Origin of the sequence: Mycobacterium sp. (assembly GCF_049647605.1) — a bacterium.
Taxonomy (GTDB): domain Bacteria; phylum Actinomycetota; class Actinomycetes; order Mycobacteriales; family Mycobacteriaceae; genus Mycobacterium.
On sequence record NZ_JBARXZ010000025.1, the window covers coordinates 1 to 84,162 of the forward strand.

The following is an 84,162-nucleotide window of genomic DNA, read 5'->3' on the forward strand; positions in this document are numbered from 1 at the left end:
GTGCTCGAGTCCGCGGGACCAGCAACGGTGCGGCGTGCACGGCCTCGGCTAGCGAGCCCAGGCCGTCGGCGTCACGAACCACCGACGCGAACCTGCTCATCGCCTGCTGCAGCACGTGGCGGTCCAAGACGCGGACGCCCTGATCACCGGATATCCGCGCAGTAGGTGCACCGACCTCCGCGGCGTGGTTGGCCGCAGCCCTTCCCGCTCGTCCGCCGACCACCATTCCTTCGAGAAGGCTGTTGGAAGCCAGCCGGTTGGCGCCGTGCATGCCGGTGCGGGCTACTTCACCCGCGGCGAAGAGGCCGGGCAACTCGGTACGGCCGTGGACGTCGGTGCGTACTCCACCGCAGGAGTAGTGCGCACCGGGCACCACGGGAATCGGCTGCCGGGTCGGGTCGATTCCCGCGGCGCGGCACGCGGCCGTCACCGTCGGGAAGCGCTGAGCGAAACCGCCGATCTGGCGCGCGTCGAGATACACACAGGGATCACCGGATTCGCGGAGTCGCGCATCGATCGCGGCGGCCACGACATCGCGGGGCGCCAGATCTCCCATCGGGTGCACGCCCGCGGTGACCGCGTCCCCGCGGGCGTCGACCAGCGTCGCACCCTCACCGCGGATGGCTTCGGTGATCAGTGGGCGTCGACCGCCGGTGTTGCCGTCATAGAGCATTGTCGGATGGAATTGGATGAACTCCAGATCGCTGACCGGAACCCCGACCTGTAGCGCCAGGGCGATGCCGTCGCCGGTGGATCCGTCCGGGTTGGTGGTGGCGCTGTAGAGGTGGCCGGCCCCGCCGGTGGCCAAGATGACCGCCGGAGCGTGGACGATTCCGGGCCCGTACGGGCTCAGTACCGCGACTCCGGTGATGGCGTCCTCGTCACGCAGCAGTCGCAGCGCGACGTGATCACGGCGAATGTCGAGCCCGGCACCGGCGCTGTCCAGTGTCCGTTGCACCTCGGCTCCGGTGGCATCGCCACCGGCGTGGACGATCCGCCGCCGGGAGTGCCCGCCTTCGCGCGTCAGCTCCCAACCCCCGGTGGCGCCCTGGTCGAACTGCGCTCCGTACGAAATCAATTCGGTGACGGCGCGGTAGCCGTCGGCAACGATCGAACGCACCGCATCGGGGTCGCACAGACCCACCCCGGCGGCCAGTGTGTCGGCGACATGGGCGTCGATCGAGTCGTCCGTGCGGGGAATGACGACGGCGACCCCACCTTGGGCGTAATAGGTTGCCGTGTCCCCCAATTGGCGGGCCTTGCTGAGCACCACAACTCGACGCCCCTGCCGGTGTGCCGCCAGCGCGGCCGCAAGACCAGCTACGCCGGTGCCGATCACCACAACGTCAGCACGTTGCTCCCAGACGCCGGTGCCGCCGCAGGCGGGCGCTCTGGTCATTCTCCGCCGCCGGGCTGTCCGATCTCGATCATCCGCTGCACACTGCGCCTTGCGAGCTGTGCGGTGTCGGCGTCGACATGCACCTCGTCGGCTTCTTCGACCAGGCAGCGCAGCAGTGCAGCCGGGGTGATCATCTTCATGTATTTGCACGAGGCGCGGTCGTTGACGGCCTGAAAGTCGATTTCCGGTGCAGCCCGGCGCAACTGGTGCAGCATACCGACCTCGGTGGCCACCAGCACGTGGCTGGCCTTCGATTCGCGGGCCGCGTCCAGCATGCCGCCGGTGGACAGGATCTTCACCCGCTCCTCCGGGAAGGAGCCTTCACCGGCCAGGTACAACGCCGATGTAGCGCAACCACATTCGGGGTGAACGAACAGCTCGGCGTCGGGGTGGCTGCGCGCCTGCTCGGCGAGTTCCTCACCGTTGATCCCGGCGTGCACGTGGCATTCACCCGCCCACACATGCAGGTTCTTGCGGCCCGTCATCCGCCGGACATGGGCGCCGAGGAACTGGTCGGGGCAGAACAGCACTTCACGGTCCGCCGGAATCGAGTCGACAACCTCGACAGCGTTCGACGATGTGCAGCAGATGTCGGTCAAAGCCTTCACCGCAGCGGTGGTGTTCACATATGACACCACCACGGCGTCGGGGTGCTCGTCTTTCCAGGCGCGCAGTTCGTCGGCGCTGATCGAATCGGCCAACGAACAACCCGCCCGCTGATCGGGGATCAACACCGTCTTGTCCGGAGAGAGGATCTTGGCGGTCTCCGCCATGAAATGCACGCCGGCGAACACGATGGTGTCCTCGGACGCCTCGGCGGCGATCCGGGACAGCGCCAGCGAGTCCCCGACGTGGTCGGCCACGTCCTGGATCGCCGGCAGCTGGTAGTTGTGCGCCAACAGGGTGGCACCGCGCAGCTTCAGGAGACGGCGGACTTCGGCAGCCCATTCTTCGTCTCCGGCCACACCGGAATAGCCCTCGGGTCCGTCGGTGATCTGAGCTGCCAGTTGGCCCACGCGGGTGTCGAGGTCCAGCACAGTCATGACCGCTCCTTTCGGCGTCGAGGTTTTCGACTTACAATCGAAAACATGCCACATATTAGCACTGCGGTCGAAGTGCTCGTCGTCGTCTTTCAGGTGCGGCGCCTCGACTCCAGAAACCCGCAGCTCAGTGTGCTGCTGTGGGAACGAGCCCTGGAACCGCAGCGCGGCGCATGGTCCCTGCCCGGCGGAGGACTGCGGCACGACGAGGACATGACGAGTTCAGCGCGGCGACAACTCGCCGAGAAGGTCGACCTCCGTGAGATCGCCCACCTGGAGCAGTTGGCGGTGTTCTCACAGCCCCAGCGGGTGCCAGGCAACACCCGCACCATCGCCACCACCTTCCTCGGATTGGTGCCCTCCCCCGCGACCCCGGTCCTGCCGCCCGACACCCGCTGGCACCCAGTGGACAACCTGCCCCCGATGGCCTTCGATCACGGCCCGATGGTCAACCACGCCCGCAGCAGACTCGTCGCGAAACTCTCCTACACCAATATCGGATTCGCACTGGCCCCAACGGAATTTGCACTCTCCACCTTGCGGGACATCTACAGCGCCGCCCTCGACTACCAAGTCGACGCCACCAATCTGCAGCGCGTCCTGGCCAGACGGGGCGTACTCACCCGCACCGGAACCACGGCCCAGTCCGGCCGCAGCGGAGGCCGACCGGCCGCGCTGTACAAGTTCACCGACAACCAATTGCGTGTCACAGACGAGTTTGCGGCATTCCGTCCGCCAAACTGATCTCAGCTTGGTATCTAAGGGTTCAGTAAGAGAGAATGTGCCCTTCGGCCACGATGAGGAGCCTGACATGGACGTTGGCAATGCGGCCAGGGCAACCCATGCCGAATGGATCGGCAAGACGCCACACCAGGAGCTGCAGCACGGCGTCACGCCCACGCTGCCGCACCTCGACCCGTTCTACGTCCCACCCACCGGCTTCGAACACGCCGAACCCGGGACGGTACTGCGGTCACGCGACGTCGAACTGGCGTTCTTCGGACTGATCCCGCAGCGATTCACCACCACCCAGCTGCTGTACCGGACCACCGACCTACACGGCGATCCAGAGGCGACGGTCACCACGGTGCTCGTGCCGGCGGAACGTTCGACCGACCAGCTTTGTCCGCTGGTGTCCTACCAGTGCGCCATCGACGCCGTGGCCGACCGCTGCTTCCCGTCGTATGCGCTGCGCCGTGGAGCCAAGGCCATCGGCGCGCTGGCCCAACTCGAGTTCCTGCTGATCGCAGCGGCACTCGCCGAGGGCTGGGCGGTGTCGGTGCCCGACCACGAAGGACTGCGCGGGCTGTGGGGCGCGCCCGTCGAACCCGGCTACCACGTTCTCGACGGACTCCGGGCCGCTACCAGTGTGCCGCGACTGGGCCTGACACCCGATGCGCCGATGGGTATCTGGGGCTACTCCGGCGGTGGGCTCGCCACCGCCTGGGCGGCCGAGATGGCCGGTGACTACGCACCGGAACTCAACATCGTCGGCGCCGTCCTGGGCTCACCGGTCGGCGACCTCGGACACACCTTCCGCCGGCTCAACGGCAGCTTCTACTCAGGGCTGCCGGCAATGGTTGTCGCCGCCCTCTCACACGTCTACCCCGACCTCGACCGGGTGATCCAGGAACACGCCACCGACGAGGGCAAGGCGATGCTCCACGACCTCGAGAACCTGACAACCATGGGCGCCGTGCTGAAGTCGATCGGCAAGGACATGGACGACCTGGTCGACCTGCCGCTGCAGGAGATCCTCGACAGCCCCGAGGTGCGACGGGTATTCGCCGAGATCAAGCTCGGTACCGCCGCACCCAAGCCGCCGCTGCTGATCGTCCAGGCAGTCCACGACCGGGTGGTGTCGGTCGAGGACATCGACGAGCTCGCTGAGATATACCGGGCCGGCGGTTCCGACGTCACCTACCACCGGGACCTGTTCAGCGAACACATGCTGCTGCACCCGATGTCCGCGCCGATGACGCTGCGGTGGTTGCGCGACAGGTTCGCCGGACGTCCGCTACGGGATCATCTGGTCCGCACCAAGTGGCCGACCCTGCTGAATCCGTCCACCTACCGCGGCATGGCGCGCCTGGCGGTCATCAGCGCCAAGGTCGTGACCGGGCGACGGGTGGAACGGCTACCGCTCTCGCGGTTCGACCGCTGAGGGCTCACCGACCATCGGGTCTCCGCTGAGGGCTGAGTGCTCACCGACCGGGACCATCGCCACCGGGGCGGGTAGCCGGGGCGGCTCGACCGGTGGGTAACCACCGAGATCATCGCGGATCGTGGCGACCGCGAACACCGCGTAGACCAGGGCAGCCGTGGCCGCCGGCACCAACAAGGTCGCGGCCATCTGCAGCGGTCCGGACCCGAAGAACACCGAGGGCGCCTCGGTGAAGTAGTAGATACGGCGCTGCGGGCTGACCGGCGCAGTGTCGATGTCCACCGGCGGGTAGCGCAGCCGGGCCAAAGCGCCCCCGCTGGCCGTGGCCACCGCCGAGGCGCCGATGCTGCCGAGAGACAGTGCCGTCACCATCAGCGGACCGCGGTGAGCACGCCACTGCCACACCAGCACCGGAGCCACCACCGACACCGCCCACAACATCCCCAACATCATGAACGCCGCGACGAAGAAGTGGTCGGCCTCGCCGCCCAGGTAGGTCTGCACCCGCTCACCAGAGCGGTTCAGGGCGATCACCCCGTTGACAGAAGGCGCCAGCCAGGCCCACAGGCCGCCGATCACCACACCGACACCGGCCATTCCGGTCACGACCAGTGCGGCGGCCCGACCCCGCGACAACCGCGGCGGCGCTGCATGGACGGTCACCGGCGGGTCTCCAGATCAGTGGAATCCACGTCGCCGTGCCGCGAGCACTTGGCCCACCAGCCGTCGGGACGCACCTGCACGATCATGCGCCGACCGCAGGCCGCACAGAATCGCGGCGGTTCCAGGCCCAACTGTGCCGCCGTGGGCAGCGCCGCACCCGCGGCGTCGGCCGCCGCAATACCCGTGTACACGTTGTAGACCCCGGCGCCGACCGGCTCGGGCAACACGCTCGCTAAATCGTGAACCATCACCTGCAGTTCTACAGGCTCGCGTTGAGCGCCTTGATAGGCATCTGCAGATCGTCGAGAAGTTCGAGGTCGGCTTCGGCGGGCCGGCCCAGCGTCGTCAGGTAGTTGCCCACGATGACCGCGTTGATACCGCCGAGAATTCCCTGCTTGGCGCCGAGGTCACCGAGGGTGATCTCGCGGCCGCCGGCGAACCGCAGCATCGTCCGGGGAAGCGCCAGGCGGAAGGCCGCCACCGCCTTGAGAGCCTCCGAAGCGGGCAGCACGTCGAGATCGCCGAACGGTGTGCCGGGGCGAGGGTTGAGAAAGTTCAGCGGAACCTCATGTGGATCGAGCTCAGCAAGGTTGGCGGCGAATTCGGCACGCTGCTCGAGCGTCTCCCCCATTCCGAGGATGCCGCCGCAACAGACCTCCATGCCGGCTTCGCGGACCATCTCCAAAGTGCCCCAGCGCTCATCCCAGGTGTGGGTGGTCACCACGTTCGGGAAAAACGACTTCGACGTCTCCAGGTTGTGGTTGTAGCGGTGCACACCCATATCGGACAGCCGCTGCACCTGCTCCTGGGTCAGCATGCCCAGCGAGCAGGCGATCTGGATGTCGACCTCGTTGCGGATGGCTTCGATACCGGCGGCGACCTGTGCCAGGAGCCGCTCGTCGGGTCCGCGCACCGCGGCGACGATGCAGAACTCCGTGGCCCCCGACTTGGCGGTCTGCTTGGCGGCTTCGACCAGGCTGGGGATGTCGAGCCAGGCGCTGCGGACCGGTGAGGCGAACAGACCCGACTGGGAACAGAAGTGGCAGTCCTCGGGGCACCCGCCGGTCTTGAGGCTGATGATCCCCTCGACCTCGACCTCCGGCCCGCACCACTTCATCCGAACCTCGTGCGCCAGCGCCAGCAGCGCTTCGAGATGTTCGTCCGGCAACTGCAGGACCTGCAGCACCTGCTCCTGGGTGAGTCCTTCACCGCCCTCGAGGACCTGCCTGCGAGCAAGATCGAGAATCTCGGTGCCTTCGGTGGTATCTGGAGTCAACGTCACGATTGGGCAATCCTCACTACGTTGTCCGGGCCTGCGCGCGAACTTGAACGGTGTTCAGGTTAGGGTAGCGATGTGCAACTGCACAAACGAGACGTGATTCGCAAAGCCATCGAGATCCTGGACAACTACGGGATCGCCGACTTGACCATGCGCCGGTTGGCGCGGGAGCTCGACGTCACCGCCGGAGCTCTGTACTGGCATTTTGCCAACAAGCAGGAACTGCTCGGCGCCGTTGCCGACGAGCTCCTCGGCCCGGCATGCCGACCGGTCGAGGGTATGGGCTGGCGCGAACGCATCGCCGGAGTCTGCACCCGGCTGCGCGATGCACTGCTCTCGCACACCGACGGAGCCGAGCTGGTCTCGGCGAGCTTCGCGTCCGGGAATTCTCAGGCCATGCCGCAGGTACTGCGACTCCTGGGCAGTGCGGCCGTTGACGCGGGAGTACCCGCCACCCAATCCGAGCCCGCCGCCCGCACGATCGTCTACTACGTCCTCGGATTCACCGTCGACGAACAGTCGCGCCTGCAATGGGATGCCGCCGGAGCACTGACCGCCGAACAGTCGGTGCTCGACGGCCAGACGCCACGGCCGGACAGCTTCGGGTTCGGCCTGTCGCTGCTGATCGACGGGCTGTCGGTCCGCGGATCCGTCCCGCTCAGCTGATCAGGACGTGCTCGACCCGGGCGTCGCCGTCCCAACGCCGTAGCCCGACCACCGCACCCCGGCACTCGGCGCTGATACCGGGGACCGCGGCAATGGCACTCGCCAGCTGCTCAGCACTCATCCGGCGGGCCAGCGTCGCGTGCGGAATCCATTGCCCCGGCAGGCTGTGCGGAGCGGGACCCGGCGTCAGGTGCGGTACGCAGATCGTGTGTACCGCGCGGTGGAGTTCGAGCAGCGGCGCCGAGGCCACCACTAGTTGGGCCAGCGTCAAACGCCGCCGCCCGCGCGGCTCGCCGAGCTCGAGCAACCGGCCGGCAGCACCGTCGCCGCCGCGCCCGGTGGAGAGCGCCGGTAGGTGACCGAACACCACCGGGGCTCCCAGCAGGCAGGGCAGCGGCAGGAGCCCGGCCAGTCCCCGCAGGTCGGCGTCGACCGCGGCCGAGATCCCGTCGGCAACCGTCACCGTGACATGGGGACGGTTCGTCGGCGAGGACACCCGCACCTGGCTGGGCAGACCGGCTGCGGCCAACGCATCCCACCGGCCGCGCAACACCCCATCGGTGACGTCGTCGAAGAGCAACTCGATGGAATGCGCCACCGCTCAGCCCACCAGGCTGTCGATCCATGCCGCGTCGAACGCAGGTGCACACAGCGTCGCAAAATCCTGGGCGGACAGCGATCCGGCACCGGCGGGCAAGGCGGCCCGAACCGGCGCCAGCTCCTCGAGTGCACTCCAGTTGGAGATCTCTGCGGCGCCGGGCTGCGCCGGCCACGAGCCGATGATCAGTCCCGCGCAGTCCAGCCCGTGGTTCGCCAGCGCCTCCAGCGTCAGCGCGGTGTAGTTGAGCGTGCCCAGCAGCGCTGCGGCCACCACCACCGTCGGGGCCGCCAAGCGCCTCGCCAGATCACGCAAGGTCACTCCGTCGGCGCCGACCTGCACCAGCAGTCCGCCGGCACCTTCCACCAAGGTCAGCTGCCCGGGAGCATCGACCGAACGGATCATCTCCAGCAGGTCGTCTTCGGTGGGTAACGGCAGACCGGCCTGCGCGGCAGCGGCAACGGGCGCCAGCGGCTCGGGGTACCGCGAGTGCCCGACCAGGTCAGCGACACCCGAGAGGCGCCCGATCTCCAGGAGATCGTCATCCCCGGCGCCCTCGGCCGGAGCCGTTCCGGTCTGCACCGGCTTGCACACCGCCACCGGCACGCCGGCCAACCTCGCATGGCAGGCCAGCGCGGCCGTCGCCACCGTCTTTCCCACCGCAGTACCGGTACCGGTGATCATCACCACAGCCATCGAACGGCCATCCAATCTCTCGGCGCGCGGGTCAGGCCCGCGCGTCCCGCAACACCTCTACCAGTACCCGCCGGGCCAAATCCAACTCGTCGGCGGTCAGCGACGCCCGTGCGGTCAACCGCAACCGCGATGTTCCCTCGGGTACCGACGGCGGCCGGAAGCACCCGACCCGCACGCCGCGCTCCAAGCAGGCGGCGGCAGCGGCGACCGCCACATCAGGATCGCCGAGGATCACCGAGACGACCGCTGACTGCGGTTCCTCGGCAACCTCGCTCGCCCCGGCCAGTTCCCGTGCGTGCCGCAGCACCGCATCTGCCCGGTCGGGTTCGGCGACCAACACCTGCAAGGCCGCACGTGCGGCGCCGACGGCGGCGGGTGCCAGCCCGGTGTCGAAGATGAAGGTCCGCGCGGCGTCGATCAGGTGGTCACGCACCGCCACCGATCCCAGGACCGCGCCGCCCTGGCTGCCGAGCGCTTTGGACAAAGTGGTGGTCACCACGATGTCGGGGTCCCCCGCCAGCCCGACTTCCTGCAGCAGTCCCCGACCGCCGTCGCCCCGCACCCCGAGCCCGTGCGCCTCGTCCACCAGCAGGACCGCACCGTGGCGACGGCACACCTCGTGCAACCGCCGCAGCGGAGCGAGCGCACCGTCGGCGCTGAACACCGAGTCGGTGACGACAAGGGCGCGTTCCTCGTCGCGGTCGGCCAGTGCCGCTTCGACGGCGTCGACATCACGGTGGCCGGTGACGGCGACGCGGCTGCGGGACAGCCGGCAGGCATCGATCAGCGAGGCGTGCGAGTAGGCGTCGGACACCACCAGGGCGCCAGGCCCGGACAGCGCCACCACCGCCCCGATGTTGGCGGTGTAACCCGACGAGAACACCAACGCCGCAGGCGCACCCATGAAGTCGGCAAACTCACGCTCGAAGGTGTGGTGGAGGTCGGTGTCGCCGGTGACCAGGCGGGAACCGGTGGAGCCGGCACCCCAGGTGCGCAGCGCGTCGACACCGGCCTCGACCACCCGCGGATGATGGGACAACCCCAGATAGTCGTTGGAGGCCAGGTCCAGTTCGGGCACTGCCGACGGGCGAGGTTTCAGTCCGCGGCGCAGGCCGGCATCGCGCCGCTGTCGCTCGGTGGCCTCCAGCCAGGCCAACGGCGATACACCCGTGCGCGTCGACACCAGAGCACCTCACCCGATCGCGGGAATCGCACCCGACCGACAAATTGAACGGTGTTCAGGTTAACGCACGGGCAACGGCAACCATCGCCGAGGTGAGCTGGTCGACCTCCTCAGGTGTGCAGATGAACGGCGGCATCGCGTACACGAGGTTACGGAACGGGCGCAGCCAGACTCCGTGGTCGAGTGCCACCTCGGTGGCGACCGCCAGGTCCACCGGAGCAGCCATCTCGACAACACCGATGGCACCACAAACCCGGACATCGGCCACCCCGGGCAGCTCCCGTGCCGGAGCCAGACCGCGCACCAGACCGGCATTGATCTCTGCCACCCGCGTGCGCCAGTCCTGCCCGAGCAGCAACTCCACGCTGGCCACCGACACCGCGCACGCCAGCGGGTTGGCCATGAAGGTCGGGCCGTGCATCAGCGCGCCCACCTCAGAATGGCTGATGACCCGGGCGATCTCAGCGGTGCACAAGGTGGCCGCCAACGTGACGTACCCGCCGGTGAGCGCCTTGCCGACACACATGATGTCCGGGCTCACGCCGGCATGGTCGGCGGCAAAGAGCTCTCCGGTGCGTCCAAAACCGGTTGCGATCTCGTCGAAGATCAGAAGTACGTCGTGACGGTCGCAGATCGCCCGCAGATCGGCCAGGTAACGAGGGTCGTGGAATCGCATCCCCCCAGCACCCTGGACCACCGGCTCGACGATGACGGCGGCCAGCTCCTGAGCGTGCGCAGCCAGCTGATGCTCGAATTCGGCGCTGTAAGCGGCGTCGTAGTCGCCCGGCACCGGCGGCGCAAAGAGCTGGCTCGCCAGCAATGAGTGCTCACCGGTCCACAGTTCGTGCATGCCGCCGTCGGGATCGCAGACGCTCATCGGAGTGAAGGTGTCGCCGTGGTAGCCGCCGCGCCAGGTCATCAACCGATACTTGGCGGGCCGGCCCCGGCTGCGCTGGTACTGCAGTGCCATTTTGACGGCCACCTCAACCGACACCGAGCCGGAATCGCTGAAGAACACCGTCTCCAGCCCCGCCGGCGTGATCTGCACCAGCAACTGCGCCAACCGGACCGCCGGCTCATGGGTCAGACCCCCGAACATCACGTGGCTCATCACCGCCACCTGATTGGTCACCGCCTCGTCCAGCACCGGGTGTCCGTGGCCGTGCACGGCTGTCCACCAGGACGCCATACCGTCGAGAACGTCGCATTCGGTTCCGTCGCGCACGACGGTCAGCCACGCGCCCCTGGCCGCCACGACCAACGTCGGCGGCGGCGCCCCCGCACCGATCGTGCTGTACGGGTGCCAGACGTGTGCAGCGTCGATGGCGCTGATCTCTGCCGGCGTCAACCGCGGCCCCGTACCTGAATAGCCTGACACGGGCGCCGAGCCTAACCGAGGACATCACCAAGGCACACTGGACTTTGCGCGTCGGGAACCATCCAGTCGGGTTGGGTACATTGTCTGTCGACCATGATGTTCTCGACCCCGACCAGGCCGGAGCCGGCTGCCGCTCCGGAACCTGTACCCCCCACCGCGACGGGGTCCAGGAAATCGGGCTTCTACCGACATGATCTCGATGGACTACGCGGTGTGGCCATCGCGTTGGTTGCTGTCTTCCACGTGTGGTTCGGCCGGGTCTCCGGTGGTGTCGACGTTTTCCTAGTACTGTCCGGATTCTTTTTCGGCGGCCGCCTACTGCGCAACGCGCTGACGCCGGGACCACTGCCCTCACCGGTCCGTGAGGTGACCCGGCTGGTGCGGCGACTACTGCCGGCGCTGGTGGTGGTGCTGGCCGCATCCGCCGTGCTGACCATCCTGATCCAACCGCAGACCCGATGGGAGGCGTTTGCCGACCAGAGCCTGGCAAGTCTTGGCTACTACCAGAACTGGGAGTTGGCCAACACCGCCGCGGACTATCTGCGTGCCGGCGAAACCGTCAGCCCACTCCAGCACATCTGGTCCATGTCGGTGCAGGGGCAGTTCTACATCGCGTTCCTGATCCTGGTCCTGACGCTGACCTTCCTGCTGCGCCGGCCGCTCGGCAAGCACCTCCGGGTCTTCTTCATCGTGCTGCTGGCCGCACTCACCATCGCATCGTTCGTGTACGCGATCATTGCGCACAACGCCGACCAGACGACCGCCTACTACAACAGCTTCGCCCGCGCCTGGGAACTGCTCCTGGGGGCGCTTGCCGGCGCGTTTGTCGGCCACCTCCGCTGGCCGATGTGGTTGCGTGTCGTCGCGGCCACCGTGGGGCTGGCCGCGATCCTGTCGTGCGGCTGGCTGATCGACGGCGTGGAGAAGTTCCCCGGCCCCTGGGCGCTGGTGCCGGTGGGCGCGACCGTGCTGATGATCCTGGCCGCCGCCAATGTGCAAGCCGATCCCCACACCGCGGGAAAGCTCCCGCTGCCCAACCGGGTGCTGGCGTGGCGTCCCTTCATCACCCTTGGCGGGATGGCCTACTCGCTGTACCTGTGGCACTGGCCGCTGCTGATCTTCTGGTTGGCCTACAGCGGTCACGAGCACGCGAACTTCGGCGAAGGCGCGGTGATCCTGCTGATCTCCGGTGTGCTCGCCTATCTGACGATGCGGTTCGTCGAAGAGCCGCTGCGCTACCGGCCGGGCGCAGCCGTACCGGCGGTAGCACCCCCCGTGGTGAAAGTGACCTGGCGCCGGCGACTGCGCCGACCCACAATGGCACTGGGCTCCATCGTGATGCTGCTCGGAGTCGCCTTGACGGCCACCTCGTTCACCTGGCGCGAACACGTCGCCGTCGCCCGCGACAACGGCAACGAACTGGCCGTGCTGAACACCAAGGACTATCCGGGCGCTCTGGCACCGCTGACCGGGGCCAAGGCGCCGAAGGTACCGATGCGTCCCTCCGTTCTGGAGGCCAAAGACGATCTGCCGCAGTCCACCATCGACGGCTGTATCAGCAATTTTGAGAACACCGACGTCATCAACTGCACCTACGGCGACGAGACCGCCACCCGCACCATCGCGCTGGCCGGTGGCTCGCACGCCGAACACTGGCTCACGGCACTGGACGAGTTGGGCAAGATGCACGGGTTCAAAGTGGTCACCTATCTGAAGATGGGCTGCCCCCTGACCACTGAAGAAGTGCCGTTGGTGATGGGCAGCAACCGCGAATACCCGAATTGTCACGACTGGAACGAAAAGGTGATGAGTCAACTCATCAGCGACCATCCAGACTTCGTGTTCACGACCTCCACCCGCCCGTGGAACATCAAAGACGGCGACGTCATGCCGGCCACCTATATCGGGATCTGGCAGTCGTTGTCCGACAGCAACATTCCGATCCTGGGTATGCGAGACACCCCCTGGATCCTGGATGAGGACCGGCGCCCCTTCCTGCCTGCGGACTGCCTGGCCGACGGTGGTGATGCCACCTCGTGCGGGATGAAACGCTCGATGGCACTCTCGGAGACCAACCCCACCCTCGATTTTGTCAAACGGTTCCCGCTGCTGAAACCACTGGACATGAGCGCCGCCGTGTGCCGGGACGACATCTGCCGCGCCGTTGAGGGAAATGTGCTGCTATACCACGACTCTCATCATCTGACCGCAACCTACATGCGGAGCATGGTCGGCGAGTTGGGCCGCCAGATGGGACCGGCCACCGGTTGGTGGTGAGCGTTACCAGGCGCGAGTGAGCATCGCGACGGCCTCGCCGATAGGGTCGAACGATGTCGTCGAGCGCGCCAACCCGGCCGGGAGGCACCCCTCCCGCAGCGAACCCTCCGTTGATCGCCGCACCCAAAGTGAGCACCGTCTGGCCCGGCACCCCCTATCCACTCGGCGCCACCTATGACGGCGCCGGCACCAATTTTTCGCTGTTCTCCGAAGTGGCCAGCAAGGTCGAACTGTGTCTGATTGCGCCTGACGGCACCGAAGAACGGATCAACCTCGACGAGGTGGACGGATACGTCTGGCACGCGTACCTGCCGACCATCACACCGGGCCAGCGCTACGGCTTCCGGGTCCACGGGGAATGGAACCCCGGCGCCGGGCAGCGATGTGATCCCAGCAAGCTACTGCTCGACCCTTACGGCAAGTCCTTCCACGGCGACTTCGACTTCAGTCAGGCGCTGTACTCGTACGATCTCGACACCGATGACCCGGCCTCCGGAGGCGTTCCGCCGCGCGTCGACTCCCTGGGCCACACGATGACCAGCGTCGTTATCAACCCGTTCTTCAACTGGCAGTCCGATCGTGCGCCCAACACTCCGTACCACGAAACGGTGATCTACGAGGCGCACGTCAAGGGCATGACCCAGGCCCATCCGGCTGTCCCCGAGAATCTGCGTGGGACCTACGCCGGCCTGAGCCACCCCGCGATCATCGACCACTTGAAGTCGCTCAACGTCACCGCCATCGAGCTGATGCCGGTGCACCAGTTCATGCACGACCACCGACTGCTGGACCTCGGACTGCGAAACTATTGGGGCTACAACACATTCGGCTTCCTCGCGCCGCACTATCAATACGCCTCCAACCAAAGCGCCGGCGGCGCCGTCGCCGAGTTCAAGACCATGGTGCGCGCGTTCCACGAAGCTGGCATCGAGGTGATCCTCGACGTCGTCTACAACCACACCGCCGAGGGCAACCACCTCGGGCCCACCATCAACTTCCGCGGGATCGACAACGCCGCCTACTACCGACTGACCGACGGTGACCTACGCAACTACAAAGATTTCACCGGCACCGGCAACAGCCTCAATGCCCGGCACCCACACACCTTGCAGCTGATCATGGATTCGCTGCGATATTGGGTACTGGAGATGCATGTGGACGGTTTCCGGTTCGACCTGGCATCAACGCTGGCACGCGAGTTCTACGAGGTGGACCGGCTCTCGGCGTTCTTCGATCTGGTTCAGCAGGACCCGGTGATCAGTCAGGTGAAACTCATCGCCGAACCCTGGGACATCGGCGAGGGCGGATACCAGGTGGGCAACTTCCCGGGTTTGTGGACCGAGTGGAACGGGAAATACCGCGACACTGTGCGTGATTACTGGCGGGGCGAGCCCGCAACACTCGGCGAGTTCGCCTCACGGCTGACCGGTTCGTCTGATCTCTACGAGGCAACGGGCCGGCGGCCGAGTGCCAGCATCAACTTCGTCACCGCCCACGACGGCTTCACCCTGGCCGACCTCGTCTCCTACAACAACAAGCACAACGAAGCCAACGGCGAGGACAACCGCGACGGGGAGAGCCACAACCGGTCGTGGAACTGCGGCGTCGAAGGACCCACCGACGACCCGGAGATCCTGGAGCTGCGTGCCAGGCAGGTGCGCAACATCATGGTCACCCTCCTGGTCAGCCAGGGCACGCCGATGATCAGCCACGGCGACGAGTTCGGCCGCACCCAGTACGGCAACAACAATGTGTACTGCCAGGACTCCGAATTGTCCTGGATGGATTGGAGTATGGCCGAGACCAACGCCGATCTGCTGGAATTCACCCGTCGGGTCACCACCTTGCGGACCAAGCACCCGGTGTTCCGGCGCCGCCGGTTCTTCGAGGGCAAACCGCTACGCACCGGCGATCAGGTGCGCGATATCGCCTGGCTCACCCCCTCGGGTACCGAAATGACCTCCACGGAATGGGATTCGGGCTTCAAGTTCGTGGCGATGTTCCTCAACGGCGACGCGATCCCCTCTCCCAACGCCCGCGGTGAACGGGTCGTCGACGACACCTTCCTGTTGTGCTTCAACGCCCACTCCAACCCGATCGAGATGGTGGTCCCCGACAGTAGCTACGCCTCGGAATGGGCTGGTGCGCTGGAGACTTCGAGCTCCACCGGCGCTTGCGAGCTGACCCTCGCAGCCGGCGACACTGCCACTCTGCCCGGCCGGTCGGTCACCATCCTGCGCAAGGTGACCTGAGGCATGACCCGTACCGTCCTGTCCACCTACCGCCTCCAGATGCGTGGCGACGGGTTCACGTTCGACGACGCCACCGAACTGCTCGACTATCTCGCCGACCTGGGTGTCAGTCACCTGTACCTGTCCCCGATCCTGACGCCGGTGCGCGGCTCCACCCATGGGTACGACGTCACCGATCCGACCACGGTATCCGCCGAGCTGGGCGGCCCCGAAGGGCTGGCGGCGTTGTCGGCCGCCGCACACGCCCGCGGCCTCGGCATCATCGTCGACATCGTGCCCAACCATGTCGGGGTCGCTGAACCCAGTCAGAACCCATGGTGGTGGGATCTGCTGCGACACGGCCGGGACTCGACCTACGCAACGTACTTCGACATCGACTGGTCGGTGGACCTCGACGGCCGAATTGTGTTGCCGGTACTGGGCTCTGATGCCGATACCGCAGATCTCGAAGTCGACGGTGACGTTCTGCGGCTGGGCGATCTGAGGTTCCCGATCGCACCCGGCACCGGTATCGGATCCGGACCGGAAGTGCACGACCGCCAGCACTACCGGCTGGTCGGGTGGCGCACCGGGATATGTGGATACCGGCGGTTCTTCTCGATCACCTCGCTGGCCGGGATCCGTCAGGAAGATCGCACCGTGTTCGATGCCAATCATGCCGAAGTGCGGCGCTGGTTCACCGAAGGCCTGATCGACGGCGTCCGCGTCGACCATCCCGACGGGTTGACCGATCCCGCGGGATACCTGGTGTGGCTGCGCGAGCTGATCGGACCCGAGTCCTATCTGGTCATCGAGAAGATCCTGGCCGCCGACGAGTCCCTCGAGCCGACCCTGCCGGTCGACGGCACCACCGGCTACGACGCCCTGCGTGACATCGGCGGCCTGTTCGTCGACCCGACCGGCGAAGAAGCGCTCACCGCGCTGTCGGCTTCGGCGGGATTCGATCATGCCGCGGTGACCGCCATGGTGACCGAGCTGAAATTGCGCGCCGCCACCGACACCCTCGGCAGCGAGCTCAACCGGTTACGACGCGCCGTCGTGGCGGCCACCGGTTTCGACGACCCGCAGCTGCCGGAGGTCATCGCGGGGCTGCTCACCAATCTGAATGTCTACCGCAGCGACTATCAGGGGCTGGCAGCGTTGCTGCCCACAGCTATCGCCGAAACCGCTTCGGCACGACCCGAATTCAGCCGATCCCTGGATCTGGTTGCGACGGCAGTGAACCAACCGGGTGAGACCTCGGCGCGGTTGCAGCAGCTCTGCGGGGCGGTGACGGCCAAGGCCGTCGAGGACTGTCTGTTCTACCGGGACGCCCGCCTGGTCTCGCTCAACGAAGTCGGAGGCGAGCCGGAGCGGTTCGGGGTCAGCTCGGCGGAGTTCCATCAGAGCTGCGCGATCCGGGCGCGGATGTGGCCGACTGCGATGACAACCTTGACCACCCACGACACCAAACGAGGCGAGGATGTCCGCGCCCGGATCGGGGTGCTCTCACAGGTGCCGTCGCTGTGGGCCGAGCTGGTCACCGGCTGGGAGATCCACGCCGAGTCTCCCGACGCCGGTACCGGACTGTTCCTGTGGCAGAACATCTTCGGGGTATGGCCGGAGGACGGTGAGGTGACCGAAGCGCTACGGTCCCGGCTACATGGCTACGCGGAGAAAGCCATCAGGGAAGCCGCGCTGCACACCAGTTGGAACGATCCCGACACCGGATTCGAGCAGGCGGTCCACGACTGGCTTGACCGGGTGCTCGACGGGCCCGTCGCCGCCGAACTGACTGCGCTGACACAGCGGCTGGCGCGCCATGCCCACAACGACGCCCTGGCACAGAAACTCCTGGCATTGACCGTGCCCGGAGTTCCGGACGTGTACCAGGGAACCGAACTGTGGGAAGACAGTCTGGTCGATCCCGACAACCGCCGACCGGTGGACTTCACCGCGCGCCGTGAAGCCCTGGCCGACTCGACCCATCCCAAGATGCGGATCGTCAGCGCCGCGCTCCGACTGCGCCGGGACCGCCCGGAGACATTCCTGGACGGTGGCTACACCCCGGTGCTGGCACACGGTCCTGCAGCCGAACACCTACTGGCCTTCCTGCGGGGCGCCGACGTACTGGTGGCAGTCAGCAGGTGGACGGTGCGCCTGGAGGAGACCGGCTGGGGCGATACCCGGCTGACCCTGCCGCCGGGCACCTGGACCGACCGGATCTCCGGGCAGTCACTGCAGGGCGCCGTCGCCGTCGGGCAACTGTTTGCCGAACTGCCGGTCGTGGCGCTGGAGCGCAGCCATGTCTGAGCACACGTTCGAGGTCTGGGCACCGACTCCCCAGCTCGTCCGGCTGGACGTCGCGGGAACACCGTCCGCCATGACCCGTTATGACGACGGCTGGTGGCGAACCACCATCGAGGTCGCCGACGACGTGCGGTACGGCTTCCTGCTCGACGACGATCCCACCGTGCTGCCCGACCCCCGCTCCCCCCGTCAGCCCGACGGCGTCCACGCCCGCTCCCAGTTGTGGGATCCCAGCTCTGCAACCTGGACCGACGACCGCTGGTCGGGACGGTCGGTGGAGGGCTCGGTGATCTACGAGCTGCACATCGGAACCTTCACCCCGGAGGGCACTTTCGATGCCGCCATCACCAAACTCGACTACCTTCTGGACCTCGGTGTCGACTTCGTGCAACTGATGCCCGTCAACGCGTTCAGCGGCAGCCACGGCTGGGGCTACGACGGGGTGCTGTGGTACGCGGTGCACGAGCCGTACGGCGGTCCCGACGGTCTGGTGCGCCTCATCGACGCCTGCCACAACCGCGGGCTGGGCGTGCTGATCGACGCGGTGTTCAACCATCTGGGTCCGTCGGGAAACTACCTGCCGCGCTACGGCCCCTACCTGTCGTCGGCGACCAATCCGTGGGGCGAGGGCATCAACATCGCCGACGCCCACTCCGACGAAGTGCGCCGCCTGATCATCGGCTGCGCGCTGCGATGGATGCGGGACTTCCACGCCGACGGGCTGCGGCTGGACGCCGTACACGCCCTGGTGGACACCACCGCGATCCACCTTCTCGAAGAGCTCTCCGCAGAAACCGCCGTACTGTCGGCCGACGTGGGTCGGGCGCTGTCGTTGGTTGCCGAGAACGACCGGAACGACCCTCGGCTGATCACGCCGCGCGCAGACGGCGGGCTGGGAATGACGGCACAGTGGGATGACGACATCCACCACGCGCTGCACACCGCAGTCTCCGGAGAACGACAGGGCTACTACGCCGATTTCGGCTCGATCGCCACCTTGGCGGACACCCTGAAAAGTGGCTACTTCCACGCCGGAACCTACTCCTCGTTCCGGCATCGACGGCATGGAAAACCGTTGGACACCAGCAAGATTCCCGGGTACCGACTGGTGGCCTACACGTGTACCCACGATCAGGTGGGCAACCGCGCAGTCGGCGACCGGCCGTCGGCCTATCTGAGCCCGGGCCAGCTGGCGGTCAGCGCGGCGCTGGCGCTGCTGACACCGTTCACCGCGATGCTGTTCATGGGTGAGGAGTGGGCGGCCTCGACACCGTTCCAGTTCTTCTCCTCGCACCCCGAACCCGAGCTCGCCGAAGCCACCCGCAACGGCCGCAAAGCCGAGTTCGCCGCCCACGGTTGGGACGCCGCGGAGATCCCCGATCCGCAGGATCCCGAAACGTTCCTCAGCTCGAAACTCGCCTGGGCAGAAGTGGATACCGATGGGCACGCCGACCTGCATCGGCTGTACCGGGACCTGATCGCCCTGCGGAAACGCGAACCCGAGCTGGCCGATTTCTGGCTCGATCATCTCGGCGTGGACTACGACGAGGACGCCCGCTGGATCGTCATCCGGCGCGGCCACCTGGCGATCGCCTGCAATCTGGGCGCAGGCCCCGTCACCGTGCCGGCATCCGGCGAAGTGCTACTCGCCTGGGACGAACCCCTGGTGGGCTCCGACAGCACCGAACTGTCCGGGCATTCGTTTGTGGTACTACGAGGTGCTGGGGAACCCGATCAGGTGAGGTAGCGGTACGCCGGCGAACCCGGCTCGAGCGCCTCGACATGGCACTCGGAGGCCTTCATCCGGTCCAGTAGACCGTCGAGTTCGGCGGCCGAACCGAGTTCGATGCCCACCAATGCCTCACCGGTCTCCCGGTTGTTGCGTTTGACGTACTCGAACAGGGTGATGTCGTCATTCGGGCCTAGTACGTCATCCAGGAAGTGGCGCAGCGCCCCCGGCTCCTGCGGGAAGTCGACCAGGAAATACTGCTTGAGCCCCAGGTGCACCAGCGACCGTTCCAGGACTTCGCCGTAGCGGGACACGTCGTTGTTACCGCCGGAGATCAGGCACACCACCACCGAGCCCGGCGTGATGTCCGCTTCGAGCAGGCCTGCCACCGACAGCGCACCCGCAGGTTCGGCGATGATGCCTTCGTTCTGGTAGAGATCCAGCATGGCGGTGCACACCGCGCCCTCGTCGACCGTGGTCAACGTCACCATGTCGCCGGCACCGGAAAGCGCCGCGAACGGCAGAGTGCCGGCCCGATTCACGGCGGCACCGTCGACGAACTGGTCCACATGATCCAGCGTCACCGGCTCGCCGGCCGCCAGCGCAGCCACCATGGATGCGGCTCCGGCCGGTTCGACGCCGAGCACCGAGGTCCGTGTTGTCCGTGCGGTGAGATAGCTGGTGATGCCACTGATACAGCCGCCCCCGCCGACGGGCACGATTACCAGATCCGGCTCGCTGTCGAGCTGATCCAGGATCTCGACGGCAATGGTGCCCTGACCTGCCATGGTGCGCAGGTCGTCATAGGGCGGGACCAGCGTGGCGCCGGTGCGAGCGACATCGGCGCGGGCGGCATCGGCGGCCAAGTCGTAGGTGGCCCCACCGACGATCAGCTCGATGAACTCGCCGCCGTGGTACCGGATGCGGTCACGTTTCTGCTTCGGGGTCTTGCCCGGCACGTACACCCGGCCGTGGATGCCCATCGAGCGGCAGGCCAGGGCGAAGCCTTGCGCGTGGTTGCCGGCCGACGAGCACACCACCCCGGCGGCGATCTCTTCCGGCGTCAACTGCATCAGCAGGTTGTAGGCGCCGCGCAGCTTGTAGGAACGCACGGACTGTAGGTCCTCGCGTTTGAGGTAGACCAGCGCGCCGGTCAGCTGCGACAGCCGGTCGCTGAACTGCAGCGGAGTGGCCTCCACCACACCGCTGATCCGCTGAGCCGCCGCGTCGATGTCGGCCGCGGCCAGCGGCGCGACAGTGCGGGGGTCAGGGCTCAGTTCTGCAGACACCGAACAATGGTGCCACGCACAGAACGGCTACCCGAAACGAAGTACCGCCGGGCACCGCCCGGTCCGATCGTCGGCCCAGTCCGACCGGACGCGGACGAGGTACCGAACCCCGGGAAGCTGCCCGGCCTGATCTCGCGTTTCGGGTAGCCGAAACTTTCAATACGAGCTATCGTCATGGGATGACCACGGCAGAGCAGTTCCGCTCAGCGGTGACGCATCCGCGTTCGGAGATCTCCATCGCAGGCGTGCCCTGGCCCGCCTACAAGGTGCTGGCCCTGCTGATCGGTTTCACCATCTTCGGATTGACGCTGCTGGCGACCGCGACCGTGTCCTCTGCGGTTCTCGGCGGCGCGGCAGCCGGTTCAGCCGTCTGGGTGGTTTTCAGCCTGCTGCACCGGCTTCGCTGACCGTCCCAGCCCGCACCCTCCTCGTCGATCGAGCCGAGTCGTTGGCACTGCGCTGCGTCATCGTCGCGCACACTGTGTAGCCATGACCGACTCCCCCAAACCGCGGAGACCCGCCGAGGACTTGGTGGCCCGCGCCGTCGAACTGGCCGATGAGGCACGCACCCCGGAAAGCCGGATCCCGGTACTGCTCGCCATCGCCGCGGTCATCGCGCTGCAGGTCGCGATCCCCGACCGATACACCGCGGTGCCCCGGTGGCCGCTGGTGGTGTTGGAAGTGCTGCTGCTGGTGGTGATGCTGGCAGTCAACCCGCTCAGACCCGACAATCGAACCCGGGTCGGCCTGTGGGCAGCCTGGGCACTGACCGCGGCGATCACCGCGGACAACACCGCGTCGGCGATCGTTCTGGATTACCGGATCCTCAGCGGGCAGGTCAGTGACCACGCGGCGGTACTCCTCGGCAGTGGAGCCGCCATCTACATCACCAACGTCATCGCGTTCGGGGTCTGGTATTGGGAACTGGACCGCGGCGGACCGGCGGCGCGATTGGCCGCCGCGAAGGCGTATCCGGCCTTCCTGTTCCCGCAGATGACCGACCCGGACTTCGCCCAGCCCGGCTGGCGGCCCACCTTCGTCGACTATCTGTACGTCAGCTTCACCAATTCGGTGGCCTTCTCCCCCACCGACACCATGCCATTGGCCCGCTGGGCGAAACTGATGATGACGGTGCAGGCGCTGGTCGCGACGTCCACTGTGGCACTGGTGTTCACCCGTGCGGTCAGCCTGCTGAACTGAGCGTCGGGCGCAGCACCGCCGCCGGTGTCAGCCGCCCAGACAGCCCGGTCCGAGCAGCGCCTTGAGATCGCCCATCAGCGCCGAGGACGGGGTGACCCGCAGCGATTGATCGAGCTCCAGTGTGGTGATCCGTTCACCACTGATCAGCCGTAGATGCACCTGCGAGGTGCCGGGATGGCGCGAGAGCACCTGTTTGAGAGCACTCACCTTGTCGATGGTGCACTGCCGGGTGGGCAGACTCACCGCCAACGGCCGGTCCGCCTGAGCGCTCGAAAAGTCCGGGACCACAAGTTCATTGGCGATCAGCGAGATCCGGTCATCACGGATGGCCACCTTGGCGCCGACCAGCACCACGGCATCGTCGGCGATATCGGCGCCGAACGCCGAATATGTCTGCGGGAAGAACAGCACCTCGATACCACCGGTGAGATCCTCGATCTGCGCCGACGCCCACGGCAGGCCGTTCTTGTTGACCCGGCGGTTCACCGAGGCCAGGATGCCACCCACCCGGACCTGGGTGTCGTTGGCGATGGCGCCTTCCAGGATCGCCGGTATCTGCGTGTCTACCTGGGCGGACAGCAGATGAGCGATGCGGTTCAGTGGGTGCCCGGACACGTAGAGGCCGAGCATCTCCCGCTCCAGGGCCAGCTTGTGCTTGTCTTCCCACTCCTCGTCGGGCACCTTGATGGTGAACACCGAATCTGCGGAATCGGCGCCGTCATCACCACCGCCGAACAGGTCGAACTGACCCATGGCCTCGGCCTTCTTGGTGCCCAGCACCGAGTCGACCGCGTCGGTGTGCACCAGGAACAGACCCTTGCGCGGATGCCCCAGCGAGTCGAAGGCGCCCGCCTTGACCAGCGACTCCGTCACCTTCTTGTTGCAGGCGGTGATGTCGATCTTGTTCAGGTAGTCGGAAAAGTCGGTGAACTTACCCCGCTCCTGACGTGTGTTGACCAGGGAGGAAACAACATTGGCACCGACGTTGCGGACCGCGCCGAGGCCGAAGCGGATGTCGTCACCCACCGAGGCGAAGTTCTGCACCGACTCGTTGACGTCCGGCGGCAACACGGTGATGCCGAGGCGCCGGCAGTCGGCCAGATAGATCGCGGCCTTGTCCTTGTCATCACCCACCGAGGTGAGCAGACCGGCCATGTATTCGCCCTGATAGTTCGCCTTCAGATACGCCGTCCAGTACGACACCAAGCCGTAGCCCGCGGCATGCGATTTGTTGAACGCGTATCCGGCGAACGGAAGGATGGTGTCCCACAACGCTTTCACGGCAGCTTCGGAGAAGCCGTTGGCGGTCATTCCCTCTTTGAAGCCCTTGTACTCGGCCTCGAGTACCTCCAGCTTCTTCTTGCCCATGGCCTTACGCAGCGCGTCGGCCTTACCCATCGAGTAGGAGGCGACCTTCTGGGCGATGAACATGATCTGCTCTTGGTAGACGATCAGGCCGTAGGTCTCGGCGAGGATCTCCTTGAGCGGTTCTTCCAGCTCCGGGTGGATGGGTTTGATGGGCTGCCTGCCGTTTTTCCGGTCGGCGTAGTCGTTGTGGGCGTTCATGCCCATGGGCCCGGGTCGGTACAGCGCAAGCACGGCGACGATGTCGTTGAACTCCGTGGGCTGCATGCGCCGCAGCAGGTCACGCATGGCGCTGCCGTCGAGCTGGAACACCCCGAGGGTGTCACCGCGGCTCAGCAGCTCGTAGGCCAACGGGTCGTCGAGGTCCAGCGACTCCAGGTCCAGATCGATGCCCCGGTTGGCTTTGATGTTCTCGATCGCGTCACCGATGATCGTGAGGTTGCGCAGCCCCAGGAAATCCATCTTCAGCAGGCCGATGGCCTCACACGACGGATAGTCCCAGCCGGTGATCACCGCACCGTCCTGCGGGCGGCGCCACAGCGGGATCGCGTCGATAAGCGGCTCGGAGCTCATGATCACCGCACAGGCGTGCACACCCGCGTTGCGAACCAGGCCCTCGAGGCCGCGGGCGGTCTCGAAGATGGTCCGCACATCCGGATCGGTGTCGATCAGGGCGCGGACCTCGGCGGCCTCCTTGTACCGCTCATGACTGGGATCGGTGATCCCGGACACCGGGATGTCCTTGGCCATGATGGGCGGCGGCAGCGCCTTGGTGATTCGGTCGGCGATGGCAAAACCGGGCTGCCCGTAATGAACGCGCGCCGAATCCTTCAGCGCGGCTTTGGTTTTGATGGTACCGAACGTGATGACCTGGGCCACCCGGTCGCTACCCCACTTGTTGGCCGCATACCGCAGCATCTCGCCGCGGCGGCGGTCGTCGAAGTCGATATCGATATCGGGGGCCGACGGACGTTCGGGGTTGAGGAACCGCTCGAACAGCAGACCGTGCGGGATCGGGTCGATGTTGGTGATGCCCATGGAATAGGCCACCAGCGATCCGGCGGCCGAACCACGGCCCGGCCCCACCCGGATACCCACCGAACGGGCGTAGTTGATCAGGTCGGCGACGATCAAGAAGTAGGCCGGGAAGCCCTTGTCGCAGATGACCTTGATCTCGTAGTTCGCGCGGTCGATGTACTCCTGTGGAACTTCCGCTCCCGGGAACCGCCGCTCCGCCAGACCGGTCATCACCTCGTGGGTCAACCACGACCCCTGATCGTGCCCCTCCGGCACCGGGAAAACCGGCATCCGGTCCTTGGGCGCCCACACATCGGTGTACGGCTGTACCCGCTCGGCGATCAGCAGTGTCGAGTCGCAGGCCCCGGGCACCTGGCCGTCCCACAGCGCCCGCATTTCCTGGGCGGACTTCAGGAAGTAGCCGTCACCGTCGAATTTGAACCGGTTGGGATCCGACAGGGTCTTGCCGGTCTGGATACACAGCAGCGCCTCGTGATTCTGGGAGGCGTCCCGGGTGACGTAATGGCAGTCGTTGGTGGCCAACGGCGGGATACCGAGCTTCTTACCGACCTCGAGCAGGCCTTCCCGGACCCGGCGCTCGATGTCGAGACCGTGATCCATGAGCTCCAGGAAGAAGTTCTCCGGCCCGAAGATCTCCCGCCACTTGGCGGCGGCGGCGATCGCCTCGTCGCGATGACCGAGCCGCAGCCGAGTCTGCACCTCACCCGACGGGCAGCCGGTGGTGGCGATGATGCCCTCAGCGTGCTCGGCGATGATCTCGGCATCCATCCGGGACCACTTGCCGAGCTGACCTTCGAACGACGCTAGCGACGACAGCTTGAACAGGTTGCGCAGCCCGGTGGCGTTCTCGGCCACCATCGTCATGTGGGTGTACGAACCGCTGCCGGAGACGTCATCGGACTTCTGGCTGGGATCACCCCACAGGACACGCTTGGTCTCGAAACGCGACGCCGGGGCGATGTAGGCCTCGATACCGATGATGGGCTTGATGCCGGCCGCGGTCGCGGCGTTGTAGAACTCGCTGGCGCCGAACATGTTTCCGTGGTCGGTCATGCCGATGGCAGGCATCTCGAGGCGCTGGGCCTCGGCAAGCATGGGCTTAACCTTCGCGGCACCGTCGAGCATCGAGTACTCGGTGTGGTTGTGCAGGTGCACAAAGGAGCCGGAAGAAGAAGCGGTGGTACCCATAGGCCGATCAGTCTAGGACGGCCTGCCGACACCGCCGGGCGTGTCGCCGACAGCCCGGCGGCGTGTCTCACAACGGGGTGGCGGGAAAGTCACAACAGGGTCCGGATCAGGACTCGTCGCGCAGCAACCTGGCCATCTCCTGCGACTGCTGTTCGGTCAATTCGCCCGACAACTGGAGGGTGTCGCCGACAATCGCCTCCGAGATCGCCGGTGCCGATACCACCACCGACGACCGGACAAAAGCCACCTGGTTGCCGACCTGACCCGCGGTGAATTCGGCAAACGCTGTCGCCGATTCCGAATTCATCGACACCTGCACGATGTAACCGTTGGTGATCGGTGACAGCAGCGCGTCGACGCGGACCAGCTGCAGCTGCACCGCTTCGGGCCCCAGCGTGTACAGGGCCGACCGGGCGAAGTCGCAGGTGCGCAACTCCGCTGTCGGCGGCACCGGGTCCGGCGGCGGACACTGGTCCGGCAGCACCCCTTCGACTGCCAGCACCGGACGCACCACTAGAGGTTTGATCGTGTACACCGGAGCCGCCGTGGACGTCGCACCCGCTGCCGCCCGCTCAGCGGCCGAGACGTCCGGGGCGAACAGCTGCTGCAACAGGGCGCCGGAGATAGGAACCGTGATCGCCAGCCCGACGACCGCCGCGACGACGGCGATCAGGATCTTGCGCCGGCGGTTGGCCGCGGTGCGGCCGCGCTCATCCATCATGAAAAGCGGAAGTCCTTCTGTCGTTTGCTGCGCGGACAGTGCACCCGATGTGTGTATCACGTCCGAGTGACGCACATCGCACGCCGTCACACCAAATGCGCACACCCGCCCCGCTCGACGCCGCGGCCCCGTCGGTTACGCAGGCATCAGTCGGCTGCCGTGGACGTCCTCGCCCGCACCAGCGCGTCGACGCTGAACACCGCCAACGCCACCCAGATCAACGCGAACCCGGCCCAGCGGCCGGGCGGCATCGGTTCGTTGCCGACAACAACTCCCCACGTCAACTGCATCGCAGGATTCAGGTACATCAGAAGCCCCAGAGACACCAGCGACAACCGGTGGGCCGCAATGGCGAACAGCAGCAGCGGAATTGCCGTGAGCGGGCCGGACAGCACGGTCAGCACCGTGTGTCCGGTCCCGGAGCTCACGAAATGCCCGTACCCGGCCGTCTCGAGCACCACGATGGCGGCGATCGCGGCTGGGGCGGCAATCGCCGATTCCACGCCGACACTGACCCGCGGATCGGTGGGAACCACCTTCTTGACCGCACCGTACAACCCGAACGAGATGGCCAGCCCCACCCCGATCCACGGCGGAGCCCCCACCTCGACAGCGAGGAACACCACCGCAGCGGCCGCAATCGCCACCGCGGCCAACTGGGCTCTGTTCAGCTTCTCACCGAAGAGAAACACCCCGAGAGCGACGCTGACCAGTGGAGTCAGGAAATAACCCAGCGCGGCGTCCACCACATGGTTGTTGTTGACCGCGTAGACGTAGACGCCCCAGTTGGCCGAGATGAGCGCAGCCGCCAGCACCAGCAGCAGCCAGGACCGCCCCGAGATGCGGCGCAGATCCCCCAGCCGCCGCATCGCCAACAGCACCACCGCCATGAACAGCGCCGTCCACACGATGCGATGCGCCAGCACCTCGACGGCACCGGCGGGTTGGAGCAGCGGGAAGAACGCCGGGAACATTCCCCAGGTGCAATAAGCGCCCAACCCGTAGGCCAACCCTCCCGAACGACTCGCGGGAGCTACCGAATGCGTCCCACTCAATCGCTGCCCTGCAGCACATCGAGCGCGTGCTGCAGATCCGCCGGGTAGGGGCTGGTGATCTCGACGCGGCGGCCGTCAGCCGGATGGGCAAAGGCCAGAGATCTGGCATGTAGCCATTGCCGTTGCAGGTCAAGACGTTTCGCGATCGTCGGATCCGCACCGTAGGTCAGGTCGCCACAGCAGGGGTGGTGCAGCGCCGAGAAATGCACCCGAATCTGATGGGTGCGGCCGGTTTCCAGATGGACGTCGAGCAGGCTGGCCGACTGAAACGCCTCGAGGGTGTCGTAATGCGTGACACTGTTCCGGCCGCCTTCGACGACCGCGAACTTCCAATCGTGGCCGCGGTGCCGCCCGATCGGGGCGTCGATGGTGCCGCTGGACGGATCGGGATGCCCCTGTACCAGCGCGTGGTATCGCTTCTCGACGGTGCGTTCCTTGAACGCGCGCTTCAACACCGTGTACGCACGTTCGGACAAGGCCACCACCATCACACCGGAGGTCCCCACGTCGAGGCGGTGCACGATGCCCTGCCGTTCGTGGATGCCGGAGGTGCTGATCCGGAAACCCGCGGCCGCCAGTCCGCCCAGCACCGTCGGCCCGTGCCAGCCGACGGTGGCATGTGCGGCCACCCCAGGCGGTTTGTCGACGGCGACGATGTCGTCGTCGGAGTACAAGATCGTCATCCCCTCGATCTGTTCGGGGACGTTCTCGACCGGAGGCGGCGCCTCGGGCAACCGCACCTCCAGCCAGGCACCGGCAACCAACTTGTCGGACTTGCCCGCTTGGGTGCCGTCGAGGACCACGCCGCCGTCCTCGGCGATATCGGCTGCAACTGTCCGCGACAGGCCCAGCAGCCGCGCCAGACCGGCGTCCACACGCATTCCGGCCAGTCCCTCCGGGACCGGCATCGACCGTTCTGTCATCAGGTCCGCTCGGGCTCGGACTCGGCGGTGCGCCGTCCCGCCCTGTCGAAGTCGAACCCGAGCAGCGACAGCACGACCAACAGGATCGCGCCGCCGACGACGGCGGGATCGGCGACGTTGAACACCGGCCACCACCCGATCGACAAGAAGTCCACAACGTGGCCGCGCAAGGGGCCGGGAGAGCGGAAGAACCGGTCCACCAAGTTGCCCAGCGCACCGCCCAGGATCATCCCGAGCCCCACCGCCCACCACGGCGACACCAGCCGACGGCCCATCCAGACGATGCCGATGACCACAGCGGTGGCGACCAGTGTCAGCACCCAGGTGTATCCGGTGGCCATCGAGAACGCCGCCCCGGAGTTACGCACCAAGGTCCAGGTCACGGTGTCTCCGATGATCGACACCGACTGCCCAGGGGTGAGCAGCCGAACCGCAAGCACCTTGGTGGCGATGTCCAACAGCCACACCACGGCAGCCACCGCCAGCAGCAGTTTCAGCCGCTTCCGGGGCGCTTCGGCCGGAGCCGGATCGGGGTCGGTAGCACTGGATTGTGATGAATCGTGTTCGGCACCGGGCTGTGCGGACCCCCCGGCCCCGACCTCGGTGGCCTCGGTCACCGGCTCCGAGGAGCCGGGTTTTTCGTCAGTCACCGGACCATCATCCCTCAACCGGGTGCGAACCCCGCGATCAGGCATGATCAGCGGATGCCGCAGCTCGTCGTGATCAGCACCGGAGGCACGATCGCCACCAGTACGGGCACCGACGGTGTGAGGCGGCCGACACGCACTGCCGGCGACCTGATCGGCGCGGCACCACCCGGCGTGGCGGTCGACACCGTCGACCTGATGAACGTCGACAGCTCGATGCTCGGGCCCGCCGACTGGGACACCATGCGGGCCGCCATCGACGCGGCCGCCGCGGCCGGTGCCGACGGTGTGGTCATCACCCACGGCACCGACACCATGGAGGAAACTGCGCTGTGGTTGGCGCTGGCCTACGACGGCCCGATCCCTGTTGTCGTGACCGGCGCCCAGCGCAGCTTCGACGCCCCGGACACCGACGGGCCCACCAATCTGTACGACGCGCTTGCCGTCGCGGCGGACCCGCGGGCGCGCGGGGTCAGCGTCTGCTTCGCCGGTCGGGTGCTGTCCCCGCTGGGCCTGCAGAAGGCCACCACGTCCGAGCTGGCCGGATTCACCGGCTCGGTGCTCGGTGCCGTCTCCGCCGGCCGGGTCGACCTGCACGGCGTCGAGTCGATTGCTCTGGGCAGTCTCGGCGCCGGTGCGGCGCCGCGGGTGGACCTGGTTTCGGTATACGCGGGATCCGACGCGGTGGCCATGGACGCCTTTGTCTGCGCGGGGGCGCGTGGGCTGGTGTTGGCGGCGCTGGGATCCGGCAATGCCGGGGCTGCGGTGATCGACGGGGTGGCCCGGCACTGCGGCGACGGCATCACCGTGGCGGTCTCGACGCGGGTTCCTGCAGGGCCGGTGAGTCCGGGCTACGGGCCCGGACAGGCGCTGGTGGACGCGGGCGCGATCGTGGTGCCCCGGCTGCGGCCCGCACAGGCTCGGGTCCTGATGTTGGCGGCGTTTGCCGCCGGTCTACCGCCCGCCGACGTCATCGCCCGGCTCGGCTGACACCGCTGAGGCAGGGCCGGGGTCATCGGTGTCTTCATCGATGATGTGGTCAGGCCAGTCCAGGCTGTCCACCGGGTTGGCACTCACGAAATCCGCGCAGTCGATCGGGAAGGTCCGCGCGACCCCACGCCCGCTGGCCCGCGTTTCGAATCTCACGGTCATGACACCGTGCCCGGCGCCCTGGACCCAGCCGTGGCCCAGATCTCGATGTCTGACGTCGTCGCCGATCCGCCAGCTACCGGAGCCGTCGGCCGGTGCCGGAGCCGGTGTCCGTGCGGCCGGCTCCCCTACTGCCACCTCTTGCTGGTCGAGGTCGGGGAACAGGGATTCTTGCCGCACATCGGAGAGCCCGGAGAACCCGACACCCAGCAGCCGCACCGGCCCGATCTCGATCGGATCCAGCAACAGCCTGCGGGCGGTCGCCGCCAGGGTGGCCGCCTCCACCGTCGCGTACGGCAGCGTGGCCGAGCGGGTCAGCGTGCTCATATCGGATTTTTTGAGCTTCACCGTGACCGTCCGCGCCCCGCGTCCGTCCCGCAGGAGTCGCCGGTGGGCATGCTCGACGATGGGCCCTGTCACCTCACGAAGCTGATCCAGTGTGATCAGATCCGCGGCGAACGTGGACTCGGCGCTGATCTGCTTGGCTTCGGCGCGCTCGGTCACCGGCCGGTCATCGATACCGCGGGCCAGCCGGTGCATCGCCGGACCCAGCGTGGCACCCAGGATGCTGGCCACCTCGCTGTCGCTCAACGCGGCGAGCTGCCCGACGGTCTCGATGCCGAGCCGGTGCAATTTGTCCTCGGCGACCGGGCCGATCCCCCACAGCCGGCGCGCCGGCAGCCCGTCGAGCAGCAGTTTCTCCTCGGCACGGCGTACCACCCGGATACCGTCCGGTTTGGCCAGGCCCGAGGCGATCTTGGCGATCTGCTTCCCGGAGCCGGCCCCGACGGAAGCCACCAGCCCGGTCTCCTCGCGGACTCGTCGGCGCAGCGCCTCACAGAAGTCGTCGACGTCGGCCGCGTCGGCTCCGGCCAGAGCGGCGGGTTCTCCGAAGGCTTCGTCGAACGACAGCTGCTCCAGGACCGGAACCACCTCACGGATGGTCTGGAACACCCGCCGGCTCGCCACCGAGTAGACGGCGCCGCGCGGCGGCAGCACCACCGCACCCGCACCGACCAGCCGGCGAGCCTGATGCATCGGCATCGCCGACCGGGCACCGAACACTCGGGCCTCGTAGCTGGCGCCGGCCACCACCCCCCGGCCGCCGAGCCCGCCGACCAGTACCGGCCTGCCCTGCAGGGTGGGCCGGGTCAGCTGTTCCACGGAGGCGAAGAACGCATCCATGTCCAGGTGCAGCACCCACCTGTCAGCTTCCCGGGCCCGTACGCTCACGACTGCCGATGGTAGGTCGCCGGACCGACGTTGCGGGTGAGGCGCGAGCCGACCCTCAGCGCTGGCAGAGCTCCCGCACAGTCGGATAGATCCGCAGGTAACGCTCGTAGAGTTCGCCATACTGCTCGGCGATGTCGGGTCGGGGGACGATCGACTGCACGGTGCGGGTCATCGCCGCCGCGGCAGCCCGCAGGTCGGCATGGATCCCGACCGCACAGCTGGCCATCATGGCCGCGCCCAGCGCGGTGGTCTCCGTTTCGGCACAGATGTCGACCTGGATGCCCGTCACATCGGCGATGATCTGCGACCACAGCGGGCTGCGGGAGCCGCCACCGGTGGCCAGGAAACGCCGTACCGGCACGCCGGTGTCGGCGACCACACCTTCGACCTGCAGTCGCACCTCGAAGGCGGAACCTTCGAGCACCGACCGGTAGAAATGCGCACCGGTGTGGATACCCGACCAGCCCAGCACGGTTCCGCGCGCATTGCCCTCCCAATAGGGGGTCTGCGAACCGTTCCAGTACGGCACCGTGAACAGTCCGTCGCTGCCCGGCGGCACCGTTTCCGCGCCGGCTTCCAGATCCTGCTCGCGCGCTGCGCACGACGGGTCCGCGCCCTGGGCCAGCAGCGCCGGCACGAAGGTGTCGACGAACCAGGTGATCAGGTAGGCGCCCGACAGGGTGAAGGCTTCGAGGAGGAAACCCTGCCCGGAGGCGTCGAGCACCGTCCGGTACTTACGCGACCAGCGATACTCCGGCGAGACGTAGCCGGCGACGAGCGCCGTGCCGACGTTGAGGTACATGGTGTCGGCGTCGGACACGCCGGTACCCAGCGCCGCGCACTGCCCGTCACCGGCAGCCGCGATCACGGGTGTGCCGGGCTCCAGACCGAGTTGCTCGGCGGTCGGTGCGTCGACGGCTCCGATGACGCTGCCCGGGACCGCTATGTCGGGCAGTTGGGCGGGAGCGACGCCGGCGATCTCACACAGGGTGGGCGACCATTCCTGGGAGCCCAGGTCCATCAGCCCCAGCGAATCACCACTGGAAGCACTGGTGACCCACCGACCGGTCAGCTGCCAGTGCAGGTAGGCCGCCACATCGGCGATCCGGGCGGCCTGCCGCAGCGTCTCGGGCTCGTGTTCTTTGAGCCAGGCCAGTTTGAAGATGGCGGGGGTGATGTCCGGCACCCGGCCGGAGATTCGGTGGGTCTCGTCGGAACCGTATCGGGCGACCTGCGGCACCGACCGGTTGTCGGCCCAGACGATCGCCGGGCGCAGCGGTTCGCCGTCGCCGTCGACGCAGACGAATGTCTCGCGCTGGTGGGTGACCGTGACAGCGGCCACCCGGGAGGACTGCACCCCGGCCATGGCCTCGGCGATCACCGCGCTGGTGGCGCGCCACCAGTCGTGGGCGTCCTGTTCGTGACGCCCCTCTGGTGTTTTCGCCATGGCGAAGGTGCGCCGTCCCGAGCTCAGGGACCGGCCGTCGGGGCCGAACACCACGGCTTTGGCGCCGCTGGTCGAGCAGTCCACCGCCAGCACCAGATCACGGGTATCGGCCATTCGACGATCCTCCTAGTTTTGCATCGCGATCGACAGAGTGATCCAAGCAACAGTGTTAGTTATAACATGCGATGTGTTAGATATGTGCCCGGAGCTATCCATCCCGTCCTGTCGAACCCTGACGAAAGGCCCACCGTGACACCCAACCTAGACTCGGCACGCGCCGAAGTGGTCAAGTACGCCAACCGTCTCACCTCGGACGGCCTCGTCGTCGGCACGTCGGGCAACATCTCGCTGCGGGTCGACGACCTGATCGCGGTCACCCCGTCCGGGGTCGACTACGCCACCATGCAACCCGAGGACGTGCCGGTGGTGCGGCTCGACGGCACCGTCGTAGCCGGCTCGCTGAAGCCCACGAGCGAGCTGCCGATGCATTTGCGCTGCTACTCCGATTTCGGCGCAACGGCCGTGGTGCACACTCATTCGGCTGCGGCAACAGCACTTTCACTACTGCAGGATGCCGTCCCGTTGGTGCACTACCAGCTCGCCATGTTCGGCGGCCAGGTCCGCGTGGCCCCGTACCGCACCTATGGCACCCAGGAGCTGGCCGACACCATGGCCGCCGCCCTGCAGGACCGCAGCGCCACCATCCTGGCCAATCACGGCACCATCGCGTTCTCTCACTCGCTCGGGCACGCCTTCGACAAGGTGAGCCAGCTCGAGTGGCTCTGCGACGTGTGGCTGCGCGCCGCGGCCGTGGGCACGCCGCGCGAGATCAGCCCGGAAGAGCTGGACCGCGTTGTCGAGAAGTTCGGCACCTACGGACAGCCGACACCCCAGTGACCACCAACACATGTTGAGCTTGACATGAGATAACTCACGGATAGCATGTTAGTTATCACATCAGAATGTGAAGAACTCGCTCTGCGAAGGGAAGCCATGACAGTTTTCAGAACTCGGTTCGCGGCACTCACCGGAGCCGCGGTCGTCGGTATCGGTGCACTGACAGCCTGCGGCGCGGGAGACAGCAGCTCCTCCGATGACCGCAAGACCATCGGCGTCACGGTGTACGACATGAGCTCGTTCATCACCGCCGGCAAGTCCGGTATGGAGACCTACGCAGCCGCCAGGGACATCGACCTGGTCTGGAAGTCGGCCGGCGGCGACGTCAGCACCCAGGCCGATCAGGTCGACCAATACGTCCAGCAGGGCGTCGACGCCATCATCATCGTTCCGGTGCAGGCAGATTCACTGCAGCCACAGATCGAATCGGCCAACAACGCCGGCGTTCCGGTCCTTGCGGTCAACGCCGCACTCTCCGACGGCTCCAAGCTGGCCGCCACGGTCCTGCCCGACGACGTCGCGGCGGGCAAGCAGCAGATGCAGCAGATGGTCGATCACCTCGGCGGCCGCGGCAACATCGTGATCCTGCAGACCAAGCTCGGCGCCTCCTACGAAATCGACCGCACCAAGGGCAACCAGGAGATCCTGGCGGCCAACCCCGGCATCAACGTGCTCGCGATGGACACCGCGGACAACACCCGCGACATCGCCGTCAACAAGATGCGCAACTGGATCACCGCGTTCGGCCCGGAGATCGACGGCATCGTCGCCCAGAACGACGACATGGGACTGGGCGCCCTGCAGGCGATCAAGGAGTCCGGCCTGAGCATCCCGATCGTCGGGATCGACGGGATCGAAGACGGCCTCAACGCCGTCAAGAGCGGCGAGTTCATCGGAACCTCGCTGCAGCACGGCACCATCGAACTCGCCGACGGCCTGGCCGTCGCCCAGCGGGTCGCCGAGGGTGAGGACATGTCCCGCGAGTTCATCTACACCATGCCCCCGGTGGACGCGAGCAACATCGACGAGGTGCTGCGCAACGTCGTCACCGACCGGCAGGCACTGCTCGACCGCCTGCCCGAGGTGATCGACCGGAACATCGAGTCCGGCGACATGGCCAACGAAAACTAGTCCTGGCTAGGCTCGGCTCGGCTCGACTCCATCGTGGGGCCGAGCCGAGCCCCGAGCCACCGAAGGAGCAGGGCCGATGAACAACCCGAACCAGAACGGCAAGGCAGCGGCACGCCAGGAAGAGCGCCACCGCCTGGTGACCGAAGCCGTGATGGCCGCCGGGTCGGTGGCCATCGAAGACCTGGCGCGCATGTTCGACGTCAGCGTGATGACCATCCATCGCGACCTCGACCGGCTGGAATCGCAGAACGTGCTGCGCAAGTCCCGTGGTGTCGCCACCGCCCTGCCATCGAGCACCGTCGAGTCCAATGACGCCTACCGGCGCAGCCAACAGCGAGATGAGAAGCGCGACCTTGCCGTTGCAGCAATGGAATTCATCCAGCCGGGGTACACCGTCATGCTCGATGACTCGACGACGGTGCTCCCGCTGCTGGACCTGCTGCCCACCAAAGCGCCCTTGACGGTGGCCAGTAACAGCCTCAGCGTGATCAACGGGCTCGTCGGGACCGAGGAAGTCGAGCTGGTCCAGCTCGGTGGCGAATTCCGGGCCTGGTGCAACTCCTTCATGGGGCAGATGACCCTGGACGCCATCACCGCCCTGCGGGCCGATGTGCTGATCATGTCCACATCTGCGGTGACCGGGGGCGCCTGCTACCACCAGCGCCAGGACACCATTTCGGTCAAGCGGGCCCTGATGGCCGCCGCGGAGAGCTCGGTGCTGCTGGTGGACCACACCAAGTTCGAGCACCGCGCATTGTTCAAACTGTGTGGACTCACCGAATTTGCGCACATCGTCGTGGATTCCGGCATTCCCGAAGCCACCCTGGACGCGCTGCGGCAGCAGCACAGCAGCGTCACCGTGGCGGCCCGGGCGGTGTGACGGCCACCCCGGCCAGGCTCGTGGCACAATAAGTTAGATCAAACATTAATCATGTTATTTATGACACGCTGCGATGCGGCAGCACTGTCGACCCGGACCCTGAACCTATGACAAGGGAGAGCACCTGATGCGAGCAGCCGTCTTCTACGGCCCCGGAGATCTGCGGATCGAAGAGGTGCCGACGCGTGACCCAGAGGCCGGCGAGGTAGTCGTCGAGGTGCATGCCGCCGCCACCTGCGGCACCGACCTGAAGGCCTACCGGCGTGGCCACCACAAGCTTTTCAAGACATTCCCGGCACCGTTCGGCCATGAATTCGCCGGTGTGGTCACCCGCGTCGGTGCCGGTGTCACCGATTTCGAGCCCGGCATGCGGGTGGTCGCAGCCAACACCGCACCCTGCGGCGGCTGCTGGGCCTGCAAGGCCGGGCGGCTGAGCCTGTGCGAGAACCTGGAATTCCTCAACGGAGCCTTCGCCCAGGAAGTTGTCATCCCGGCCGCAATCGTGCGGCGCAACACCTACCAGATCGCCGACACCACATCGTTTGCCTCCGTCGCGCCGCTGGAGCCACTGGCCACCGTCGTCCACGGAATGTATGTCAGCGGTGTCGAACTCGGTGATGTGGTTGCGGTCAACGGGGCCGGCCCCATCGGCCAGATGTTCATTCGGTTGGCGACGCTGCGCGGCGCCCGGGTGATCGCCGTCGATCAGTCGCCGTTCCGACTCGAGGCCGCCAAGAAGATGGGCGCGGTCGAAGTCATCGACATCTCGTCCCACCCCGGCATCGATGAGGTCGCCGCAGCAGTACGGGCGCTGACCCCTTACGGCAAGGGTGCCGACGTCGCGATCGAAGCCGTCGGCCTCCCGCAAGTATGGGAGCAGACCGCCAAGTGCCTGCGCCCCGGCGGTAAGGCCGTCATGTTCGGCGGCCCGCCCGTCGGCGCGCAGTTCTCCCTCAACGCCAACGACATGCACTACTTCGAGTACACCGTCACCGGCGTTTTCCACCACGAGCCGCTGTACGTCGAGCGCGCTCTGCGGCTCATCGAGACCGGTCAGCTCAACGGTGAAGACCTGATCACCGAGGTGCGGCCCCTCGACAAACTGGTCGACAGCCTCGAGGACATGTCCAAGGGCATCGGTAGCAAGTACCTGATCGATCCTCGCCTGGGCTGACCTGCTCGGCTGCTCACCCGGTCCGGCGCTACCCTGACCGGGTGAGCACTGAGGTTCCGATCAACGGCGTCATCCGGCTCGGCCAGTTTCTACAGGTGGCCAGACTGATCGACTCCGGCGCCGACGCGAAGGCAGCCATCGGCGACGGCCTGGTCAGCGTCAACGGCGAAGTGGAGACGCGCCGCGGTCGGCAGCTACAGGACGGCGACGAGGTCTCCTACGCCGGCGGCAGCGCTCGCGTCAGCCGGGGCTGAACTCGACTCCAGCCCCGGCCTTCGCGCAACATCAGGCCTTCGCTATCGCGACCTTCACCCCGTCGCCGATCTCCACCGCATCGGGGCGGTCTCCGAATTCGAATGAGGTGGCCAGGATTTCGCCGGCGATCAGCTCGGCGTGAGTCCGTGCCCACTCGCGTTTGTCGGTGGGTACCTCGATGACCACGCTGATTCGATCGGAAACCTCCAGGCCGGTCGACTTACGCAGATCCTGCAGCTCGCGGATACGGTCCTTGGCCCAGCCTTCGGCTTCCAGCTCCGGCGTCACGGTGCCGTCGAGCACCACCAGACCGGCTCCGTCCGGCAGCGCGGCCGTGAAGTCGGGATCGGCGGCCACCAGTTTGGACGTGTACTCCTGCGGCAACAAGGTCGTCGGACCTGCCGTCAACGTTCCGTCCGCATTGACCACGCCGGCACCGGCTTTGACCGCCTTGATCGCCGCCTGAACGTCCTTGCCGATCCGCGGCCCCGCCACCCGGGCATTGACCGCCAGCTCGAACTGTCCGTACGCAGCGATATCGTCGGTGAGCTCGACGGCCTTGACGTTGAGCTCATCGGCGATGAGATCGGTGAACGGGGCCAACTGGCCCGGATTGTCCACTGCAACAGTCAGTTTCGGCAATGGAAGCCGAACCCGCAGCCTCTTTGCCTTCCGCAGCGACGAGCCGACCGAGCAGACTTCACGCACCTGGTCCATGGCCGCGACCAAACCGGGATCCCGCGGCAGCAGGTCGGCTTCCGGCCAATCGGTCAGATGTACCGACCGCCCACCGGTCAACCCACGCCAGATCACCTCGGTGGCCAGCGGCAGCAGGGGCGCGGCCAGTCGCGAGGTCACCTCCAACACGGTGTGCAGCGTGTCGATGGCGTCGGCGTCCTCCTCCCAGAACCGGCTGCGCGAGCGCCGCACATACCAGTTGGTCAGGGCCTCGGTGAACTGTCGCAGTTGCTCACAGGCCCCGGAGATATCGCAGGTGTCCAGCGCCGGGGTCAGTCCGTCGCGAAGCTCCGCCAGCTTGGCCAGGATGTAACGATCGAGGACATTCTGCGAATCAGTGCGCCAGGTTCCGACTTTCGGGGCGTACAAGGTCAGGAAGCTGTAGGCATTCCACAACGGCAGCAGCACCTGACGAACACCCTCGCGGATTCCCTGTTCCGTGACAACGAGGTTGCCGCCACGCAGGATCGGTGAGGACATCAAGAACCAGCGCATGGCATCGGAGCCGTCGCGATCGAACACCTCGGTCACGTCCGGGTAGTTGCGCAGCGACTTGCTCATCTTCTGTCCGTCATTGCCCAGCACGATGCCGTGGCTGACACATGACTTGAATGCGGGTTTGTCGAACAGCGCGGTGGAAAGCACATGCAGCGTGTAGAACCAGCCGCGGGTCTGTCCGATGTACTCGACGATGAAATCGCCTGGGAAATGCGGCTCCTGGTCGGTCTGTGAGGCCTCTCCCGCCGAGTCCTCTCCCCCGAGGAACCATTCCCGGTTCTCGAACGGGAAATGCACCTGCGCATAAGGCATCGACCCGGAGTCGAACCAGACGTCGAGCACATCCTCGATGCGCCGCATCGTCGATTGACCTGTGGGGTCGTCAGGATTGGGCCGGGTCAGCTCATCGATGAACGGCCGGTGCAGGTTGTCGGGCCGGATCCCGAAGTCACGCTCGAGTTCGTCGAGGCTGCCATAGACATCGATCCGCGGGTAGGCGGGGTTGTCGGACTTCCACACCGGGATCGGGGTTCCCCAGTAGCGGTTTCGGGAGATCGACCAATCGCGGGCACCTTGGAGCCACTTGCCGAACTGGCCGTCCTTCACATGCTCGGGGTACCAGGTGATCTCCTGGTTGAGCTCGACCATGCGGTCCCGGAACTCGGTGACCTTCACGAACCACGAGGACACCGCGCGATAGATCAGCGGATTCCGGCAGCGCCAGCAGTGCGGGTAGGAGTGTTCGTAGGTCTCGTGCCGCAGCAACACCGCACCGTTGACCGCTGCAGAACCGTTGCCGTTCTTCAGGTCTCGGATGATGTTCGGATTCGCGTCGAACACATGCTGGCCCTGGTAGTCCGGAACCGTGACGTCGAACCGGCCCCGGGTGTCGACAGGTGTCACCGGGACGATACCGACGGTGTCGGTGGTCGCCTTGTCGTCTTCGCCGTACGCCGGGGCCATGTGCACGATTCCCGTGCCGTCCTCGGTGGTGACAAAGTCGCCGCTGAGGACCTGAAAAGCGTTGTGCGCGTTGTCGGTTTCCGTGAAGTACGGGAACGGCGGCAGGTAGCGCAGGCCCAGCAGGTCCGCACCCCGGAAGGTCGACACGACCTGGGGTTCCTCCCCCAGTTCCTTGGCGTAGGCGCCCATCCTGGCAGCCGCCAGGATGTAGCGGCCGCCGTCAGGCGCCTCGACCTGGACGTAGTCGACGTCGGGATTGACAGCCACCGCCTGGTTGGACGGAAGCGTCCAGGGGGTGGTGGTCCAGACCAGGAGGTGGGAGCCGGCCAGCGCTCCGTCGCCGATCTTGAAACCCACGGTGATCGCCGGGTCCTGCCGACTTTGATAGACGTCATCGTCCATGCGCAGCTCGTGGCTGGACAGTGGCGTCTCATCGTTCCAGCAGTACGGCAGTACCCGGACGCCCTCGTAGGCCAGGCCCTTGTCCCACAGCTGCTTGAACGCCCAGATCACCGACTCCATGAAATCGGGATCCAGTGTCTTGTAGTCGTTGTCGAAGTCCACCCAACGCGCCTGGCGGGTGACGTAGCTGCGCCATTCGTCGGTGTACTCGAGCACCGACGCACGGCACGCATCGTTGAACTTCTCGATACCCATCTCTTCGATCTGGGCCTTGTCGGTGATGTTCAGCTGACGCTGGACCTCGAGTTCGGCGGGCAATCCGTGAGTGTCCCAGCCGAACCGCCGCTCAACCTTGTAGCCGCGCATGGTGCGGTACCGCGGAACGATGTCTTTCACGTAACCGGTGAGCAGATGCCCGTAATGCGGAAGGCCGTTGGCAAACGGCGGCCCGTCATAGAAAACGTACTCGGGCGCATCATCGCGGAGTGTCACGCTGGCACGGAAGGTGTTGTCGGATTCCCAGTACGAAAGCACATCGCTTTCCAGCGCCGGGAAGCTCGGGGTGCCGCCTGCCAGCTTGGGATAAGCCTGCGGGCCGGTCACGTCGTCACCACTGGGTGTCACTGCGTTCGTCGTCTCCTGCGTCCCGGTGCCGTGGGCACCACGTGCCTTTCCTGGCACGGGGACGACGACGCGCTGGTGCGCGAGCGCCGCGGTACCACCCCGCTTGCACACGCCGAAGACGTGGCCGCTCGATGTGGGCTGTGACGGGCCCGTCCGTTCGGTTCTACTGAGCCCAAAAGGCTTTTCTTCCGAAAGCTCCCCGGTGATGGCCGGATCGTCGCCGTTGGTACTGCTGCGCCGCAATCCTACCGGGCGGGCGCAAATCCGGGTGTATCGCCGGCCCTCGGAAGGTCAGCCGACTTGAACCAACGTTGCCTCTGCCGCGGGATCGCTGCTCTGCAACGGCGCAACGGCCTCGGAGGACAATTCGATCAACGCCAGCGAAAATTGCTCGGACAGCTCCTCGATGGTGTAACCGTCGAAGCGCCGGCTGTCGTACCACCACTCGAGTCCCACGATGCCGTCATGGCGGGCGACGCACACCTGGACTGCGCGGGTGACGCTGAGCTCGACGGGTGCGGTACCGGTCGGCGCCAACGCGATCTCGGCGCTGGGCAACACTTCACCACCCTGTCCCGCACTCGACGCCAGCAACCGGTCGACATCGATCAGGGTTGAGGTGGCATCGACATCCCGAGCCGCGGCGCAACGTAGCGCTACCGAGCTGCCGGCAAACTGTCCGTCCGCGATGTCGACGGTGATGTAGCCGGCACCCAGGGTGCGCTCCACGGCACGACCCAATGCCGCCAGCAGCAAAACATCGGCGACAACTCCCAACGCCTCCACGGCGCCGTCGAACTCGTCGCTCAACTCGTCACTGAGAGGTGCCGACAGCGGCACGATCTCGTCATGGCCGGGGCTGCCGGCGGCATCATGATCGGCTACCCGAACCGCAGGACCGGGCAGCAACGGGACTGAAGGAGCGACCATGCGGTCACCGTACACGGATGTCCCAGAATTGGGAGACTCATCCCGAAATCGTGACGTTCATGTCAATAAAACGTGCGTTGTCTAAATAGTGGTTGCTAGTGCCCATTAAAGGGATTCCGTCTATGGTGAGTTGGTGCCACGTACGGATGAGAACGGCCGACAACTCAAAGCGCTGCTCGACTACCTCCTTGACGGCGATGTCGAAGCCAAGAACATCTTTGACGCTTTGGGGGTCTCGAGCAGCACGTATTACCGCCGCCTGAAGGAACACGACTACCCCAATGCCGAGGAATTGCGCCTCGTGTCGGACCGGTTCGGCCTGAACTACCCGGACCTCCAGGTGCGGTTTGGCCTGATGAGCCGCCAAGAGGTCTGGCAGTACATCGAATCCGCTCCGCTGACAGTGGCGACGGCTCCCGAAAAGGTCGAGGTCAAGACGGTTCCCGCGGCCCGCGCCGACACTCGGCATCACCTGCCGAAGCTGTCCGAATTCTCGCCGCGCCAAGATGCTCCGCCGCTCTGACACTACAATTTGCTGACCGCAATTCAGTTCGAAAGCGTTTTCTCAAATGGCCGTAGCCGTACTCATCGTGATCACGACCGGGTGTATCGCGTGGAGCCTGTGGATCCGCCGTGTCACCTGGTCGTGCCGTTGGGAAGTGGCGGCAACCCTGAATGTTGCGCTACAAGGCGCTGCGGTCCTGCTGATGTCGCCGCTGGCCTCCGAAACAGTCGGCCAATGGTTGCATCGACTCACCGGAGTGTGGAATCTCGAGGACTACATCGCCCACGACTGCTACATAGTCGCGGCGTCGGCAATCGTCTACAACGCGCTCGGCCGGCTCCAGGACGACCACACGATGCAGCTGACTTTCAAGCAATATGTGGAACGCCCAGCCACTCTTTGCATTCCTGCCTTGCTCGTCGCCTTCTCTCTGGGTAACGGCGCCGCCATCTATCGACCGGACTTCTTTCAGGTACCCACGGATTTCTGGCTCAGCACCTACTGGCTGGTGTTGTGTGGCACCCTCATCTACCTCCTCGGCTACGGCGCCCGTGCACTGCTGATCCTGCGCCGCGACCCACGCTCGAAGGTGATGGCCGACGTCTACCTCGTCGCCACCGCCAGCGGCATCATCGCCTGCCTGGTCCGGATCGTCACCGCCTATGTCCCTGAGTTTGCGGAATGGGAGAACGGCAAAGCTGTATGGCTGTTCGCCTGTGTGTGCGGTGCGGTGTTTGCGGTCGCCGCGGCTCACTCGTGGCGGATCAAGACCAAGTGGTTCAGTCGCCTCACCCACTGAGCTGGATCCAAGTCCTGCGGTGCGCCTCAATCGTTTACTCGGCAAACATCGCGACGGCGGCGATCCGAGAGCAATCCAGTGACCGCCCCGGCACCGCCGACGCAACCAGCCGCCCACCACCGGCAGCGGGCGCAACCCAGACCACGCCCACATCGCAGCGCGTGAGTTTTCTCCGGTGTTTCGCAAGCCCCTAGCGCGCATCTGTCCCCGGACTGGCCCTATGCTCGAAAGATCGTCTGCCGGTGGTATCTGCGAGGGGCCTTTTCATGATTGCGTCATCCATTCCCGATGTTCTGCGGGAACGTGCGAGTCTGCAGTCGAACGACATCGCCTTCACCTTCGTCGATTACGACCATGACTGGGACGGCGCGGAAACCAGCCTGACCTGGGCTCAACTCTATCGACGCACCCTGAGCTTGGCCCATGAGCTGCGCGAGAGCACCACAATCGGAGACCGCGCGGCGATCATCGCGCCCCAGGGCCTCGACTACCTCGTGGCATTCCTGGCCACTCTGGAAGCCGGCGTCATCGGAGTGCCGCTTTCGACACCGATCCCCGGTCAGCACGACGAGCGGATCAGCGCCGTCCTGGCCGACGCCACACCCACCGCGATCCTGACCACCTCGGCAGTCGCCGCGACGGTCTCCGAATACGCATCCTCACGCGATTCGGCGCAGCCACCCGCAGTTATTCAAGTTGATTTGCTGGACTGGGAGGTACGCCGGAAGCCGACGCCGCGCAGCCTGCAGCGCCCCGAGGTCGCCTATCTGCAGTACACCTCCGGATCGACGCGCACCCCCGCCGGCGTGATGGTCACCCACGGCAACCTGGCAGCCAACTTCGAGCAGCAGGTCGCGGCATATTTTCACAACTATCAAGGGGTCGCCCCGGAAGGCACGACGGTCGCGTCGTGGCTGCCGTTCTACCACGACATGGGATTGCTACTCGGGGTCATCGCCCCGATCTTCGGGGGCTGGCGGACGACGTTCACCACACCGTTGGGATTTCTGGCGCGGCCGGCACGGTGGCTGCAGCTGCTGTCCAAACAACCCAAAGTCCTCACCGCCGGACCCAACTTCGCATTCGAGCTGGCAACAGGGCGAACCTCAGACGCCGATATGGAAGGCGTCGACCTCGGCGATGTCCTGGCCGTGATCAGCGGAAGCGAACGGGTCCACGACACAACATTGAAAAGGTTCGCGCAACGCTTCGCCCGGTTCAATCTGCGTCCAGAGGTCCTGCGACCGTCCTACGGTCTGGCCGAAGCGGTGCTCTACGTCGCCACCGATCGTCCGGGCCAACCCCCCAACGTCGTCCATTTCGAGTCGGAGAAGCTCTCGGCCGGCCGCGCCGAGGTGTGCAGCAGCGAGTCCGGCACCCCGCTGGTCGGATACGGCACACCGGAGTCACCGCAGGTGCGCATCGTCGACCCGGAGTCCCGCCTGGAACAACCCGCGGGGATTGTCGGGGAAATCTGGGTGCGCGGCGACAACGTATGCCCGGGGTATTGGAACAAACCCGAACAGTCAGAACACACGTTCGGCGGTGTGATCGCCGACCCCTCGGCCGGCACCGAAGTCGGCCCCTGGCTGCGCACCGGAGACCTCGGCTTCATCTCCGACGACGATCTGTTCATCGTCGGGCGGATCAAGGATCTCCTGATCGTCCGGGGCGTGAACCACTATCCCGACGATATCGAGTCGACGGTCCAGGAGATCACCGGCGGACGGGTCGCCGCGATCTCGGTGGACCGGGATCGCGCTGAACAACTCGTGGTGGTCGTCGAGGTCAAAACGCGCGGCGACGACGACGAGTCACGGGCAAAGCTGACGACGCTGAAGAACCGGATCGCCGCCGCGATCTCCCAAACACACGCCCTGAGTGCCGCCGACATCGTCCTGGTGGGCCGGGGTGCGATTCCGATCACCACCAGCGGCAAGATCCGACGGGCCAGCTGCGTGGTGCTCTACCAGAACAGCCAGTTCGACCGGCTCGACACCACCGTCGATGCACTGTCCTGACGGCTTGTGATCAGCCCTCGGTCAGGAACCGGACCACGCCGTGCTTGCGGATGAGATAGAGCACCGCATTGCGTTCCTGGGACCCGCGACTCTTGCCGCGGACATCGACGTAATGGTGGATCACCTCGATCGCCGGGTCGAACTGCCGCTTGACGCCCAGCTTGGCGAGGCGGATCGCCAAGTCCTGCGCCTCGTGATACCGCACTCCCGGGTCGTAGCCACCCACTGACCGGAACACCCCGGCATTGATGAGCATGTTTCCTTCATGGAGCCAATACGTCTCTCGTGGGACCGGTGGCTGGAAAATGTCCGGCCAATGCTTGCGACCGGGAGTGCCGACGCGGCGGATCGCCCGCACCGCCCACGGCCGGTCCCTGACGTGGTCCAGCACCGGCGGAATCGCCACGAGATTGGTTCGCAGGGCGAAGACCGGGCCGAAGTTGAAAGGCTCCTGGCTGCCGTCGGCCCGTCGTACCAATCCACCCACCGCGCCGACACCGTCCGCGGCGTACCGCGTGAACAGCTCCCGTGCCGTCGCCGCGATGCCGTCGGTGACCAGATCCATATCTGCGTCGACAAAGTGAATCAGCGCGGAGTCCTCGACCTGGCCGATGATCTGATTCCGGTTCGCACCGGCCCCCTGGTTCACCGGGCTCCGCACCCATTCCACCGCGGGGCCGAATTGCTGAACAACATCGGCGCTGTTGTCGGTGGAGGCGTCGTCGAGCACCAGGATGCGGTCATAGCCCTGCTCGAGCATCTGCGGAAGCAACCTCTGCAGAGACTCACCCATGTTGTAGTTGGGAATTGCTGCCACAACCGATGTGGGTGCGGGCGAGGTGGTCACGTGTCCCCCGTTGGATCGGTCTACTCGGTTGGTGCCGGTCACTACCGTAGCGCTTCGCGATCACCGCACCGCCGGGCCTCTCGGACCGCGAATCAACGGTCGGCAGCTGGACAGGTTGAAAGCTCCTAACCCCCCTGTATCGTTGCCTCGTGATTGAGCTGAACGGAGTCACCAAGACGTTTGGGAGTGTCCAAGCGTTGCGGGACGTCACCTTTTCGGTACCGACTGGCTCGGTTTGTGCACTTCTCGGCCACAACGGCGCCGGCAAGACCACCACGGTGAACATCCTGTCCACTTTGCTACGCCCGACCTCGGGTCAAGCGCTGGTGGGCGGTTTCGATGTCGCCCGGCAACCCGACCAGGTGCGTGCCAGTATCGGGGTCACCGGTCAGGACGCATCGCTGGACATCATGCTCACCGGCCGCGAGAACCTGGTGTTGTTCTCACGGCTGCGTGGTTTGAAACGCAAGGACGCGCGTCGCCGCGCCGACGAACTCATCGAACGGTTTGACCTCGCCCGCGCAGCAGATCGCCAGGTCCTGACCTACTCCGGCGGCATGCGGCGCCGTATCGACATCGCCGCTTCGCTGGTGGTGGCGCCGAAAGTGCTGTTCCTCGACGAGCCCACCACCGGACTCGACCCGCGGAGCCGACGTGACGTGTGGTCCCTGGTGTCGGAGCTGTCCGCTCAAGATGTGACCGTTCTGCTGACGACGCAATACCTCGAGGAAGCCGACGTCCTCAGCGATTCGATCATCATCCTCGACGGCGGCCAGATCGTCGCCAGAGGGACCTCCGAAGAACTGAAGGGGCACCTGGGTTTTCCCTACTGCCAGGTCACCCCTGTCAGCCCCGACGATCTGGCTCGGATCGCAGAAGTACTCGCGGACTTCGATGGCCTCGAGATCGACCGCGATATGAACACCGTCTCAGTACCGGCAGTGCAAGGTGTTTCGACACTCGGCGAGGTCTTCCGGCGCATCGAGCGGCTCGAGGTCGAACTGCTCGACATCTCACTGCGTAAACCTTCCCTCGACGAGGTTTTTCTGCACCTGACGGAGCGGCCCGTCACCGCATGAATGCACTGGTCACGCTGACCGAGCGCGTATTGCGCAGCACACTGCGCGATTTTGATCTACTGATCGCCGTGCTGGCCCCGGTCGCCACATTTATCGGCTTCACCTTCGTGTTGCAAAACGTAATCGACACCGGCGCAATGACTTACGCCCAATACGTCTTGCCCGCCATCATCGTGCAATCCGTGCTGTTCGGTGCACTGACCACCGCCGACCGGGCCGCCCGCGATGCGTCCTCAGGCTTCGGACGCCGACTCCACACGCTGTCGATTCCCACACTGGTTCCGTTGATGGCCCGCATGCTCTACTGCCTCATCCGGTCGACCGTTGTCATCGTGACGGCGTTTGTGGTGGCGTATCCGTTCGGGTTCCGCCTCAGCGGCAGCATGCTGCACGCGCTTGCCTTTATTGCTGTCTGCCTGCTCCTGGCGTTGGGATTGTCGTTGGGCGCCGATGCGGTCGGAACCTTCGTGAAGAGGATCGACGCCTCCAGTCAGTTGCTCTTGATTCCCATGCTGGCGCTGGTGCTGCTGTCGACCGGTATGGCCCCGGCGGCGGCGTTCCCCGACTGGGTGCAGCCGTTTGTCCGTGCCCAGCCGGTGTCGGTGGTCACCGAGACATTGCGCGATCTCACCGACGGAAGCGTCGAGGCCAGCCACGTGCTGGGCACCCTGGCATGGTGCGTCGGGCTACTGGTGGTGTTCGGCACCATCGCCACACGACTGCAGAGGCGAACGGAATGACCGCGACACAACCTGTACGGTCGACATGGTTGACCGAAAGCCTGGTGTTTGCGGGTCGGTTGATCAACGGGTGGCGACGCCACCCGGCGGTGCCGATCCAGGGGCTGCTGTTCCCGACGGCGCTGCTGGTCTTCTACCACCTGCTTGCCGGAAAATCGATGGTCGCCATCAACGGCTCCGACAACCTCGAAAGCCTGGTGCCGATGTGTGCGCTGGCCGGGGGCATGTTCGGGGCGCTCGGGGCCGCCCTGTCGCTGCCGATGGAGCGTGGTCACGGACTGCTAAGCCGGTTCTGGACGTTGCCCGTCCACCGGACCAGCGCCATCACCGGCCGGTTGATCGCCGAAGCTGTCCGAACGTTGTTCGGCGTCGTCATCATCACCTCGGTGGGCGTCGCACTGGGCATCCGCTTCCAGGGCAGTCTCTTCACGGTGATCCTCTACGTGGTGTTGCCGGTCCTGGTGGTGCTGGCCTTTTCGATGCTGGTGATGACGCTGGCACTCAAGTCCAAAGGCACCGCCGTGTTCATGTGGTTGGGCACGAGTTCGGTTGGCCTGGCATTCTGCAGCCCGGGAATCGCTCCGGTCGAGTCGTTCCCCACCTGGCTGCAGCCGGTCATCCAGTACCAGCCGCTGTCGCCGGTGATCGAGACCATGCGAGCGATCACGGTCGGCGAGCCGTTTACCGGAACGCTGCTCATCGCCCTGGCATGGATCGCCGTCCTGGTGGCCATCTTCGGGCCGTTGGTCATCCGGCAGTACCGGATCGCCGCAGAGTCGGTTCGGTGACCGTCGGGCAGCACCCGGCAGGGTAGTCACTTCGCCCAGCTGTAGTTCAGTCCTCGAGGTTGTCCACGCCCGCAGCCAGTAATCGCTCTCAGTCGGATGGGAGCCTCGACGTCTGAATCACCGGCGCCACCATCGGCGGATTCGGCGCGTCACGCTCTGCCGGGCAGGGGTCGACGGCACGTCATCGGCTGCCGCTACCTCGTCATCAGGGTCGTCGTGTTCAGTGACAACATCAGAATCGGTCTCGGTACCGTCGGGCACCTCATCGGCCGTCTCGTCGAGCCCGTCACCAGCGGAATCAGCGTCATCATCGGCCTCGGGGTCGGTATCGACCGAGTCCCCCGCAGCATCCACCTCATCCGAGTCAGCGCTGTCCTCGACGAGAGCCTCGGGGTTGTCCACCTCGGCGTCGGCGTCGGCCTCACCGGTGGAATCAGCGCCGGCATCGGCCTCTGAGTCGGTATCAGCATCGGAGGGGTCCCCCTCCACCACATCCAACTCATCCGTCTCGACAGCGCCTTCGCCAAGCTCAACACTCAGCTCGTCGGACTCCGCTGAACCCTCGTCCACAACCCCAACATCCGACTCGGCACTGTCCTCGTCGAGAGGCTCGGGGTTGTCCAGCTCGTCAGAGGCATCGACCTCAGCATCCGAGGGGTCCTCCTCCACAACGTCCAACTGATCCGTATCCAACTCGTCAGTCTCAGCCGAGTCCCCCTCAACACTCAACTGATCGGTCTCGGCAGCATCTTCGCCAGCCCCGATGTTCAGCTCGTCGGTATCAGGGTCGTCGTCAACCAGGTCATCGATGGGTTCGACGCGCAGTCGGTCGGTGTCGACGTCCTCATCGAAATCGGCTTCCTGCAGGTCCGTGTCCGTGTCGGGGGTCGGCACCACCTTTTTGGCGCGTTTGGGCGGCTTGTGCATTGTGCCGACCGACTTCGACGGCCACCACTGTGCGTTGCCGGCCAAGACCGCCATCGCCGGAACGGTGACCGTCCGGACAATGAAGGTGTCCAGCAACAGGCCCACGCCGATCACAAAGCCCATCTGAACCACGGTGCTGATACTGCTCACGGTGAGACTGAGCATCGACACGGCAAAGATGATGCCCGCCGAAGTGATGACCCCACCGGTGGCTCCCACCGTGCGGATGACCGCCGAACGCAACCCCAGGTGTAGCTCGTCACGAATTCGGGAGATCAGCAGCAGGTTGTAGTCCGCGCCGACCGCGACCAAAACCAAGAACGCCGTCCCGGGCACGCTCCAGTGAATGTTCTGTCCGAGGATGAACTGGAAGAACAGCACACCGATACCGACCGCGGACACGAATGACAGCACCACCGATGCAACCAGGTAGAGCGGCGCCAGAATCGCACGCAGCAAAACCACCAGGATCAGGAACACCACGATGAGCGTGAAGGCGATGATGAACAGGATGTCGCCGTCGTAATAGGTGCGCAGGTTGTCGTTGACAACGGTGAAGCCCACCATCGAGATGGTGGAGTCGGCCAGCACGGTGTTGGCGCGGGAGTCCTCGGCGGTCTTGACGATCATCCGCAGCTGATCCATCGCCTCGACGCTGAACGGATCGAGCGCCGTCTGCACCAGATAGCGGGCGGTATGACCGTCATCAGAGATGAACAGCGCCGCGGCCTTCTCGAATTCGGCCTGGGTCAGCAATTCCGGTGGAATGTAGAAACCCGACATCGGCGGGTCGGCGGCTTCGCGTTTCATGGCCAGCAGGAAGGCCGACGCTTGATCCAGTCCGTCACCGATGTTGCGGGTCTGATCGACGAGTAGCTGCACACCCTCAGCTAGCTGGCGACTGGAGTCGGCGAGGGTGTTGGCCCCCTGGACCGCGGTGTTGATCCGGTTCTGGACACCGTTCGGCTGCCCGAGACCCAAGTCCCGGGCGGCGGTGGTCAACTCCGTGACGTTCTTGCTGAGGCTCGAGAGAGTGTCATCGATGGTCTGGTCGCCGTTGGTGGATACCAGGACGTCCCCGAGTTCGGCGATCTTGTCCAGGAGCGGGTCACCCTGCAGGTTGGCGATCCTCTGCAGGTCGGCCCGGGATTCGACACAAGCCGGGTCCAACGTGCAGTTGGGGCTCACATTGAGGGCGTTGACCATCGGGGCGGCCCATCCGCCCAGGTCACCGAGGCGCACCCGGTCGAATCCCAGAGCCTTGCCCAGCTGGCGCATGTTCGTCACCAGTTTGGCGGTCTTGTCGATCTCGTCGAGGGTCTTTTCGCCGCCGAACTTCTTCGACATGTCGTCGAGCGCGGACGCCAGACCGCGGACACTGCCGACGGCACCGACAACGCTGCGCCGAATCTCGTCCAGCGCATCTGCAAGCTGGTCGGCGCCGCCGGTGAGCAACGACAGGTTCGCGTCGTTGTCGTCGATGAGGGTGGAAGCGTCCAACAGCCTGCTGCCGACTTCGCCGGCCTGCCAGGTGGCCTTGCCCTGTTCGATCATCTCGCCGGTGGGGCGGGTGATGCCGCGCACGATTTCGATACCGGGCAGATCGGACACCCGCTGCGCCATCTGTTCAAGATCGGCCAGCGCCTTCGGCGTGCGCAGATCGGCCGGAGAATGCACCAGAAGAAACTGCTGAGCGGTGCTGCTGGTGGGGAAATGTTTGTTCATGGCCTCGTAGGCCATGTTGCTCTCGGCGTCGTCGGGCAGGTTCTTGCGGTCGTCGTAGTTGTAGTCGATCAGTGACATACACGCGGCAAGCCCCAGCAAAACAGCCAGGCTGCCCACCAGCGCCGATTTTGGCCTCTTGACGATCGTGATACCGGACCGGCGCCACATCCGGCGCCCCAGGTCCTTGCGGGGCTTCAACCTGCCACGCCGGCCCGCCAGCGTCATCAGGGCCGGCAACAGCGTCACCGCGGCAAAAAAGCCGATCATGATGGTGATCGCCAGAGGTGGCCCCACGGTGGAGAACACGCCCAGGTCGGTGAAGGCCATGCCCATGAAGGCGGCCGCCACGGTCAACGCCGAGCCGGCGATGACCTGGCCGATGGACACCAGTGCCTCGCGCAACGCCTCGTCCGATGACACCCCGGTCCGCAGGATCTCCTGGTATCTGCTGAGCAGGAAGATGGCGTAGTCGGTGCCGGCGCCGAGCAGCATCGCCACCATCAGCAGCAACGTCTGCGGGCCCACGCCGAGCCCCACCAGGCCCAGGCCGGCCACCACCTGCTGCGAGACCACCAGCGAAACGCCGATGGTCACCATCGGCAGCAGCATCGCCACCAAACTTCGATAGACCAGCACCAGAATCGAGAACACCAGAATGGCCGTGGTGGTTTCGATCAGCAGCTGGTCACGGGCACCGATCTTGTTGATGTCCTCGAAGGTGGCGGCGGCACCGACCACATTGGCGGACAAATCCGAATCGGCGGTGGCCTTGTCGACCACCTCGACGACGTTCTTGTACGCCGTCTGTCCTTCGGAGGTGGCCATCACCCCCACCAGCTGAACGGGCAGGTTGTACGCCTTGCCGTCCTTGCTGGTCATCACCTCCCGAAGTTCGGGGATGTTGACGAAGTCCTGCGTTGTCCGCACGTTGGTGGTGTCGGCGCGCAACTTCTCGACCAGTGACCGATAGGTGGCTTCGTCGGCGTCGGTCAGACCGCCCTCATTGCTGAGGATCACCACCACGCTGTTATCGGAGCTCGGCTCGTTGAAGGCCTCACGCATCATGGTGCTCGCGTGGAGCACCGGCGATTCCGTGGGCAAGAACTCCGGCGGGTTGTCAGCGACAACTTTCGGCAACGAGGGAAGCAGGAGAAGCAGGATGCCGGCCAGGGCGATCCACGAGGCTATGACTATCAGCGGGTGGCGCACGACCACGCGACTGAGTAAAGGAAAGCCGCCTCCGGCGAACGCACCGCTGGTGAAGGCGCGTTTCAACATCCCGCTCAGGCTACACGGTTCAGCAGGTGGAAATCCTGAGTCTATCTGGGAGCTATCTGTACGTCGCACCTGGCCCGACCAACCGATCCCGAACTCCCCCGGCGCAGCGCCGGCGGGCCGCCGTCACTTCCACGACGACCGAGAGTTCAGTGTGCACATCCGTGTTGTCGGTCCGACGGCCTGATTTGTTGCATCGGTCCCGGCACCGCATGTGTACGGATCGTCACACGAGGCCGACGCTCTGCCTCACTGTGGCGTAGTCGTCGTGCAGTCGCCGCTGCAACTTCTCGACGGCGGTGCAGGTTCTCTTCCTGATGGCGGCGGAGTCGGACAGGGCGGCGAGCACCCGGTCGACGATGTCGTGTGCGACCACCTGGTCGGTACGGATCAGTGAGCGCTCGTCATCGATGGACAGAGCAAAGTCTCGGCACTTGGGCTGGTACTCCAGCGAGATGGCCGGGGTACCAGTCAAAGCCGCCAGAATGCCGGCGTGGAGACGACTCACGATCACCGCTGAACACGCCGCGAACTCGCGGGACGCGGCGGCCGCATCGGCCGGCGCGACGATCTCCGCGGTGACGTCCGCGAGCACCCGTTCGGTCCATCGCGCGTCACTGGCGTTCATCAGAATGCCCCGAAAGCGGTATCCCTTCGACGCCAACACCTTTACCGATTGAGACGTGGTCTCTGCAAGATAGTCCGGGTCGTGCCCCCAGAGATCGTCCCCGAATCCGAGGTTCACACCGATGAGGCCGTCCTGCACCGCGACGTCGGGGCGGGGCAGTAGTAGCGCCGGGTCTCCGGTCACCTGGGCGTCGATGCCCACATCGCCGAGCAGCTCGGCGCTGCGGGGGCCGCGCACCGAAATGATGTTGAAGTCGGCGAGAACTGGCGCCCAACGCTTCAACTCGTTGTTGCCAGAACCGGATCGCCGTCCCTTAAACACTGGATCTTCCACGCCTACGCCGATTGCGAAACTTCCCTGTTTTTTTGTCAGCGCGGCGGCGTGACTGGCCAACCCCCGCCAATGGCGCCTGCCGACAAGGGTGCCTCCCCCGAGAATGTGGGTGCTGTGTCGAAGCGATTTGTTCAGACCGGTTGCTGCGGCACGGATTCTCTCGTGAGGGAATCGAGGTAGATCAAGGAATCTGGCACCGGGGAGTTGGGAACGAACCGCGTCGTAGATTGCGTCATCGCCAATGTTCCCTTTTCCGTGCCAACCGAGGTAGGACACCGTGGGTACCCGAGGATTCATTGCACTCCCTGTTCTGCGACGCGTCAATTCCGGAGTTCCCCTTCCCAATTGGGAACGATAAATTCATTCCGGGAAGATACATTTATATTTGGATTACCAAAAGTCGGGGAGACAATTCAGCCGCCTGCCACCGCCTCGCGTCCCCGACATGACAGCTGCCCACTGACCGCATCTGCCCCAGCGGATCACCGCTGGGGCGTACCCTCAGCTGGTAGGCCGTGACGCGCCGCGATTTCGTGTTAGCCAGCCGAGCGGATCAGCCCCGCTACCAGACCCCGCGCCAGATCGGCGCCTCGCCCTGATCCCCGGTCCACATCGACCGCGTGTTTCAATCGGCAGGTGTACGCAGTGATGTCGAAGACCCCCGATCGCCGAGGGTGGTACGGGACAAGTGCATTTCGGCAACGGGTCTGCCGATGATCTTTGCGATCGCAGTACACGGCACCCGAGGTGATGTCGAGCCATGCGCGGCAGTGGCACTGGAACTGCAGCGACGCGGTCATCAGGTCAGGATCGCGGTGCCCCCCAACCTGACCGGTTTTGTCGAGAGCGCCGGGCTGCCACCGGCCGGGGCCTACGGCGTCGATTCACAAAAGCAACTCGAAGCCGACGTCTTCCGGAAGTGGTGGTCGCTGCGTAACCCAGCGACCGTGCTGCGGGAAGCCCGGGAGTACGCCACCGAAGGCTGGGACGAGATGAGTGCCGTATCGGCGGCGCTGGCCGAAGACGCCGATCTACTGCTGACGGGAACGACCTACCAAGAGGTCGCCGCCAACGTTGCCGAGTACCACCGGATCCCGATGGCTGCACTGCACTACTTTCCGCACCGGGCCAATCGCAGCGTGGTCCCGGTGCCGTTGCCCTCGAAGCTGGTCTCGACGGTGTTCGCCGCCGGCGAATGGGGGCACTGGCAAGTGATGCGGAAGGCCGAGGACGCCCAGCGCCGGGTACTGGGACTCGCCCGCGCGTCGACCCCGGCCATCCGCCGGATGATCGAGAGCGGAACCCTCGAGATCCAGGCCTACGACAAGCTCCTGTTCCCCGGGCTCGCCCAGGAATGGGCGGGGGTTCGGCCCTTCACCGGCGCGCTCACCTTGCGTCAGGAGGCCGCCTCCGACGACGAGGTGATGTCCTGGACGGCAGCAGGTTCCCCGCCCATCTATTTCGGCTTCGGCAGCATGCCGGTGGAATCGCCGGCCGACGCTGTCGCCATGATCACCGAAGTCTGCGCCGAGCTGGGGCAGCGCGCGCTGATCTCCTCGGGCGCATGGGACCTCACCGGGATGTCAGGAGCCGATCACGTGAAAGTTGTCGGCGCCGTGAATCACAGCGTGGTGTTCCCCCGCTGCCGGTTGCTTGTCCATCACGGCGGAGCCGGGACGACCGCTGCCGGGATGCGGTCCGGGGTTCCCACGCTCGTGTTGTGGGTCGGGGCCGACCAACCCGTGTTCGCCAATCAGGTCAAGCGCCTCAAAGTCGGTGTCAAACAGCGATTCTCGAAAACCACCCGGGAGTCCTTGCGGGTTGCACTCCGAGCCGCCCTGGCACCGGACATCGCCGAGCAGGCCCGTCGCCTCGCGGCCGAGCTCACACCGGCCGCGGACAGCGTCACCGCCACCGCCGACCTCCTCGAGGAAGCAGCACGCCGCGGCCGACGTTAGATCGCCTCACCCGCCACGCCGAACTCCGCCAATGTCTGCTGGGCCAGCTCACGCAGCGCGGCGCTGGTATTGGTGCCGCCGTTCTGGTAGCCGACCACACCGATGGTGACCTTGCCGCCGATCCGACCGGACACGACGACCAATTGTCCACCGACACGTTCGATCTCATCCCGCGTGACGTTCTGGTCCACGGCGCGCAACATGAAGTACTCGGCGTCGGTGCCGTCAGGCCGGCCCACTGCGGGATCGAGTTGGCCCAGGTTGGAACACGACACCGGCAGGTCGCCGAACATCACGTCAGCCGACCGCCGAACCGCACGTTTGGGCACAAACGGGGTCAACGCCAGAAGCGCAAACGTCTCGTCGGGAACCTCCCGCATGGTCTGCAAGCCCTGCTTCATCGCCGCTCGCACCCCGGAGAGATCGCTGGTGACGGGCACCGGATCCACCACAACGTTGGCGATGGTGACGGCGTTTGCCCGGGTGTCGTCTTCGGCCCGGTCACTCATCGCCACCAACAGGCTCACCGTTCCATCCGGACGGTGCCGGCCCATCCGGTCGGCCAACCTGGAACCGAACCCGGCGAGCAACGAATAACTGTTCCCGCCAAGGGCATTCGCGCGCGCGTCCCACTCATCCTCGGGAATGAACAATGCCACTGTGGGCACGATGACGTTCTCGTCGCGCTTGTCGGCCGGAGTGACCGATGCCCGCGACGCTCCGGCGTTGACGAAGTCCTTGCGACGCCGATAGAACAGTTTGGCCGCCGCGACGAGGGTGCGACCCAGTTCGGGCATATCACGAACAGTCTGCCGGGCGTCGGCGACCAAGGCCTGCCGCCGGGTCCGCGACGCAGGCGGCGGGTAGCCGAAATCGCGGAGCTTGCCGTTGGCCGCATCGGCCACCGTGAGCAGCAGCCCCAGACCGTCGGTCAGGCTGTGGGAGATCACCAGGCTCACAGCGGTGGAGCCATCGGTCATCGGCTGCACAGCAAGTCGCCATCCGGGTCCGAACTCCGGATCCACCGGGGTCTGCGCCTGTTCGTCCAGCCACGTCCCGAGCTCCTCGGGGGGTCGGGGGCTCTCGGCGATGTCGAGATCGGCCTGTGGACCCGACGCCGCCACCCAGCGGTGCCGGCCGAACGGCAGCACCGACGGTTCGATCAGCCGACCGGCCAACCCATGGCCGAAGTTGTCGTGAAAGCGTCGCAGCCCGTCGTAGTCCACCGGGTGGTGGTAGACCCACGCGAGCTGACCCAACAGTGCCCGGCCGACCGCGCGCAGCGACAGGAACGACGCCTGATCCATATAGGTGAGCCGGTCCTCTTGTCCCGCAACACCTGTCATTGCATCGGTCATTCGATGGCGCCGGTCAGGCCGAACTCGGCAAGGGTCTCGGCGGCGAGTTCCCGCAACGCAGCCTTGGTGTTGGCCCCGCCCAGCTGATAGCTGATCACGGCCAGGGATTGTTTGGTGCCGACCCGGGCCGCGATCACCGTGAGCAGACCATGCCGCTGCTCGAGGACCCGCCGGGGGACGAACTGGTCGACTCCGCGCAGCACAACATGTTCGGCCTCCGTACCGTCGGCGCGACTGATCTCGGCCGGGAGTTGTCCGAGGTTGGAACAGAACACCGGTAGGTCTGCGGAGAATCCGAACGCAACATCAGCGGTGCGCTTCACTGCCCGCTTGGGCAGAAACGGGGTCAGCGGCAACAGCGCCAGAGTTTCGTCCGGCACCTCCTTGGCCGTCTTCAACCCCTGCTTGAGTGCCGCCCGGGCCGGCGACAGATCCGAGGTCACCTCGGCGGGATCAACACGAACGTTGGCCAGCACCACGGCGTTTGCCCGGGTGTCCTCCAAAGTGGTGCGGTCGTTGATCGGGACGGTCAGCGGCACGGTGCCGTCGACCGGGCTGCGGCGGCCGGTGCGATCACCGAGGCGCGCTGCCATGCCGGCGACCAACGAGTAGCTGTTGCCCCCGAGCGCTGCGGCCCGGGCATCCCATTCGGCACCGTCGATGTAGATCGCGACGGCGGGCACCATCACGTGTTTGTCGCCGTCGGGTCCCGGAGTCAGCGCGGGCGCGGTGCTCCCCGACTTCGTGAGTTCACGGCGCCGCTTGACGGCAAGTTTCACCCCGGCGACCAGGGTCCTGCCGATTTCCGGCAGATCACGCAACGTGTCCCGCGCATCGGCACGCAGTGCTTCCCGCTTGGTCCGGGAACGCGGTGCCGGATAGCCCAGATCACGGATGTTGCCGGTGACCGATTCGAACACGGTCAGCACCGCGCCACCACCGTCGCCGATGCAGTGGGAGCCGACGAGGCTCACCGCCGTGGCACCGTCATCGAAGGTCTGCACTCCCATGTGCCACGCCGGACCCCATTCCGGATCAACGGGTGCAGAGGCGTGTTCGTCCGCCCATTCCATCAGCTCGTCGCGCGGGCGAAGGCCTTCTCCGACCAGGAGGTCGCCGGGAGCCCCCGGGGAGGCCACCCACCGGTGTCTTCCGAAAGGCAGTGGTGACGGCTCGATTCGGCGACCGGCCAGGCCGTGACCGAAATTCTGGTGGAACCGCTCAAGGCCGTCGAGGTCCACCGGGTGCTCGTAGATCCACAGGCACTGGCAGACCGCCGCCTGCCCCGTCGCACGCAGGCCCAGGTACATCGCCTGGTCGAGGTAGGCCAGCCGGTTGTCGGTTCCGGGCGTGTCAGCCCATCGTTCACGCAGCGACCGGCGCGCCGGTCGGGATCGCAGCGTCACAGGTCAGCCACCGTTGACGCGAATCAAATCCGATCGTCCGCGGTCGTTCGAGAGGCCCGCCTGGCGTCCCTCGGCGACCCGGGTGTAGACCGCCTTCATGGCGTCCACGTAGCGGATCACCGACTCGCGTGCGATGGGGTTGTTCGGGAATGCCACCGTGACCGCGGTCTCGCGTTCGGTCCGATTCACCCACATTCCCACCTGGTAGGCCGAGCGCGAGTCGCTGAAGACCTTGCCGTTCATGCCTTCCCACTGCGCGATGACGGCTGGGGACAGCGGCGGCAGGCCGGCGTCGAGGTACGACAGCATCGGGGTGCCGGGTTCGGGAGTGGTCAAGCCCAGATCCGTACCCTCGGCAAGTTCGAAAACACGCTCGTGGGGCACGTCTTTCATGTGCATACCCGAGTCGAACGCATGTTGCGCGGCGCGCGCGGTCTCGGCGAAGGACCCCACCTCGATGCTCATGGGCACCAGACCGGTGAACCAACCGGTGGTCATGAACTCCGACTGGCTGTTGCGGGTGGTGGTGGGCGTGATGATGTTGTAGGTGTCGTTACCGGTCAGCTCGTATTCGGCCAGGGCCGCACACGCGATCACACCGCCACTGAAGCGGGCGCCGGTGTCCATGCAGGCCGCTTCGAACTTCTCGGCCTGCTCGGAGTCCAGGAGCTGCACCGTGATCATGTCGCCGGTGCACGGCACCGAGAAGTCGCCCAGCGGCAGCGGGAAGCGCGGCATGGTGCCGTTGTTGCGCTGGAAGAACTCCACCCAGCCCCGCACCGCAGGGGTGTCCAGGGTGAGGGCGGAGGTGTAGGCCTCTTGACGCACGCAGTAGTCGGCATAGCTGCCGGCGGGCGGCAGCTGCAACGGCGCGGCACCGTCGACGAGGGCCAGGTACATCATGTGGATCTCGACCAGCACCAGTCCCATGAACATCGCGTCGGTGTGCACGTGGTCGACGCTGATGTAGAAGGTGAAATGGTCGCTGCGCTGGATGATGCCGAAGTTGAAGCAGTCCCAGGTCAGTGGATCCGGGGTGGACAGCACGTGCTCACGCCACTGCACCGGCGTCATCTCACCGTGCTCGGTGGGGACCAGCTTGATGTCCTTGGGGTTGCGCACGGTATGCCGCAGAATGGTGCCCTCGTCGTTCACACCGTCAGCGGAGTACTCGAACCAGCTGTGATAGGTGTCGTGACGACGCACGTACGAGTTGATGACGTGTGTCATCGCCCGCAGGTCACACTGCCCCTGGATATCCCATGCCGGGATGTTGAGCCGTGCCATCTCGGTGCCCTCGGCGACATGGCTGAGGTATCCCCGGATGTGCTGGGCCTGTTGGTAGCTCACCGGCACGTCGCTGACGGGTGCGCCCTTCACCTTGGCGAGTGAAGCGGGCGACGGGTGCCAGGAGACCACAGCCCCCGGTTCACCCATCCAGTCATGGATTGCCCTGATTGCAACCATTCACTCTCCCTGTGCTTCCGTCGTGTGCTTTTCGTTTGTGCGCCGCGCCCGGCGAGTACATCGATTCAAACTGCTCGGGTATTACGTCGCCGCGGTTGCGGTCTCAGTTGCTGCCTCGGAGGCCGCTTCGCCGGTGCGGTCGGCCGCCAACTCGTCATAGAGTCTCTCAGCCAACCCCCGCACCGTGGTGATGTCCGTCGACCCGATGCGGACACCGGTTTCGGTTTCGATCTTGGTGCGAACCTCGAGGACACCGAGCGAGTCCAGACCGTACTCGGCCAGCGGCCGATCAGGATCCACGGACCGGCGCAACACCAGACCGATCTGATCGGAGATGAGCCGGCGCAGCCGGGCGTGCCATTCCTCCAGCGGCAGCTCGTGCAGCTCGGTCAGAAACGCACTGGTGCCGCTCCGGTTCTGACCGATGGCCGCGAACGACTCGGCGAACTTGCTGGTCTGCGCGAACGCCGCCAACCACGGTGTGCCCGCCACCGGTGCATAACCGGTGTAGGCACGGTTGTGACGCAACAGCGCATCGAAGGCGTATGCCCCGTCGTCCGGTGCGATCGCCATGGCCCCGTCGTCGGCGCCACCTTCGGCCATCGCCTGACCCTTGCCGATCTCGGCCCAGGCACCCCAGGCGATGGCGTGGGCCGGTAGGCCCTGCGCACGCCGCCAGCGGGTGAAACCGTCCAGCCAACTGTTGGCCGCCGCGTACGCGCCCTGCCCCGGCGAGCCGACCATGGCCGCCGCCGAACTGAACGAACAGAACCAGTCCAGCTCCTGCCCCTGGACTGCTTCGTGCAGGTGCCAGGCGCCGTACACCTTGGGGGCCCAGTCACGATCGATGAGCTCATCGGTGATGTTGGCCAGCGTCGCGTCCTCGACAACGGCCGCGCCGTGCAGCACACCGCGCAGGGACATCCCCGTTGCGGTCGCCGCCTCGACGAGCCGGCGGGCGGTGTCCGCGTCGGCGATGTCGCCGCGGGTCACCTCGACCTCGGTGCCGGTGCGACGGATGCGCTCGATCACGTCCTGTGCCTCGGCGCTGGGCGCCGACCGCCCGTTGAGCACGATCCGCCCACAACCGGCGGCCGCCAGCTTCTCGGCCAGGAAGAGTCCGAGCCCGCCCAGGCCGCCGGTGATGATGTAGGCACCGTCGGGACGCACCGCGGTGGCGTTCTCCGGCGGCACGACCGCGCTGCTGGTACCGGTGTGTGGCACGTCCAGGACGAGCTTGCCGGTGTGGCCGGCAGCACCCATCACGCGGATCGCGGTGGCACCGTCCCGCAGCGGGAAGTGGGTGGTCTCGGGCATCGGCAAGGTGCCGTCGGCGATCTTCTCGAACACCGTCTGCATCAGCTTCCGGGTGACACCCGGGTTTGTGAGGGTGAGCAGCGCCAGGTCCACCGCGTAGAACGACAGATTGCGGCGGAACGGGAACAGGCCCATCTTGGTGTCACCGTAGATGTCGCGTTTGCCGATCTCGAGGAACCTGCCGCCGAAGGACAGCAGCTCCAGACCCGCACGCTGTGCGGCACCGGGCAGCGAGTTGAGCACGATGTCGACGCCGTAGCCGTCGGTGTCTGCCCGGATCTGGTCGGCAAAGTCGGTGCTACGCGAATCGTAGACATGCTTGATGCCCCAGTCGCCCAACAGCTTTCGCCTATCGGGACTGCCCGCGGTGGCGAAGATCTCCGCGCCGGCGGCCTTGGCGATGGCCACTGCAGCCTGACCGACACCGCCGGTCGCCGAGTGGATCAGCACCTTGTCGCCCGCCTCGATCCGGGCCAGGTGGTGCAGGCTGTACCAGGCGGTCGCGTGTGCGCTGGGCACTGCTGCGGCCCGCTCTTCGGGCAGGTCGTCAGGCAGTGTCACGGCCAGGTTGGCATCACAGGTGACAAACGTGCTCCACGCACCGTTGGCCGAGATACCGGCCACCCGATCGCCGACACTGTGGTCGGTGACCCCGGGACCGACGGCGGTCACAACGCCGGCGAAGTCGGCGCCGAGTTGCGGCAGCCGGCCCTCGAAGCTCGGGTACCGGCCGTAGGCGACCAGCACGTCGGCGAAGTTGAGGTTGGAAGCCGCAACCGAGACCTCGATCTGCCCCGGACCCGGCGCCACCCGATCGAAAGCGGCCAGTTCGAGTGTTTCCAGATCGCCGGGCACCCGGATCTGCAGCCGGACCCCGTCGGTCTTGTGGTCGACGACGGTGGTGAGGCGCTCCTCGGGCTGCAGCGGAGTCAGGTTGAGTCGCGCGACATGCCAATCGCCGTCCCGCCATGCCGTCTCGTCTTCGTCCGAACCGGACAGCAGCTGTGCCGACACCGAGCTGATGCCGGTGGCTTCGTCCAGATCGATCTGAGTGGCCTGCAGGCCCGGATGCTCCATCCCGATCACCCGCATCAGGCCCCGTAGTCCGGCCTGATCCAGGTTCGTCACGTCGTCGGCGACGACGGTTTGGGCGTTGCGGGTCACCACGAACAAGCGGGCGGGTTCACCGGCGATCTCGGGCAGTTCCCGGGCAATCCGCACCAGGGCACGGACGTGCTCGGCCCCACGCGCCGCGGAGGAGCCGTCGGCACCATCACCGAGACCGGTCACCACAACCACGCCGGCGTGCGGTTCGGCCGAGAGCCGGTCCCGCAGTGTCTCGGCCAGCGCCGAGTGGTCGGCGGCTGCGGTCCACGACAGCGTGCTGACCTCGGCGCCGTTGCCGGTCAGCTCGGTCGCCAACGCGGTGACGGAGGCTGCGGCCGCGTCGGTGATACCGACCAGCAGCCAGCGGCCGGCGTCGACGCTTTCGGGCTCGGGCAGCTCGTTCTGGCGCCAGTCGACGGTCAGGAGCCGCTCCTTGAGCACCCGCTCCTGGCGTCCGGTCGCCGACATCCCGGTCCCCAACTGAAGACCGGTGACGGTCAGCAGCACTGCGCCGTGCTCGTCGAGGACCTCGATGTCCGCTTCCACCGCGGTGGGGGTTGCGCTGGTGAGCGTGACGTAGCAGTAGTGAGCGTTGCGGGTGGACGCGTGGGCCCGCAGCCGTCGCACACCCAGCGGCAACATCAGGGTGCCGGTGGTGTCGGCGTGCAGGTCGGGATGAGCGCCCACCGCCTGGAAGCAGGCATCCAGCAGTGCCGGGTGGATCGCATACGCACCCTGCTGGGAGCGGATGGAGCCAGGTAGCGACACCTCAGCCAGCACAGTCGCGCTCGAGTCGGTGTCGGCGGTGCTGGCGGCCACCAGGCCACTGAACGCCGGGCCGTACTGGATGCCGCGCTCGGCGTACCAGTCCCGCATATCGGAACCCTCGATGCGCTGCGGATGAGCAGCCACCAGAGCGTCGATGTCATACGGACCCGGCGTGCTGACTGCCTCGCCTGCACCGTGGAGCCGGGCCGAGGCCCGCCGGACCTGTTCTCCGTCGGCGTAGGTCTCGACCACCAGGTCGACGACTCCCGGGGTCTTCACCTCGGCCACCACCGAGATCGGTGACTCGTCCTCGAGCAGCAGCATCTGCTCGAACACGATGTCGTGGACCTCGGAGAGCTCGCCGAGGACGGTTGTCGCCGCGGCCAACGCCATCTCGCAGTACGCCGCGCCCGGGAGGGCACCGACGTTGTGTACCTGATGGTCGCCGAGCCACGGCTGAGCGGTGGTGCCGATGTCGGCCTGCCAAACGTGACGCTCAGGCTCCTCCGGCAGCCGCACATGAGCGCCCAGCAGCGGGTGCACCGCGACGCTGGAACCGCCGGCAGCCTGCTCCTGGCTGTCCCGGGTGAGGATCAACTGCACCTTGGTCCACGTCGGCAGCGGTGCATCGACCAGCCGGCCGTCGGGGTACTGGACGGCGAAGTCCACCGCGGAACCCGCGGAATGCAGATCTGCCAGGAAGCCTCGCAGACCGTTGGGCAGCTCTTGTTCACGTCGCATCCCGGCCAGCGCGGCCAGCGGGATGTCGAGACCGCGTGCGGTCTGTTCGACGGCATAGGTCAGCAGCGGGTGCGGCGACAGCTCGCCGAACACCCGGAAACCGTCCTCCAACGCCGCTTGCACTGCCGCCGAGAACCGCACCGCATGGCGCAGGTTGTCAGACCAGTAGTAGGCGTCGTAGTCGGCGGGATCGCGCGGGTCGTAGAGCGTGGCCGAGTAGTAGGGAACCGTCGGCTCCATCGGCTCGAGGTCGTCGAGGGCCTCGGTGAGGTCGTCGAGGATCGGGTCGACCTGCGGTGAGTGGGACGCCACGTCGACAGCCACCTCGCGCGCCATCACCCCACGTTGCTCCCAGTGGTCCACGAGCTCACGGATCGACTCCTTGGCGCCGCCGACCACGGTCGACTGCGGCGAGGAGACCACCGCGAGGACCACGTCACGCACTCCGCGCGCGGCCAGTTCGGACAGCACCTGCTTGGCCGGCAGCTCCACCGATGCCATCGCGCCCGAGCCGGCGATGGTCGCCATCAGGTTCGAGCGGCGGCAGATCACCTTCACGCCGTCTTCCAGCGACAGCGCTCCGGCGACGACTGCGGCGGCAGCCTCCCCCATCGAGTGGCCGATCACCGCGCCGGGAAGGACGCCGGCGGCCTTCATGGTGGCGGCCATGGCCACCTGCAGAGCAAAAATCGTCGGCTGCACCTGGTTGATGCCGGTGACTTTTTCGTCGGCCGACATCGCCTCGGTGACCGAGAACCCCGATTCGCGCTGGATCAGTGGTTCGAGCTCGGCGATGGTGGCGGCGAACACCGGTTCGGACGCCAGCAGCGCCCGCCCCATGCCACCCCACTGTGATCCCTGACCGGAGAACACCCAGACCGGGCCGCGGGAATCCTTGGCGACGGCGGCCTGATACGGGGTGTCGCCGTCGGCGATCTCACGTAGCGCCTTGATCAGCTCTTCGTGGTCGGCGGCCAGTACCGCGGTGCGCACCGAACGGTGTGAGCGCCTGCGTGCCAGCGTGTAGGCCAGGTCCTCGAGTTCGAGGTCGGTGGCCCGGGCGTTGCCCCGCGCGCGCTCCGAGACCCATTCGGCCAGCCGGCCCGCGGTGCGGCGCAGCTCCTCGGCCGAGGTGGCCGAGATAGGGAACAGCAGGGCCGACGGCCGGGATGCGGCGGGATCGACGTCGGTGTCACCGGAGACGGTGCGAGGCGCCTCTTCGGCGGGGGCCTGCTCCACGACGGCGTGCACGTTGGTGCCGGACAGGCCGTAGGCGGACACCGCGGCCCGGCGCGGCCCCTGGCCGTCACCCGGGAACGGCACCGCGCTCTGCGGCACGAACAGCGCGGTGTCGATCTGCGCCATTTCGTCGGGCAGTTGTTCGAAGTGCAGGTTCTGTGGAACCACACCGTGCTGCAGCGACAGCAGCGCCTTCATCAGACCGACCGCGCCGGAGGCGGACTGTCCGTGACCGAAGTTGGTCTTGGCCGACCCCAGGGCGACGGGCCCGGCGGTGCCGTAGACCTCGGCCAGGCTGGCGAACTCGATCGGGTCACCGACCGGGGTTCCGGTGCCGTGCGCCTCGATCATGGTGACGGTTGCCGGGTCGATGCCACCGGCCCGCAGCGCGTTCCGGTAAACGGTGACCTGCGCAGGACGCGACGGCGTCGCGATGTTGACGGTATGGCCGTCCTGGTTGCTGGCGGTGCCGCGGATGATGCCGAGGATGCGGTCCCCGTCGCGCTGGGCGTCGTCGAGCCGCTTCAGCAGGAACATCACGCTGGCTTCGCCGGAGACGAACCCGTCAGCGGCGACGTCGAACGCGTGGCACTTCCCGGTCGGCGACAGCATTCCCTGCGCAGAGCCGGATGCCATCTTCCTGGGCTCCAGCATCACCGAGACGCCGCCGGCCAGGCCGAGGTCGCTCTCGCCGTCGTGCAGGCTGCGGCAGGCCATGTGGATGGCCAGCAGGCTGGACGAGCACGCGGAGTCGACGGTGTAGGCCGGCCCGTGCACACCGAGGTGGTAGGCGATCCGGCCGGAGGCCAGGCTGAAGTTGTTGCCGGTGAATCCGTACGGCCCCTCAACCGCATGAGCATCGGCGGCCAGGAGTTGGTAGTCCCCGTGTGTCATCCCGACGAAGACGCCGGCGAGGCTGTCGTTGAGCGTCGCGGGGTCGATACCGGCGTGTTCGACGGCCTCCCAGGCCGTCTCCATGAGGAGGCGGTGCTGCGGATCGATCGCGGTGGCCTCGCGCTCGTTGATACCGAAGAAGTCGGCATCGAAACCAGCGATGTCGTCGAGGAAGGCACCCCACTTGGAGACCGATCGTCCGGGCACGCCGGGTTCGGGGTCGTAGTACTCCTCAGCGTCCCAGCGGTCGATCGGGACCTTTGTGACGTGGTCGTCGCCCCGCATGAGGGCTTCCCACAGTCGCTGCGGCGAATCGATCCCGCCCGGCAACCGGCATGCCATGCCGATGACCGCCACGGGAGTGACTGCTGCGTCTACCACGTAATCCAACCTCTTCCGCGCTGAATCCAGAAGCTCGACCGATTGCCGTTGACGTGGCCCCTCCCTATCTCCACGTCTTCCGATCTACTTCGGTCGCTCATCCCCTTGGGTGTACCTGAAATTTTCCTGAGTTTGGCGTGTGAGCCGGAAGCTTAACCGGTCCGACTGACGCCTGTGCAAAATATCGAGCAAAGCCGTGTCGCCGCCTGCCGATCCAGGTTCCGCCGCCGGAACACTACACGAGGCCCGCGAGATTTGCTGAATCAACTAATAAAGTCGGCCTACCTGCATGATTTCTGCGAATTTACGTCGCCGTTATATAATTTGTTCGGACATCCGTGACCAAAACTTTCGCTGCGTAAATTTCTAGCAAATAGTCGATGCCGCAAATATTTTGCCTGTTTTTGATTACGGATGGGACACGGCGAAATCGCGAAAATGTGTCGGACCGACTGAACACCCCCGTTGTCGCTGGGAAAACGAGGGGGCCGAACCGGCACCACCGGAATTCTCGACGGCGCCTGGCTAGCACCCACGCCTGGCAACCAATACACAAGAGATTCACAGCGTTGCCATTTGGGCAATCCCGAGAACAATAACGACGACTCGGAATGCTTTTGCGGCTGGCAAACTCCAAAAAGTCAACGAGCAAACTCAGGAAATTCTCAGCGAAATGGCCGCTCAATAGCTGAATTCTGTTGCACCTCAGCACTTCTCAATGACAATACCCGTTGTCCGAGGCGTACGGGGGCATACCGGCGTCGCAGGCACACCCGTGGTACATCTATCTACCGCTGTATCGGGGCTCACTTCCACCGGGGCGCCGGCACGAGCTAACCCGCAGCCGGTGTGGATTCCGCCGGATATTGCGCGCCGAAACCTGAGACCGGCCGATATCCCCGTGCCCGCGCCGAGGCCGCGCCACGCCGCACCAACGCCGCCGTCGCAACGAATCCGGCCTGGTCAGCGACCATGAACGGGGTCAACAACCGGTTGTGCACAAAACTGAACGCCAACCCGAGCCGGGGCACCGCCCATCCCAGCGAACCACCGAGGCCAACATGCCCAAAACCGGGCATAACCCCAGGTAGAGGCAACGCGTGGTACCCCAAATGGAAAGCCAGCGGCAGCAGGATGGCCCGATCGGGCTCCAGGCTGGGCGCGCCCGACAACGTCGCCACCCTCGCACCGGACAGGAACCGACTGCCCGGCCGAGCGTCACCGACCTCACCACCGTTGGCAATCGCGCCATACATCCTGGCCAGCGCCCGCGCCGTAGCCACCGCATTGGCCGACGGCAGCTCCGCGTCCAGTAGCGGGATGTCCCCCTGCACCATCGCCTTCATCCCAGGGAAGTACATCGCACCGAAGATCGCCGAGCGCTGGATCGTGGCGACCCGCGGTGCCACCGCATTGAACAGGGGGTTCTGCAGATTGAGCTGCGGCCCGATGATCTCGGCGTTACGAGTGGCCGACCCCGCAGGCGGCCGCCCCAGATACAACCCGTCGGTGTCGAGCGGTTCCGCAAGTTCCTGCCGGAACAGAGTGCGCATGCCAAGACCGGTCACCGACCGCGCCAGACCGGACAGCAGCCACCCGTAGGTGAGGGCGTGATAGGCGGGCTTGCCACGCAACCCCGTCGCCGGTGCGGCCGCCATCACCTGCTCCATCTTCAGGTGATCCAGCAGATCCGCCCGCGTGACCCCGTTGAGCTGCGACAAACCGGCGCGGTGTGCCATCACCTCCCGCACCGTGATGTCAGCTTTGCCACCCGCCCCGAAATCCGGCCAATATTCGGCGACCGGCGCGTCGTAGTCGATCAGCCCCCGGTCGGCGAGTCGGTGAATGACCGTCGAAGCCATACCTTTGGTCGCGGAAAACACCATCGCACCGGTATCCGCAGTCCACGGCACCCGTCCGCGACGGTCGGCCCATCCGGTCCACACATCGACCACCGGCTCGCCGTGCAGATACACCGCAAGCGCCCCACCACCGAAGCGACGCCCCGGAAACAAGCTCGCAAAGCTGCGCACCGCATGGGCGAAGTTGGGATCCGCGGCGCCGTGGACCCCCTTCGGAAGCGCCACGCCGCGCTCCCGAACAGTTAGTTGAGTCACACTAACCAATTTACCCAGCAGCCGGCCTGGACGGATATGCGCGTTACAGCTCTGTGACGGACAGCTATCCGGATTCGTGGGTCCCGCCGGCGGCGTCGAGTATCTGCTGAGCGGCCAGCGCCGGCGTCAACTCGCCGTCGCGAACCTGACGTTCCACATCCGATTTGATCCGACGGACCTCGGGATGGGCCAACACCCGGTCCAGAACGGTGTCGCGCACCATCGACCACGTCCAGTCCACCTGCTGGGCACGGCGACGCGCCTCGAACTGTCCGGCGTCGGTCAACACCTTCCGGTGCTTGCACACCGTCTGCCACAGCTCGGCCAGGCCGGTGCCTTCCAATCCGCTCATCGTCAACACCGGCGGTACCCACGCCGAGTCCCGGGGATAGATCAGCCGGATCGCTCCCGCCAACTCCCGCGCCGCCTTCTTGGCTTCGAGTGCGTGGTTTCCGTCGGCCTTGTTGACCACCACGATGTCGGCGAGCTCGAGCACACCCTTCTTGATGCCCTGCAATTGATCGCCGGTGCGGGCCAAGGTGAGGAACACAAACGTGTCGACCATGTTGGCAACCGCAACCTCCGACTGCCCCACCCCCACGGTCTCCACCAGGATCACGTCGAAACCAGCGGCTTCGAGCAACACGATGGTCTCGCGGGTGGCCTTGGCCACGCCACCCAACGTTCCCGATGTCGGCGACGGCCGGATATAGGCATCCGGGTGCACCGCGAGCCTGGCCATCCGGGTCTTGTCACCGAGAATCGACCCGCCGGTCCGAGTCGAGGACGGGTCGACGGCCAACACCGCCACCCGGTGCCCCTGCTCGATGAGGTGCATGCCGAGCGCCTCGATGGACGTCGACTTGCCCACCCCGGGAACTCCGGTGATGCCGACGTGCATGGCACTGCCGGCATCGGGCATGACTTCCAGTAGCAGTTCCTGGGCTTTGTCACGATGGTCGGCACGCGTGGACTCGACAAGGGTGATCGCCCGTGCCAGAGCTGACCGATCACCGTGACGCAGAGCCGCGGCGATCTCGGTTACCGACGGAGCAGGTATGCCGGCCATTTAATTCAGGTCATAGCCCAGTCGGTCGGCGAGCTTGTGCAGCAGGCCGATCGCGGCATCGGCGATCACCGTTCCCGGCGGGAAAATGGCAGTGGCTCCCGCTTCGTACAGTTCGTCGAAGTCTCCCGGAGGGATGACACCACCCACCACCACCATGATGTCGGGCCTACCGACCTCGGCGAGCGCGTCACGCAATGCGGGCACCAAGGTCAGATGCCCGGCCGCCAGCGAGGACACCCCGACGACGTGCACGTCGTTGTCGGCGGCCTGGCGGGCCACCTCCTCGGGAGTGGAGAACAGCGAGCCGACGTCGACGTCGAAGCCGATATCGGCAAACGCGGTGGCGATCACCTTCTGGCCGCGGTCATGGCCGTCCTGGCCCATCTTGGCGATCAGGATACGAGGGCGTCGGCCGTCGGCTTCGGCGAACTTCTCGACGAGTTCGATTGCGCTTGTGATGTTTCCACCGCTTCCAGCCTCGTCCCGATACACCCCCGAGATGGTACGGATCTCGGCCACATGACGACCGTAGACCTTCTCCAGCGCATCGGAGATCTCCCCGACCGTCGCCTTGGCTCGCGCGGCGTTGATGGCCAGTGCCATCAGGTTGTTCCCCAGACCGTCTTCCCCGGCCGCCTCGTGAACCCCTGCGGCCCTGGTCAATTCGGCAAGCGCGGCCTGGGTGGCCGACTCGTCGCGTTCGGCACGCAACCGATCCAACTTGGCGAGCTGCTCGGTGCGTACCCGGCTGTTCTCGACCTTGAGGACCTCGATCTCCTGGTCCTCGACCACCCGGTACTTGTTCACACCGATCACGGTCTGGGCACCGGAATCGATACGCGCCTGGGTGCGTGCAGCGGCCTCTTCGATCCGCAGCTTCGGGATGCCTTCGCTGATCGCCTGCGCCATCCCGCCGTGCGCCACCACCTCCCCGATGTGCATCCGGGCCGCGGTGGCCAGCTGGTGGGTCAGCCACTCGACGTAGTACGACCCACCCCACGGGTCGATGGGGCGGGTGGTCCCGGATTCCTGCTGGAGCACCAACTGGGTGTTACGGGCGATTCGCGCGGAGAAGTCGGTGGGCAGCGCCAACGCCTCGTCGAGTGCATTGGTGTGCAGCGACTGGGTGTGGCCCTGCGTCGCCGCCATGGCCTCGATGCAGGTACGGGCGACGTTGTTGAAGACATCCTGGGCCGTCAACGACCAACCCGAGGTCTGCGAATGGGTCCGCAACGACAGCGATTTGGCGCTCTTCGGGCTGAACTCGGCGACCAGCTCACTCCACAACAGCCGGCCGGCGCGCAGCTTGGCGACCTCCATGAAGAAGTTCATCCCGATACCCCAGAAGAACGACAGCCGGGGAGCGAACTTGTCGATGTCCAGGCCGGCGTCGAGGCCCGCCTTGATGTACTCGACCCCGTCGGCCAGCGTGTACGCGAGCTCCAGATCGGCAGTGGCTCCCGCCTCCTGGATGTGGTAGCCCGAGATCGAAATGCTGTTGAACTTGGGCATTTTCACACTGGTGTAGCCGAAGATGTCGGAGATGATCCGCATCGACGACTTCGGCGGATAGATGTAGGTGTTACGAACCATGAACTCTTTGAGGATGTCGTTCTGGATCGTCCCGGCCAGCTTCTCCGGCGGCACTCCCTGCTCCTCGGCGGCCACCACGTACAGCGCCAGGATCGGCAGCACCGCGCCGTTCATGGTCATCGACACCGACACCGACGACAGATCGATACCGTCGAACAGTTGGCGCATGTCCAGAATGGAATCGATGGCCACGCCGGCCATCCCGACGTCACCCTGCACCCGCGGGTGGTCGGAGTCGTAGCCGCGGTGGGTGGCCAGGTCGAAGGCCACCGACAGACCTTTCTGGCCGGCCGCCAGGTTGCGACGGTAGAACGCATTGGATTCCGCGGCGGTGGAGAAGCCGGCGTACTGCCTGATGGTCCACGGCTGGTTGACGTACATCGTCGGGTACGGGCCGCGGATGAACGGCGGCTCCCCCGGGAAGCTGTCCACCGGATAGCCGTCGGCGACCGCCGCATCGCGGTCGGCGGCGACAAAGACCGGTTTGACGTCGATGCCTTCCGGTGTTGTCCAGGTCAGCTGCTCACTCGTGTAACCGTGGGCGGCGGCCGCGGTGGCCACCAGGTCATCGACCGCAGCGCCGCTGGCCGGTGCCGACGACCCGTCTCCGTACAACGGAACGTCGGCAAAACTCTCGATCGTGTGCGAGGGTGCAGCCGATGCCGGTTCCCCGGCGACATTGGACACAGTCATGTCTCAGGCCCCCAATCTCGTGAGCAGTGCTGAAAGTGTCTCGACCGCATTGATTTTTGCGGTCAGGAATTCGTCGGGGCGATGAGTGGCCTCTGCCGCCGCCTTCTCCGGGCCGGCCAGGCAGACATGCTCGACCTTCGCGGCGTGCGCCGCTTCGACCATCGCGGAAGCCTCGGCGCCGTAGCGGGCGTCGGTACCGCAGATCACCGCCACCGTCGGCGACCCCGCGTGTGTCACCGCCTCGGCAACTCCGGCCGCGTCGACCGGGCCCGGGTTCACGGCCTCGATACCGCCGGAGGCCAGGAGGTTCGCGGCGAAGGTGGTCCGGATGTTGTGCTCCGCCAGCGGACCCAAGGGCAACAACAGGACCTGGGGGCGGGTACCGAACTTGTCGAGATAGGCATCGGAGCGGTTGCGCAGGGCCTCGAATCCGGCCGCGTAACGGGCGATCCCGGGCAGCGCATCGGTCTGCGCCAACGGTGGCTCACCGAGATTGGGGAACTCGTTGACGCCGGTCACCGCGGTGCGGCGATGTGCGATGTCGTCGCTACGGCGCGCAGCGACCTCCCTGATCTGCTCGCACAGGTGGTCACGGGCCGCGGTGAAACCCCCGCGTGCCTCCACCGACTGGAAATTGGCCCACGCCTGCTCGGCGAGTTCCCGGGTGAGGTCCTCGATGAACCAGGACCCGGCCCCCGGATCCAGGACCCGCCCCAGGTGGGATTCCTCCAACAGCAACAACTGGGTGTTTCGGGCGATCCGCCGCGAAAAGGTCTGCGAGACGCCGGACGCGCCACCGGGGATGGCCACGTCGAACGGATGGACCAGCACGGTATCGGCTCCCCCGACCCCGGCACCGAACGCAGCCAATGTGCATCGCAGCATGTTCACCCACGGGTCGCGCTGCGCCATCATCGCCAGTGAAGTGGCCGCATGTACCGTCGCCGCACCCGCGTCCGGGGCTCCTGCCACTTCGGCCACACGTGCCCACAGTTGGCGCGCCGCCCGCAGCTTGGCGATCGTCATGAATTGGTCGTCGTCTGCAGCGAAGCGAAAACTTATCTGGCGCAGGGCATCCGGCACGGACAACCCGCCGTCGACCAGCGCCCGGACGTATTCCACCGCGGCGGCGATCGAACCCGCCAGCTCCCAGCCGGCGCTGGCTCCCAAGCCGTGCAGCGCCGGGCCGTCCACCGTCACCGCCCGCACCGAACCGTGGTAGTCGGCCAGGCCGCCGGCCACCGACACCACTTCCGGCAGGGTCGGTGCCGGCAGGCCACACAGCGCTGCGGTCAGCGGGTCGGCACCGAGGTCGATGGACAGCGTGGGCCGCTTTTCCTCGGGCAGTGCGGCGACCAGTGCGGTGACGGCGTGTGCTGCGGCCACGTAATCGGCGCCGGCATCCACCACCACCGGAGCCAGCTCCAGGTACACCCCCTCGAGCAGGCGGTCCACCTGGTCGGCGGGAACCCCGTCGGCTCCGACCCGCAGGACAAGTCCACTCACTCCGTCGCCCAGCGCGGTCAGGACCGCGGAGTTACCGTCGCCGACAACCTGGCCGGCGAGCGGGAAGGTCTCGAGCACCTTCCATCCGGAGAGCACATCGCGGGTCGCATCACCGCCCCTGATGTAGGGCCACTGGCCGGGAAGCGCCGGCTCGGGAAGCGCGTCGAGCGCGGTGTAGAGCGGTCGCACCGGGAAACCTTCGTAGGTGCCGGAGTCCAGCAACCGTTCCGGTTCGGCGGGCAGGTCCGCGACATCACGGCGGGTGCTTTTTGCCAGCACCCCCGCCACCGCGCTTCGCCAGCGGGAGCGGGCATCTTCCAGCACGCTGGCATCAGCGGACACAACTGAGGTCTCTCGGGACACCGGCAACTCCTGCTTTCACGACCACACTGGCTGTAGGTGTGGCCCGCCACTCGAACCCTCAGGCTAAATGATGGCCATCACGTCCGATGACACCCCTGTCATCGGCGAACCACGTCATCTACATGCCGTCTACACCGGTTGTCGTCGACAAGCCGTAGTGTTGTTTGCCGTGGCCAAACCCAGTCTGCGCACGTTGCGCGGTGTGCGCTCCGCGGTCATCGCAACAGCCCGGCAGATCCCGAAACTGCGCCTGGTGACCACAGCGATTGTCGCTGTGATTCTCGTCGCACTCGTGATCCTGGTTCCGCTGCCGAATGCCGTCCAGCTCCGCGACTGGGCAACGTCGGTGGGCCCCTGGTTCCCGGTGGCCTTTTTCGGAGCCCACGTGGTGGTCACCGTCTTCCCCTTCCCACGGACCGCATTCACACTGGCCGCGGGCCTGCTCTTCGGACCGGCACTGGGCGTCGCCCTGGCGGTCACCGCCAGCGCCATCAGCGCACTGCTCGCCGTGCTGTTGGTTCGGGCGGCCGGTTGGCAGCTCAACAAGCTGGTGAGCCATCCGGCGATCAATTCCCTCGACACGCGGCTCCGCCGACGGGGCTGGCCGGCGATCTTGTCGTTGCGGCTGATCCCGGCGGTCCCGTTCTCGGTGCTCAACTACGCCGCCGGCGCCTCCGCGGTGCGGCTGTTCCCCTACACCCTGGCGACCCTGGTGGGCCTGCTGCCGGGCACCATGGCCGTCGTCGTGCTCGGCGATGCGCTGACCGGCAGCATCAATCCGCTGCTGGTGCTGATCTCGGTGGTCACCGCGGCCCTGGGCCTCGCCGGCCTCTACTACGAGACCCGTCAGCACCGCAAAGCACACCCGGCGCCCGCGGCGGCCGAACCCGAGGACAGCCAAACACCGTCGACGACCGCGGTCACCGGCTGACCGGCGACCCCGGTCGGGTCAGGTCAGGGCGACCGGTGCGCGCCGCTGGATGACGGGTCCGGCCGCGGGAACTCCGGAACGCGGGTATCGGTCTGCTGCAGCTGGGCCTGAACGGAGGCCGGCAGCGACGGCGGGACCACCGCGGTCGCCGACGTGCCGCGGGCATCGGCTTCGGCCTTGGCCACGGCCCGGGCGATCTCCGGATCGGTTTGGGTGGTGAACCAATCCTTGACCTCCTCGGAATCGTCCTCTGGGCTGCCGAGGCCCTCTTCGACCGGCGACGGCGTGTAGCGGAACACCCCGTCCTCTCCCGGCGCGCCGAGCATCTTGGTGAATCCCTGCAGCGCAGAACCGAAATCACTGGGCACCACCCAGACCTTGTTGGCTTCCCCCTTGGCCATCTGGGGCAACGTCTGCAGATATTGGTAGGCCAGGAGCTCCGGTGTCGGCCGGCCCGCCTTGATCGCGGCGAAGGTCTTTTCGATGGCCTTGGCCTGTCCCTGCGCCTGCAGGTACTGAGCGGCTCGCTCTCCCTGGGCCCGCAGCATGCGGGACTGCCGGTCGGCTTCCGCGGCCAGGATCGCCGCCTGTTTGGCACCTTCGGCGGCCAGGATCTGTGACTGCTTTTGCCCCTCCGCCTGTTTGATCGACGATTCCCGCACGCCCTCGGCGGTGAGGATCATCGCCCGCTTCTCGCGGTCGGCCTTCATCTGCTTTTCCATCGACTCCTGCACCGACGGCGGCGGGTCGATGGAGCGCAGCTCCACCCGCGCGACCCGCAGCCCCCACTTGCCGGTGGCCTCGTCGAGCACCCCGCGCAGGGCGGCGTTGATCTGGTCCCGCGAGGTCAGCGTCTGCTCCAGCGTCATACCACCGACCACGTTGCGCAGGGTGGTGGTGGTCAGCTGCTCGACACCGACGATGTAGTTGCTGATCGCATATACCGCCGCCTGCGGACTGGTGACCTGGAAGTAGACAACCGTGTCGATGTTCAGGGTCAGGTTGTCCTCGGTGATCACCGGCTGCGGCGGAAAGGACACCACCCGTTCACGAAGATCGACCTTGGCGCGCACCCGATCGATGAAGGGCACCAACAATGTCAATTGGCCGCTGATGGTTCGGCTGTAGCGGCCCAGCCGCTCGATCACCGCGGCTTCGGCTTGCGGCACGAGCGTCACGGATTTGGCGACGATGATGACCGCCAAAAGAACCAGAACCGCGAGTAGTACCAGGCCGGCTATGGCACCGTCCATGGGGCTTCCTCCTTAGTGTCAGGCGTTCTTCCAGACCACTGCGGTGGCACCGTCGATGTGCATCACGGTCACGTGGTCCCCGGGTTCGTACACATCGTGTTCGTTGAGCGGACGGGCCGTCCAGACCTCGCCCTCCAACTTCACCTGGCCGCCGTGCTCACTGACCTGGTCCAGTACCAGCGCAGGTTTGCCTTCCAGCGCCGCCATCCCGGACTCCAGCGGGGCCGTGATCGTGAACCGCCTGCGCAGGGCGGGCCTCACCAGGAGCAGCAACAGCACCGACACGATCAGGAAGACAACGCCATCCGCCCAGATGGGCCAGTCGAACACCGCTGCCGTCCCCGCGGCGGCCAGCGCGCCCCCACCGAGCATCAGCAGGAACATGTCACCGGTCAGCGCCTCGGCACCGGCGAGCCCCAGCGCGACAACAAGCCAGATCAGGGCTGCAGGCATACCGCCAGGGTAACGCGTCGCGGCCAGATGGCGGCCGCGCCGGCGCCCGGCCCGTGGTCACCGTCACGATTCACCGTGTCCGGCGCATGGTGTCGGGCTGCGCCCGGATCCAGCAACTACACTTCCACCATCATGTGGTGCCCAAGTGTTTCCCTGTCTCTGTGGGCCAATGCCTGGCTCGCTGGAAAAGCCGCGCCCGACGACGTTCTCGATGCACTATCCCAATGGGCCCCAAAGCATTCGGTGACCGCCTACGACTCTGTGGCCGCCGGCAGTACCGGTCTGCCGTGGCCGGATGTCAACGATGCGGGCGCGGTCTCGCTGCTGCAGACGCTGCGTACCGCCGCCGGGTCCCGGCCCTTCCCGCAGCCGCCGCTGAGCCTGACGCTTCCGGTCCCCGGCGATGTCCGCGGCTTGCCCGCAGGCACCACACTGCAGCGGGAAGCACTGGAGGCCGGAGAGGCGGTGATCGTGCGATCGGAACGCGGCAACCCCGTCGGCCTGGTCCCCGATTTCGAGTACGACGACGGCGACGGCTTCGACTTCAGCTCCGCTGACGACCTCGACGCCGTTCCCGAAGTGTGCCGGTTGGCGTGGACCGTGTACTCGCTGCCGACCCCACCGGTGATGGAGTACATCGACTTGGGGCAAGCCGAATACGAGCTGCGGGCGGCGGTTCGCTCGGCCGCGGAGGCACTCTCGGCGCTGCGGGCCGGCGGCGCCGGGGTCGACGTGGCAGACCCGCGCGGCATGGTCGAACAGGTCCTCGAGTCTGGGCGCGGCCACCTGGCACCCGATCACGCCCCGACGCGGGCGCTGCGGGTGCTCGACAACGCCGCCCACGTGGACGCCATCATGACCGTCAGCGCCGGCCTGATGCCGATCTCGACCCAGTCGTCATCCGAGGTGCAGATCGCCAATGACGCCCTGCGCCCGCTGGGTCAGGTGGTCCGTTCGGCACGGCTGGCAGCCGTCAGCGCGATCCTGAACTCTGCGTGGGAGCACTGACCGCAGGCTCACAGCCCGGGGTGCAGAACGCGCCGTCGACGCTGCAGCCGTAACCCGGAACCGGTTCTGGACCAAGAACTCTGGCCGGCTCGCGACCCAGCTTCAGTTCGTCGATCAGATCGACGATCAACTGGGCGAAGCGAGGCTGGGCGTTGGGTGTCTTCGCCCGGGCCAGCGCCACTCCTGCCGCGTCGGCCTGCTCGGCGAGTTCGTTGTCCAGATCCCACACCACCTCGATGTGGTCGGCCACAAAACCGATCGGGCAGACGATCACGGCCTTGACGCCGCGGGCGACCAGTGCGTCCAGATGGTCGCCGACATCGGGTTCCAGCCACGGCACCTGCGGCGGACCCGACCGGGACTGCCAGACCAGGTCCACCTCGGTGTAACCGGCGGCAGCGGCCACCAGTCGCGAGGCGTACCCGACCTGGCGCTCATAGAGATCGGGGCCGCAGCGCGAGGCCGCCCGCAGCGGGATCGAGTGCGCGGTGAACACCAGATGCGCCTCGGCGCGCAGCTCTTCGGGCAGGGTGGCGGCCGCCTCGGCGATCGCGTCGGCGAACATCTCGACAAACAACGGGTGGTCGAAGTACTGGCGCAGCTTGACCAGTTGCGGCGCCGATGTACCGACGGCCGCACGTGCGCGGGTGATGTCCTCCTGGTACTGCGCACAGCCGGAGTAACCGCCCCACGCGGAGGTGGCGAACACCGCGGCCCGGCCGATCCCGTTGTCGTGCATGGTTGCAACGGTGTCTTCGGCAAATGGTTCCCAGTTGCGGTTGCCGAAGTACACCGGCAGGTCGGTGACCGCCCGAAGCTGCTCGATCAGGGCACGGTTGATCCCGTTGATCGGCGAGACACCACCGAAGTGCTGATAGTGCTCGGCAACAGCTTCGAGGCGTTCCCGCGGGATACCCCGGCCTCGGGTGACGTTCTCGAGGAAGGGCATGACTTGCTCCGGCCCCTCCGGCCCGCCGAACGACAGCAGCAGGACCGCATCAAAATCCATGGCAGACCTTGCTGTCAGAGCAGCTGGGTGCTGGCGCCGCCGTCGGCGTAGATGATGGTGCCGGTGGTGGCGGGCAGCCAGTCCGACAGCAGGGCACACACGGTCTTGGCCACCGGTGTCGGGTCCTTCATGTTCCAGCCCAGCGGGGCCCGCTGATCCCAGCCCTGTTCGAGCAGCTGCATCTGCGCACCCGCCTCGTCACCCAGCGCACCGCCGACGATGGCGCTCATGGCAAGCGTCCGGATGGGACCGGCGGCAACCAGGTTGGAGCGAACACCGACCGCTCCGGCCTCACGTGCAACAAACCGGTTCACCGATTCCAGCGCGCTCTTGGCGACCGTCATCCAGTTGTACGCGGGCATCGCGCGCGTCGGATCGAAGTCCATACCGACGATGCCGCCGCCGGCGTTCATCACCGGGAGCACGGCCTTGGCCAGCGAGGCGTACGAGTAGGCCGAGATGTGGATGCCCTTGGCGACATCCTCATAGGGGGCATCGAAGAACGGGTTGACACCCATTCCGGTCTGCGGCATGAAGCCGATCGAGTGCACCACGCCGTCGAGTTTGTTGCCCGCACCGATGACCTCGGTGACCCGATCGGCCAGCGTTGCCAGGTGCTCTTCGTTCTGCACGTCGAGTTCCAGCAAGGGCGCCGGGTTCGGCAGCCGGTCGGCGATGCGCTGGATCAGCTTCATCCGGTCGAAGCCGGTCAGCACCAGTTCCGCGCCGGCCTCCTGGGCGACCTTGGCGATGTGGAACGCGATGGACGAGTCGGTGATGATCCCCGTGACGAGGATGCGCTTGCCTTCGAGAAAGCCTGTCATTGTGCTGACTCCTTTTTCAGGGAACAGAGTTCAAGGGACGTTTCGGTGAACCGAGCGTCCTGGGTCAGTGACCCATGCCCATGCCGCCGTCGACCGGGATCACCGCACCGGCGATGTAGCCGGCGTCCTCGGATGCCAGGAAGCTGACCGCTCCGGCGACCTCCTCGGCGGTGCCGACCCGCTTCGCCGGGATGAAGTCGAGGGCGCCCTTCTGGATTCGCTCGTCGAGGGCACGGGTCATCTCGGTGTCGATGTAGCCCGGTGCCACCACGTTCGCGGTGACGCCGGCCTTGGACAGCTCCCGGGAGATGGAGCGGGCCATGCCGATCAGCCCGGCCTTGGCCGCGGCGTAGTTGGCCTGGTTGCCGATACCCCAGGTGCCGGACACCGATCCGATGTAGATGATGCGACCGAACCGGTTGCGCTGCATGCTGCGTGAGGCCCGCTGGGTCACCCGGAACGCCCCGGTGAGGTTTGCGTTGATGACGTTCTCGAAGCGTTCCTCGGTCATCCGCATCAGGAAGGCATCCTGGGAGATGCCGGCGTTGGAGACCAGCACTTCGACCGGCCCCTGGTGCGCCTCGACCTCGGTGAAGGCGCGGTCGACGGCCTCGTTGTCGGTGACGTCACACTCGACGCCGAAGAGTCCGTCGGGGGCTCCGGATCCCCGGTGGGTGACGGCGACCTTGTGCCCGTCGGCGGCCAGACGCTGCGCGATCGCCAGTCCGATCCCCCGGTTACCGCCCGTCACCAGCACGGATCGGGACACGAAGGAGGGTTTGCCGCCGTCGGCAAGGCCAGCTGAGTCAGCTGCAGCAGTGTCGGTCATGATGGTCAACTTATCGTCTGGCCTGTCGTTCGTTGAAATCCGGCGCACCCGTATGTCGTCCGCGAGCAGACACAAACTCGGGTGTTTTTGGCGCTGGTGACGCGAGTTTGTGTCTGCTCGCCGGGACAACTCAACCTGGCAGACGACGGTTGATCAGCAACGACGCCAGTGCGGCGACAGCCAGCGCCAGTGCCCCCAGCCGCAGCCAGCCCACGCTGGCGTCACCCTTGATCGTCTCGTAGCCGATCTGCTCCTGCAGCGAGGTGAACACCTCCTTGAGCTGTTCCAGGCTGGACGCGGTGTAGGCGCTGCCACCGGAGAGGTCGGCGATCTTCTTCAGCATCTCGTCGTCGACGGGCACCGGTTGGCGCTGGTCGTTGATCTCGACATAGCCGTACGGCGTGCCGAAGGACACCGTCGAGATCGGCACCCCCTGGTCTTTGGCGGTACGCGCCGCCGTGAACGCCCCCTTGGGGTTGTCCGGGTTCGACGGCACGGTTTCCTTGCCGTCGGACATCAGCACGATGCGGGCCGGCGGCGGCTCGTCCCCGCCACCGATGACGGCGCCGACGGTGGCGATCGACTGCAGGGCGGTGAAGATGCCCTCACCGGTGGCGGTGCGGTCGGCCAACTGCAGCTTGTCGATGGCGTTCTTGGTGGCTTCGCGGTTGGTGGTCGGCGAGGTCAGCACGGTGGCGGTACCCGCGTAGGCGATCAGGCCCAGGTTGATACCGGGGGTCAACTGATCGGCGAACTGCTTGGCCGCTTCCTGGGCGGCGACGAGCCGGCTGGGTGACACGTCGGTGGCCCGCATCGACTGGGACACGTCGATCACCAGCATCACCACCGCACGGTTGCGCGGGATCCGGACGTCGTGGGTGGGGCCGGCCATCGCGATGGTCAGCAGCGACAGCGAGGTGATCAACGCGATCGCCGGGAGGTGCCGCCAGCGGGTGGGCCGCTTGGGCGCCACCGTCTCGAGCAACTCCATGTTGGCAAAGCGCAGGACCCGCCTCTCGCGGGCCCGCTGCACCACGACGTACAACGCCACCAGCGCGGCGATCACGATGAAGAACAGGAAGAACCACGGATGTTCGAAACCCGACAGCGACATCGGTCCGAGCAGCGGCAACGTCATAGGAACTCAGTCATCTCGTTTCGTGTCTGGCTGTCATCGCATGGGGTCCGGGGTCACTGCCGTCCAGCCATGGCGCCGCGCCGGCGGGAGGCCACGAACCGCACGATGTCGGCGATCCAGTCCCGGTCGGTGCGCAATGTCAACAGCGGCGCACCACAGCGGCGCAGGGTGCGGTCCACCTCGGCGCGGTGCGCGGCCGACGCCTGGGCAAAATCGTCGCGCAGCTGGTGGTCGATGGTGAATTCACGGGTCACACCGGATTCGGTGTCCTGCAGGATCACGTCGCCGACATCGGGTAGTTCGACGTCACGCGGATCCAGCACCTCGACCCCGAGCACTTCGTGTCGCGCTGCGATGGCGCGCAACGGGCGCATCCAGTTGACGGGCCCCAGGAAGTCGCTGATGACAACCGCCATCCCCCGCCGGCGTTCCGGGCGGCGCAGCGCGTCGATCGCGGCAGCCAGGTCACCGCGGACTCCCTGCGGGGCCCTCGGTGCGGTGGCGATCGCCCGAAGCAGGCTCTGCTCATGCTGGCGACCCGATAGCGCCGGTACCCGAATGATGCTGTCGCCGTTGGCGATGATGGCGCCCAGCCGGTTACCGCCGCCACTGTTGAGGAAGGTGATCGCCGCGGCTGCCGCGACTGCGAGGTCACGCTTCTCACACCCGGTGGTGCCAAAATCCAGGCTGGCGGACATATCGACCACCAGCCAGGTCTCCAGCTCCCGGTCGGCGATCATCTGCCGGACGTGAGGTACCTGGGTACGTGCGGTCACCGACCAGTCCATCCGCCGCACATCGTCGCCGGGCTGGTACATCCGCGAATCACCGGGCTCGGAGCCCGGACCGGGGATCAGGCCGAGGTGGTCACCGTGCAGAACCCCGTCGAGTTTTCGGCGGACGGTCAGCTCGAGCGTGCGCAGCGCCGCCGCGAGTTTCGGGTCGCCGATCTCGCCGCGCTGGAACGACGGCGGGACGACAGGATGCGGGTCGCTCACCGACCGCCAGCCGCCGCCGGGGCCTGGGCCTGGGCAGCCGACTGGGGAGCCATCACCGGGGGCGCCGAATGCCCTTGCTGCGGAACGGCATTCACCTGCGGCAAGGCCACGGTCTGCAGGATGCGGTTGATCACGGTCTCCGGGGAGATCTCGTCGGCCAGCGCGTCGTAGGTCAGTACCAGGCGGTGCCGCAGCACATCGGGAATGACTTCGATGACGTCCTGCGGGATCACGTAGTCGCGGCCACGCACCAGGGCCAGCGCACGAGCGGCGGCGATGATGCCCAGCGAGGCGCGCGGTGAAGCACCGAAGGCGATCCACGACTTGACGTCGGCGAGGCCGAACTGTTCGGGGTGGCGGGTGGCGGTGATGACGCGCACCACATAGTCGACCAGCGCGTGGTGGACGAAGTTGTTGGCCGCCAGGTCCTGCAGACGCATCAGGTCACCCGGGTTGAGAATGCCCTTGGGCGTGGGCGGGGTGACGCCCATGCGGTAGATGATCTCGCGCTCTTCCTCCGGAGAGGGATAGTCGACGTTGATCTTGAACAGGAAGCGGTCCCGCTGCGCTTCGGGCAGCGGGTAGACGCCCTCGTTTTCGATCGGGTTCTGGGTGGCCATCACAAGGAACGGCTTGGGCAGCGGATAGGTCTTGCCACCGATCGAGATCTTGCGCTCGGCCATGACCTCCAGCAGCGCCGACTGCACCTTCGCCGGGGCGCGGTTGATCTCGTCGGCGAGCAGGAAGTTGACCACGACGGGTCCGAGCTCGATGTCGAACTCTTCCCGGCCCTGACGGTAGATCCGGGTACCGATGATGTCGGTGGGCACCAGGTCGGGCGTGAACTGGATGCGCGCGAACGTGCCGCCGACGACCTTGGCGAATGTCTCGACGGCCAGGGTCTTGGCGACGCCGGGCACACCTTCGAGCAACACGTGCCCCTTGGCGAGCAGGCCGACGAGGATACGTTCCACCAGCTGGTCCTGGCCGACGATGATGCGCTTGACCTCGAAGATCGCCCGCTCCAGGGTGTGTACCTCGGCGGCGAGGCTGTTCGGGGCCCCGCCCGGGGACTGCCCGGCGGGCGCCGGGGCACCACTCGACGGCGGGGCCGCATGGGCGCCGGGGGCACTTCCCGGCGTGTAGTTGGGCGACCCACCTGGTGACGTCATCGACAATCCTCCACAGCTGTTACTAAAACGGCAGTGCTACAAAACGGCACGCGGCACTTGTCGGGTGACCGGCAGGTACGCGCTCGACTCAACTATTCCAGGCGGTTCGGGATCCGTCGACGTGCACCACCCCGCGCGCCGCGGCGGCAGCGAACTATCGCGCCGGCGAGTGTCCCCCGGGGACCGGGTATCACCGGCCCCGGTGCTCAGGATTCGATGACGCGCACCAGGTAGGGCTGGAGGCCGGCGGTGCGCAACGGGCTGACCGTGACCTTGCCCGCGCTGCCGGAGGACTCCAGCATCTGTCCGTTGCCCAGGAAGATGGCGACGTGCTGGCTGCCGCCGGGACCCCAGAACAGCAGATCGCCTCGTTTGGCCTGGGACTGCGGGATCTTGCGGCCGGCGTTGTACTGGTCACCGGAGTACTTGGGGATCAGCACTCCCACCCCGGCAAAAGCGAACTGGGTGAATCCCGAGCAGTCGAAACCGACGGTGTTGGCGCCCGAGTCCACGCCGGTACTGGGACCGGTCGGTTTGCCGCCGCCCCAGGAGTAGGGGACGCCAATCTGGGTGCCGCCGCGGCGGATCGCATACTCGATGGCCTGCGGGCCGCGAACCCGTCCGGGCGCGACGCCCGCCGGCGCACTGCTGGGCGCCAGGCCGATGGTGGACAGGAATTTGCGACCGAGATCCATCGTCGCCTGCGTGGCTTGGGCGGTCACCTGGAGTGAGGCGTTGGCGATGGCCAGCGGGTCTCCCGGCGCCCCGGAGCTGATCAGTTTCGGCAGCGTGGGGTCCCACTGTCCGTCGTCGGGGTCAGCTGCCGCGGGCATCGCCGCACCCACCGCAACCGCCATCGCGACGAGCGCCATGACAACTGGTTTCAGTATGCGGAAAAGCCTGTTACGCATATGGTTTGAACCCAATTTCTGTATCTCAAATCGGTCAGTACTCGATGTAGCGGACGGCGTACGGTGTCATTCCGCTGGTTCGCACCGGTGAGATCTTGACGTGCGAGCCGGTGTACGGCGCTTCGAGCATCTGCCCGTTGCCCAGGTACAGGGCGACGTGCTGGCTGCCACCGGGTCCGTAGAAGATGGCGTCACCGCGCCGCATCTCCGCGGACGGGACCTTGCGGCCCATGTTGTATTGCGAACCCGAGTAGTGCGGCAACTTGATCCCGACTCCGGCAAAGGCGTGCAGGATCAGTCCGGAGCAGTCGAAACCGACGGTTCCGGCACCGGAGTCGATGCCACGGCTGGCACCGGCGGCGTTGCCGCCGCCCCAGGAGTACGGCACCCCCATCTGCTTCATCGCACGCTGGATGACGTACTCCGAGGCTTGACGGCCGTAGACCCGCGGGATGGCGCCGTTGGTGATCCCGGTGTCGGCGGGCTTGAGGATGCCGAGCTTCTGCAGGAAGTTGCGTCCCATGTCGGCGGTCATCTGCGCCGAGGTCGAGCTGATCTTCAGGATCTCGTTGATGATGGCGATCGGATCACCGGAGACGAAGGCGCTCGGCACCATCGGCAGGGTCATGTCC

General features: G+C 66.2%; 64 protein-coding genes. 24 read left to right on the forward strand and 40 right to left on the reverse strand.

Annotated elements, in window-relative coordinates:
* A partial coding sequence (locus WBB07_RS03340) for an L-aspartate oxidase (protein WP_526304747.1) occupies positions 1 to 1,399 on the reverse strand: 1,399 nt, incomplete at its 3' end.
* Complete coding sequence (gene nadA, locus WBB07_RS03345) at positions 1,396 to 2,442, reverse strand: quinolinate synthase NadA (RefSeq protein WP_526304749.1); 1,047 nt, start codon at positions 2,440 to 2,442, stop codon at positions 1,396 to 1,398. The genes nadA and WBB07_RS03340, both read right to left, overlap by 4 nt.
* Before the next feature lie 45 nt (positions 2,443 to 2,487).
* Between nadA and WBB07_RS03350 the strand changes: the two genes are divergently transcribed.
* Both WBB07_RS03350 and WBB07_RS03355 read left to right on the forward strand, forming a co-directional pair.
* A complete protein-coding gene (locus tag WBB07_RS03350; RefSeq protein WP_526304751.1) occupies positions 2,488 to 3,183 on the forward strand; it encodes an NUDIX domain-containing protein in 696 nt (231 codons plus the stop codon).
* A gap of 67 nt (positions 3,184 to 3,250) precedes the next feature.
* The gene (locus WBB07_RS03355; protein WP_526304753.1) at positions 3,251 to 4,603 is read left to right on the forward strand and encodes a lipase family protein; all 1,353 of its coding nucleotides are present in this window, start codon (positions 3,251 to 3,253) and stop codon (positions 4,601 to 4,603) included.
* On the opposite strand, the gene WBB07_RS03360 is transcribed toward WBB07_RS03355, so the two are convergent.
* From WBB07_RS03360 to bioB, 3 genes are read right to left on the reverse strand one after another with little or no spacing between them, the layout of a single operon-like run.
* Positions 4,577 to 5,266 (reverse strand): DUF2567 domain-containing protein, encoded by a 690-nt coding sequence (locus WBB07_RS03360; protein ID WP_526304755.1) that lies wholly within the window; start codon positions 5,264 to 5,266, stop codon positions 4,577 to 4,579. The two genes, WBB07_RS03355 and WBB07_RS03360, sit on opposite strands and share 27 nt — an antisense overlap.
* The gene (gene bsaP, locus WBB07_RS03365) at positions 5,263 to 5,514 is read right to left on the reverse strand and encodes a biotin synthase auxiliary protein BsaP (protein WP_526304757.1); all 252 of its coding nucleotides are present in this window, start codon (positions 5,512 to 5,514) and stop codon (positions 5,263 to 5,265) included. Before bsaP ends, WBB07_RS03360 begins: the two co-directional genes overlap by 4 nt.
* 11 nt (positions 5,515 to 5,525) lie before the next feature.
* Positions 5,526 to 6,542, reverse strand: a complete 1,017-nt coding sequence (bioB, locus tag WBB07_RS03370) for a biotin synthase BioB (RefSeq protein ID WP_526304865.1) — start codon at positions 6,540 to 6,542, stop codon at positions 5,526 to 5,528.
* A 78-nt stretch (positions 6,543 to 6,620) separates the two neighbouring features.
* Between bioB and WBB07_RS03375 the strand changes: the two genes are divergently transcribed.
* Entirely contained in the window at positions 6,621 to 7,211 is a 591-nt protein-coding gene (locus WBB07_RS03375) for a TetR/AcrR family transcriptional regulator (protein WP_526304759.1), read from the forward strand.
* Here the strand turns inward: WBB07_RS03375 and WBB07_RS03380 are convergent.
* The 4 genes from WBB07_RS03380 to bioA are packed head-to-tail and all read right to left on the reverse strand — an operon-like array spanning position 7,204 to position 11,036.
* Complete coding sequence (locus tag WBB07_RS03380; protein ID WP_526304761.1) at positions 7,204 to 7,809, reverse strand: 2'-5' RNA ligase family protein; 606 nt, start codon at positions 7,807 to 7,809, stop codon at positions 7,204 to 7,206. The two genes, WBB07_RS03375 and WBB07_RS03380, sit on opposite strands and share 8 nt — an antisense overlap.
* A gap of 3 nt (positions 7,810 to 7,812) precedes the next feature.
* A complete protein-coding gene (gene bioD, locus WBB07_RS03385) occupies positions 7,813 to 8,505 on the reverse strand; it encodes a dethiobiotin synthase (protein ID WP_526304762.1) in 693 nt (230 codons plus the stop codon).
* Positions 8,506 to 8,536: 31 nt separating this feature from the next.
* Positions 8,537 to 9,688 carry an 8-amino-7-oxononanoate synthase gene (bioF, locus tag WBB07_RS03390; protein ID WP_526304764.1) on the reverse strand — a complete coding sequence of 384 codons (1,152 nt, stop codon included), beginning with the start codon at positions 9,686 to 9,688 and terminating at the stop codon, positions 8,537 to 8,539.
* Between the two features lie 55 nt (positions 9,689 to 9,743).
* A complete protein-coding gene (gene bioA, locus WBB07_RS03395; protein ID WP_526304867.1) occupies positions 9,744 to 11,036 on the reverse strand; it encodes an adenosylmethionine--8-amino-7-oxononanoate transaminase in 1,293 nt (430 codons plus the stop codon).
* 123 nt (positions 11,037 to 11,159) lie between these two features.
* On the opposite strand from bioA, the gene sucT reads away from it, so the two are divergent.
* From sucT to treZ, 4 genes are read left to right on the forward strand one after another with little or no spacing between them, the layout of a single operon-like run.
* Positions 11,160 to 13,343: an acetyltransferase SucT gene (gene sucT, locus WBB07_RS03400; RefSeq protein ID WP_526304766.1), complete on the forward strand. Its 2,184-nt coding sequence runs from the start codon at positions 11,160 to 11,162 to the stop codon at positions 13,341 to 13,343.
* A 53-nt stretch (positions 13,344 to 13,396) separates the two neighbouring features.
* On the forward strand, positions 13,397 to 15,595 hold the full coding sequence (glgX, locus tag WBB07_RS03405; protein ID WP_526304768.1) for a glycogen debranching protein GlgX: 2,199 nt from the start codon (positions 13,397 to 13,399) through the stop codon (positions 15,593 to 15,595).
* Positions 15,596 to 15,598: 3 nt separating this feature from the next.
* Positions 15,599 to 17,887 (forward strand): malto-oligosyltrehalose synthase, encoded by a 2,289-nt coding sequence (treY, locus tag WBB07_RS03410; RefSeq protein WP_526304770.1) that lies wholly within the window; start codon positions 15,599 to 15,601, stop codon positions 17,885 to 17,887.
* A complete protein-coding gene (gene treZ / locus WBB07_RS03415; RefSeq protein ID WP_526304772.1) occupies positions 17,880 to 19,631 on the forward strand; it encodes a malto-oligosyltrehalose trehalohydrolase in 1,752 nt (583 codons plus the stop codon). Before treY ends, treZ begins: the two co-directional genes overlap by 8 nt.
* On the opposite strand, the gene ilvA is transcribed toward treZ, so the two are convergent.
* Positions 19,619 to 20,902: a threonine ammonia-lyase IlvA gene (ilvA, locus tag WBB07_RS03420; protein WP_526304774.1), complete on the reverse strand. Its 1,284-nt coding sequence runs from the start codon at positions 20,900 to 20,902 to the stop codon at positions 19,619 to 19,621. The genes treZ and ilvA overlap by 13 nt on opposite strands.
* A 179-nt stretch (positions 20,903 to 21,081) precedes the next feature.
* On the opposite strand from ilvA, the gene WBB07_RS03425 reads away from it, so the two are divergent.
* Together WBB07_RS03425 and WBB07_RS03430 are read left to right on the forward strand one after the other, a co-directional pair.
* Positions 21,082 to 21,309 carry a hypothetical protein gene (locus tag WBB07_RS03425; RefSeq protein ID WP_526304776.1) on the forward strand — a complete coding sequence of 76 codons (228 nt, stop codon included), beginning with the start codon at positions 21,082 to 21,084 and terminating at the stop codon, positions 21,307 to 21,309.
* Between the two features lie 82 nt (positions 21,310 to 21,391).
* Positions 21,392 to 22,102: a hypothetical protein gene (locus WBB07_RS03430; RefSeq protein ID WP_526304778.1), complete on the forward strand. Its 711-nt coding sequence runs from the start codon at positions 21,392 to 21,394 to the stop codon at positions 22,100 to 22,102.
* A gap of 27 nt (positions 22,103 to 22,129) precedes the next feature.
* Here the strand turns inward: WBB07_RS03430 and dnaE are convergent, their stop codons facing one another.
* The 5 genes from dnaE to lspA all read right to left on the reverse strand — a co-directional run bounded on the left by dnaE (position 22,130) and on the right by lspA (position 29,042).
* Complete coding sequence (dnaE, locus tag WBB07_RS03435) at positions 22,130 to 25,693, reverse strand: DNA polymerase III subunit alpha (protein WP_526304780.1); 3,564 nt, start codon at positions 25,691 to 25,693, stop codon at positions 22,130 to 22,132.
* Between the two features lie 106 nt (positions 25,694 to 25,799).
* The gene (locus WBB07_RS03440) at positions 25,800 to 26,414 is read right to left on the reverse strand and encodes a SecDF P1 head subdomain-containing protein (protein WP_526304782.1); all 615 of its coding nucleotides are present in this window, start codon (positions 26,412 to 26,414) and stop codon (positions 25,800 to 25,802) included.
* A 146-nt stretch (positions 26,415 to 26,560) separates the two neighbouring features.
* Positions 26,561 to 27,424, reverse strand: coding sequence for an EamA family transporter RarD (gene rarD / locus WBB07_RS03445; protein ID WP_526304784.1), 864 nt, complete (start codon positions 27,422 to 27,424; stop codon positions 26,561 to 26,563).
* A gap of 41 nt (positions 27,425 to 27,465) precedes the next feature.
* Positions 27,466 to 28,392, reverse strand: a complete 927-nt coding sequence (locus WBB07_RS03450; RefSeq protein WP_526304786.1) for an RluA family pseudouridine synthase — start codon at positions 28,390 to 28,392, stop codon at positions 27,466 to 27,468.
* Complete coding sequence (gene lspA / locus WBB07_RS03455; protein WP_526304788.1) at positions 28,392 to 29,042, reverse strand: signal peptidase II; 651 nt, start codon at positions 29,040 to 29,042, stop codon at positions 28,392 to 28,394. The genes WBB07_RS03450 and lspA overlap by 1 nt, the downstream gene beginning before the upstream one ends.
* A 54-nt stretch (positions 29,043 to 29,096) precedes the next feature.
* Here lspA and WBB07_RS03460 point away from each other — a divergent pair, with 54 nt between their 5' ends.
* Positions 29,097 to 30,029, forward strand: coding sequence for an asparaginase (locus WBB07_RS03460; RefSeq protein WP_526304790.1), 933 nt, complete (start codon positions 29,097 to 29,099; stop codon positions 30,027 to 30,029).
* Here the strand turns inward: WBB07_RS03460 and WBB07_RS03465 are convergent.
* On the reverse strand, positions 29,994 to 31,373 hold the full coding sequence (locus WBB07_RS03465; RefSeq protein WP_526304869.1) for a DNA polymerase IV: 1,380 nt from the start codon (positions 31,371 to 31,373) through the stop codon (positions 29,994 to 29,996). The two genes, WBB07_RS03460 and WBB07_RS03465, sit on opposite strands and share 36 nt — an antisense overlap.
* Before the next feature lie 103 nt (positions 31,374 to 31,476).
* Positions 31,477 to 32,982, reverse strand: coding sequence for a xylulokinase (locus tag WBB07_RS03470; protein ID WP_526304792.1), 1,506 nt, complete (start codon positions 32,980 to 32,982; stop codon positions 31,477 to 31,479).
* 135 nt (positions 32,983 to 33,117) lie between these two features.
* Between WBB07_RS03470 and WBB07_RS03475 the strand changes: the two genes are divergently transcribed.
* The 5 genes from WBB07_RS03475 (at position 33,118) to WBB07_RS03495 (ending at position 37,204) form a co-directional block, all read left to right on the forward strand.
* Complete coding sequence (locus tag WBB07_RS03475) at positions 33,118 to 33,765, forward strand: class II aldolase/adducin family protein (protein WP_526304794.1); 648 nt, start codon at positions 33,118 to 33,120, stop codon at positions 33,763 to 33,765.
* Positions 33,766 to 33,861: 96 nt separating this feature from the next.
* Positions 33,862 to 34,896 (forward strand): substrate-binding domain-containing protein, encoded by a 1,035-nt coding sequence (locus tag WBB07_RS03480; protein ID WP_526304796.1) that lies wholly within the window; start codon positions 33,862 to 33,864, stop codon positions 34,894 to 34,896.
* Between the two features lie 76 nt (positions 34,897 to 34,972).
* Entirely contained in the window at positions 34,973 to 35,776 is an 804-nt protein-coding gene (locus WBB07_RS03485; RefSeq protein WP_526304798.1) for a DeoR/GlpR family DNA-binding transcription regulator, read from the forward strand.
* A gap of 127 nt (positions 35,777 to 35,903) precedes the next feature.
* The gene (locus WBB07_RS03490) at positions 35,904 to 36,950 is read left to right on the forward strand and encodes a zinc-dependent alcohol dehydrogenase (protein WP_526304800.1); all 1,047 of its coding nucleotides are present in this window, start codon (positions 35,904 to 35,906) and stop codon (positions 36,948 to 36,950) included.
* 41 nt (positions 36,951 to 36,991) lie between these two features.
* A complete protein-coding gene (locus WBB07_RS03495; RefSeq protein ID WP_526304802.1) occupies positions 36,992 to 37,204 on the forward strand; it encodes an RNA-binding S4 domain-containing protein in 213 nt (70 codons plus the stop codon).
* Positions 37,205 to 37,235: 31 nt separating this feature from the next.
* Here WBB07_RS03495 and ileS read toward each other — a convergent pair whose 3' ends face one another.
* Positions 37,236 to 40,409, reverse strand: a complete 3,174-nt coding sequence (gene ileS, locus WBB07_RS03500; RefSeq protein ID WP_526304871.1) for an isoleucine--tRNA ligase — start codon at positions 40,407 to 40,409, stop codon at positions 37,236 to 37,238.
* A 312-nt stretch (positions 40,410 to 40,721) separates the two neighbouring features.
* Positions 40,722 to 41,360 (reverse strand): hypothetical protein, encoded by a 639-nt coding sequence (locus tag WBB07_RS03505; RefSeq protein WP_526304804.1) that lies wholly within the window; start codon positions 41,358 to 41,360, stop codon positions 40,722 to 40,724.
* A 133-nt stretch (positions 41,361 to 41,493) separates the two neighbouring features.
* On the opposite strand from WBB07_RS03505, the gene WBB07_RS03510 reads away from it, so the two are divergent.
* From WBB07_RS03510 to WBB07_RS03520, 3 genes are all read left to right on the forward strand, one after another.
* Positions 41,494 to 41,883 carry an XRE family transcriptional regulator gene (locus WBB07_RS03510; protein WP_526304806.1) on the forward strand — a complete coding sequence of 130 codons (390 nt, stop codon included), beginning with the start codon at positions 41,494 to 41,496 and terminating at the stop codon, positions 41,881 to 41,883.
* Positions 41,884 to 41,929: 46 nt separating this feature from the next.
* On the forward strand, positions 41,930 to 42,664 hold the full coding sequence (locus tag WBB07_RS03515; RefSeq protein WP_526304808.1) for a hypothetical protein: 735 nt from the start codon (positions 41,930 to 41,932) through the stop codon (positions 42,662 to 42,664).
* Between the two features lie 266 nt (positions 42,665 to 42,930).
* Positions 42,931 to 44,685, forward strand: coding sequence for a fatty-acid--AMP ligase (locus tag WBB07_RS03520; protein ID WP_526304810.1), 1,755 nt, complete (start codon positions 42,931 to 42,933; stop codon positions 44,683 to 44,685).
* Between the two features lie 10 nt (positions 44,686 to 44,695).
* On the opposite strand, the gene WBB07_RS03525 is transcribed toward WBB07_RS03520, so the two are convergent.
* Complete coding sequence (locus WBB07_RS03525) at positions 44,696 to 45,532, reverse strand: glycosyltransferase family 2 protein (RefSeq protein WP_526304812.1); 837 nt, start codon at positions 45,530 to 45,532, stop codon at positions 44,696 to 44,698.
* Between the two features lie 149 nt (positions 45,533 to 45,681).
* Here WBB07_RS03525 and WBB07_RS03530 point away from each other — a divergent pair, with 149 nt between their 5' ends.
* Genes WBB07_RS03530 through WBB07_RS03540 form a run of 3 tightly spaced genes read left to right on the forward strand, consistent with a single transcriptional unit; the run spans position 45,682 to position 48,139 of the window.
* On the forward strand, positions 45,682 to 46,611 hold the full coding sequence (locus tag WBB07_RS03530; protein ID WP_526304814.1) for an efflux ABC transporter ATPase subunit, DrrA-related: 930 nt from the start codon (positions 45,682 to 45,684) through the stop codon (positions 46,609 to 46,611).
* Complete coding sequence (locus WBB07_RS03535; RefSeq protein WP_526304816.1) at positions 46,608 to 47,351, forward strand: ABC transporter permease; 744 nt, start codon at positions 46,608 to 46,610, stop codon at positions 47,349 to 47,351. The genes WBB07_RS03530 and WBB07_RS03535 overlap by 4 nt, the downstream gene beginning before the upstream one ends.
* A gap of 29 nt (positions 47,352 to 47,380) precedes the next feature.
* Positions 47,381 to 48,139, forward strand: a complete 759-nt coding sequence (locus WBB07_RS03540) for an ABC transporter permease (protein WP_526304817.1) — start codon at positions 47,381 to 47,383, stop codon at positions 48,137 to 48,139.
* Positions 48,140 to 48,256: 117 nt separating this feature from the next.
* On the opposite strand, the gene WBB07_RS03545 is transcribed toward WBB07_RS03540, so the two are convergent.
* Positions 48,257 to 52,069: an MMPL/RND family transporter gene (locus WBB07_RS03545; protein WP_526304819.1), complete on the reverse strand. Its 3,813-nt coding sequence runs from the start codon at positions 52,067 to 52,069 to the stop codon at positions 48,257 to 48,259.
* A 223-nt stretch (positions 52,070 to 52,292) separates the two neighbouring features.
* Positions 52,293 to 53,324 (reverse strand): polysaccharide pyruvyl transferase family protein, encoded by a 1,032-nt coding sequence (locus WBB07_RS03550; RefSeq protein ID WP_526304821.1) that lies wholly within the window; start codon positions 53,322 to 53,324, stop codon positions 52,293 to 52,295.
* 416 nt (positions 53,325 to 53,740) lie between these two features.
* Between WBB07_RS03550 and WBB07_RS03555 the strand changes: the two genes are divergently transcribed.
* Complete coding sequence (locus WBB07_RS03555) at positions 53,741 to 54,985, forward strand: glycosyltransferase (protein WP_526304823.1); 1,245 nt, start codon at positions 53,741 to 53,743, stop codon at positions 54,983 to 54,985.
* On the opposite strand, the gene WBB07_RS03560 is transcribed toward WBB07_RS03555, so the two are convergent.
* The 8 genes from WBB07_RS03560 to mutA form a co-directional block, all read right to left on the reverse strand.
* Positions 54,982 to 56,331, reverse strand: a complete 1,350-nt coding sequence (locus WBB07_RS03560) for a hypothetical protein (RefSeq protein WP_526304825.1) — start codon at positions 56,329 to 56,331, stop codon at positions 54,982 to 54,984. The genes WBB07_RS03555 and WBB07_RS03560 overlap by 4 nt on opposite strands.
* An 8-nt stretch (positions 56,332 to 56,339) precedes the next feature.
* Positions 56,340 to 57,749: a hypothetical protein gene (locus tag WBB07_RS03565; protein ID WP_526304827.1), complete on the reverse strand. Its 1,410-nt coding sequence runs from the start codon at positions 57,747 to 57,749 to the stop codon at positions 56,340 to 56,342.
* A 3-nt stretch (positions 57,750 to 57,752) separates the two neighbouring features.
* Positions 57,753 to 59,216 carry a condensation domain-containing protein gene (locus tag WBB07_RS03570; protein WP_526304829.1) on the reverse strand — a complete coding sequence of 488 codons (1,464 nt, stop codon included), beginning with the start codon at positions 59,214 to 59,216 and terminating at the stop codon, positions 57,753 to 57,755.
* A gap of 81 nt (positions 59,217 to 59,297) precedes the next feature.
* Complete coding sequence (pks2, locus tag WBB07_RS03575; protein ID WP_526304831.1) at positions 59,298 to 65,663, reverse strand: sulfolipid-1 biosynthesis phthioceranic/hydroxyphthioceranic acid synthase; 6,366 nt, start codon at positions 65,661 to 65,663, stop codon at positions 59,298 to 59,300.
* 833 nt (positions 65,664 to 66,496) lie between these two features.
* On the reverse strand, positions 66,497 to 67,780 hold the full coding sequence (gene lipL / locus WBB07_RS03580) for an esterase/beta-lactamase LipL (protein WP_526304833.1): 1,284 nt from the start codon (positions 67,778 to 67,780) through the stop codon (positions 66,497 to 66,499).
* 64 nt (positions 67,781 to 67,844) lie between these two features.
* Positions 67,845 to 68,849 (reverse strand): methylmalonyl Co-A mutase-associated GTPase MeaB, encoded by a 1,005-nt coding sequence (gene meaB, locus WBB07_RS03585; RefSeq protein WP_526304835.1) that lies wholly within the window; start codon positions 68,847 to 68,849, stop codon positions 67,845 to 67,847.
* On the reverse strand, positions 68,850 to 71,135 hold the full coding sequence (scpA, locus tag WBB07_RS03590) for a methylmalonyl-CoA mutase (RefSeq protein ID WP_526304837.1): 2,286 nt from the start codon (positions 71,133 to 71,135) through the stop codon (positions 68,850 to 68,852). It abuts the gene before it with no gap.
* A 3-nt stretch (positions 71,136 to 71,138) separates the two neighbouring features.
* Positions 71,139 to 73,004: a methylmalonyl-CoA mutase small subunit gene (gene mutA, locus WBB07_RS03595; protein ID WP_526304839.1), complete on the reverse strand. Its 1,866-nt coding sequence runs from the start codon at positions 73,002 to 73,004 to the stop codon at positions 71,139 to 71,141.
* 70 nt (positions 73,005 to 73,074) lie between these two features.
* Here mutA and WBB07_RS03600 point away from each other — a divergent pair, with 70 nt between their 5' ends.
* Positions 73,075 to 73,935, forward strand: coding sequence for a TVP38/TMEM64 family protein (locus WBB07_RS03600; protein WP_526304841.1), 861 nt, complete (start codon positions 73,075 to 73,077; stop codon positions 73,933 to 73,935).
* 23 nt (positions 73,936 to 73,958) lie between these two features.
* Here the strand turns inward: WBB07_RS03600 and WBB07_RS03605 are convergent, their stop codons facing one another.
* A complete protein-coding gene (locus tag WBB07_RS03605) occupies positions 73,959 to 75,188 on the reverse strand; it encodes an SPFH domain-containing protein (RefSeq protein WP_526304843.1) in 1,230 nt (409 codons plus the stop codon).
* Between the two features lie 18 nt (positions 75,189 to 75,206).
* The gene (locus WBB07_RS03610) at positions 75,207 to 75,641 is read right to left on the reverse strand and encodes an NfeD family protein (protein ID WP_526304845.1); all 435 of its coding nucleotides are present in this window, start codon (positions 75,639 to 75,641) and stop codon (positions 75,207 to 75,209) included.
* Between the two features lie 132 nt (positions 75,642 to 75,773).
* Here WBB07_RS03610 and WBB07_RS03615 point away from each other — a divergent pair, with 132 nt between their 5' ends.
* Positions 75,774 to 76,649, forward strand: coding sequence for an Rv1486c family protein (locus WBB07_RS03615; RefSeq protein ID WP_526304847.1), 876 nt, complete (start codon positions 75,774 to 75,776; stop codon positions 76,647 to 76,649).
* Here WBB07_RS03615 and WBB07_RS03620 read toward each other — a convergent pair.
* The 8 genes from WBB07_RS03620 to WBB07_RS03655 form a co-directional block, all read right to left on the reverse strand.
* A complete protein-coding gene (locus WBB07_RS03620) occupies positions 76,615 to 77,658 on the reverse strand; it encodes a ferrochelatase (RefSeq protein WP_526304849.1) in 1,044 nt (347 codons plus the stop codon). The genes WBB07_RS03615 and WBB07_RS03620 overlap by 35 nt on opposite strands.
* Positions 77,659 to 77,672: 14 nt before the next feature.
* Entirely contained in the window at positions 77,673 to 78,482 is an 810-nt protein-coding gene (gene inhA / locus WBB07_RS03625; protein ID WP_526304851.1) for an NADH-dependent enoyl-ACP reductase InhA, read from the reverse strand.
* Between the two features lie 64 nt (positions 78,483 to 78,546).
* A complete protein-coding gene (fabG1, locus tag WBB07_RS03630) occupies positions 78,547 to 79,311 on the reverse strand; it encodes a 3-oxoacyl-ACP reductase FabG1 (protein WP_526304853.1) in 765 nt (254 codons plus the stop codon).
* Positions 79,312 to 79,441: 130 nt separating this feature from the next.
* On the reverse strand, positions 79,442 to 80,449 hold the full coding sequence (locus WBB07_RS03635) for a vWA domain-containing protein (RefSeq protein ID WP_526304855.1): 1,008 nt from the start codon (positions 80,447 to 80,449) through the stop codon (positions 79,442 to 79,444).
* 53 nt (positions 80,450 to 80,502) lie between these two features.
* On the reverse strand, positions 80,503 to 81,447 hold the full coding sequence (locus WBB07_RS03640) for a DUF58 domain-containing protein (protein WP_526304857.1): 945 nt from the start codon (positions 81,445 to 81,447) through the stop codon (positions 80,503 to 80,505).
* Positions 81,444 to 82,619 carry a chaperone MoxR1 gene (gene moxR1 / locus WBB07_RS03645; protein ID WP_526304859.1) on the reverse strand — a complete coding sequence of 392 codons (1,176 nt, stop codon included), beginning with the start codon at positions 82,617 to 82,619 and terminating at the stop codon, positions 81,444 to 81,446. Before moxR1 ends, WBB07_RS03640 begins: the two co-directional genes overlap by 4 nt.
* 206 nt (positions 82,620 to 82,825) lie before the next feature.
* A complete protein-coding gene (gene ripB / locus WBB07_RS03650) occupies positions 82,826 to 83,530 on the reverse strand; it encodes an NlpC/P60 family peptidoglycan endopeptidase RipB (protein ID WP_526304861.1) in 705 nt (234 codons plus the stop codon).
* A gap of 34 nt (positions 83,531 to 83,564) precedes the next feature.
* On the reverse strand, positions 83,565 to 84,162 hold a 598-nt coding region (locus tag WBB07_RS03655; protein ID WP_526304863.1), incomplete at its 5' end, for an NlpC/P60 family protein.

Bases quoted from the DNA above. Each gene is read 5' to 3' on its own strand.
- nadA (WP_526304749.1), bottom strand. From the start codon at position 2,442: ATGACTGTGCTGGACCTCGACACCCGCGTGGGCCAACTGGCAGCTCAG.
- WBB07_RS03350 (WP_526304751.1), top strand. From the start codon at position 2,488: ATGCCACATATTAGCACTGCGGTCGAAGTGCTCGTCGTCGTCTTTCAG.
- WBB07_RS03355 (WP_526304753.1), top strand. From the start codon at position 3,251: ATGGACGTTGGCAATGCGGCCAGGGCAACCCATGCCGAATGGATCGGC.
- bsaP (WP_526304757.1), bottom strand. From the start codon at position 5,514: ATGGTTCACGATTTAGCGAGCGTGTTGCCCGAGCCGGTCGGCGCCGGG.
- bioD (WP_526304762.1), bottom strand. From the start codon at position 8,505: ATGGCTGTGGTGATGATCACCGGTACCGGTACTGCGGTGGGAAAGACG.
- sucT (WP_526304766.1), top strand. From the start codon at position 11,160: ATGATGTTCTCGACCCCGACCAGGCCGGAGCCGGCTGCCGCTCCGGAA.
- glgX (WP_526304768.1), top strand. From the start codon at position 13,397: ATGTCGTCGAGCGCGCCAACCCGGCCGGGAGGCACCCCTCCCGCAGCG.
- treY (WP_526304770.1), top strand. From the start codon at position 15,599: ATGACCCGTACCGTCCTGTCCACCTACCGCCTCCAGATGCGTGGCGAC.
- treZ (WP_526304772.1), top strand. From the start codon at position 17,880: ATGTCTGAGCACACGTTCGAGGTCTGGGCACCGACTCCCCAGCTCGTC.
- WBB07_RS03425 (WP_526304776.1), top strand. From the start codon at position 21,082: ATGACCACGGCAGAGCAGTTCCGCTCAGCGGTGACGCATCCGCGTTCG.
- WBB07_RS03430 (WP_526304778.1), top strand. From the start codon at position 21,392: ATGACCGACTCCCCCAAACCGCGGAGACCCGCCGAGGACTTGGTGGCC.
- dnaE (WP_526304780.1), bottom strand. From the start codon at position 25,693: ATGGGTACCACCGCTTCTTCTTCCGGCTCCTTTGTGCACCTGCACAAC.
- WBB07_RS03440 (WP_526304782.1), bottom strand. From the start codon at position 26,414: ATGATGGATGAGCGCGGCCGCACCGCGGCCAACCGCCGGCGCAAGATC.
- WBB07_RS03450 (WP_526304786.1), bottom strand. From the start codon at position 28,392: ATGACAGAACGGTCGATGCCGGTCCCGGAGGGACTGGCCGGAATGCGT.
- WBB07_RS03460 (WP_526304790.1), top strand. From the start codon at position 29,097: ATGCCGCAGCTCGTCGTGATCAGCACCGGAGGCACGATCGCCACCAGT.
- WBB07_RS03465 (WP_526304869.1), bottom strand. From the start codon at position 31,373: ATGGATGCGTTCTTCGCCTCCGTGGAACAGCTGACCCGGCCCACCCTG.
- WBB07_RS03470 (WP_526304792.1), bottom strand. From the start codon at position 32,982: ATGGCCGATACCCGTGATCTGGTGCTGGCGGTGGACTGCTCGACCAGC.
- WBB07_RS03480 (WP_526304796.1), top strand. From the start codon at position 33,862: ATGACAGTTTTCAGAACTCGGTTCGCGGCACTCACCGGAGCCGCGGTC.
- WBB07_RS03485 (WP_526304798.1), top strand. From the start codon at position 34,973: ATGAACAACCCGAACCAGAACGGCAAGGCAGCGGCACGCCAGGAAGAG.
- WBB07_RS03490 (WP_526304800.1), top strand. From the start codon at position 35,904: ATGCGAGCAGCCGTCTTCTACGGCCCCGGAGATCTGCGGATCGAAGAG.
- WBB07_RS03505 (WP_526304804.1), bottom strand. From the start codon at position 41,360: ATGGTCGCTCCTTCAGTCCCGTTGCTGCCCGGTCCTGCGGTTCGGGTA.
- WBB07_RS03515 (WP_526304808.1), top strand. From the start codon at position 41,930: ATGGCCGTAGCCGTACTCATCGTGATCACGACCGGGTGTATCGCGTGG.
- WBB07_RS03520 (WP_526304810.1), top strand. From the start codon at position 42,931: ATGATTGCGTCATCCATTCCCGATGTTCTGCGGGAACGTGCGAGTCTG.
- WBB07_RS03535 (WP_526304816.1), top strand. From the start codon at position 46,608: ATGAATGCACTGGTCACGCTGACCGAGCGCGTATTGCGCAGCACACTG.
- WBB07_RS03545 (WP_526304819.1), bottom strand. From the start codon at position 52,069: ATGTTGAAACGCGCCTTCACCAGCGGTGCGTTCGCCGGAGGCGGCTTT.
- WBB07_RS03550 (WP_526304821.1), bottom strand. From the start codon at position 53,324: ATGAATCCTCGGGTACCCACGGTGTCCTACCTCGGTTGGCACGGAAAA.
- WBB07_RS03555 (WP_526304823.1), top strand. From the start codon at position 53,741: ATGATCTTTGCGATCGCAGTACACGGCACCCGAGGTGATGTCGAGCCA.
- WBB07_RS03560 (WP_526304825.1), bottom strand. From the start codon at position 56,331: ATGACAGGTGTTGCGGGACAAGAGGACCGGCTCACCTATATGGATCAG.
- WBB07_RS03570 (WP_526304829.1), bottom strand. From the start codon at position 59,216: ATGGTTGCAATCAGGGCAATCCATGACTGGATGGGTGAACCGGGGGCT.
- meaB (WP_526304835.1), bottom strand. From the start codon at position 68,849: ATGGCCGGCATACCTGCTCCGTCGGTAACCGAGATCGCCGCGGCTCTG.
- scpA (WP_526304837.1), bottom strand. From the start codon at position 71,135: ATGACTGTGTCCAATGTCGCCGGGGAACCGGCATCGGCTGCACCCTCG.
- WBB07_RS03600 (WP_526304841.1), top strand. From the start codon at position 73,075: ATGGCCATCACGTCCGATGACACCCCTGTCATCGGCGAACCACGTCAT.
- WBB07_RS03605 (WP_526304843.1), bottom strand. From the start codon at position 75,188: ATGGACGGTGCCATAGCCGGCCTGGTACTACTCGCGGTTCTGGTTCTT.
- WBB07_RS03610 (WP_526304845.1), bottom strand. From the start codon at position 75,641: ATGCCTGCAGCCCTGATCTGGCTTGTTGTCGCGCTGGGGCTCGCCGGT.
- WBB07_RS03615 (WP_526304847.1), top strand. From the start codon at position 75,774: ATGTGGTGCCCAAGTGTTTCCCTGTCTCTGTGGGCCAATGCCTGGCTC.
- WBB07_RS03620 (WP_526304849.1), bottom strand. From the start codon at position 77,658: ATGGATTTTGATGCGGTCCTGCTGCTGTCGTTCGGCGGGCCGGAGGGG.
- inhA (WP_526304851.1), bottom strand. From the start codon at position 78,482: ATGACAGGCTTTCTCGAAGGCAAGCGCATCCTCGTCACGGGGATCATC.
- fabG1 (WP_526304853.1), bottom strand. From the start codon at position 79,311: ATGACCGACACTGCTGCAGCTGACTCAGCTGGCCTTGCCGACGGCGGC.
- WBB07_RS03635 (WP_526304855.1), bottom strand. From the start codon at position 80,449: ATGACGTTGCCGCTGCTCGGACCGATGTCGCTGTCGGGTTTCGAACAT.
- moxR1 (WP_526304859.1), bottom strand. From the start codon at position 82,619: ATGACGTCACCAGGTGGGTCGCCCAACTACACGCCGGGAAGTGCCCCC.
- ripB (WP_526304861.1), bottom strand. From the start codon at position 83,530: ATGCGTAACAGGCTTTTCCGCATACTGAAACCAGTTGTCATGGCGCTC.